The sequence below is a fragment of the Mesorhizobium sp. WSM1497 genome, assembly GCF_001672455.2.
GTDB classification, from domain to species: Bacteria; Pseudomonadota; Alphaproteobacteria; order Rhizobiales; family Rhizobiaceae; genus Mesorhizobium; species Mesorhizobium ciceri.
This window is the reverse complement of sequence record NZ_CP021070.1, coordinates 1,757,672-1,869,171: the sequence shown is the minus strand read 5'-3', so window position 1 is coordinate 1,869,171 and position 111,500 is coordinate 1,757,672. Positions and strand designations below refer to the sequence as shown.

Sequence of the window (111,500 nt, the reverse complement as noted above, 5' to 3'; positions counted from 1 at the left end):
GAGTGTGATGGGCACTATCGAGTATGTGAGGTTAATGCCCATCAATCCGAAGATGGCTGCCGGGCGCGGGCTGTATTACACATACGATGTCCGCCTTGATGGCAACAACGCGGTGACATCCATTGATGATGAAGTGGGGATGCCGCACCTTGTCGGTTCGGTCATCCCCATCGAGCGGCAACATCATAAGCGCGGCGGAGACACCTATCGGTTTCTCAATGAGTGAAGACGCGTGCTCACAAGTTCAGTTCTGTTCTGACGGTCAGTTAAGCCGCCCCAGCCTCTCCACCAGCAAGGCGAAAAACGCATCATGGTCGATGTCGCGCATCACCATGGCGTTCTTCGGCCTTTTGGTGACGCCCCACCAGTCGATCACGGTCATGCCCATGGTCAGTTCCGAGGCGGTTTCCACGCTGACGTTGCAGTTGCGGCCTTTGAACAGGTCCGGCTTCAACAGATAGGCGATGACGCAAGGATCGTGCAGCGGGCCACCGTCGGTGCCGTATTTCTCTTCATCGAAGCGCTCGAAGAACTCCAGCATCTCCGCGGTGGCGGTGCCGACCGTGGTGCCCAGCGCGCGGAAGGCCTGCGTGCGCTTGGCGGTGGTCAGCGCCTTGTGGGTGACGTCGAGCGGCATCATCACGATCGGAATGCCGGATTTGAGCACGACATCTGCGGCCTGCGGGTCGACATAGATGTTGAATTCGGCGGTCGGGGTGACATTGCCGCCTTCGAAGAAGCCGCCGCCCATCAGCACGATTTCCTTGATGCGCGGTGCAATGCGCGGCTCGCGGATCAGCGCCAGCGCAATGTTGGTGAGCGGGCCGAGCGCGCAAAGCGTGATCGTGCCGCTTTCTTCGCTCATCAGCGTCTGGACGATGAAATCGACCGCGTACTGGTCCTGCAGCTTCATCGTCGGTTCGGGCAATTGCGGACCGTTGAGGCCGGTCTTGCCATGCACTTCCTCGGCGGTGACCAGTTCGCGCGTCAGGGGCCGGATGGCACCGGCATAGATCTTGATGTCCGGGCGGCCGGCCAGCTCGCAGATCTTGCGGGCATTCTTTTCGGTAAGCTTCAGCGGCACGTTGCCGGCAACGGCTGATATGCCGACGATCTCCAGTTCGGAGCTGCCGAGCGCCAGCAATATGGCGACGGCATCATCCTGGCCGGGATCCGTGTCGATGATGATCTTGCGTGACTGGGGCATTTCAATTCCTTGTTTGGCGAGGTCGTGGACTTGCATCGATCCGATCGGAACATCCAAATGACGCCGAAGCGGCCGCGAGCTGCCAGGCCGAACCGCTCGACCGGGGAAGACAATCCCGACCCGCGCGCTTTTCCTTGCATCTGCTCGCCGTTTCAAGCGCCATGTCTGTCATTCCTGTGAGTCCACGGCCTGGTCTTTTTGGGCGGGTCTGTTGACGGCTTGAACTTGGTCGCGGGGCGGACCATATCAAGGCCATCGGGAAAAATGCCATCTGGGTTTTTCCACTTTATGTCGCTCTTGAGAGGACAGTGTAACATGAGCCGAATGACGCCCTTTTCCAGCCCGCTTCTGCTTGGTTTCGACGCCATGGAAAAGACCCTGGAACGCCTGGCGAAGTCCGGTGACAGCTACCCTCCCTACAACATCGAACGCCTCAGCGGCGCCGACGGCAAAACCGAAAGGTTGCGCATCACATTGGCGGTCGCCGGTTTCGCCGAAAGCGATCTCGATGTCACCACGGAGGAAAACCAGTTGGTCGTGCGCGGCCGTCAGACCGACGACACCGAGCGCGAATTTCTTCATCGCGGCATAGCCGCGCGCCAGTTCCAGCGCTGTTTCGTGCTGGCCGACGGCATGCGGGTGATCGCAGCGGAGTTGAAGAACGGCCTTTTGGCGATCGACCTCGATCGGCCGGAGTCCGAACGGCTGGTACGGAAAATAAACATATCGGTGAAAGACTGATCTTTACCGATGGCTCTCATGCGGGATGGCCTTGAGCGGCGTCCTCGCGCCAAGGAGGCTTTGAAATGACCAGAACTGAAACTATCACCATGACCAATGGCGAATTCGCTCATCTCGGCGAGGGCTCGGTCGCTTATCTCAGAAAGGTCTCGAGCGACGAATTGCTCGGCCGTTTCCCCAATCTCGGCGAAATCGCTCCCGGCATGGAACTGTGGGCGCTGTTTGCCGCCAATGGCCAGCCGATCCTGCTTTCCGACGCGCGTGACCGCGCACTGGCCGGTGCCATGGAAAACGACCTGACCACGGTCGCCATCCACTAAGACCCAGCGCGCCGCCCTGTTAGGCGCGACCAGCAGGCTCAAACGCATAGGGCCGCCCGTGGCGGCCCTTGAAGTTCGTCTCACCAGAAAAATCAGGCCGCGTGCGAGGCCTGGGTGTCCGATAAAAGCGCGTGGATAGCCGCGGCGTCGCGCGTACCCCTGATCTTGGCCACCGTGTCGGCGTCACGCAGCACTCGCGCGATGCGCGACAGTGCCTTGAGGTGATCGGCACCCGCCCCTTCCGGCGCCAGCAGCAGAAACACCAGATCGACGGGCTGATCGTCCAGCGATTCGAAATCGACAGGCGTCTCCAGCCGGGCGAAAACACCTGCGATGCGCTTCACGCCGGCCAGCTTGCCGTGCGGGATGGCGATGCCGTTGCCGACGCCGGTCGAACCCAGCCGCTCACGCTGCAGGATGGTGTCGAACACCTCCCGCTCCGGAATGCCGGAAATCGCCGCCGCCCGTTCGGACAGCAATTGCAGCAGCTGCTTCTTGGAGTTCGCCTTCAACGCCGGCAATATCGCCGGAACGTTGATAAGATCGCTCAGATCCATGCTTGAAAATCCCTTGTTCGCCTGCCGTCACCAGTCCTCACCCCTCGTGCGGCCGGCTCTTATCCCAGTGCGACCTCGTCGTCACCGTGCGACCCTTGTCGTCACCGTGCGACCGTTGTCGTCACGCTTGTGCGACCTTGGTCGTCGACGGGTCGATCCAACCGATATTTCCATCGGGTCGGCGATAGACGATGTTGAGATGGTCGGTTCCCGCGTTGCGGAAGACGAAGACCGGGCTGTCCTTGGTGTCGAGCTCGATGACCGCCGACGCCACCGACATGGTCTTCAGCGTCATGGTTGATTCGGCGACGATGGCCGGCGCGAAATTCTCCGGAATGTCCTCGTCGTCATCGGCAAGCGGCGCCATCACCGTGTAGGCTATGTCGGTCGGCTGGCCGTTGGCGGCGCCCGAATTGTGCGATTTCAGCCGGCGCTTGTAGCGCCTCAGGCGGGTTTCCAGACGGTCCGCCGCCGCCTCGAAGGCAAGCGTCGGATCCTGGGCATCGCCGGTGGCCTGCAGCGAAGCGCCGGAATCCAGCCGGATCATGCAATCCGCCGAATAGCGCGAACCCGATTTGATGACCGTGACATGTCCGGCAAAGCCGCGATCGAAATATTTGCCGATCGCTTCGCCGACACGATCGTTGATGCGTGTCCGAAACGCATCGCCGATGTCCATGTGTTTTCCCGATATGCGCAGATTCATCTGAAAACTGACCTTCCTTGCTCAGGCTTCAAACTGGCCCGAGTTTATACTCGTGATCCGTGCGCACAAGCTTTGCGGCGTCACTTGCGCCGATTTTAAATCCAGACTTTCCGGTTGATCACAAGCCGCCCTTTGACCGTCCCGAGGCCAACGTCGTGACGGACCATCCGCATGCGGGCATCTAGCCCGTCTCATGCGGGCGGGCTTCTAGCCAGTTCACCGCGGCTTGTCAATGAAGTGCTGGCTTGTGGAAAATCGACCCGCCTCAGCGCCCGGCGCTGGCCATCGCACGTTTCTCGCGCCGGCGCTGCACCGAGGAGGGGATATTCATGCCTTCCCGGTACTTGGCGACCGTACGCCTTGCAATGTCGACGCCACTTTCGCGCAACATGTCGACGATTGCATCGTCGGAAAGCACGTCGACGGGCTTCTCCTCGTCGATCAACTGCTTGATGCGGTCACGCACGGCTTCCGAGGAGTGCGCATCGCCGCCGCCCGATGCGGCGATCGAGGCGGTGAAGAAGTAGCGAAGCTCGAACACGCCGCGCGGCGTCAGCATGTATTTATTGGCTGTGACCCGGCTGACGGTCGATTCGTGCATGCCGATGGCGTCGGCCACCGTGCGCAGATTGAGCGGCTTCAGCTGCCGCACGCCATGGACGAGGAAGGCGTCCTGCTGGCGAACGATTTCCGAAGCGACCTTGAGGATGGTCTTTGCCCGCTGGTCGAGGCTGCGCGTCAGCCAGTTGGCGTTCTGCAGGCATTCGGCCAGAAAATCCTTTTCCGCCTGGTTCTTGGCCTGCGGAGAGACCTGGGCGAAATAGATATGGTCGACCAACACCCGCGGCAGCGTTTCGGCATTGAGTTCGACCGTCCAGCTGCCGTCATTGGCCGCGCGCACCTCGACATCGGCGACGATCGCGTCGCTGGCGCCGCCCGAAAACGCCATGCCCGGCCGGGGATCGAGCGCCCGGATTTCGGCCAGCATGTCGAGCAGATCCTCCTCGTCGACACCGCAGATCCGTTTCAATGCGTGAAAATCGCGCCGTGCCAGGAGTTCGAGATTGGCGACCAGCGCCTTCATCGCCGGATCGAGCCGGCTCCGCACGGCAAGCTGCAGCGACAGGCATTCGGCCAGGTCGCGGGCAAACAGGCCGGCCGGCTCGAAGGTCTGACACACCGCCAGCACCTTCGCCACGGCGGCCGCATCCGCACCGAGACGAGCGGCGATCTCTGCCAGATCGGCACGCAGATAGCCGGTCTCGTCAAGGCCGTCGGCGAGGTCGGCGGCGATCAGACGTGCAGCCGGATCGGCGAAGGCTAGCGCCACCTGTTCACCGACATGGTCGCGCAGCGTGATCGCAGCAGTCGCCATATCGCCGGCGTCAAACCACTCGGATGAGGAACCCGCGCCATTGCCGGAAGCCGATTTCCATTGCGCCGTCAGGTCGGGACCGAGCCGCTCGCTGGTGCCCGGGTCGTCGGGAAACAGGTTTTCCAGCGACGTGTCGAGCTTGTCCGAGATCGCCTCGGCGCTCCACTGTGTCTCGTTTTCGAACCAGTCGCCTTCGGAGGTGGCTTGCGGCTCCGCCTCGATCTTCTGCGCCTGGTCGCTGGCGGCATCGTCCTGCGGCTCGGCGCGCTCCAGCAGCGGATTGCGCTCGATTTCCTCGTCGATGAAATGCTCGAGTTCGACATGGGTGAACTGCAGCAGCCGAATCGACTGCATCAGTTGCGGCGTCATCACCAGCGACTGCGATTGTCGTAGCTGTAGTTTGGCCGCCAACGCCATGGTTCGGTTTCAAACGCCTCGTCTACGCATCCGGACTTCCGGAAAGGAATTTTGCAGCCGGCCATAGAAACTGGCCCGGCTTTTGCTTGTCAAGGCAATTGGTAGCAAAACTCGCTTACCGGAGCGTTATCTCGGAGCAAAATCGACGAAAAAGCGCCGCGCGAACCGCAAAAATCGTGTCAGGAAACAAATTTCACGCTCAGAGGGTGAAACCCTCGCCGAGGTAAAGTCGCCGCACATCCGGGTTTGCCACCACTTCGTCGGCCCTTCCATGGGTCAGCACCTGGCCGGCATGGATGATGTAGGCGCGGTCGATGAGGCCGAGCGTTTCGCGCACATTGTGATCGGTGATGAGGACGCCGATGCCGCGCGCCGTCAGGTGGCGCACCAGTTGCTGGATATCCGCGACGGCGATCGGATCGATGCCGGCGAAAGGCTCGTCGAGGAGCATGTAGGCCGGACGCGTCGCCAGCGCTCGCGCGATTTCCAAGCGTCGCCGCTCGCCGCCCGAAAGCGACATGGATGGCGCCTTGCGCAGATGGCTGATGTGGAATTCCTCGAGCAGTTCGTCGAGATTGCGCTCGCGCACCTTGCGGTCCTTTTCGACCACTTCCAGCACGGCGCGGATATTCTGCTCGACATTGAGGCCGCGGAAGATCGATGCTTCCTGCGGCAGATAGCCGATGCCGAGGCGTGCGCGACGGTACATCGGCATCGACGTGACATCGAAGCCGTCGATCTCGATCGTGCCTTCATCCACCGGCACCAGGCCGGTAACCATATAGAAACAGGTCGTTTTGCCGGCGCCGTTGGGGCCGAGCAGTCCAACGGCCTCTCCGGCGCGCACGCCGATGGTAACGCCGCTGACGACCTTGCGGCCCTTGTAGCTCTTGGTCAGCCCCTTGGCGATCAGGGTTCCCTTGAACTTTCCCGCATCGACGGTCACCGTGGCCGGCGCCGAAAGCTTGCCGGCGGCCCGTCCCGGAAGACGCGCCGTCAGCGACGACAGGCTGGCCATCAGGGGTTCGTCGCTCCCGATTTCGGCGGCGGCGTGATCGACATCTGGACGCGTTGCCCAGCGCATGGATCCACCTGAGCCAGCCCGCTTTTCATCTGCACGGTAAGCTTGCAGCCCACCAGAACGTTGTCGTTTTGCGACAGAACGACCTTTTTGCCCGAAAGCACCAGCACCTGGCTCTTCATATCGAAGCTGCCTTGATCGCCGGTCGCGATCTGCGCATCCGACTTGATATAGACCTTGTCGGAGATCTCCAGGTGATCGATGTTGGCCGAGCCCGTCATCGCAGCACCCGCGGCCTCCGTGCCCTTGGCAGCGGCGTTGGGGTCCTTGACGTAGTAGACCGTCATCTTGCCGGCCTTCATCAATGTCGGCCCCTGGACGACGCTGACATTGCCCGTGAAGATCGCGACACTGTCGGCCTGGCGGACTTCCAGCTTGTCGCTCTCGATCTGGATCGGCTTGTCGCCGGACAGTTTGAGGCCTGATTGACTGGTCGTCTGCGCCCATGACGGCACGAGTCCGAGCAGCAGCAACGCTGAAGTTGCAGCCGCGAGCCGCGTCGAACTACTGAGCCGCATTGGTTTCTCCGCTGTTTCCCTGTGCCGCCTTCAGGGCGGCGGAATCGATGTTGACGCGCACTTTGTTCTCGAAAACCAGAATCTTGCCATTGTCCTGAACCGACATCGTATCCGCCGTGATCCGCGACCCGCCACGGCTGACATCGACGGGATCTCCTGTCTTCATAGTGCCTTTGCCCATGTCGAGGAAGACCGATTTGAACTTGGCCTGCATGCCGTCGGTCGTGGTGATCGTCACGTCGCTGGTCAGGTTCATCGTATTGCCGTCGCGATCGTAGGTGCCGTGCGAGGCCTTGACCGCCGCCACATTGTCGGACGCGATCGGCACCTTGGCGTCGATGCCTTCCAGCTCGATGATACCTTGCGTGCTGACATCCTGAATGGCACGCAGCGCCGTCATCGAATAAGGCTGCTTCTGCTTGGTGAAACCGTTGAGCTTGGGATTGGCCATCACCAGCTTGCCGTTGGAAAAGGCAGTGCCTTCCGCCTGAATCTTCACCGAGACGGGTGCGGCGAGATAGGAATAGACCGGGAAAGCGACCGCTATCAGTGCTGCGGCCACCGGCACGGCAAATTTGAGAACGCGCACGCGGCGCGAATGACGCTGCGCACGGTCGAAAGCATCGCCGCGCGTCCGGACGTCCGCCGGGGGAGCCAACACCGCCTCGGCGTCGGTCGGTTCAATCGGTCGCGCTAACATTCACTGCTTTCTTCTAATCCTGCCCGCCCTCGGGCACCGCCTATAGGTGGGACGCCGGCGCTTTCAAGCAAGCACAAGCCCACGAAAACTGCAAAAATGTGACAGCCGCCTTTGTACAGACGAAAACGAAGTCCGCACAACTGCGTGTTCTCCATAGCAGAAACAGACACGCGGCGTAAAATTTATCAGCCATCGGTCTCGTCGCCCGACCTGGTGGCGATTGCACGAATATGTGAGCAGACCGAGGCCTGGAGAGGGCCTGACCCGGCCCCGTCGACTGTCGACGCGGATAGCCACCTCACGTCCAGGCGCCGACTTGTCTCGCCATGCGCAAAAGAGAACTGCTTCCAGATGGGAGGATCATGGTCTAAAAGCGTCTCCTCCCGCCGACTGAAAGGCTGACCATGGCACTGAGAGCCGACGACCTGATCGACCGCCGCCGTTTGCGGCGCAAGCTGACATTCTGGCGCGTCGTCGCCATAGGCATCATAGCCCTTGGGGTGATTGCGCTTTCAACCTGGTTCTATGGCGACGATTTCGGCGGCTCGACGGTCGACCATATTGCCAAGGTCAAGATCGAAGGCACGATCACCGAGGACGAGGAACTGATCGAGCGGCTGGAAACCATCCGTCTTTCATCGAAGGTGAAAGGCGTGATCCTGTCGATCGATTCGCCTGGCGGCACCACCGTTGGCGGTGAATCGATCTATGAAGAAGTGCGCAAGCTGGCCGCCGACAAGCCGGTGGTGGCGGAAGTCGGCACGCTCGCCGCATCGGCGGGCTATATGATCGCCAGTGCCGCCGATCACATCGTTGCCCGCAAGACCTCGATCGTCGGCTCGATCGGCGTGCTGATCCAGTATCCCGACGTCAGCGGCCTGATGGACAAACTCGGCGTCAAGCTGGAGGAGGTGAAATCCTCGCCGCTGAAAGCCGCGCCCTCTCCCTTCAAGCCGACCAATGACGACGAGCGCGCCATGGTTCGCAAGCTCATCCTCGACAGTTACAACTGGTTCGTCGACATCGTCGCCGAACGCCGCAAGATGAGCCGCGAACAAGCGCTGGTGCTTGCCGACGGCTCGATATTCACCGGTCGCCAGGGCGTTGCCAACGGGCTGATCGACGCCGTCGGCGGCGAGACCGTGGCGGTCGACTGGCTGGCGACCAAGGGCGTCGATGCCAAGCTCAAGGTCGTCGAGTGGAAGGATACCGAACGGCGCAGCGGCTTCCTGTTCTCGAAAGCGATGGCGCAAACGATCGGCAGTGCGCTCGGCCTGCCCGCCTACAGCAGCGACGTCATCCATGAACTCGGAGCCGACCGCTTGTTTCTTGACGGTCTCGTTTCCGTCTGGCACCCTTGAGAAGCCGTTTGGGGCAAGTGAAAAAAGCAAATAAAATCATCCTCATAATTTTGACCGCACTGCTTTCACGGGGACCCGTCTCATGATCAAGTCCGAACTTGTGCAGATTATTGCCACGCGCAATCCGCATCTTTTCCTGCGCGACGTCGAAAACATCGTCGGCGCGATCTTTGATGAAATCACCGACGCCCTTGCCGAAGGCAACCGGGTCGAGTTGCGTGGCTTCGGCGCTTTTTCGGTGAAAAATCGTCCCGCCCGCACCGGACGCAATCCACGCACCGGCGAATCCGTCGAGGTCGAGGAGAAATGGGTGCCGTTCTTCAAGACCGGCAAGGAACTGCGTGAAAGGCTGAACGGCGGCAAGTAGGCGCGACGTCAGCGCCTGACGGCCTTTCGGACAGGCCAGCTTCCGACGGAAAACATCATGTTCAATCGCTTCATCCTTATCGCGATCTTCGTGCCCCTGGCGATCATCCTGATCGCACTCGCTGTCGCCAACCGCGAACTGGTCGCCTTCACGCTGGACCCGTTCAATCCCGGCAATCCGAAGCTGACCCTGACTTTGCCGCTGTTCATCTTCCTGTTCCTGGCGCTCGCCATCGGCATGATCGTCGGCAGTCTGGCTACGTGGGTCAAACAGGGTCGCTATCGCAAGCTGGCGCGCCAGCGCGGCGTCGAAGCCGAGAACCTGCGCCAGGCGGTCAGCCGTGCGCCGGCGGTATCACAAAGCCAGGCACCGGGGTCCGCCCAAGAGGCAGCATTGCCGAAGCCGACCGCTTGAGCCGCCAATCGGCGGTTTTGTCCTCACGGAGTTTTTCATGCTGACCATTTCGGCCGCAGAGGTCGACCATGCGCTGACCTTTCCCCGGCTGGTCGAGACGCTGCGCATGGCGTTTCGCGACGGTGCGGTGCAGCCTGTCAGGCATCATCATACGATCGAGCGGCCCGATGGTGCCGCCTCCACACTGCTTTTGATGCCGGCCTGGACCGATCTCAACGCGGCCGGCACGTCGGCCGGCGGTCACGTCGGCGTCAAGATCGTCACCGTGTCGCCCGACAACAATGCCATCGGCAAGCCCGCGGTGATGGGGCTCTATCTTCTGCTCAACGGCGCCACCGGCGAACCCGAGGCCCTGATCGACGGCCAGCGGCTGACACAATGGCGCACCGCCTGCGCTTCGGCGCTCGCGGCCTCCTATCTCGCCCGCGACGATGCCTCGCGGCTGCTTGTGGTCGGCGCCGGCGCGCTGTCGCCCTTCCTCGCCAAGGCGCACTCGGCCGTGCGACCCATCAAGACCATCCGCATCTGGAACCGCACCCCGGCCAATGCCGAGAAAGTCGCGGCCGATCTGTGCGCCCAGGGCTTCGCGGCCAGTGCGGCAAGCGATCTCGATACGGAGCTTGGGCAGGCCGACATCGTCTCCTCGGCGACGATCACGACCACGCCGTTGATCAAGGGCGCATTGTTGCGGCCGGGAACCCATGTCGACCTGGTCGGCGGCTTTACGCCGACGATGCGCGAGAGCGATGACGATGCGATCAGGCTTGCCCGCGTCTATGTCGACACCCGCGCCGGCGCCACCAAGGAAGCCGGCGACATCGTCCAACCGCTGGCCTCCGGCGTGCTGAAGCCGGAAGCCATCGTCGCCGATCTGCACGAATTGGCGCGCGGCCGAAAGAAGGGCCGCGAGAGCGCCGGTGAGATCACGCTGTTCAAGTCGGTCGGAGCGGCGCTCGAGGATCTTGCCGCCGGCATTGCCGTCTACAAAGCGCTCACGGCCTAGTTTACCGTTGCACCCATTTCGGCGCCCATCGCCTCGGCGATGACACGAAAATCGTGATCCCCGATTTCAAAAAGGCCAAAGCGAAGCTGATAACCCCAGTTCGACTTGGCCACGGTGAAGTCCAGCCTGTCGAGCAGCGGCTTGATCGGCGCTTCCTCGGCCTTGGCCCACGCCACATCGCGGCGGAACGGCGTGAAGCCGGCGCCCATATCGCCCTGATAAGGCTCGCCTTCCCGCACGATGCCTATCGCCGTGAAAGCCTGCAGGCCGTCTTTCTCGCCCAAAACAGTGGTCGGCGAATAGTAGACGACGCCATCACCCGGCTTGACGCGACGCAGCGGTGCCGCCTTGCCGTGGTTGACCTGCATGAAGCCGGCTGTGCGACCACGCCGGACATGTTCGGCCGACGCCACCGCGATCCAATACGCGCTCATTTCTGTTCCCCATTGGCCTGTTCCCCGTCGGACAGCCAGTAGACGCGCAGGCGATGATTATCGGGATCGAGCGCGACAAAAGTGCGGCCGAAATCCATGTCGGTCGGCGTCTGCAGGATCTTCAGCCCGCGCCCGGACCAGTCGGCATGGGCGGCATCGACCGCATCGGGCGTATCCAGCGCAAACACGATTTCGGCGCCACCGCCTGACGTGGCGGCTGCCGGCTCCACCGTATGGCGCGACCACAGGCCGAGCTTGAAGCCGGCATCGAGCACGAACAGCACGAAGGTCGGCGAACTTTCGACCGGCTCACGACCGAGCAGCGCGCTGTAGAAGGCACCGCTCTGCTGCGGCTGGTCGACATAGAGGATGACGAAATTCGGGGTGGCCATATCTGCTCTCCAAGGTTCGGTGTTTCGACTTGGCGAACATAAGATAGGCTACTGTCAGAATATGGCAGCAGTCATCGCGGACCACGCGGCTTATCGAGCGTCGTTCGCCATTCCTTGAGCAGCGCCTGGCGACGACGCGGATAGCGCGTGTCCATTGCTTGGAGTTCGGCGATGCGATCGGCGCGAAAATGCCGGAAATCCTGCCGCGTCTCGCACCACGCCACCACCACCCGCACCTTGTCGAAGAAGCCCAGCGCAAATGGCCAGACGACGCGCTGGGACACGGCCCCGCCGGCATCGCGGTAGAGAAAGCCGAGCTTGCGCTCGTTGCGGATGGCCTGCCGCACCAGACCAAGATCGATGCCCTCGGTGGCCGCGGCAGGAGGCCCGACCAGCAGTGTGCTCGCGTCAAGATCCTCGCGCAGATCGTCGGGCAGCACGGCTGCGATCTTGGCCAACGCGTTGGCGGCGGCGGCCGAGAGACGCTGGTCCGGCTGCCTGGCGACCCAGCGCGAGCCGAGCACAATGGCTTCGATCTCCTCGTCGCTGAACATCAGCGGCGGCAGCATGAAGCCGGGCTTGAGCACATAACCCAACCCCGCCTCACCCTCGATCGGCGCGCCCTGGCCCTGCAGCGTGGCGATGTCGCGGTAGAGCGTGCGGATCGAAACGCCCGTCTCGTCGGCAAGCATGTGCCCGCTCACCGGCCGGCGATGCCGGCGCAAGCACTGTATGAGGTCGAGTAGGCGTTCGGAGCGGGACATCGAGCAGATTTGCCTGTTTCTTTGACATTGGTCCATCGCCGGCAGACATAAACCGGAGAGGCCGACCTGTCGGACTTGGTTGCGAAGCCGGTTGCCCTATGTCAAAAGCGGCCACGCCGTTCGGAGTTGCCCCCGCTTGAAGTCTTTTCGCGACAAACGCCGCGACAACCGTCCACATCCATCCGCCAAGAGTGCGGCGGACGTGTCACGCCCGCGTCCCGGCCAGGCTCCTGCCAGACCGGAAGCGCCACCGCGCGAGCGCCATGAGGCGAAGACGGAAAATCGTTCCGAACCGAACTCGGCGCCGCGCATCCTGGCCCGCCGCGAAGGCGCTCTGCCCACTGAACATCTTCCCGTGATCCTGGAAGTGGCGCCCAATGCCGATTATGCGCTGCTCGACAGCGGCACCGGCCAGAAGCTCGAACAATATGGCCCCTACCGGATCGTGCGGCCAGAGGGCCAGGCGATCTGGCAAAAGGCCTTGCCGGCAAAGGAATGGGAGCGCGCCGACGCCGTCTTCACCGGAGACACCGACGAGGAGGGGATCGGCCGCTGGCGTTTCCCGAAGCTGCCGCTCGGCGAGACCTGGCCGATGAAGCATGACGGCATCGACTATCTCGGCCGTTTCACCTCGTTTCGTCATGTCGGCGTCTTTCCGGAGCAGGCCTCCCACTGGGACCACATGGCCGGGCTGATCGCGGCGGCGAAGCGGCCGGTCAAGGTTCTGAACCTGTTCGGCTATACCGGTCTCGCTTCCTTGGTGGCGGCTCGCGCCGGTGCCGAGGTCACCCATGTCGATGCCTCGAAGAAGGCGATCGGCTGGGCCCGCGAAAACCAGGAGATGGCCGGCCTCGGCAGCAAGCCGATCCGCTGGATCGTCGACGACGCGGTCAAATTCGCCGAGCGCGAGGAGCGCCGCGGCAGCCGCTACGATATCATTCTGTTCGACCCGCCGGCCTATGGCCGTGGCCCCAAGGGCGAGGTCTGGCAATTGTTCGAGGACCTGCCCGATTTGACCGACCTCTGCCGGGCGATCCTGACGCCGAAGCCGCTCGCCGTGGTGCTGACCGCCTACTCGATCCGCGCCTCCTTCTTCGCCATCCACGCCCTGATGCGCGATACCTTTGCCGGCATGGGCGGCAAGGTTGAATCGGGTGAGTTGATCATCCGCGAAAAGTCCGCCGGCCGGGCGCTATCGACCTCATTGTTTTCGCGTTGGGTGGCTGAATGAACGAGCGGCATGCAGGCGCACCTGGCCAGGTGAAGGAGGTCACCAGCCTCGCCAATCCGCTGGTCAAGGACATCAAGGCGCTCGCTCAGAAGAAATTCCGCGACCAGCAGAACGCCTTCATGGCCGAGGGGTTGAAGCTGGTCATCGATGCGCTCGATCTCGGCTGGCAGATCAGGACATTGGTTTTCGCCAAGGCCGGGCGCGGCAACGCTGCCGTGGAGAAGGTGGCCGCACGCACGGTTGCGGCAGGCGGCATGGTGCTCGAAGTGTCGGAGAAGGTGCTGGTCGCCATCACCCGTCGCGACAACCCGCAAATGGTGGTCGGCGTCTTTTCGCAAAAATTCCTCGCCTTGAAGGATGTCCGCGCTGACAATGGCGACGTCTGGGTGGCGCTCGACCGGGTGCGCGACCCCGGCAATCTCGGCACTGTCATCCGCACCGTCGATGCCGTCGGCGCCAAAGGCGTCATCCTGGTCGGCGATACCACTGATCCATTCTCCGTGGAGACGGTGCGTGCCACCATGGGTTCGATCTTTGCCGTGCCCGTGGCGAAGGCGACAACCGAGGCTTTCCTCGCCTGGCGAGGCGGGTTTTCAGGCCTCGTCGCCGGAACCCACCTGAAAGGCGCCGTCGACTACCGCTCGGTCGATTTTTCCCGCGGGCCCGTGCTGCTGATGATGGGCAACGAGCAGCAGGGACTGCCCGAAAGCCTAGCTGCGAGTTGCGACAGGCTGCTCAGGATTCCGCAAGCGGGCCGTGCCGATTCGCTCAATCTGGCCGTTGCCACCGGCATCATGCTGTTCGAGATCCGGCGCGGCGCGCTGAAGCTCGAGCCAATCCTGGACCAGCAATGAAGGTTGCCTGCCCGTGAGATCATGGTCTCCCTACGCATTGCTCGTCGTCGCGGCCATCGCGCTCGACCAGTGGATAAAATACCTGGTCGAGGCCGATCTGCCTTTTCAGGAGAAGGTTGATCTGCTGCCCTTCCTGGCGCTGTTTCGCACCTACAATACCGGCATCGCCTTCTCGATGTTCTCGTCCTTCGGCGACACCGGGCTGATCGTCATTTCGCTCGCCGTCGTTGCTTTCGTGCTGTTCCTGGCGACACGGATCGCGCCGTCCCAGATCCTTGCCCGCACCGGCTTTGCGCTGATCGTCGGCGGCGCGCTCGGCAATCTGATCGACCGCGCCGTCTACGGCCACGTCATCGACTACATCCTGTTCCACACGCCGGTCTGGTCCTTCGCCGTCTTCAACCTTGCCGACGCCTTCATTTCGGTTGGCGCGGCGTTGGTCGTCTTCGACGAGCTGGTCGGCTGGCGGCGCGAACCCAAAGCCAGTCCTTCCAAGGATTGACCCCGTGCGGCCATCGCCGCACAGTTCATGTCGTCAAGATCGCGGAGAAAGACATGTCCGAAACCTTCAAAGCCATCCTCGTTTCGCGTGACGCCGAGAAAAAGCAGTCGGTCGCCGTGACCGATCTCACCGAGGCCGACCTGATGGAAGGCGATGTCACTGTCGCGGTCGAGGCAACGACGGTGAACTACAAGGATGGCTTGGCGATCACAGGCAAGGCGCCGGTGATCCGCCGCTGGCCGCTGGTGCCGGGCATCGATTTCGCCGGCACCGTCATTTCGTCCTCGCATCCCGACTGGCGCGCCGGAGACAAGGTCGTGCTGAATGGCTGGGGCGTCGGCGAAACCCATTTCGGTGCCTATGCAGGCCGTGCCCGCGTCAAGGGCGACTGGCTGGTGCCGCTGCCGCAAGGCATCAGCCCGCATGACGCGATGGCCGTCGGCACCGCAGGATATACCGCCATGCTCTGTGTCATGGCCCTGGAGCGGCATGGCATCCTGCCCGATCGCGGCCCGGTGGTGGTGACGGGGGCAGCCGGCGGCGTCGGCTCGGTCGCGGTCTCCATCCTGTCCAGCCTCGGCTACCATGTCATTGCTTCCACCGGCCGCAATGCCGAAAGCCCCTTTCTGATGGACCTTGGCGCCGCCGAGGTGATCTCGCGCGAGGAGCTTGCCCAGCCGGCCAAGCCGCTGGCCAAGGAGCGCTGGGCCGGCGGTATTGACGCTGTCGGCAGCCACACGCTGGCCAATGTGCTCTCGATGACCTCCTATGGCGGCGCGGTCGCCGCCTGCGGCCTGGCCGGCGGCATGGACCTGCCGGCCAGCGTCGCGCCCTTCATCCTGCGCGGTGTCTCATTGCTCGGCATCGATTCAGTGATGGCGCCGAAAGCAGTCCGCCTCGAGGCATGGCGCCGCATCGGCACCGACCTCGATCTGCAGAAGCTCGCCAGCCTGTCCAGCACCATCGGGTTCGACGGCATCGTCGATGCCGCGCGCGATATCGTCGAGGGCAAGATCCGCGGCCGCGTCGTCGTGGATATGTGACTCCGCCCAACTGCCGGAAGGGCGATGCAATCGCCAGATCTGGTGGCAAACCCGCCGCGCCTCGGCAAAAAACGCTCATCCGCTAAAATTGGAACGATCCGCCGCAATTTTCCATAAGCTCTGTCTGGCAAGAATTTCGCATGATCGCGCAATCCGGCAGCCAACAGGCGGACACTGGCGACGATGTCGATGCGGTGCTCCCGCCGGCGTCGACGCGGCGCTTCGTCGCCGCGCCGCCGCTGGTGCCCGAGCCGGAATTCTCCAGGCGCGAAGGCCTGTCCTTTCTGACATTCGTCGCCATCGTGGTGATGGCCGGGCTGGCGCACCTGACCGGGGCACCGATGTTCATCAGCGTTGCATTGCTCGCAACCGGCCTAGCCGGCCTTGCCATGCATCTGCGCGCCAGGCGCAGCGAACATCGCACCGCCGCCCTTCTTGACGAAACCACGGCCCGCAGCCGCGCCGAGATCGAGACGCTGGCCGACCGCATGTGGGAGATGCAGGAGAGCGATGAGCGCTTTCGTGGCCTGATCGACGCGCTTGGCGATCTCGTCATCCATCGCGACCGCGACGGCTACATCGTCTATGCCAACAAGGTCTTCGCCGATCTCGTCGAGATCGACCAGCGCGATCTTGCCGGCAAGACCCTGGCGGAACTCGGCATCGAGGTCGGCATGGTTCCCGATGCCGCCTTTTCCGACCATGAGTGCCTGAGTTCCACCGATGTCTCTATCAGCACGCCGAGCGGGCAGCGCTGGTTCTCCTGGATCGAACTGTCGGTGCGCGACAAGGACAGTGGCGCGGTTTCGCACCGCGCCATCGCCCGCGACATCACCGCCCGCAAACGCGCCGAGTCCTCGCTGATCACCGCACGCGAACGGGCCGAATATGCCAGCCAGGCCAAATCGCGTTTCCTCGCCACCGTCAGCCATGAAATCCGCACCCCGATGAACGGCATCATGGGCATGGCCAGGTTGCTCGCCGACACCAGCCTGTCGCCGGAGCAGCAGACCTATGTCGGCGCCGTCTCGACCTCAGCCAGCGCATTGCTTGCCCTGATCGAGGATCTTCTCGACTATTCCAAGATCGAAGCCGGGCGTTTCGACCCGGAGCCGCAGCCGATGTCGGTGCGCGAGATCGCCGACAACATCATCGAATTGCTGGCGGCGCGCGCCTTCGCCAAGGATATCGGGCTGGGTTGTCATGTCGAACCCGACGTGCCGCAATTGATCACCGCCGATCCAGGCAAGGTCAGGCAGGTGCTTCTCAACCTCATCGGCAACGCCATCAAGTTCACCGACAGCGGCGGCGTGCTGGTGAGCATTGCACGCGCACGCACCGAAACCAGCGACCGCATATGCTTTACCATCGCCGATACCGGTCCGGGCCTGCATGATGCCGACCTGGAGCGCATTTTCGAGGAGTTCGAGCAGGCCGACGGCACGTCGACACGCACACATGGCGGGGCCGGCCTCGGCCTTGCCATCTCCAGGCGCCTGGTGGCCGCCATGGGTGGCACGATCTCGGTATCCAGCCGGCTCGGCCAGGGATCCGAGTTCGTCTTCGAAGTCCCTGCGACAGCGGCCACCGAAGCGCCGCAGGGCCGCCAGAATGCTCTCTCGGGCAGACGCGTGGTGATCCTGTCGAAGAACGCCGTCGAGGCCGACGCCATCGCCCGCACCATCCGTGCCAACGGTGGCGCGGTCGACATCGCCACCACCGCCGCACAGGCCGCGCCTTTCGCCGCCGGCTGCGACGCGATCCTGGTCGATGCAGCGATGGAGGAAGGCGACGGAAGGCTGCTCAAGCGCCTGCGCCAGAGCGGTTTCTCCGACTGTGAGGCGATCACGCTGATCGCGCCGACAGATCGCGGCATGCTTGGCGAGTTCCGCGCCAGCGGCTACGCAACCTTCCTGGCCAGGCCGGTGCGCGGCGGAACACTTTTGCGTGTACTGTTGAGCAGCCATGCTCCGAGCCTCGGCCCGCCGCAGCCGGAAAAGCGCGGCGCGCCGACACTGCGCGCCGTCGGCAACCGCCAGCGCGGCCTGTCGGTGCTGATCGCCGAGGACAATGACATCAATGCCATGCTGGCCCGCGCCACGCTGCTGAAGGCCGGGCATCGCGTCAGGGTGGTCGGCAACGGCAAGGCGGCCGTCGAGGCTGTCACCGGCGCCGCGCACAAGGACCGCTTCGACGTGGTCTTGATGGATCTGCACATGCCGGTCATGGACGGGCTGGACGCGATTGCCGCCATCCGCCGCCATGAGGAAGAAAGTGCCGTGCGGCCGGTGCCGATCATGGTGCTGTCGGCCGACAGCCAGGAAAAGACCCGCCATGCGGTGTTGGCCCATGGAGCCAGCGGCTTTGTCACCAAGCCGCTCGACCCCGAGGCGCTGGTCAATGCCGTCGAGGGCCAGGTCGTCGCGGCCTGAGCTTTCCACCGCCCATTCCGCACCGGGCGATCACTTAAACGTAGCCGGTTGATCGTATTCGCCAGCCGACGAAGTATTGCCCACGACGTCGTATCACGGTACTGTCACAATCCTGTTGCACCTACACCGTATCCCCGTGCCAAGAGGGATGGCTCGAAGGAGAATCACTCGTGCATACAGTTATGCCGGAATGTGACACTCGGCCGAACGCCAGCAGCGCCTTGCTTGCCGGACGTAACGTCGATTCCGTCATAAAGGGCGCGGCACTAGGCCGTATAGGCAATCTTGAAGTGCGGCTCGCTCGCAACGAGGCCGAGATCGCGGCCGCGCAGGAAGTGCGCTACCGGGTGTTCTACGACGAACTTGGCGCCAGGAAGGACCTGTTCCAGGCCCATGACCGCCGTGACGCCGACCGCTTCGATCCGCTCTGCGACCATCTGCTGGTTTTGGACACCACGCTTTCCGGTCCCGAACATCGCCGCATCGTCGGCACATATCGGCTGCTGCGGCAAGAAATCGCGGCCACGGCCGGCGGTTTCTATTCCGAAGGTGAATTCGAGCTGACCAAGCTCATTGCCCGTCACCCCGGCCAGCGTTTCCTTGAACTCGGCCGCTCCTGCGTCTTGCCGGAATACCGCTCGAAGCGCACCATCGAAGCGTTGTGGCAAGGCATCTGGGCTTACATCAACCATTATGAAATCGGTGTGATGACCGGTTGCGCTTCCTTTCACGGCACCGTGCCGGCGGCGCATGCCGAGGCGCTCACCTACCTCGCCCACCACTGCCGCACAAATTCGGCCTGGGATGTACGCGCGGTCTCCGGGCGCTACTGCTCGATGGACCTGATGCCGATCGAGGCGGTCAATGCCAAGGCGGCGATCGCCGCGATGCCGCCTCTGGTCAAGGGCTATCTGCGTGTCGGCGCCCGCATCGGCGATGGCTGCGTCATCGATCGCGAATTCTCGACGGTCGATGTGTTCGTCGTGATGCCGGTCAAGGAGATCGGCGCACGCTACGTCAACTATTACGGCGGGGAAGCCCAGCGCTTCGCTGCGTGAGGCTAGCGAATAGAAGGTAGCGGGAGCTATCTCGTTCAACCCCTATTCGCTATTCGCTTCCTTTTCACAAAATATCTTCCGGCCGCCTGCCGGGCCGGCTCTTGTAGGACGGAAACGACCAGCCGAATTTGAGCGCGCCGCCACGCACAAGGAACGCCGCCGCAAAACCGGCAAAATCCGAGGCGAGCGGCGGCAGTCCGGCAAGATCGCCAAGCGTGTAAAGGCCGGCACCTGCAAGGGCCGCCGTGACATAGATTTCGGGCCTGAGCAGCACCGATGGCTCGCCGGCAAGGAGATCGCGCAGAATGCCGCCGAAAGTGGCGGTGAGCACGCCGGTGATGACGGAGACGACCGGCGAACCGGTAATCGCAAGCCCCTTGGCCGCGCCCATCACCGAAAAAGCGGCGAGCCCGATGGCGTCGAGCCAGAGCAGCCATTTCCAGCGCGATTCGAGACGATGCGCGCTGAAGAAGACCAGCACCGCAACCGCGGCGCAGACCAGCACATAGCCGGAGTTGGCGACCCAGAAAACCGGCAGGTTGAGGATGACGTCGCGAAGCGTGCCGCCACCTATCCCGGTGACGCTGGCCAGGAACAGGAAGCCGATAATGTCGAGCTGCTTGCGCGAAGCCGCAAGCGCTCCGGTCGCCGCGAAGACGGCGACACCGGCATAGTCGAGAAGCGCGATGGGGTTCATGGCAGGCCAGGGGAGTAAGGGAATAGGGCAGTAAGGCAGTATGTTTAGCACGAAGCCGCACGGAAGGTGCGATTGCCCTTTTCCCTACTGCCCTACTCCCTTAACTATGCATCTTTCTCAGCCTGCTCGTTTACCGGCCCCGGCTCGACCGCCGCTTCAGCGGCGGCAAACTTCGGACCGCCTTTGGCGACGCCGACCATAGCCGGGCGCAGCACGCGGTCGCCGATCGAATAGCCCGGCTGCACGACCTGGACCACGGTGTTGGCCGGGACGTCCGGATTGGGCACTTCGAACATCGCCTGGTGGAAATTGGGATCGAACTTCTCGCCTTCCGGCGCGAGCTTCTTGACCCCATGCCGTTCCAGCGCCGACAGCATGGCGCGCTCGGTGAGGTCGACGCCTTCGATCAGCGCCTTGAAGCCGGCGTCACCCGATGCCTTGGCCTCGGCGGGAATCGCATCCAGCGCGCGGCGCAGATTGTCCGACACCGAAAGCATGTCGCGGGCGAAATTCGCGACCGCGTAGGTGCGCGCATCGTGAACATCGCGCGCCGTGCGGCGACGCAGGTTTTCCATCTCGGCCGCCACGCGCAGCGCGCGGTCCTTCAGCTCTTCATTTTCCTTCAGCAGCCGGACAAGGGCTTCATAGTCGCCGTCGGTGCTGCCTTCCGTGCGCTCGGCTGCGGGCTCGGTCGCCTCGACTTCATCGGGCGCGCGTTCGTCTTTTGCCTGGTCGCTCATCGCCGTTTCCCGTTAATCTCGAATGATGTGGATTTTGTGCCCGATATCGATGTTTGGCAGCCAAAAATCAAGGGGTAAGCGATTATGGAAGCCACCGGCCAAGGCCGGACAATGGCAGGCAAGGCATTTCGATTTTAATTCAAATTTTACCTTAACTGCCGGCTTTGCTTGCCCCACAGGCAGGATGGGGGAACCATTCCCTTGCTGGAGGAGTTTCGAAGCCGACACAGGATTTTGAGACGATGACCCGCAACACGGGCGAAAAGGCAGAAGGGCTGGCCATCGAGGTCAGGCGCCAGTTGGGTGCCGAGGCGGTGACCCGCTTTCTACGCACCTTGCCGGCCTTCCGCACCGAGGCCGACATTCCCGACCGGCTCCGAGAACTGCTCGACCGCCTCGATGGGGCGGAGCGCGGTGACATCGGCTGGCGCCGGCGTTAACGCAACAATCGATCTTGGCAGCAAACCTCCTATCGGCAATAGCCGGGGAGAGCCGAACCATCTAAGGATAGATGTGTTGTGGTTCAAAATGGAGGACGTAGTGCGCAAGGTTTCGATCACCTCATCGCTGATGGCGCTTGTCGGCCTCGGCGCCATCACCTTGGCGGCTTTTCCGGCACAAGCAGACAATCTGCAGCTGCAATTGGGCAAACATGGCCCGCGGCTGAAGCTCATGGAAGATTGCGACCCCGCCTATGACGATTGCGAAGGCCCCCGTCGCGACGACCGGCGCGACCGCCGTCAACGAGGCTGCACGGAGGACCGGGCCCTCGACAAGGCAGACCGAATGGGCATCCGCCGCGCAAGGATAGAGTCCGTCGGCCGCCGGGAGATCACAGTCCGCGGCAGACAGGGTGGCGACCGCGTGCGCGTGACTTTTGGCACCGAGCGCGGCTGTCCCATCCTCGATCGCGAATAGCGATCGACCTCAGCGGAAAACCGACGCTCAGGATCATCAGCAGGTCGAACCGGCGGTTGGCTGGCTCGACCGCCGGGCCACGCGACAATTACGCACAGTAATTTTGCGTGATGTCGCCTTGCGGCGGCGAGGCACCCCGCCTATGCTTCCTGATGAACATGATTTCCCCTGAGACGGTCGCCAACAGCAAGCGCGCCTGGCTGAAGATTCTCGCCCGCTACAAGAAGCCTGACAGGCGGCGCAGCACCGTCGAACTCGCCATCACTCTCATTCCATTCGCCATACTCTGGGGCCTGTCCTCGGCGGCCTATGCCTATGGCCATTGGTGGGGACTTATCCTCATCCTTCCCGCGGCCGGGTTTCTGGTGCGCATCTTCATGATCCAGCACGATTGCGGCCACGGCTCCTTCTTCGCCAATCGCTACGCGGACGACTGGATCGGCCGCGCGCTCGGCATCCTGACGCTGACACCCTACGATTGCTGGCGGCGCGCCCACGCGACGCACCACGCCAGCGCCGGCAATCTTGACGAACGCGGCATGGGCGACATCCGGACGCTGACCGTTGCAGAATACCGGCAGATGTCGTGGCGAGGCCGCCTTGCCTATCGTCTCTATCGCCACCCGCTGGTGATGTTCGGGCTCGGTCCGATCTGGCTGTTCATCTTCGAGCAAAGGCTGCCCGTCGGCATGATGCGCGGCGGCCTGACCCCTTGGGTGTCGTCGATGACCACCAATCTTGGCATCGCGGTCGCAGCAGCCATCCTCATTTGGTTCGTCGGTCCCGGCGCGTTCCTGGTGGTCCACCTGCCGATCGTCATCCTCGCCGGTTCGGCCGGCATCTGGCTGTTCTATGTCCAGCACCAGTTCGAGGAAACGGAATGGGCGAAGGATGTCGACTGGGAATTCCAGCACGCTGCCTTGCACGGATCGTCCTATTACGACCTCCCGCCGGTGCTGAACTGGTTCACCGGCAACATCGGTGTCCATCACGTCCATCACCTCTCCGCCAAGGTGCCGTGCTACCGGTTGCAGGAAGTGCTGCGGGATTATCCCGAGCTGCGCGACATCGGCCGTGTCACGCTGCTGGAAAGCCTGCGCTGCGTTAAACTGGCGTTGTGGGACGAGAACCGCCGCAAGCTGGTGTCGTTCCGCGAGGCACGGGCGGCAGCTTAAGCAATTCCAGCAGAGGTGGTGAACGGTTTCCAGGGAAAGCGCGTAACGTTTTCCCTGAGGCAATTGCGTCAAACCAAGAAAAGTAAAACGACCGCCAGTCTATAGGCACCGCGGCCTGGAGCTCCTATCAGGCAGCCCTGATCATGTCGGCGGCCTTTTCGGCGATCATGATGGTTGGCGCATTGGTGTTGCCACTAATCAGTGTCGGCATCACCGAGGCGTCCACGACACGCAAGGCTTCAAGCCCGCGCACCTTGAGTTGCGGATCGACCACCGCCATCTCGTCGACCCCCATCCGACAGGAGCCGACCGGGTGATAGACCGTGTCGGCGCGGGTACGGATATGGGTCATCAGATCGGCATCGCTCGGCTCGCCGGCGATGTGCATTTCCTTGTACCGGTAGCGCGTCAGCGCCGGTGAAGCCAGCACCTGCCGGGTGATCCTCACGCCTTTCAACAGCAGCTCCGCATCGCGCTGGTCGCCGAGAAAGCGCGGATCGATGCGCGGCGCGGCAAGTGGATCGGCACTGGCCAGCCCAACCTCGCCACGCGAGTGCGGCCGCAATATGCAGACATGACAGGAGAAGCCGAAGCCGTAGTGCAGCGTGCGCGCATGGTTTTCGACCAGCCCGATGACGAATTGCAGCTGCAGGTCAGGGCGCTCAAGCGCCGGGTCGGATTTGACGAAAGCGCCGCTCTCGGCCGCCGGCGAGGCGATCAGCCCGGTCCCATCCCGCCGCCACTGCGCGATATGCCGTAGGAAACCCAACGCGCCGCGCGGGCTCATGCCAAGCATATCGGTGTCCTTCGATCTCCAGCCGACGATGAAATCGAGGTGGTCCTGCAGGTTCTTGCCGACGCCCGGCAATTCGTGGACGACGGGAACGCCATGCACGGCAAGTTCGGCCGCCGGGCCGATACCCGACAGCAACAGAAGCTGCGGCGAACCGAAGGCACCGCCACACAGGATCACCTCGCACGACGCCTGCGCCACTGCCTCGCCTTTGCGGGTCCGGTAGCGGATACCGGTGGCCCGCTTGCCGTCAAGGACGATGCCTGTGGCGTGCGCCCGCGTGATCACGGTCAGATTGGCCCGCTGCATCACCGGATGGAGATAGGCGGCGGCAGCCGAACAGCGCTCGCCATTGCGGGCGCCACCGGCGAACTGCGTCACCTGGAAATAGCCTGCGCCCTCTTGTTCCGGTCCGTTGAAATCGTCCGAGGCGCGAATCTGGTTTTCGGCACAAGCCTCTATGAAGGCCTTGGCGATTGGCCTCGGCGAGCGCTGGTTCGACACTTTCAGCGGACCGTCCCCGCCATGCAGGGCATCAGTGCCGCGCTCATTGCCTTCGGCGCGCCGGAAATAGGGCAGAACCTCATCCCACGACCAGCCCTCACAGCCCAGATCGGCCCATTCGTCATAGTCGCTGCGATGGCCCCTGACATAGAGCATCGCATTGATGGCGCTGGAGCCGCCCAGCGCCTTGCCGCGCGGCTGGTAGCCGTTGCGGCCGCCAAGACCTTGCTGCGGCACGGTTTCGAAGGCCCAGTTGTTGATCCTGGGCCGGCCGGAAAGCATACCGATAATGCCAGCCGGAGCGCGGATCAGCATATCCCTGCCCTCACCGCCAGCTTCGATCAGGCAGACCGTTTTCGAGGGATCTTCCGAAAGCCGTGCGGCAAGCGCACAGCCGGCGGACCCACCGCCGGCTATGACATAGTCGTAACGCATGAAGACCCCTCCCCGATCATTCCGGATTTTCCATCCGGAAGCTCAAGAGAAGGCTTGAACAGGGGGCGTTGTAAAGACGCGCGGAATTACCGCAACGTCAGCTGCTGCGAACGCGCCGCCAGGAGTATTTCGGGCCTTTTGGTTCCGGCACGGCGGCTGGCTGGTAGTAGAGCCCCAATCCGCCGGTGCGGCCCTCCTCCAGGCGCTTCAACAGCACGGGGTTCGATATCTCGAACTCGTCGAAGCCCAGGCGCAGCATATGCGGCAGTTGGTCGACCAGTACCTGGCCCGTGGCGCGAACGGCACCTTCGAAATGGTAGCGGCCGCGCAGCAGTTCTCCCTTGGAGAAGGAGCGGCCGTCGCTGAAGGCCGGAAAGGCCAGCGCCACCAGCGACAGCTGGTCGAGCAGGTCGGCGATCTTCTCGAGTGGATCACCCGGCTGCAGCAGGACGCCGAGCCGTTCCTTGGCCGAGCGGCGCACCTCCGGATCGAGATCGAGGAAGACTTGCAACGGCAGGATGAAGCGGCCGTTGCCGGACAGCGCATCGGCGCTTTCGGCATGCGTCCACTCATCCTCCTGAAAACCCGCAGGGGTCCAGAGCCGGGTCTCCGGTGTCGTCGGTCCAGTCATCAAAAAGTTCCTAAACAGTCAAACGAAACCAAGGATGTGTTGAGATTCAGGTCAGGCTGCGCCGAAAATGGCGGCTTCCGAGAACCGGAGCGGAGCGTACTTGAAGTACGTGAGCACCGGAAGCGCAGGAAGCCGCCGTTTGCAGGCCAGCCTCACCTGAATATCAGCATATCCTAAAGGGATGCGTCGGTCAGCGACTTCTCCAGCCCCGACAGGTGAATGCCGCACTCGGTCTTGGCATGACCGGCCCAGCGGCCGCTGCGCGCGTCCTCGCCCGGCTGCACCGGCTGCGTGCACGGGAAGCAGCCGATCGACAGATAGCCATAAGCGACCAGCGGATTTTCGCGCAGCGCATGCGCGCGCATATAGTCGGCCTGATCCGATGTCGTCCAATGCGCCAGCGGATTGATGCGGATGCGCGGCCCGACCGCCTCGAACACCGGCAGCGCTGCCCGCGTCTCGGCCTGAAAACGCTTGCGGCCAGTGAGCCAGGCACGAAATGGCGCGACACCGCGCGCCAGCGGCTCCACCTTGCGCACGTCGCAGCAGGCATCGGTATCGCTTTGGTGCAGATTGCCCGTCGGATCGATCCGTTCGAGTGCTGCTTCCTCGGGTTTGATCACCCTTATGTTGGTCAGCCCGAAATCGGCGGCAAGCGCATCGCGATAGCCGAGCGTCTCCTCGAAATGCTTGCCGGTGTCGAGGAAGATGACCGGCAGCGTCCGGTCGATCTTGGCGATCATGTGCAGCAGCACGGCCGAATCCGCGCCGAACGACGACACCGCCGCGATCTCGTCGAGGAACAGTTCGCGGGCCGAGCGTTCGATGATCTCGAGCGGCTTCAGATGACCATAGAGCGCATCGAGCCCAGCCGCTTTGGCGGCGATGCCGTCATCGACGTCTCCAATACGGTCAAGCGGCCTTGGCTTCGCCAGCATAGAGCGCCTCCTTGAACGGCGCGGGACCGACTCGGCGGTAGGCGTCGATGAATTTCTCTTGTGGGTCGAGCCGAAGGCCGAGATAGGTCTCGACGATCTGTTCGATGGCGTCGGTGATCTCTTCCGAAGAGAAGCCGCGGCCGATGATCTCGCCGACCGAGGTGTTCTCGTCGGCCGAGCCGCCCAGCGTCACCTGATAGAGTTCGGAGCCCTTCTTCTCGACGCCGAGGATGCCGATGTGGCCGACATGGTGATGACCGCAGGCGTTGATGCAGCCGGAGATCTTCAGCTTCAGTTCGCCGATCTCGCGCTGCCGCTCAAGCGAGGCGAAGCGGCGCGAGATTTCCTGCGCGATTGGGATCGAGCGCGCCGTGGCCAGCGCGCAGTAGTCGAGGCCCGGGCAAGCGATGATGTCCGATATCAGGTTGGAATTGGCCGTGGCCAGGCCGATGCCGACCAGCGCATCATAGACCGCCTTGAGGTCGGCGCGGGCCACATGCGGCAGGATCAGGTTCTGCTCATGGCTGACACGCAGCTCGTCAAAGCCATATGTCTCGGCGATGTCGGCAATTGCGTCCATCTGGCTGTCCGAGGCGTCGCCGGGCACCTCGCCGATGCCCTTCAGCGAGATCGTCACCGCCGCATAATCGGGATGGCGGTGCGTCACGACATTCTGGTCGAGCCACTCCGAGAACCCCTTGGAATCGAGCCGCGCCAGCTTGACCGCCTGGTCGCCTTCCAGCCGCTCAGCCAGTGCCGGTGGCGCGAAATAGGCCTCGATGGCGCGGATATCGGCTTCCGGCAGCTTCAGCTGGGCGTCTTTCAACTCTTGCCACTCGGCCTCGATTTGGCGGGTGATCTCCTCGACGCCGGTCTCATGGACGAGGATCTTGATGCGCGCCTTGTACTTGTTGTCGCGGCGGCCATAGAGGTTGTAAACGCGCAGGATCGCCGTGCAGTAGGACAAAAGGTCGGCTTCCGGCAGGAAGTCGCGGATTTTGCGGGCAACCATTGGCGTGCGGCCCTGGCCGCCGCCGATATAGACGGCGAAACCGAGTTCGCCGGCGGCGTTCTTCCTCAGGTGCAGGCCGATGTCGTGGGTCTGGATGGCGGCGCGGTCGCGCTCGGCCCCCGTCACCGCGATCTTGAACTTGCGCGGCAGGAACGAGAATTCCGGATGCACCGACGACCACTGGCGCAGGATTTCCGCGTAGGGACGCGGATCGGCGACCTCGTCGGCGGCAGCGCCGGCGAAGTGGTCGGCGGTGACGTTGCGAATGCAATTGCCGCTGGTCTGGATGGCGTGCATCTCGACGCTTGCGAGATCGGCCAGGATCGCCGGAATGTCCGACAGCGCCGGCCAGTTGAACTGGATGTTCTGGCGCGTGGTGAAATGGCCGTAGCCCTTGTCGTATTTGCGGGCGATGTGGCCGAGCATGCGCAGCTGCTTGCCGTTCAGCGTGCCATAGGGCACCGCGATGCGCAGCATGTAGGCATGCAGCTGCAGATAGACGCCGTTCATCAGCCTCAATGGCCGGAACTGGTCCTCGGTGATCTCGCCGGCAAGACGGCGCTGCACCTGGTCGCTGAACTCGGCGACGCGGGCCTGGACAAAATCGTGGTCGAACTCATCGTAACGGTACATGCTTGGTCTTTCAGGGCGCGTCCGCCCATGCCTGGTGTCTTGGTTATGCTGCCCGCGCAGCCTGCTTGCCGAGATCGTTGCGGATGGTCGGGCCGGCGGCGCGGATCTTCTCGCGCAGCCGCACCGGTTGGACGACGCCGTTGACGACTTCAGCGTCGATCAAATTGACGTCGACCACTTCGTTGGCGGCATAGGCCTTGGCGCCGATCGCCTCGAGCCTGTCATCGGCTGCCTTGTCATGGGCGAGGTCGGCATGATCCACCGTCTCGGCCCAGCCGCCATCGGCGTACCAGACGGCGATGCCGTCGGTGAGGCGGTTGGCGGTCAGTATCTTCATTGCTGAACTCCTTCGGCGACCGAACTGGACGCGCCTTCATGCCTGTGTGCCGCCAGCGGCTCGGACCGTTCAAAGTTGGCGCCGGCGACCGCATCGCCGATGATGGTCATGACCGGGCCGGAAAGATCGGCGCGCGCTTCCAGCGACGGCAGGTCGGCAAGCGTGCCGTGGAAGCGCCGCCGGTTGGCGAGGCTGGCATTCTCGACCACGGCCACCGCAGTGTCCGGCGACAGACCGGCCTCGATCAGCCGTCCGGCAACCTCGGCCGCCACCGAGCGGCCCATATAGACGGCGACGGTGGCGCCCGAAATCGCGAGCTTGGCCCAGTCGGGCAGCGAATTGCCCTTGAGGTCGTGGCCGGTGGTGAACACCATCGACGAGGAGACACCGCGCAAGGTCAGCGGCAGTTCGAAATCGGCGGCGGCGGCAAAGGCCGCGGTGACGCCCGGAACCACCTCATAGGCGATGCCGGCGTCGCGAAGTGCCGCCATCTCTTCGCCGGCCCGGCCGAACACCAGCGGATCGCCAGACTTCAGCCGCACGACACGCTTGCCTTCACGGCCAAGCTCGACCAGCAGCGCATTGATCTCAGCCTGGCTCTTGGTGTGGCAGCCCTTGCGCTTTCCGACCGGCAGGCGCTCGGCATCGCGGCGACCCATGGCAACGACCGCCTCGGGCACAAGGGCGTCATGGACGATGACATCGGCTTCCATCAGCAGACGATGGGCTCGCAAGGTCAATAGATCCTCGGCGCCCGGACCGGCGCCAACCAGCGCGATGTGACCGCAAGCGGGCGTGTTCGACAGCAGAAGATCGACGGCGGCGTCATGCGCCTGCGAAAGCTGGCCGGCTTCAGCCGCGCGCGCAGGAGCGCCAGCGAAGAAATCATTCCAGAAGCGGCGGCGGGCATTGCCTCTCGGCAGCAGCTTCTCGGCAGCCCCGCGAAACGAAGCCGCAAGAATTGCCAGCGGCCCGAGCGACGGCGACAGCATGCGGTCGATGCGGCCGCGCAACATCTGGGCAAGCACCGGGCCTGCACCCTCGGTGCCGATGGCGATGGCCACCGGCGCACGGTTGACCAGCGCCGGGGTGAAGAAATCGCAAAGCTCAGGCCGATCGACGGCATTGACCGGAATGCCTAGGCGGCGCGCATCCGCGGCCACCCGGCGGTCGAGTTCCTCGTCGCCGCTGGCGGCAAACACCATGACCGCGCCTTCGAGCTGCGACGCCTCGTAAGCCGCGGCAAAATGCGTCGCGCCGGCCTGGGCGACGAAGGCGAGCAGGTCGGGCTCGGCGTGTTCCGCGACGATCCGCAGGAGCGCGCTCGACTGTCCGATCAGCCGCGCCTTGGCCAGCGCCTCTTCGCCGCCCCCGACGATGGTCACAGCTTCGCCCTCAACCCGCATGAACACGGGGAAGGCGTTGAGCTTGGGAGCAGTGTGCGACATGGACGCGAGCGGAATCCTCAATGAGCTTGCAGTTCTACGCGCGAGCGCGAGAAACCAGAAGGAACGCACTCGCGCATCCCTTATCGGGATGCAATTGCTTTTCTGAAAGCATCCCGGCCAAGAGAAAAATATTTCTCATTTACAGATAGAGCGGATTCAAGCTGCTGTCGCAGGCCTTGATTTGTGGCTCTTTTAGCGCCCGGCGAGAAAAGCCGCAAAACTGTTTTTTCTAAATTCTACCAACTTAGTAGATTAAAGTCGCGACCTCGGGATAGCCAGAATGTCCAACGCCGACGTGGCTGCCGACTGGAACATTACCGGCTCGAGGCGCGTTCTCAAAAGGCCCATCATGTCGGATCGAAATCCGGCTGCGGAATGCCAACTAAAGGTCGCCACGCGGCTAAAAAGGAGCCCTGTCATCATGAACACAATCATACTCAAGCACGGTATCTGGGTGATCGTGGCCGATGGCGAGAAGGCGCTTTTCCTCAGGAACGCCGGTGACAACAAATATCCGAATCTCGAGGTGGTGCAGGAAATGCAGCAGGACAACCCGCCCACCCGCGAGCAAGGCAGTGACAGCCCCGGCCGATACAGTGATGGTCCCTCCGTACACCGCAGCGCAGTCGAGGATACGGACTGGCACCGCATCGGCAAGGAGCGTTTTGCCGATGAAATCGCCGCCCGGCTCTACAAGCTCGCGCATGACGGCGAGTTCAGCGAGATCGTGCTCGTCGCGCCGCCGGTGGTGCTTGGGACAATGCGCAAAAAGCTGCACAAGGAGGTCGGGGACAAGGTGACCGCCGAAATTCCCAAGACATTGACCAACCATGCCATACCGGAAATCGAGGCCTTGCTGCGGGCAGCCTGATCTATCGGCCCTGACGAATCGAGACGAATAGCTCCGCACAAATTCCGATCCGGCCGGCAGCTTTCTCAGCTGCCGGTCAAATTTTCGCGGCAGCGCCGTCGATTTCACGGCTTTGCGGGTTGCATCGCCGACATACCATCCACCATATTGCAAACAGGCGGCGGCCTTGGGCGGCGCTCATCCAACATCGCTGACTTGAAAGGCGCTCCATAGACAATGCCGCATGACACGCCCCTTATCGCCACCATCGTCGCCGGTCTGGGGCTGGCTTTCGTCTTCGGGGCTCTCGCCAACCGCTTCCGCATTCCGCCCCTGGTCGGTTATCTCATAGCCGGCGTGCTGGTCGGGCCGAACACGCCCGGCTTCGTCGCCGATGCCGGGCTTGCCAACGAACTGGCCGAAATCGGCGTCATCTTGCTGATGTTCGGCGTCGGGCTGCACTTCTCGCTCAAGGATCTGCTGTCGGTGCGTGCCATCGCCGTGCCGGGCGCCATCGTCCAGATCGGCTTTGCCACCGCGCTTGGCGCTGGTCTTGCCTGGATGCTCGGCTGGTCGATGGGCGCGGGGCTGGTGTTCGGCCTGGCGTTGTCGGTCGCCTCGACCGTGGTGCTGCTGCGTGCCCTGCAGGAACGGCGGATGATCGAGACCGAGCGCGGCCGCATCGCCGTCGGCTGGCTGATCGTCGAGGATCTGGCCATGGTGCTGGCGCTGGTGCTGCTGCCGGCGCTCGCTGGCGTGCTCGGCGGCCAGGAGCAGGCCGACGCCCATGCCAGCGGCCTGCTGTCGCTGCCGGCCAGCTACGGCATCTGGGGCGTCGTCGGCATCACGCTGGCCAAGGTCGCCGCCTTCGTCATCGTCATGCTGGTGGTCGGCCGCCGGGTCATTCCCTGGATCCTGCACTATGTCGCCCATACCGGCTCGCGCGAACTGTTCCGGCTGGCGGTTCTGGCCATCGCGCTCGGCGTCGCCTTCGGTGCGGCCAAACTGTTCGGTGTCTCGCTGGCGCTGGGCGCCTTCTTCGCCGGCATGATCATGAGCGAATCCGAACTCAGCCACCGCGCGGCGGAAGAATCGCTGCCGCTGCGCGATGCCTTCTCCGTGCTGTTCTTCGTCTCGGTCGGCATGCTGTTCGACCCGTTCAGCCTGATCAGCAATGGTTGGCCGATCCTGGCGACGCTCGCCATCATCATCATCGGCAAATCACTGGCCGCGTTCGCCATCGTTGTTGCCTTCGGCTATCCCATCGCCACGGCGCTGATAATCTCGGCAAGCCTCGCCCAGATCGGCGAGTTCTCCTTCATCCTGGCTGAACTCGGCGTCGGGCTGAAGCTGCTGCCGGAACAGGGCCGCGACCTCATTCTGGCCGGTGCGATCCTGTCGATCGTCCTCAACCCGCTGATGTTCCTGGCCATCGACTGGATGAAGCCATGGCTGGAACGGCGCGCCGCCAGGACGGCACCACCGGTCGAGGCAAAACCGGTTGGTCCAGCGACGGAGCCGGGCCAGGTGGCCTCTGTCGCGGCAGCGGCGAAAAAGGAGGACGGGCCGCCGCCAAAGACGGCACTCACCGGCCATGCCATCCTGATCGGCTACGGCCGTGTCGGTGGCCTGGTCGGCTCGGCCCTGAAAGGCGCGGCAATGCCCTTCCTGGTCATCGAGGACGCCGACAAGACGCTGGCGAAGCTGAAAGCGGACAGCGTCGAGACCGTCGCCGGCAATGCGGCCAATGCCGAAGTGTTCGCCGCCGCCAATCCCGAGGGCGCCAGCCGGCTGATCCTTGCGATCCCCAATGCCTTCGAAGCCGGCCAGATCGTGCTCCGCGCGCGCGCCGCCAATCCCGCTATCAACGTCATCGCCCGTGCCCATTCCGATGCCGAGGTCGAACATCTCAAGGGTTTGGGCGCCGATACGGTGATCATGGGCGAGCGCGAGATTGCGCGCGGGATTGTGGAAGAAGTTCTCGGTTCCAAACCGGAGTTGAGGCGCGAAACCGCCGAGCCGTCGGTGGCCTGAGTCCCAAAGCCCAAGCTGCACTCTCGCACGCTGGCAACGTGATCGGCTCGACCACCCTTTCAAGCGAGCATCACGCCACGAATGCAGAGCCGCCATTTTGCGCGATACCGCTGAGGTATTTGGCCGGCGGCTTCCCAAGCGCCTTCTTGAACATGGTGATGAAGGCCGTAACGGAACCATAGCCGAGATCGCCCGAGACCTGCTGGACACTCTTGCCGGAAGCCAGTTCCCGAATTGCAACGATCAAGTGCAATTGCTGGCGCCAGCGCCCGAAACTCAGCCCCGTCTCCTTTGCCACAAGGCGGGCGAGGCTGCTCTCGCTGAGCGCGATGCGGTTGGCCCATTCCGCCAGTGTGCTGCGGTCGGCAGGATCTTGCGCCAACGCCTCGGCGATCCTGTTCAAGCGTGGCTCGGACGAGATCGGCAGGTGCAATTGCTGGACAGGCATGCGTGGCAATTCGGTGAGCAGCATCTTGGTCAAGAGTTCGCCCCTCGCCCCGTCACCCTCCACCCGATCGGAAAGCTCGATGATCAATTCGCGCAGCAGGGGCGAGATTGAAAACGTGCAGCACCGCTCCGGCAGATCGGCGGCTCCCGGCTCTATGTAGACGAAAAAAATCCTAGCGTTGGCGGTTGCGACATTGCTGTGCTCCATGCCGCCGGGGATCCACACCCCGCAATGCGGCGGCACCATCCATAGACCGCTTGGAACGCGGCATGTGACGCCGCCGCCGAGTGCGAAGACGAGTTGGCCTTTGCGGTGCCGATGGGGGGGGGACTTCCGCTCTGGTGTCGGGGATGTCGACGCGCACGGCAATCGCCGGCGCGGCAGGGTCATCCACATCGAGATCGAGCCAGGGGTAGCTGAGGGGTTGTCTCATGGTTGACTGTTATTAGCGATTAAACGCCATGATAGCTAAATTCTTTAACGGCGAAAGTCGATAAGCTCCGGCTCATACTCAGCTTGCCGTGCTTTCCACAGCAAGCTGGCACCGACAAGCCAGCAACAAGGTACACCATGCTCGCCCTGGTCATCTCTCCCGAAAGCGCGACCGGGTTGAGGCTCGTCGACATCGCCGAGCCTCAACCGGCCTCGAACGAAGCGCTTGTCTCGGTCCACGCAACTTCGTTGAACCGGGGCGAACTGCGCCTGCTTGCCATACGCCCCGAGGGCTGGACACCCGGCCAGGACATCGCGGGGATTGTCGAACGAAGAGCAGCCGATGGTTCCGGGCCAGCCGTCGGCGCCCGGGTTGTTGCTTTGGTCGACGAGGCCGGTTGGGCCGAACGCATCGCAGTCCCAATCGACCGTCTCGCCGTCCTGCCGGATGACGTCAGTTTCGTTTCCGCAGCCACGCTTCCTGTCGCCGGTACGACGGCACTAAGGACTCTACGCCATGGCGGCGACCTCGCCGGCCAGCAGGTCTTGATCACCGGTGCAAGCGGAGCGGTCGGCCGTTTTCAGATCCAGATCGCCCGCGAGCAAGGCGCCTCGGTGACGGCAATCGCCGCGGCCCGGCATGCCGACGATCTCCGCGGCCTCGGAGCCCGGCAGGTTGTCGAAGCGATCGATCTGGCCGAGGGGCCGTTCTCGCTGATCACCGAGTCGGTCGGCGGCCAAAGCCTCGCACGCGCGATCGAACGTATCGCACCTGGCGGGACCATCGTCATGTTCGGTTCGAGCAGCGGCGAGCTGACGCCCGTCGGATTCCGCCAGTTCGTTCCGGATCATGAAGGGGCAAGGCTTCAGACTTTTGCGTACTACACGTCTGGTCCAGGCATCGGCGAGGACATCGCCTCACTGCTCGCTCTGGTCGCAGCCGGCCGGCTCGAAACGCGCGTGGCCTTGACGGCGCCGTGGACAGACGTCGCTCAAGCGCTGGACGCACTGCGACAGCGCAGCTTCAGCGGCAAGGCTGTTCTCACCATAACAGGATGAGCATCCTGTTTTGTCACACGTGCTGGCCGCCATTGATGTGGATTTCCGAGCCAGTCACATACGACGCCTGCTGCGAGCACAGGAAAAAGATGATGTCGGCGACTTCGGCCGTGGTGCCAAGGCGCCTGAGAGGAATGGTCTCGACGATCTTGTCCGTGCCCGGCGACAGGATCGCGGTATCGATTTCGCCCGGCGCAATCGCGTTGACGCGGATGCCGTGCGGGCCGAAATCATGTGCCATCTCGCGCGTCAGCGAGCCGAGTGCCGCCTTCGATGTCGCGTAGGCCGTGCCTGCGAAAGGATGCACGCGGGTTCCGGCGATCGAGGTTACGTTGACGATCGAGCCCTTGGCCGCCGCCAGTTCCTTGAACAGCCCGCGCGCCAGCATGATCGGCGCGAAGAAATTGACCTGGAACACGTCGCGCCAGACATGCATCGGCGTGTCGATCGAATTCATGCGGCTGTTGCCGTCCTTGAGCTTCGGCGAAATGCCGGCATTGTTGACCAGCGCATGCAACTGGCCGCCATGCGCTTCCAGCCGGTGGCGAATTTCGGAGACGGCGATGCCGACATCCTCCTGATCGGCGAGATCGACCTTGATGTGGTCTTCCGGCCCGGCCGGCCACGGGCAGTCCTCGGCGAAAGCCTGCCTGGAGCAGGTGATGACGCGCCAGCCCTCGCGCGAAAAACGCTTGACGGTGGCGTGGCCGATGCCGCGGCTGGCGCCGGTCAGCACGATGGTCTTTCGGGTGTCGAGTTCAGTCATTTCAGGTCTCCAGCCGGCAGATGTAGCCGAACGCCGCCGAGGTGGCGAGAGGCCGAAATGTCACCACTCACCTCAAAGGAGGAACCGGGAAGCTGGCTCGCCGTTGGTCCTTGAATGCGGAAAGGGCGCGGGGTTCTGAATCAATCTATCAGGACAAAGCCATGACACAGACAGCACCCCTCGACATCGCCACTGCCTTCACCAAAGCGTGGACAGGACACGACCTCGAAAAGGCAGCATCCTATGTCGCCGACGACGTCGTTTTTGATGGGCCGATGCAACAGTCGACTGGCAAGGCCCCCTGCCTCGAGGGCCTGACCAAACTTTCACAGGATGTGACCGGTGTGCGCATGATCGCGGCCTTCGGAGACGATCACCAGGCGCTGCTTATGTATGAATTGATGACAAAGTCGTCCGGCGCGCTTTCCTGCGCCAAGCACCTCACCATCAGCGACGGCAAGATTCACAGCGACAAACTGACCTTTGACAGCAAGAAGCTGGGCAGCGCCAAATCAAAGGCGAATTAGCGGGTCTACTCAGCCGCCAAGGAGGTCGAGGATCGAGGTCTGCCGCTTCTTGCGCGGGCCGCCGACGTCGCCTGGCGGCACCGGGTGCTTGATCGACGCGGTGGCGCCGTCATCCCCCGGCATGGAAAGGCCATCGGCATCGACGGTTTGGGCGGGACGAGCCGCGCGGACCGGCGCTGGCGCTTGGGCAACCGGCGCTGTTGGCCGCGCCGGTGCCTGCTGACCGACCGACGTGGACGGAACCGGCGCCGTGTTGTTCGCCGAGGGTATCTCGTCGGGGACGATTGTGTCGGCCGGCGTCGACTTCCAGGTGCCGGGCAGCGGCCGCACCGGCACACCCTCGTGGGCCGCAACCATGAACTCGTGCCAGGCCTGCGCCGGCAGTGCGCCGCCGGTGACCTTCTTCATCGGGCTGCCATCATCATTGCCGAACCACACACCGGTGGTGAGATTGGCGGTGTAGCCGACGAACCAGGCGTCGCGCGAATTCTGACTGGTGCCGGTCTTGCCGGCCGATGGCCAGGCGAAAGCCGCTTTCCGGGCAGTGCCGATCTCAACCGTGCCCGTCATCATCGAGTTCATCATGCCGACGATCTCAGGCTTGACGACGCGCGGCGCGCTGCCGCCGCCGCTGTCGTAAAGCACCTTGCCCTCGGTGGTCGTCACGCGCCGGATGAAATGGATGTCGGGCTTGTAGCCGCCATTGGCAAAGGGGACATAGGCCGACGTCAGCTCCAGCGGCGTCACTTCCGAAGTGCCGAGCGCGATCGAGGTGTTGGCTGTCAGGTCGGACTGGATGCCCATGCGGTGCGCCGCCTCGACAACCGCGTTCGGCCCGACTTCCATGGTCAGCTGCGCTGCCACCGAATTCAAAGACTTGGCCAGCGCGGTGGCCAGCGTCACCTTGCCGAAATACTTGCCGCCGTAATTGTCGGGCGTCCAGTTGCCGATCTTGATCGGCGCATCGTTGCGGATGCTGTCGGGCGTGCGGCCGGCTTCAAGAGCGGCCATATAAACGAACGGCTTGAATGCCGAGCCCGGCTGGCGACGTGCCTCCGAAGCACGGTCGAACTGGCTGGTCGAATAGTCGTAGCCGCCGACCATGGCGCGCACCGCACCGGAATCGTCGATCGACACCAGGGCGCCCTGGCTGACGTTGAGTTTCTTGCCGCTGTCGTCGATCAGCCTGCGGATCGATTGCTCGGCGAGCTTCTGCAGGTTCAGGTCGACGGTGCTGTCGATGACGATATCGCCGCGTACGTCGCCGATCAGGTCGGGCAGTTCCTCCATGATGGTATCGGCGACGTAATTCTCCGAGCCGGTCCAATAGGAAGGCGCACGCGTTGCCGGCGCGCTCATCGCCGAGGTCAGTTCCTTGGCGCTGATCTTGCCCTCGTCGCGCATGGCGGCAAGCACCAGCTGCGAGCGTTCCTCGGCGGCCTTCGGATCGCGTGCCGGGGACAGCCGCGACGGCGCCTTCAGCAGGCCGGCAAGCAATGCGGCTTCCGACAGGGTGACGTCGCGCGCGCTCTTGCCGAAATAGCGGCGCGAGGCGGCTTCGACGCCATAGGCGCCAGAGCCGAAATAGACCCGGTTCAGGTACATTTCGAGGATCTGGTCCTTGGTGTGCTTGTGCTCCAGCCATAGCGCCAGCAGCACTTCCTGCACCTTGCGCTCCAGCGTGCGGTCGGGTGTCAGGAACAGGTTCTTGGCCAATTGCTGGGTCAGCGTCGAGCCACCCTGCGAGAAATGCCCGCCAAGCACATTGGTGACCATCGCGCGGGAAAGCCCGATCGGGTCGATGCCGAAATGCGAGTAGAAGCGCCGATCTTCGATGGCGATGACGGCTTCCGGGATATAGGGCGACATTTCGTGCAGGCCGACCGCCTCGCCGCCGCTCATGCCGCGATTGGCGAGCAATTGGCCATCTGCCGAGACGATCTTGATGTTGGGGGCGCGGTCGGGAATCGACCAGGTCGTCGCCGCCGGCATCTTGGCGCCGTAGTAGATGACGATGCCGGCCACGGCGATGCCGCCCCAGATGGCGAGCACGAAGCACCAGTAGAATAGCCGGCCGAGCACGCCGAACAGGCCGCGCCGGCTTCTGCCGCGCTTGACCCGCGACGATTTCCCTTTGGCCGGCTTGCGTTTTGCGGAGGCTTTGCGATTGCTCGGCACGACGCGATCCTCCTCGTTCACCGAAAGACCCGCCGAGGACCGCGCCTGCGGCGGCCCCTCGAAACTGGGTTCGATGCGACTGTCTCTGCGGTTCGCCATGCGCTGTGCTTGATGTCCCCGATGCCTATGGCGTTCGGGTTGAAGAGTAGATGCGGCGATTTAAGGGCGGGTTAAGTCGTGTTCGAATGCCGGCCTTGGGGTTGGGCAGCCAAAAAGGCCAGCGTCTGCTCTTTGCAGGTTACTGACACCACGCTGTTCGCTGTCTCGTTCAGATGGGCTCGAACTTCACATCCGGCTGGTCGGGACCGCCGGCTTGCCGCAACAGCGCGACAATGTGTTCGCCCCTGTCAACCGGCTGTCGCCTCCAGTTCGAGGCGTTCGTGACGTGCAGCCAGCCATCGACCATCATGAAAAAATCCTCGGATTGATCATGTCCGGCGCCGAAGCGAAGCGATTTGTTTTCAGCGAATCGAACCAGCGCCGGATGGATCGACCTGTAGAGCACAGGCCAGTTGCCGCCGCCGGAATCCATATGAAACTTGTAGCTCGGGGCGAAATCCAGCCGTCGCCGCAACAGGCTTCCGTCGAAAAAACAGAAGCCGGGCCACAGGAACCAGCCGCCTGGCGTCGGCGTGTCGCGCCGCACGCTGCCGTAGAGGCTTTTGCCCTCCATCCGGGCGCGGATCGAAAACGGTTCAGTCGGAAAGATGTCATGATCGATGAAGCCGAACAGCTTCGGCCCGAACCTGGGCAAGAAATTCCGCACGATCCAGTTGAGCGCTTGACCGTGCGATCTGCTGACGACCAGCCTGTTCTTCGGCAATGCGACATAGGGGACATGCTGGCGACGGCAGAGATCGCGGATTGCTTCCCTTGCCTCGCCCTTGTTGCTGTTGTCGAAAACGATGTAGCTTTCGTGCTCGGCCAGGTATCGGCGTACCAGGTGGATCTGCCATTCGATCATTTCGGGCCGGTTGAAGGCCACGGTGGCGACGACCGCATCGCGGAATACCTGCTCTTGCCCCTGCAATTCGCTGACCGGTGCGGATGTCCTCAGAAAGCGAAACACCCGCCAACGATAGCGCAGCAGCGCCTCGCGCCTTGGCGGTCTGTTCAGCCTCTCCCATTCCGCCACGGTGATCGGGGGCTGATCGACGTCTTCCGGGGCGTCAGAAGCAACCATGTCGCGCCCCCGCATGGCTTAGTTCTGCTGGATCGAAATGCCCTTGTCGTCGATCTTGAGCTCGACGCCCTTGGGTTTGGTCTGCTCGCGATAGACATAGATACCGAGCGCGATGACCACGACGACGAGCGCGCCGATGACGAGATAGAGCGTATTCTGTTTCATTGCGCGCTCTTTGCGTTGTCGAGCCTCAGGCTCGTTTCAGAACCTTGACCAGCACCAGCAGGATGATGGCGCCGATCGTGGCATGGATGATCGCGGCGAGAGTGCCGCCGCCGATGGAAAAGCCGATCCGCGGAAACAGCCAGCCGGCGATGGCACCGATGATGATGAAGACGAGCAGGCTTTCGACACCCATAGCGATTTCCTCCGAGCAAGAGGGCGACCGCGGACCGGAAAGCCCGAATCGGCCTCGACATCAACAGCTTAGGCTATTCGAAAGCAGCCGGCCTCACCAGCGGCGCGCTTATTGATCGTCGTCGTCGCTTGCGGCAGGGCGCCAGCTGGTCGGCTCGACCTTCTTTTGCGTGTGACTGTCGATATAGACCCACCAGCCGTCGTCGCGATATTGCGCGATGGATTCGTTGATGACGCCGTCGCTGTCCTTCCAGGTCACGGAGACCTTGGAGCCGTCTGTCGGCGCGGTCGCAATCGGCTTTCTGTCCGCCATGTCATTATCCCCAATTGCACCGACAAACTGAGCCGACAGAACGCGACGGCCTGTATCCGGTTCCAAACGGTCACCGGCCCGCGGAGCGCGCCAACGGCCCTCAGCTATGGGCGAAGATATCCTCTTCGTCCCAGCCCAACAGGTCAAGCTTGGCACGCGTCGGCAGGAAGCGGAAGCAGGCACCGGCCTCCTTGGTCCGCCCATCGCGCGCCAGCCGTCCGGCCAGTACATCGCGCAACCGGTGCAGATAGAGCACGTCGGAAGCCGCATATTCGAGCTGTTCGGGCGACAGCGTCTCGGCCGCCCAGTCCGACGATTGCTGCGCCTTGGACAGCCCGACGCCGAGAAGCTCGAAGCAGATGTCCTTGAGCCCGTGGCGGTCGGTATAGGTGCGGGTCAGCCGCGAGGCGATCTTGGTGCAGAACACCGGCTCCGGCATGACGCCGAACGCATTGTAGAGAACGGCAAGATCGAAGCGGCCGTAGTGGAACAGCTTGGTTACGCCACGGTTCCTCAGCAGGCTGACGAGGTTCGGCGCCTTCTTCTGGCCGGGCGCGATCTGGATGACGTCGGCGCTGCCGTCGCCGGGCGAAATCTGCACCACGCACAGCCGGTCGCGATGCGGATTGAGCCCGAGCGTTTCGGTGTCGATGGCCACTGCCCCGACATTGTAGTGCGAGAGGTCGGGCAGGTCGTTTTTATGGAAACGGATATCGGCCATTGTCTTCTCCGGTCGAGCCCTACAGTGCCCCCTGACCCGCAGGGGATGCTGCAGCGCTTTATCTTGTGGCCCGTCCTCGCCGCGATCGGCTGAAAAATCAACAGGAAAACAGGGGTGCCGCTGCTCAGCGCGTCAAGGCATCGAGAATCCGCGCCCACGAGCGCTGGCCCTTGTGGAAGGAGCTGAGCTCGTATTTCTCGTTGGGCGAGTGGATGCGGTCGTCGTCGAGGCCGAACCCGACCAGCAGCGATTCCATGCCGAGATAGGTCTGGAAATCGCCGACAACCGGAATGGAGCCGCCGCTGCCCGTCGTAACCGCCGGCTTCGGCCATTCGTCGGACAGCGCATTCTTGGCCTTGGCCAGGAAGGGCGAGTCGTAGGAAAGCTGGATTGCCGGCGAGCCGCCATGCGGATGGAATTCGACCGAACAGTCGGCCGGAATGCGCTCCTTGACGAACTTCTGGAACGCGGCCCGGATTTTTTTCGGGTCCTGCTTGTGGACGAGGCGAAACGAGACCTTCGCCGAGGCTTCGGCCGCGATCACCGTCTTGAAGCCCTTGCCGGTATAGCCGCCGATGATGCCGTTGAACTCGGCCGTCGGCCGCGCCCAGGTCAATTCCAGCACGGAGCGGCCCTTTTCGCCCGACGGGATCGACAGGCCGACCGGTCCCAGGAACGTCTCGGCAGTCTCGCCGAGCGTCTCCCATGATTTCAGGATCTGCGACGGCGTTTCCTCGACGCCATCATAGAAGCCGGGAATGGTGATGTGGCCGTCCTTGTCGTGGATATCGGCCAGCACCCTGGCCAGGACGCGGATCGGGTTGGCGGCGGCACCACCATAGAGGCCCGAATGCAGGTCGCGGTCGGCGGCCTTCACCGTGATCTCCTCACCCACCAGCCCGCGCAATCCGACGCAGATCGACGGCGTGTCGCGATCCCACATGCCGGTATCGCAGACCAGCGCGAAATCGGCCTTGAGTTCGTCGGCATTGGCCTCGAGGAACGGCTTCAGCGAAGGCGAACCGGATTCCTCCTCGCCCTCGAACAGGATGGTGATGCGGCAAGGCAGATTGCCATGCACCTGTTTCCAGGCGCGGCAAGCCTCGACGAAGGTCATCAACTGGCCCTTGTCGTCGGCCGACCCCCGACCGACGATCACCTTGTGGTCCGGCCCGACCTCCTTGACAGCAGGCGCGAACGGATCGCTTTCCCACAATTCGATCGGGTCGACCGGCTGAACGTCATAATGGCCGTAAAACAGCACATGCGGCGAACCGGCCGGGCCGTCATGGTGCGCAACCACCATCGGGTGGCCGGGCGTGTCGCGAACGCTGGCGTCGAAGCCGATCAGCTCGAGTTCGGCCACCAGCCATTCCGCCGCCTTGCGGCAGTCGGCGGCATAGGCTGGATCGGTGGAGATGGACTTGATCCTGAGCAAGCCGAACAGGCGCTCGAGGCTCTGGTCGAGATTCTTGTCGAGACGGTCGAGGACGGGGGAAACTGCGGACATATGTGAAGCCTTTCGATTCAGAACCGGAACCGTAAAGGCATGACGGGAAAACGAAAAGCCCGCGATCATTGGACCACGGGCTGCAAACGTCTCTGCGAGGCAAAAAAAGACCGCCGTGGTGGAGGGGGAACCACGGCGGCCTTCTACTCGAAACGATGCGGCAGCCCGGAGAGGGGGGATAGGCTGCCGCAGGTGTCCGGGATAGGCGGGGGACGGGCCTTGCTCCGGACTCGGCGAAAACTGCCGATGACGTGTATTTGGGTCTCTGAACGTGGCGATTCAAGGGCACGAAAATTACAGTTTTGTAACATGGCCGTGAGCAGGGTGACGGCGATCTGTCAGGGTGTTGCCGGAACCGATAGTCGAGGCTGCCTTTGGCATGGACCAAGCCGCCGCGCCGCGCTATCCCTGCCGGCATGAAAAAAGGCGATCATCTCTTCCTTGTCGACGGCTCCGGCTACATCTTCCGTGCCTATCACGCGCTGCCGCCGCTGACCCGCAAATCCGACGGCCTGCCGGTCGGCGCCGTTTCCGGCTTCTGCAACATGCTGTGGAAGCTGATGCTCGACGCCCGCAATACCGATGTAGGCATCGTGCCGACGCATTTCGCCGTCATTTTCGACTATTCGTCAAAAACCTTCCGCAACGACCTCTACCCCGAATACAAGGCCAACCGCTCGGCACCGCCGGAAGATTTGATCCCGCAATTCGGCCTGATCCGCCAGGCGACCAGGGCGTTCAACCTGCCCTGCGTCGAGATCGAAGGCTACGAGGCTGACGATCTGATCGCCACCTATGCGAGGCTCGCCTGCGAAGCCGGCGGCGATACCACCATCATCTCCTCCGATAAGGATTTGATGCAACTGGTTGGCGATACGGTCGCCATGTACGACCCGATGAAGGACCGCCAGATCGGCATTCCGGAGGTCATCGAGAAATGGGGCGTGCCGCCGGAGAAGATGGTCGACCTGCAGGCGCTGACCGGCGATTCGGTCGACAATGTGCCTGGTGTGCCCGGCATCGGGCCGAAGACGGCGGCGCAACTGCTCGAACAGTTCGGTGACCTAGACACGCTGCTGGCCCGGGCCGGCGAGATCAAACAGGACAAGCGCCGGGAATCGATCATCGCCAACGCCGACAAGGCGCGCATTTCTCGTCAGCTGGTGACGCTGATGAACGACGTACCGGTGACCGAGGGTCTGGAGGATTTCGTCCTGCACGCGCCCGACGGCCCGAAGCTGATCGGTTTCCTCAAGACCATGGAATTCACCTCGCTGACCCGCCGTGTCGCGGAAGCGACCAGCACCGAGGCCGGCGACGTCCAGGCCGTCGCGGTCACCGTCGAACGCGCCGATCATGCCCATGGCCCAGACGTTGGCGCCGGTTTGCCGCCGGTTGCCCGAAACGCGCCTGGCACTGAACCGGACGAAGCCGGCGGGACGGCGGAGACGTCAAAACAAGGCGATACCCCCTCCCTGCTCGCGGCACTAAGGCTGGAGCGCGCGGCCACCGGCAAGATCGACATTTCGGCCTATCACTGCATCCGCGATATCTCGACCCTGAAAGCCTGGGTCGCCGAGGCACGGGAGGCTGGCATCGCCGCCTTCGACGTCAGGGCGACATCCGCCGATCCGATGCAGGCCGAACTGATCGGCATGGCTATCGCCACGGCTCCCGGACGCGCCGCCTACATTCCCTTCGCCCACATGAGCGGCAATGGCGACCTGCTCGGTGGTGGCGCGCTCGAAAACCAGATTCCGCTGCGCGAGGCGCTGGCGGTGCTGAAACCGCTGCTCGAAGACAGATCGGTTCTCAAGATCGCGCAGAACCTGAAATACGATCTTGTCATCATGAGCCGCTACGGCATCGATGTCGCACCGTTCGACGACACCATGCTGATCTCCTACGTGCTCGATGCCGGTACGCCCCATGGTCACGGCATGGATGCGCTTGCCGAAAAGTGGCTCGGTCATACCCCTCTTCAGCTCAAGGACGTGACCGGCTCGGGCAAAAGCTCGGTCGGTTTCGATCTGGTCGACATCGACAAGGCGACCGCTCATGCCGCCGAAGAGGCCGATGTCACGCTGCGGCTCTGGCTGGTGCTGAAACCGCGGCTTGCCGCCAAGGGCCTGGTGTCTGTCTATGAGCGGCTGGAGCGGCCGCTGGTGCCGGTGCTGGCGCGCATGGAACAGCGCGGCATCTCGGTCGACAGGCACATCCTGTCGCGGCTCTCCGGCGAATTGGCCCAGGGCGCCGCTCGCCTCGAAGAGGAAATCTACCAGCTCATCGGCGAACGCATCAACATCGGTTCGCCAAAGCAGCTCGGCGACATCCTGTTCGGGCGCATGGGCCTGCCCGGCGGTTCCAAGACCAAGACCGGCCAGTGGTCGACGTCGGCGCAGCTTCTCGAAGATCTCGCCGCCGAAGGTCACGAACTGCCGCGCAAGATCGTCGACTGGCGCCAGCTGACCAAGCTGAAATCGACCTACACCGATGCGCTGCCCGGCTTCATCCACCCCGACACCAAGCGCGTCCACACCTCCTACGCGTTGGCCGCGACGACGACGGGCCGGCTGTCATCCTCCGATCCGAACCTGCAGAACATCCCGGTGCGCACCGCCGAGGGCCGCAAGATCAGGACCGCCTTCATCACCGACAAGAGCCATCGGCTGGTCTCGGCCGACTACAGCCAGATCGAATTGCGGGTGCTCGCCCATGTCGCCGAAATCCCGCAACTGCGGCAGGCTTTCGCCGACGGCGCCGACATCCACGCCATCACCGCGTCGGAGATGTTCAACGTGCCGGTCGAAGGCATGCCGTCGGAGGTTCGCCGCCGCGCCAAGGCGATCAATTTCGGCATCATCTACGGCATTTCGGCCTTCGGTCTCGCCAACCAGCTGTCGATCCCGCGCGAGGAGGCCGGCAACTACATCAAGAAATATTTCGAGCGCTTCCCCGGCATCCGCGATTACATCGAGGAGACCAAGGCCTATGCCCGCGAGCACGGCTTTGTCGAAACGATCTTCGGCCGCCGCATCCATTACCCCGACATAAGATCGTCCAACCCCTCGCTCCGCGCCTTCAACGAACGCGCCTCGATCAATGCCCGCCTGCAAGGCACCGCCGCCGACATCATCCGCCGTGCCATGATCCGCATGGAGGAGGCGCTGGAAAAAGCAGGCCTTTCGGCACGCATGCTGCTGCAGGTGCATGACGAACTGATCTTCGAGACCGTCGAGGCGGAAGTCGAGGCGACGATCCCGGTCGTGCGTCATGTCATGGAAAACGCGGCGATGCCGGCGGTCTCGATGTCGGTGCCGCTGCATGTCGACGCGCGAGCCGCCAACAACTGGGACGAGGCGCATTAGCACCAACGCAAGGTGTGTTGAGATTCAGATCAGGCCGAGCCGAAAATGGTGGATTCCGAGAACCGGAGCGGAGCGTACTTTTCGTACGTGAGCACCGGAAGCGGCAGGAAGCCGCCATTTGCAGGCCGGCATCATCTGAATCTCAACTCACCTCAAGCCGCCTCAGCCAAACACTTGGCACATGTCCCGCGAAACTCGATCACCGCCTTCTTGGCGGCGAAGCCGGTGGAGCGCACCCATTCGTCCAAGCTGTGGCCGACATCGTGGTCTGACATTTCGGTGACCTGCCCGCATGTGTCGCAAATGGCGAAGGCAGTCATCGAATGGCTGTGGTCATGCGGCTCGGCGCAGGCGACGAAGGAATTGATGCTTTCAAGCCGATGCACGAAACCTGACTTCACCAGAGTGTCGAGCGCGCGATAGACCTGGAGCGGTGCGCGAAAACCGCGCTCGCGCAATTGGTCGAGCAAGGTGTAGGCACTGAGCGGTCCGCTGGCGGTCTCGAGTTTCTCGAGCACGCACAGCTGGTTTTTCGTCAGCACATCCCTTGCCGCCATGATCCTGTTTCCAACTCGCCTTGCGTCGCTTGCGCCGCGCACAAACGATCCATGTCCCATCCAGATAGCGACGAACAGGCATTTTTGCTACTGTTTCCAGCATTCTGCCCGCAAGGCCGCCGAGAACATCGATCGGAGCGGGGCAACAGGCAGGTTGCCCGCCGTTTTTTGCTTTGCCGGCTTATCGAGCGGACCTATTTCCTCGGCGGGCCTTTGCGCTCGGCAGAAGCCGCCCACAGATTGATGTCGGATTCGCGCGCGTAGGTGTCGATCTCGGCGAGTTCGGCATCGCTGAAGTCGAGCGCCTTGAGCGCGCCGACGCAGTCCTCGACCTGCTCCGGCCGGCTGGCGCCGATCAGTGCCGAGGTCACCCTCCCCTTGCGCAGCACCCAGGCCAGCGCCATCTGCGCCAGCGTCTGTCCGCGCCTGCCGGCGATGGCGTCGAGCGCCTTGATGTTGGCGATGGTCTTGTCGTTGATGAAGGCTGTCTTCAGCGACTTGCCCTGCGACGCACGGCTGCCGTCCGGAATGCCGCCGAGATACTTGTCCGTCAGCATGCCTTGCGCCAGCGGCGAGAACACGATGGAGCCAACGCCGAGCCCTTCGAGCGTGTCGAGCAAGCCGTCTTCCTCCACCCAGCGGTTCAGCATCGAATAGCTCGGCTGGTGGATGACGCAAGGCGTGCCAAGCTGCTTCAAGATATCGGCCGCCTCGCGCGTGCGCTGCGAATTGTAGGACGAGATGCCGGCATAGAGCGCCTTGCCCGAGCGCACGGCATGGTCGAGCGCACCCATCGTTTCTTCCAGCGGCGTGTCGGGATCGAAACGGTGCGAATAGAAGATATCGACATAGTCGAGCCCCATCCGCTTGAGGCTCTGGTCGAGGCTGGCCAGAATGTATTTGCGCCCACCCCATTCGCCGTAGGGCCCGGCCCACATCTGGTAGCCGGCCTTGGTCGAGATGATCAATTCGTCGCGGTAGGCAGCGAAGTCGGTGCGCAGGATCTCACCGAAGGCGGTTTCGGCAGAACCGGGCGGCGGACCGTAATTGTTGGCGAGGTCGAAATGCGTGATGCCGAGGTCGAAGGCCTTGCGCGCGATCGCCTGCTTGGTCTTATGCGGCGTGTCGTTGCCGAAATTGTGCCACAGGCCCAGCGAGATCGCCGGCAGCTTCAGGCCGGAGCGGCCACAGCGGTTGTAGACCATTTTCTCGTAACGGTTTTCGGCGGGCGTGTAGGGCATCGGAAAATCCTCGAATGGAAACGAGCCGGTCGGCTGCATTCGTCACAACGCGGCGAGTTGGCTCTGCCCCCCACCCTTACCCTCTCTCCGTCGAAACGGGGAGAGGGTTGAGGTGTGCTGCCTATTTCTTCTTCGCCAAAAGCGCCTTGGCTTCCTTGACGCCAAGTGCGGCCGGCCGTTCGCAGGTGGTCTGCATGGCGACGAACTTGCCGGTTTCGCCGGAACGCAGCAGGCCGGTCATCACGTCGACGGCGTGCAGCGCCAGCTCCATCGAACAGCGGTGCGGCCGGCCTTCCGCGATCGCCACCGCCATATCGGCAAGGCCTGACGTGCGGTAGTTGGCCATCATGCCTTGCGAATGCATCTCGTTGGGCACGCCGAACGGATGCGGCCAGTTCGGCAGCTTCTTGACCGGTTTGGCCGCGACGGTGAAGCGAACGTCACCACCGAAGAAGTTCGGGTCCGGCACAAACACCGTACCCGCCTCGCCATAAAGCTCCATCGGCGCGTGGCCGTGGGCCCAGACGTCCCAGCTGGTGTTGAGCGTGATAACGGCGCCGTTCTCGAACTCCAGCAGCCCATGGATGGTCGTCGGTGTGTTGACCGGTATCTTTTCACCCGCGCGCGGCTTTGAACTGATCGTGCGCTCCTTGGCTGGCGTCGTGGCGAAGGCCGCGACCTGCTTCACCGGCCCGATCAGCTGGATCAGATTGGTGATGTAATATGGTCCGATGTCGAGCACCGGCCCCGCGCCTGGCTGGAAAAAGAAATCCGGATTGGGGTGCCAGTGCTCCATGCCGTGACCCATGACATGGCAGGTACCGCTCGTGACCTTGCCAAGCTTGCCGGTGTCGATCAGGTTGCGTACCAGCTGGTGCGCGCCGCCGAGGAAAGTGTCTGGCGCCGAGCCGATGCGCAGACCCTTTTTCTCCGCCCGCTTCTTAAGGTCGAGCCCTTCCTTGACCGACAGCACGAACGGCTTTTCCGAATAGACGTGCTTGCCGGCGTCGAGGATCTGCTTTGACACCTCATAGTGCACCGCCGGGATGGTCAGATTGACGATGATGTCGATGTCGTCGGCCTTGAGCAGGTCTTCGACGGTTTCGGCGCGCAGCTTGAACTCCTTCGCCCGCGCCTTGGCCGCCTCCATGTTGATGTCGGCGCAGGCACGCATCTCGATGCCGCGGAACAGCGGCGCCAGCGAAAAATACGCCTTCGAGATGTTGCCGCAGCCGATGACGCCGATGCCAAGTTTCTTTGCCATGCTGATTGCTCCTAATAGGTTTTGGCGGCTGCGATGGAGCGGCGGGCGAAACGCTCGATGTCGTTGGGGTTGTCCTGTTCCATGACGTAGTATTGGGCAGCACTCCTGGCACGCAACACCTTGATCAGGCCGGCCCAGTCGATGGTGCCATGGCCGACATCCGACCAGCCATCCTCATCCAGCCCCTCGCCGGGCTTGGCCATGTCCTTGACGTGGACGGCGCTGATGCGCTTGCCGTGTTTCTCGATCCACGGCAGCGGATCATCGCCGCCGCGCACCACCCAGGCAACGTCCATCTCCCAGCTGACATCGGGCGCGGATGAGAGGATGTGGTCCTGCGGCACCGATCCGTCGGCAAGTTTCTTGAACTCGAAATCATGATTGTGCCAGGCAAAGCCGTAGCCGGCCTTTTTCGCGGCATCACCGACCTTGGCCAGGCGTTCGCCGAAACCACGCCAGCCGGCCACGTCGGATGGCCGCTGGTCGGGCATCAGGAAAGGGCAGATGAGCAGCGTGATACCGAGTGCGTCGGCGGTTTTGCGCACGCCGTCAAAATCGTTCTCGAGCGCGTCGATCGAGAAATGCCCAGTCGGCATGGCAAGCCCGTTCTTGTCGAGCTCGGCACGGAATGCCTTGGGATCATCATAGACGCCGCCGAAACCTTCGACCTGGGCGTAGCCGAGCTTGCCGAGCATGGCGAGCACACCGTCCCAGGGTTGGAAATTGCGGGCGCTGTAAAGTTGGAATGACCAATTCATCGTCTCTGTCCGTTTTGCTTGGGGATCGTCGTTGGAAGGTTGGTTCTCGGAAGCTAGATGCGTGTGCCGGTTGCGGTGTCGAAAAGCGAGGCCCGCATCGGATCGAATCCAAGCGTCACCGCCTCGTCGTTCTTGGGCGTGCGTTCCGAGGTCACTCGGACGCTGAAATTCTGCTGGGCAAGCTTCAGCCAGACCAGCGTGTCGGAGCCCATGGGTTCGACCACCTCGACATTGGCGGCCATCGAGAACGGCCAGCCGGTGCCGCTGTTCAGGCTGACATGCTCGGGCCTGATACCGAATGTGACGGGGCCGGGAGCCGGAGGCTTGGCAAAGTCGTAAGTGCCGAGCGGGATCTTGATATCCCCGGCCGCGAACCGCCAGCCGCCGTCGGCGTCTTCCAGGTGGCCATCGACGAAGTTCATTGCGGGCGAACCGAGAAAGCCGGCGACGAAGCGGTTGACCGGACGGTTGTAGATGGTCTGCGGCGCATCGAGCTGCTGGATGACGCCGCCCTTCATCACCGCGATGCGGTCGGCCAGCGTCATCGCCTCGATCTGGTCGTGGGTGACGTAGATCATGGTGTTCTGCAGCTTGCGATGCAGCAGCTTGATCTCGACGCGCAGTTCGGCGCGTAGCTTGGCATCGAGATTGGACAGCGGCTCGTCGAACAGGAACACGTCGACATCGCGCACCAGCGCCCGTCCGATGGCGACGCGCTGGCGCTGGCCGCCGGAAAGTGCGGCCGGCTTACGCTGCAGCAGCGGTTCGATCTGCAGGATTTCAGCCGCCCGCGTGATCCGCTTGGCGATCTCTTCTTTTGGCGTGCCGGCGACACGCAGCCCGAAGGACAGGTTCTTCTCCACCGTCATTTGCGGATAGAGCGCATAGGACTGGAACACCATGCCGATGCCGCGGTCCTTGGGCTCTTCCCAGGTGACGTTCTTGCCCTTGATGAAGATGCGGCCTTCGGAAACGTCGAGCAGGCCGGCAATGCAATTGAGCAAGGTCGACTTGCCGCAGCCGGACGGCCCGAGCAGCACGATGAACTCGCCATCGGCGACATCCAGATTGAGCGTCTCCAGGACGGTCACCGCGCCGAAATTCAGCGACAGGTCCTGGATCGAAACGCTGGTATCGTTGGCTGCCGTCATCGCCATCACCCCTTCACCGCGCCGGCGGCGATGCCACGTACGAAAAGCTTGCCGGAGATGAAGTAGACGATGAGCGGCACAAGCCCGGTCAGGATGGTTGCGGCCATATTGACGTTGTACTCCTTCACGCCTTGCACCGAATTGACGATGTTGTTGAGCTGCACTGTCATCGGATAGGTGTCGGGGCGGGTGTAGACGACGCCGAACAGGAAGTCGTTCCAGATGCCGGTCACCTGCAGGATGATGGCGACGACGAAGATCGGCAGCGACATCGGCAGCATGATGCGCAGGAAGATGCCCCAGAAGCCGGCACCGTCGACACGTGCCGCCCGGAACAGCTCCTCCGGCATCGAGGAGAAATAATTGCGGAACAGCAGCGTCAGGATCGGCATGCCGAAAATGGAATGGACGATCACCAGCCCGCTGAGGCTGCCATAGAGGCCGATCTCGCGCAGGATGATGACGATCGGATAGATCATCACCTGGTAGGGAATGAAGGCGCCGACGATCAGGATGATGAAGAACGTATCGGCGCCCTTGAAGCGCCAATTGGCCAGTGCATAACCGTTCACCGAGGCGATGGCGATCGACAGCAGCACTGACGGCACGGTGATGCGCACCGAATTCCAGAAGCCGCGCGAGAGCCCGTCGCAGTTAAGGCCGGTGCAGGCAGTCGACCACGCCTTGACCCACGGTTCGAAAGTGATCTCGAGCGGCGGTGAGAAGATGTTGCCGAGCCGGATCTCCGGCATGCCCTTGAGCGAGGTGACGACCATGACATAGAGCGGCAAGAGGTAGTAGACCGCCATGACGAACAATGTGCCGTATAGGAAGACGTTGCGGCGCGAAATCACGCGGCGCGGCTTCGGGCCGTAGGGATCGGTGATGCCCTGGCGCGCGCCGGCGGCGGTGCTTGCTTGAGCGGTGATGTCTGCCATGCTCATTTGCGCCGCCCGAACTCGAGATAGGCCCAGGGCACGATGACGATCACCACCGAGAGCAGCATCATGGTCGAGGCAGCAAAGCCCTGGCCGAGGTTCTGGGCGAAGAACATATAGTCGTAGACGTATTTGGCCGGCACTTCGGAGGCGATGCCCGGGCCGCCGCTGGTCTGGGCCACGACGAGGTCATAGACCTTGACGATGCCGGCAGCGATGATGACGAGCGTGGTGATGAAGACCGGCCGCATCATCGGGATGACGATGAACAGATAAGTCTTCCACATCGGGATCCCATCCACCCGCGCCGCCTTCCAGATGTCCTCGTCAATGCCGCGCAGGCCGGCCAGCATCAGGCACATGATGAGCCCTGTGCCTTGCCACAGCGCCGCGATCGATATGCCGTAGATGACGATGCTGGAATTGTAGAGCGGGTCGAAGCTGAAGCTCGTCCAGCCTAAGTCACGGACCACATGCTGGATGCCGAAATCCGGATTGAGCAGCCACTGCCAGACCAGGCCGGTGACGATGAAGGAGAGCGCGAAAGGATAGAGGAAGATGGTGCGCAACGTGTCCTCGAAGCGGATCTTCTGATCGAGCAGTGCTGCAAGCAGGAAGCCGATGACCAGCGAGAACACCAGCGAGATCGCGCCGTAGATCAGCAGGTTTTCGATCGAGATCAGCCAGCGCGGCGTCGCCCACAACCGGTAGTACTGGTCGAGCCCGACGAAATTCAGCCGCGGCAAGAGCTTCGAATTGGTGAAGGAATAGAGCACCGTCCAAACGGTGCCGCCGACGAAAACCACCATGGCGGTGAGGATCATCGGGATCGAGGCGACCTTCGCATTGAGGTTGCGGAACAGAAGGTTGGGGCGTTCGCTCTTGCTCATCTCGTCAGCCGGCTGGGTAAGGGCGGTGCATTCCCGGCCCTGCATTCGCAAGGCCGGGAGCGAGGTGGGTTGCCGCCAGCGTCAGTCCGCCGAAGCGATGAGGTCGGCGAAGCGCTTCTGTGCGTCTTCGACGGTCAATTCCGGCTTGGCGAAGAATTCGGCGAAAAGGTCTTCCTTCTGCTTCTGGGTGTCCTGTGAAAGCAGTTGGTCCGTCCATGGAATGACGGCGCCCTTGGCGAGGATGGCGAGGCCTTTCTTCATGCAGTCGTTCGCCGCGTTGAGATCGACGTCGCCGCGCACCGGCAGGGAACCCTTCTTCAGATTGAAGGCAACCTGCGTCTTGGGATCGAGCAGCGTCTCGGCCAGCACCTCCTGCGCCTTGCTCTTGTCGGCATCCTTAAGCAGCGGGAAGTAGAAGGCGTCGCCGCCCGTGGCTATGACCTCGTTCAGCCCAAGGCCCGGCAGGCAGGTATAGTCCTTGCCGGCGGTCTTGCCGGCAACCTGGAACTCGCCCTGTGCCCAGTCACCCATGATCTGGCCACCCGCCTTGCCGGTGATGACCAGGTTGGTCGCCTGGTTCCAGTCCTGCACATTGGTGTTCTTCGCCATCTTGCGGGCATCGTCCGCGGCCTTGAAGACCTTGGCGACTTCGGGCCCGGCGGCGAACTTGGCATCCTTGTCCTTGTAGACCTTGAGGAACGTGTCCGTGCCGCCCACAGCCGCAAGCAGCACGTCGAAGGCACCGGAGGATTGCCAGGCTTGCCCGCCGACGGCGAGCGGGATGATGCCGGCCTTCTCCAGTGCCGGCGCTGCCGCCACGAATTCATTCCAGTCCTTCGGCAACGGCACGCCGGCCTTCGCGAAGGCTTCGTTGGACAGCCACAGCCACTGCCAGGAATGGATGTTGACGGGCACGCAATAGATCTTGCCGTCGATGGTGCAGCCGTCGAGCAGGCTCTTCGGCCGCACGACATCAGTCCACTTGCCCTTGGTGGCGACGTCGGTGAGGTCGCGCATCAGGCCGGCCTGCACCAGCTCTTCCGCCTGCCGGCCGTGGTTGAACTGCGTGGCGCCCATCGGATCGCCACCGGTGATGCGGCTGATCATGATCGGCCGCGCCGTGCCGCCGGAGCCGGCAATGGCGCCGTCCACCCAGTGGTTGCCGGTCGCATCGAATGCCTTGGCAAGTTCCGCAACCGCCGCGGCCTCGCCGCCTGACGTCCACCAATGGGTGACTTCCAGGTCCGTCGCGGCCGCCTGGCCGGCAAATTGCAGTGCAGCCGTCGCCGCCAGGGCAGCGGTCAAAAATCTGTATCGCATTTCGGCTCCTCCCAGAATCTGAAACGTTACAGATTTTCGATACGGCAATTGCGCGGGCTGTGCAACCCATCAACGAAGCGCCCTCGATATTTTTTCGGGCCGCGAACAAATTCGTCTGAATGATCGCGCTTCTCATGCACTGCAGCAAGGTTTGCTGCAACGCAAACACCGAGATACCGCCTGATACGGGCAAAAGGCGGCGGCAGGGGCGATTTCTCCTGGAATCCCAATGCGTTTCGCAAAAAGAACCATCCACCTCATGACGAGGACATACATCTCGATACTGGCAATCTGTAACGTTTCAGTATATTGACGCTTTGCCGGGGCTGGGACGCATATCGTATCGCTATGACGGCGATTGCCGACATGGCCCGCGGCTGCTATGCGCCTGACGGGCGGGACGAATGGACAGACAGCGTACGGACAAGAACGGGGAGAACTCGGCACAGGGACGGCCGACGTTGAAGACGCTTGCCTTCATGACCGGGCTCGGCGTCACCACCGTGTCACGCGCCTTGAAGGATGCCCCGGAAATCGGCGCCGAGACCAGGCGCCGCGTCCAACTCGTCGCCAAGCAGATCGGCTACCGGCCGAACCGCGCCGGCGTGCGTCTGCGCACCGGCAGGACCAATGTCATCAGCCTCGTGCTCAACACCGACCGCGAGATCATGAGCTTCGTCTCGGACATCATCTACGGCGTTTCGGAAGTGCTCGCCGAAACGCCCTATCACCTGATCGTCACGCCCTATTCCCGCTCGCAGGATCCGATGGAGCCGATCCGCTATCTCGTCGAGACCGGCTCGGCCGATGGCGTCATCATCTCGCGCACCCAACCGAACGATCCACGCGCCCGCTACATGCTCGAGCACGGCATGCCCTTTGCCACGCATGGCCGCACCGATATGGGCCTCGTCCACCCCTACCATGACTTCGACAACCATGTATTCGCGATGGAAGCCGTGCGCCGCCTGGCGAGCATGGGCAGGCGCAAGCTGGCGCTTCTGTCGCCGCCACCCGGGCTGACCTATTATGGCCACACGCTGAACGGCTTTGCCGATGCGCTGAGCGAGGTCGGCGCCAGCGAAATTCCGTTCAACACCGTTTCCATCGATCACACGATCGAGCAGATCAGGACCAGGACCGCGCAGGTGATGCGCCGCGAGAACAGGCCGGACGGCTTCGTCAGCAGCGCTGCCGCCGCGACACTGGCTATCGTCGCCGGCATTGAAGATGCCGGCCTCAAGCTTGGCCGCGACGTCGATGTCGTGTCCAAGCAGTCGTCGGACCTGTTGCACCTGTTCCGGCCGGAATTGCTCGTCGTCAACGAGAACTTCCGCCTGGCCGGCTCCGATCTCGCCCGCTCCGTGCTCGGCTGGATCGGCGGCGCCGCACCCGGATCGTTGCAGCGCCTGGTCGCCACCAGCGAGGTTCAGGCGTTCAGCCCGCCGGTTTCCGTTTAGGCTCTTGGGCCGGCTTGTCAGCCAGCCGCACCGCTTCCCCACGGCCCATGGAACGCGCCTTTGTCGTCGATACGCTCGAAGCCGTGCGCGCCGAAGAAGTCGCGTTGCGCCTGGATCAGGTTCGAGGTGCCGCGGCCCTGGCGATAGCTGTCGAAATAGGCAAGTGCGGAAGACAGCGCCGGAACCGGCGAGCCGGCCTCCGAAGCCCTCGCCACGATGCGGCGCAGCGACGGATGCGCTCCCTGCATCAGCGAGATGAAGGCCGGCGCCATCAGAAGGTTGGTCGAGGCGCCGCCCTTGCTGAAGGCTTCCGCCATGGTGTCGAGCATCTGCGAGCGGATGATGCAGCCGGCGCGCCAGATCCTGGCGATGGTCGGCATCGGCAGGTTCCAGTTGAATTCCTTCGACGCGCCGCTCATCACCGCGAAACCTTGGGCGTAGGCGGCGATCTTGCCGGCGAACAGCGCCAGTTCCAGATCTTTCAGCAAGGCGTCCTTGTCACCGGAAATCTTCGTCACGCCGATGTTGCCATAGGCCTTTTCCGCCGCCAGCCGCTCGTCCTTGATCGACGACAGAACGCGCGCCGCCACCGCCGCCTCGATCGCGGTGGCCGGGATGCCGAGCTGCTGCGCCTCGATGACCGACCATTTGCCGGTGCCCTTCTGGCCGGCGCGGTCGAGGATGATGTCGACCACCGGTTTGCCGGTCTTCGGATCGTCGGCCGCCAGCACCTTGGCGGTGATCTCGATCAGGTAGGAGTTGAGCCGGCCCTTGTTCCAGTCGGCAAACACCGTGCCGATCTCTTTCGGACCCATGCCCAGGCCGTCGCGCAGGATGCCGTAGATCTCCGCGATCATCTGCATGTCGGCATATTCGATGCCGTTGTGGATGGTCTTGACGAAATGTCCGGCGCCGTCGGTGCCGAGCCATGCCGCGCAGGGTTCGTCCTTGAATTTGGCGGAGATCGCCGTCAGCACCTTCTCGACGCGCTTCCATGAGTCCTCCGTGCCGCCGACCATGATCGACGGCCCGTGGCGTGCCCCCTCCTCGCCGCCGGACACGCCCATGCCTATGAAGGTGAGACCCGAACCGGAAAGCTCGGAGAAGCGCCGCATCGTGTCGCGAAAATTGGCGTTGCCGGCATCGATGACGATGTCGTTGGCCGACAGCACGCCGCGCAGTGCCGCGATCTGTTCGTCGACCGGCTTGCCGGCCAGCACCATGATGATGATCGGGCGCGGCGGCCGGATCGCGGCGGCGAGCTCTTCAAGGCTGTAGCAGGGCACGACCATGTCCCTGAGCGCGCCGGCATTCTCGACAAAGGCATCGGTGCGCGCCCTGGTGCGGTTGAAGACAGCGATGCGGTGCCCGTGCTCGGCGATGTTGAGCGCCAGGTTGGAGCCCATCGTGCCAAGGCCGATCAGGCCGATTTCGGCTTTTTCCATCGTTTCTTCCCTGCTCTCGGATCGTTTGTTGAGACCGCGATTTTGCGGGCGATGATTGACGGGCCTTGACGCCTGCGTCAACCGCCTCGCCGAATTGTGTTGCCCGGATTGTCGGTCGTGCCCGTGTAGAGGTACCTGGCAGTCCCGCCTACGGCCTGATGTCGACGGGCGCCTCGATCTTCACCATCTGAAAATCCGAGACCAGTATGTCGATGCGCACCGTCCACCGGCCAGGCACCGGAATGACGAGGTTGTCGACGCGCCAGCTGCCGTCGCCGGGCTTGGTCGCCGCGCGCTTCAAGGGCTCGATGCCGGAATCGGGCTTTGACAGCACAAGCGTTACCTCCTTGGCGTCGAGCGGGCCGAAATCGCCGCTCATGATGACCATCGAGGCAACGACCGGGCCGGCATGGCCGGGAGTGATGTTGAGATCGGCCATCGCTTGCAGCGCGTGGATATGGACCGACACCGGTTGCGCTGCCGCGATCGCCAGGGCTCGTGGCGGCGGTGTGAAGCGCCAGCCCGCGGCAACGCCGAAAATCGCCAACACGATCAACATCTCGACGCCGATCGAGCGGACCAGCCTGCGTTGAACTTCCGTCGATCCCGCCTCGGCCGATGCCGTGAGTTTCCAGCGGTTGACGGCAGCGAGCGTGAACAGAAAGACCAGCAGCCCGAGCTTGATCAGCAGCAGCCTTCCATAGGCGGTGTCGACCAATGCCGCGGGCGTTTGCACCTGGATGACGGCAAGCACGGTGCCGGCAGCGGCAAGCACGGCCACCACGGGCAGGATCGCCCAAGAAAATCGCCGCAGGAATGGCGTGGCCTCCGCCGATTGCCCCTTGAGCGCCAGCCCGAGTGGGACCAATGCGCCGACCCACGACGCGATGCAGACGCCATGCAGGAACACCATCGGCCGCGTCAGCCATTGCGGTTCGGCGGCACTGGCATGGCCGCTGGCGGCAAGGGCAATCCCCACCCCGGCCAGGCCGGCCAGCGCCAATGGCTTGGCGGTGGCACGGGGACCGGCCAGCGACAGCAGGCCAAGCCCCAGCGCGATCAGCGCGACCAGCACCGTCCAGCCGAAGCTGGTGCCGAGCCCGGTCCGCCAGATGACCGATTGTGCCAGATGGGAGAGCGGCGCCCCGAGTGCATCAAGCCCCTGCAATCCGAGCGACAGGGACGACGCGACCAGCCCGCTCAGGATTGCAGCTGCAACGAAGCGTTGCCCGGCACGGGCACTTCCGGCCAACCAGGCAAGCGCGAAGGCGCCGCCAACGCCGAGGAAGAGGCCGACGTAGAGAAAGATTTTGCCCGCCCAGATAGCCGACCGCAACGGCCAGTCGACCGCTTCGGATACGGCCGGCGGTTCGCTGGGCGCTCCGATGGAAAACAGCAGCGATCCGCCGACGGGATGACCGTCTGCGGAGATGACGCGCCAGCTCAAGACATGCGTGCCCGACTTGAGCGGCTGCGGATTGTCGATCTCGACGGTCTGGTCGCTGAGACGAAAGGCGGTCAGTGGAACCGGCTTGCCGTCGGGCTTCACCAGCGTCAGCACCAGAGGCGAGACCGGCTCGCTGAAGGTCAGCGAGAACTGCGCCGGTCCCTGTGCCAGCACCGCGCCGTCGGCCGGGTCGGTCTTGATCAGCGCGGCATGGGCAAAGGCCTGATCTGACACGGCAAGGCTGGCAAGAAACACGATCACAGCCAACAGGCCGACGGCAAGCCGGCCGGTGCGTTTGCCGGTCATGCAAGCCGTTTGCAGGAGGGAGGTCGTGCTCATGTCACCGCCACGAAAAAGAGCGGCGCACTCGAAAGAGCGCGCCGCCTGGGAGATCATTTCTTCGGCAGCAGCTTGATGCCGGGTGCCGGGCTTTCCAGTGCGTCTTCATCCTGCCCTGCCGCTGGAATCTCGATCCAGCGATCGGCTGCACCGTCGCATTCCTGCACGACCGGGAAATAGAGTTTTTGGCCGACGGGGAGATCCGCCGTCAGCGTCGCGCGGAAAACGAACTCGTCATAGAATTCATCGGGCAGGTTGCCGCCGCTCCAGTCGACCTCCTTGACCCCATCGGTCACCGCCTGACCGTAGAGCTGGTAGGATTTCTCGTACTTGCCCTTCTTGGTCTGCAGCGTCCAGCCGGGCTTCGGCATCGGCTTGATCGCGATCACCCCTTCCGGAATCTGCACGCGCACGGCGGTCGTCGCCTTGCCGTCGCAGCCATGCGGCACGCGCAAAACGGCCTTGTAGGTCGAGCCGACCGCCGCCTCCTGGGTTTCGAACGTGATATGCGCGAAGGCGGCGCTGGTTCCGAGCGCGAGAAGTGCGCCGGCCGACAAAAGATATTTGTTCATGATGGTCCCTCGGATTTTCAAGATTTGTCGAGCTGGCGCGGTCAATTGGCGTGATCGTCCACGGCGCCGCCGCCCATGCCTTCGACGGCGAAATCGACGCTGACGGCGCCGGCCTTTTCGAAGGTCAGGGTGGCGGAGAACTTTTCGCCCTGTTTGGGTTGCCGCTTCAGGCCCATGAACATCAAATGATAGCCGCCAGGTGCAAGGGCTACCTTGCCGCCGGCCGGAATTTCCAGGCCGCCGGCAACCGGCCGCATGGTCATGACGCCGTCCTTGACGCCCATCTCATGCAGCTCGGCCTTTTCGGAGACATCGGAGGAAATCGACACCAGCCGATCCGGCGCACTGCCCTTGTTGGTGATGGTGAAATAACCGCCGGCCACTTTGGCGCCGGCCGGCGTGGCGCGCGACCAGGGGTGGCCGATCTCAAGATCGCCAACCTTGAACTCATGCGCGAGGACGCACTGGGCGCCTGTGAACAGCAGCGCAAGAGCCAGCACGGCAATGCCGACACGCTCTTCGATGCCGCGTAGAATGCTGCCGGCCATAGGACGCGCGGCGTCAGGGAAAAAATAGGACATGGTTGCTCCATGAAGTGAAGGTCGCGCCGTTGCCGGTCGCGAGCAGTTAGATCTTTGGATGGGTACGCCCACGAAAGGTTCCGCCGGGCAAACAGGCTCAGGCCGTCAGCGGCGGCGCGCGCGGGTTCGACGGCGAGCGCTCACGCGCAAAGTCGAGATGGATGGCCGCCGGGAAGACAAAGGCGACCGTTTCAAAGGAAAGGCTGCCCGGCGCCAGACCGGCATTGGGCGGCGGCGCAAAGGCCGCCGAAACCATGCTGCAGCCGAGCACGCAGCATGCCGGCAGATGGGACGGCGGCTGGTTGCCGCCCGGAAGCTGGGTTGCGCCTTCATGGGTACAGATGACGTTGCCGAAAGCGTCGAGTTGCGATGCATTGGGACCGGCGCCGAAGGCGAATGCACCAAGCGTCGACTGGAGCAACAGCAGATAGGCCGCGACAAGCGCGACCGGCATGCTCCATCGTCTCCTCGATACGCCCAAAGCCCTGCCTCTTCGCAGCAACCAACCATATCTAGCACGGGGCCGGCGGGTGGAAAATCGCCAAATCGCCGCGGCGGCAACGCGGCAGACCCAAGGCATGTCGCCCAGAAGTGTATAGCGGTTTTGGGACAACGACATGCATGAAACAAGGCTCCGAGCCGCGATGCGGCTCAGTGTTTTTGCAGCGACCGGCTCTCCGGGATCGAGGTCAGCAATGTCTGGCGCGCCGATTTCAAATGCTTGCGGCAAGCGGCGTCGACCTTGCCGAGATCGCGTGATTTCAGCGCTTCTATGTAGACCAGATGCTCGCCGATCGCGACTTCGTTGCGCTCGCGTTCCTGCGCCTTGTTCCACTGGTAATGGTAGTGGAAGATCATGGCGATGACATCGTAGAAATCGACGATGAAGCGATTGCGCGATGCCCGGTGGATCAGCCGGTGGAAGCGCTCGTCGAGTTCGGAGAACTCGGTGAAGCGGGCGGCAATGTCGTTTGCCAGCTGGCGATGCTCGTCTTCCAGGCGGTCGAGATCGGTCCAGACTGCGCTGTCCTGCGGTAAAGCGGCAAAGGCGGCCGCCGAGCGCAGTTCGAACATCTCGCGGATTTCGGTCAGCTCCAGCGCGAAGGCGCGCGTAAAGCCCTTCAGCACCCAATGACTGTTGCGACGTTTCTCGATCAGGCCGAAGCGGGAGAAGCGGATCAGGAACTCGCGCACGCTGGTGGTGCCGACGCCGATCTCGCGCGCCAGTTCGAGTTCGTTGATCTGCATGCCGGCTTCGGCACCGCCGGCGAGCAGCCGACGCATGAACGACCGTTCGATGATCTCGGCCAGCGTGTCTGTCTCTTCCTCGGGGAAGAAATCATCGGGAAGCGGTTCGCGCAGCACCGTCTTGGCGCGCTTGTTCCAGGCGATCAGCCCGGTCTCTTCCATGCGCGCGAGAATGGTGCGCACCGTGGTCCGGCTGACGCCAAGCAAGGTGCCCAGTTCCGGCTCCGAAGGCAGGCTGCGCGTTTCGTCGAGCAGCCGCAGGCAGCGGTTGTAGGCATCCTTGTAGACGTTGTTGCTCTTCGACATCCCTGACCCGTTGCACGCCGTCGCTTGCAGCGGACGGTTTGAAGCGCAATATGACGTTCGCATGGCTCTGAGAAGCGAAATTGCTTCCCGGAACAACCCGGAGACATGCGGAACTCCCCACGAAAAAACAATTGACGCAAAACTGTTTTTTCACGATAAAAGACAATATCTCTAAACAGGCGCGTGTCAATCCGCCCCGCGCAACCCAGGATCACCCAGGAAACCGCCCGTGAACGCCTCCAACTGCATTCTTCTGTCCCCCGCCGACAATGTCGCAGTCGCCAACGGCCGCATCGAGATCGGCACCGCGCTGCCGGGCGGTGCCGTCGCCAGTGCGCTGATCGAGCCCGGCCACAAGGTGGCGATCAAGCCGATCGCCGCCGGCGAGGCCGTGGTGAAATACGCCCAGGCGATCGGTCGCGCGACACAGGACATCGCGGCCGGCGAGCACGTGCATTCGCACAATCTGGTTTTCGAATCCGGCCGCTTGCCGGTCGTGCCGCCGAGCGAGGCCGAGCACGCGACGGAGGCCGACCGCGCCCGCACCTTCATGGGCTATCGCCGCGCCGATGGCCGCGCCGGCACGCGCAACTTCATCGGCATCGTCGCCAGCGTCAATTGCTCGGCCACCGTTTGCCATTCCATCGCCGACACCGCCAACCGCACGCTGTTGCCGAAATACCCCGGCATCGACGGCTTCGTGCCGATCGTGCACGGCCAGGGCTGCGGCATGAGCGGCACCGGCGACGGCATGATGGTGCTGCACCGCACGCTTGCCGGCTATGCCCGCCACCCGAATTTCGGCGGCGTGCTGATGGTCGGCCTCGGCTGCGAGGTCAACCAGCTCACCCTCTACGGCCAGAAGGGCGTCGCTGCCGGCAAGCGCCATTTCAACATCCAGGACGCCGGCGGGTCGCGCAAATCGGTGGAAAAAGCGATGGGCGTGCTGGCCGAGATCGCCGAGGAAGTCGGCCAGTTGAAGCGTGAGCCGATCCCGGTCAGCGAGATCGTCGTCGGCCTGCAATGCGGCGGCTCCGACGGCATGTCGGGTATCACGGCCAATCCGGCGCTGGGCGCGGCTGTCGACATCCTGGCCGGCGTTGGCGGTATCGGCATCCTCTCCGAGACCACGGAAATCTACGGCGCCGAGCATCTGCTTGCCTACCGCGCGGCAACGCCGGAGATCGCGCAGAAGCTCGACGGCTTCGTGAAGTGGTGGGAGGACCACGTCGCCAAGCATGGCGCCTCGATCGACAACAATCCCTCGCCCGGCAACAAGCGCGGCGGCCTCACCACCATCCTGGAGAAGTCCCTCGGTGCGGTCGCCAAGGGCGGCCAGACGCCGCTCAACGGCGTCTTCGGCTACGCCGAAAAAGTCACCGGCAGTGGCCTCGTGTTCATGGATACGCCTGGCTACGACCCGGTTTCGGCGACCGGCCAGGTGGCGGGCGGCGCCAACGTCATCGTCTTCACCACCGGCCGCGGCTCCTGCTTCGGCTGCCGTCCGACGCCGTCGATCAAGGTCGCCACCAACTCGACGATGTACCACCAGATGGAAGAGGACATGGACGTCAATTGCGGCGTCATCGCCTCGGGTGAAAAGACCATCGCCGGCATGGGCCGCGAGATCTTCGAACTGATCGTCGAAACGGCTTCCGGCCGCAAGACCAAGAGCGAGGACTTCGGCTACGGCGACAACGAGTTCGTGCCCTGGCATCTGGGCGCAACACTTTAGATTTTACTGATATAAAGTAGACTGCACGCCGGTCAGCGGCGGGCAACGGGGAGGTTTTGCATGGAAAAACGCCGTATCGGTCAGACAGCTCTGGAGGTCACCGAAGTCAGTTTCGGCGGCGCTGCACTTGGCGGCCTTTACCGCGCCTGTTCGCGCGAAGCGGCGATGGAGACGCTGCAGGGCGCCTGGGATGCCGGCCTGCGCTATTTCGACACCGCACCCTTCTACGGTTTCGGACTGTCGGAGCGCCGCTTCGGCGACTTCCTGCGTTACAAGCCGCGCGATTCCTATGTGCTGTCGACCAAGGTCGGCCGGCTGTTTCGCCCGGTGCCGGACGATCAGGTTCCCGATCACTCCTATGTCGATCCGCTGCCCTTCGCGCTCGACTACGACTATTCCTATGACGGCATTATGCGGTCGGTCGAGTTCAGCTATGCGCGGCTTGGCCTAAACAGGATAGACATCCTGTTTGTCCACGACATCGGCGCCTACACCCATGGTATCGAGAAGACCAAGCTGCATTTTCGCGACCTGATGGATGGCGGCCTCAAGGCACTCGAAGAGCTGAAACGGACTGGCGTCATTTCCGCCTATGGGCTTGGCGTCAACGAGGTGCAGATCTGCCTGGACGTGATGCGCCGGGCGCCGCTCGACTGCATCCTGCTTGCCAGCCGCTATTCCCTGCTCGACCGCAGTGCCGAAGCGGAGTTGCTGCCGCTATGCCGGGCACAGCAGACCTCCTTGGTCATTGGCGGCGTGTTCAACTCCGGCATCCTGGCGACCGGCCCGGTGCAAGGCGCACATTTCGACTACCGCCCCGCCAGCCATGACGTGCTCGACCGCGTCGGCGCAATGGAGAGGATCGCCGCCGAGGGTGGCTATCCGCTCGCCGCCGCAGCGTTCCAATTCCCCTTGCATGAAGCTGCCGTCGCCACCGTACTGACCGGCACCGCCAAACTGGCAAATCTGACGCGCAACCTCGAGCTGCTCGACATCGACGTAGCGGAAACGGAATACGCCAAATATCGTCCCTACACGCTGGTGCAGGAGCTGGCGTGAAACTTCATGTTCTTGCGGCACATGGAGGAATGGATATTCCATATTGACGAATTGGTGGAATTAATATTCCATACGTTCCCAGAACGGAACGGAAGCGTGACGGCGCCAATGGGAGAACAGGGCGGGGGATCTGCCTCTGCCAGACCTCGCAACGACTGATCAAACACCGCTTGCATCGATCTGTTCGATGCACTATCAAAACAGGGCAACTGTTTTTTATTGATAAAGTTCTGTTTGGGACCGCGCCTATCCGAACGGAGCTTCCGTATCGTTCACCGGGCGACTTAGGGAGGAAACCTCATGAAATTCGTGATCAGCATTCTCAACCGCCGCGCCGTCATGGCGCTGGCAGCAGCTTCAATGCTCGCCGGCGTCATGCATCCGGCGCCGGTTTCGGCGGCGGACGTCACCATTCCGATCATCGTCAAGGACACCACGTCCTTCTACTGGCAGATCGTTCTGGCCGGCGCCCGCAAGGCCGGCAAGGATCTCGGCGTCAACGTGCCGGAACTCGGCGCCCAGGCTGAAACCGACGTCAACGGCCAGGTCTCGATCCTCGAGAACGCCGTTGCCAGCAACCCGGCGGCCATCGTCATTGCGCCGACCGAGTTCAAGGCGCTCGGCAAGCCGATCGATGAAGCCGCTGCCAAGGTCAAGGTCATCGGCATCGACTCCGGTGCCGACTCCAAGGCCTTCACCTCGTTCCTGACCACCGACAACGTCCAGGGCGGCCGCGTCGCTGCCGACGGCCTCGCAGCCGCCATCGGCGCCGCCAACGGCGGCAAGATCGAGGGCGACGTTGCCCTGATCACCAACGCACCTGGCGCCGGCTCGCTCGAACAGCGCAAGCAGGGCTTCACCGAACAGCTGGCCGCCAAATATCCGGGCCTCAAGCTGGTTGCCGACAAATATGCCGACGGCCAGGCCACCACCGGCCTCAACATCGCCACCGACCTGATCACCGCCAACCCGAACCTCAAAGGCATCTTCGCTTCCAACCTGATCATGGCGCAGGGCGTCGGCCAGGCCGTCGCGGAAAACAACCTTGGCGGCAAGCTGGCGCTGGTCGGTTTCGACAGCGACGAGAAGCTGATCAAGTTCCTCAACGACGGCGTCATTTCCGCCCTCGTCGTCCAGGATCCGTACCGGATGGGCTATGACGGCATCAAGACCGCGCTCGCCGCCTCCAAGGGCGAGAAGGTCGAAGCCAATGTCGACACCGGCGCCAACCTGGTGACCAAGGACAACATGAAAGACCCCAAGATCGACGCGCTGCTCAATCCGAAGCTCTGAGCCGTCGCATCCGCAATCGTCTCCGGGGCACCTCGCCCCGGAGACACAAACTGCCGCACAAACGGCTTGGCAATCCGCACGCCTGAGCCAGGCTGTTTTCGAGGCATATCCCTGCCTCGCCGCGTGCCAATCGTGAGGCCAGCCTGGGAAGCCAATCCGGGAGGCCAATCTGGGAGGATTGTCATGATTTCGACGGCGCAGGAACTGCATCCCGCACCCGTTCTGGAACAGGGGCGGACTATCCTCGAATTGCGTGGGCTGGAGAAGCGCTATCCCGGCACCCACGCGCTGAAACCGGTCGACCTCGCCTTCAAGTCCGGTGAGATCCACGCCATCGTCGGCGAAAACGGCGCCGGCAAATCCACGCTCATCAAGCTTCTGACCGGCGTCATGCCGCGCACCTCCGGAGAGATTGTCTGGGAGGGCCAGCCGGCCGCCCTGGCGACGCCGCACGAGGCGATGGCGCTCGGCATCAATGCCGTGCACCAGGAAGTCGTGCTGTGCCGTCACCTGACGGTCGCCGCCAACATGTTCCTCGGCGAGGAGAATTCGCGCTTCGGCATCCTGCAGCAGCGCGCCATGGTCAGGCAGGCGCAGACGATCATCGACGACCTCGGCTTCGACCTGCCGGCGCATGTCACGCTCGGCGACCTGACCATCGGCCAGCAGCAGCTGATAGCCGCCGCCCGCGCCACCGTGCGCGGCACCAAATTCCTGATCTTCGACGAGCCGACCGCCTACCTCACCCGCAAGGAAGCCGACCAGCTCTTCACGCTGATCCGCCGTCTGAAGGGCGAAGGCGTGACGATCATCTACATCAGCCACCGCATGGAGGAAGTGTTCGAACTCGCCGACCGGGTATCCGTGCTGCGCGACGGCACGCTGGTCGGCACCCGCAATATCGCAGAGACCAACGATGCCGAACTGGTCAAGATGATGATCAACCGCTCGATCGAGCAGGTCTATCACAAGGAGCATTTCACGCCGGGCGCCGCCATCATCGAGGCGAAAAACCTGTCCGGCAAGGGCTTCGAAAATGTCTCGATGACGGTCCGCGCCGGCGAGATCGTCGGACTCTATGGGCTGATCGGCGCCGGACGCAGCGAGTTCGTCACCACGCTCTACGGCCGCCACCGCAAATCCGCCGGCCAGATCCTCTGGGAAGGCAAGGAGGTACAGGTCAATTCCGAACATGACGCGATCAAGCTCGGCATGGCGCTGGCGCCGGAGAGCCGCCGCGACCAGGGCCTCTGCCTCAACCTGCCGGTCGGCTTCAACCTCAACCTGCCGATCTACAAGCGCATCTCGAACAATCTGCTGATTTCGAGCACGCAGGAGAAGACGCAGGCCGATCGCCAGATCGCCGATCTGCGCATCAAGACACCGACACGTGGCGCGCTGGCATCCAGCCTGTCGGGCGGCAACCAGCAGAAGATCGTCATCGGCAAATGGCTGGCGCACGGCGCCAAGCTGTTCATCTTCGACGAACCGACCGTCGGCGTCGATGTCGGCACCAAGGCCGAGATCTACCGCCTGTTCGGCGCGCTTTTGTCAAAGGGCGCCGGCATCATCCTGATCTCGTCCTATCTGCCGGAAGTCTATGAACTCGCCGATACGCTGCATGTGTTCCGGCGCGGCAAACTGGTGGCGACGCACGGTTTTCACGCCGCCAGCCACGAGGATATTCTCACTCAGGCGCTCGCCGAGAAACAAGAAAAGCTGGGAGGACAGATATGAGCACCGAGGCGATCGCCGTCGAAAAACCGAAGCGCAACTATAATGTCCTGTTCGGGCTGACGCTATTGGCGCTGCTGGTTCTGCTCTGGATCCTCCTCTCCGTGACGACGACGAGCTTCGCCTCGGCCAACAACATAGCCAATCTCCTGCGCCAGGGCTCGATGATCGCCATCATGGCGGTCGGCCAGACCTTCGTCATCATCACCGGCGGCATCGATCTGTCGGTCGGCGCCGTGGTCGGCTTCGCCACCGTGGTCGTGGCCATGATGATCAATGCCGGCTTCCCCATCTGGCTCGCCATTCTGGTGACGCTGCTGGTCGGTGTCGCCATCGGCATGTTCCACGGCTTCGGTATCGTCAAGATGGGCCTGCCGCCCTTCATCATCACGCTGGCGACGTTGACCTCGCTGCGCGGCATCGGCCTTTTGATGACCAACGGCAATTCGATCAACATCAACAGCGACACCTTCACCGCCTTCTCGCGCAATTCCTTCATCGGCATCCCCAACCTGTTCTGGATGGTGATCCTGGTCGGCATTCCGGCCTATATCTTCCTGCACCACAGCCGCTGGGGCAGATACCTGTTTTCGGTCGGCTCCAACGCCGAGGCCTCGCGCCTGTCCGGCGTCAATGTCCAGCGCACCATCTACATGGCCTACACGCTGTCGGGCCTGTGCGCCGCCTTCGTCGGGGTGCTGCTGGCCGCCCGCATCGGCATCGGCAACCCGACGCAGGCCGAGGGCTGGGAACTGCAGGCGATCGCGTCGTCGGTCATCGGCGGCACCTCGCTGTTCGGCGCCGTCGGCTCGGTGCATGGGCCGCTGCTCGGCGCCTTCATCCTGGCCACCATCAACAACGGCGCCAACCTGCTCAACGTCAACTCGTTCTGGCAGCGCATCATCACCGGCGCGCTGATCATCATCATCGTCTACTTCGACGGCCTGCGCCGCCGCGGCAAGTAGCGACCCCGCAATCAACCGCCGGTCCGCCACACCAACGGGCCAGCGATTTCATGACTGGATTAGCGCATGAAAGCCGTCCTCTGCCGTTCGCCCGGCGATCTTGTCCTTGAAGACCGGCCCGCACCCGAGGCACCGCCTCCCGGCTGGGCGCTGGTGGCGGTCAGCCATGTCGGCATCTGCGGCACCGACTACCACATTTTCGAGGGCAAGCACCCGTTCCTCGCCTATCCCCGCATCATGGGTCATGAGGTCTCGGGTACCGTGATGGAGACCGGCGAAGGCGTCGAACTGGCCATTGGTGAGCCCGTCGTCGTCAACCCCTATCTTTCCTGCGGCAAGTGCATCGCCTGCCGGCACGGCAAGCCCAATTGCTGTGTCAGGATCGAGGTGCTTGGCGTGCATCGCGACGGCGCCATGTGCGAACGCATCCTGGTGCCGGCGCAAAATCTCTATCCGGCCAACGGCCTGTCGCTGGCCGACGCCGCCGCCGTCGAGTTCCTGGCCATCGGCGCGCATGCCGTGTGGCGCGCCCGCGCCGACCCCGGCGCCCGCACGCTGGTCATCGGCGCCGGCCCGATCGGGCTCGGCACCGCCATCTTCGCCCGCATCGCCGGGCTCGACGTGACGCTGCTCGACATGAGCAGTGAAAGGCTCGCCTTCGCTGCAAACGAGCTTGGTTTCCAGACGCTAGACGGCTCGCGCGGCGCGGTGCCCGATCTGGTCAGGGAAGCGACATCAGGCGAAGGCTTCGATGTCGTCTTCGACGCCACCGGCAACACCCAGTCGGTGCAGTCGGCCTTCGCCCATGTCGCGCATGGCGGAACGCTGGTGCTGGTCTCCGTGGTCAAGGACGATATCAGCTTTTCCGACCCGGAATTCCACAAGCGAGAGATGACGCTGATCGGCAGCCGCAACGCGCTGCGCGCCGACTTCGATCATGTCGCCGCCTCGATCCGCAACGGGGCCGTACCACTGGCCAAGCTCGTCACACACCGCACCACACTCGCCGCCACGCCGCGCGATCTGGCTCGTTGGGCGCATGAGAAATCCGGCCTGATCAAGGCTGTGATCGAGGTGGGGTTATAACATGGCAGGCGGCGAACCCGGCCCGAATTGACGACGCCCGAGCCAGGTCGACCCCCACTCCGTCTCGGCGAAGCCGAGACGGAGTGGGGGAAGGCGGTCCTCAATCGCCAAGACGCAAGTGAGCGCGACCGAGCTGGTCTGATATCAGCGTGAGTCAGATAAATCACGGTCTCGTATAAGCCCGTCACTCCCTACAGCGCCGACAGCTTCAGCTCCACCCGTTCGGCCGGGAAGCGCGACTCGGAAAACTGGATCGGTTGGCCGTCCGGCGTGACGTTGACGGCGACCGTGACCAGTACGATGGCGCCCGGCTGCAGGTCGAGGTCGGCCAGGTCCGCCGCATCGGCATGGCGCGCCGACAGCACGGTCGATTGCCTGAGATAGTCGTCGATGCCGAAGCGCGCCAGCGAGGCGGTGATCGACCCTGTTTGCGCCATCGCGGCATCGATGCCGGCAAAGCGCCGGGCTTCGAACCAGCCAGCAGCGCGCGACACCGGCCGTCCATCGGCTTCGCCGCGCGTTTCCAGGCGGATCACATCGGCTCCCTTGGCAAGACCCAGTCCCTCGGCGACGCGCTGGCTGGCCGGCTCGACCGACGAGGCGAGCAAGGCGATGTGCCGTTCCGTCGTCTGCGCTTGCAGCCCTGTCGAAAACCGTGTGCGCGCCCCGATCGGATAGGACAGCCGCTTGCGCGACAGCACGAAGGTGCCGCGCCCCTGCTCGGCCCGCAGCACGCCTTCCCTTACGAGGGCTGATATGGCGCTGCGCACCGTGTGGCGGTTGACGCCATAGCGCTCTGCCAGCGCCACCTCCGGCGGCAGCGCTGCATTCTCCGTGAAATCGCCGATGGCGATCGCATGCAGCATCTTGTCGGCAATCTGCCGCCACAGCGAAACGCCACTGCGCCGCTCGATGCTGTCCGCTGCTAGCCGCCCGACCATCATTGCCCCAACCTTCCAGCGCCCGGTCTTCTATCGCTGTCATCCACCCGTCATGGACACCCGTTAGATAATAGGTATAATTTGTATAGTTGTCTATATCAATAGACAAATTGCCAAGGAGGAATGCTTCTGATGCGAGGACAGGAAGCCCGCGACCAGGCCGAGCGCAAGGCCGCCATGGCAACCCTTGCGCAATCCAGCGGCGATGACATCGTCCGGCTCTGGAATGAGGCCGGACTGCCTTCGGACGCCGAGCTGCTGCGCGGCCCCGAAACCGGACTGGTCACCCTGCGCGGCCGCATCGGCGGCGGTGGCGCGCCCTTCAATGTCGGCGAGGCGACCGTCACCCGCGCCACGGTCAGGCTACCCACCGGACAGGTCGGCCATTGCTATGCGCTTGGCCGCGACAAGCAGAAGGCGAAGCTGGCGGCTATCGCCGACGCCCTATGGCAGGACCCTGCCCGCCGCAATGAGGTCGAGACCGGACTGATAGCGCCTCTGCGGTCGGCTCTGACCATGGCGCACGAAAAACGCCGCGCCGAGACGGCGGCAACGAAGGTCGATTTCTTCACCATGGTTCGCGGAGAAGACTGATGGACATTGCAGCGCAATCGATCGAAGGCGGTTTCGCCGATCCGGTGTTCAATGCCCAGACGGTGTTCCGCGCCGTCATGGACGCAATGGCGCGGCCGGGCAGCGTGCAGCCGCTGCCGGCCTTCGCCCGCCCGCCGGTGCCGCTCTCGGCTACCGCCGGTGCCATCGCACTGGCGCTGTGCGACAACGACACGCCGCTCTGGCTCGACCCGGCTCTGCAGGCTTCCACCGCAATCAAATCCTGGCTTGGTTTCCATACCGGCGAGCCATTGGCCAACACACCGGCCGATGCGCATTTCGCCTTGATCGCAGCACCTGCCGAGATGATGGCGCTCGATGGCTTTTCGCAGGGCACGCAGGATTATCCCGACCGCTCGACCACGCTGATCCTGCAGGTCAGCGATCTGGTCTCCGGCACGCCGCTATTGCTCGAAGGTCCCGGCATCGAAACCAGCGCCACGATCGCGCCGGCGCAGATGCCACGCCATTTCGTCGAGCAGTGGAAGCAGAATATCAAGCGCTTTCCGCGCGGCGTCGACATCATCCTCGCCACATCAGGCGGCATTGCCTGCCTGCCGCGCACGACGCGCATCAAGACGATGGAGGCGTAAGATGTATGTCGCGGTAAAAGGCGGCGAAGCGGCAATCGCCAACGCCCACAGCCTGCTGGCCGACCGCCGGCGTGGCGACCGTTCGGTGCCCGCCCTGCGCCTCGACCAGATCGTCGAGCAGCTGGCGCTCGGCGTCGACCGGGTGATGAGCGAAGGCTCGCTCTATGATCGTGAACTGGCCGCGCTCGCCATCGTCCAGGCGCGCGGCGACATGATCGAGGCGATCTTCCTGGTGCGCGCCTATCGCACCACGCTGCCGCGCTTCGGCTACTCCAGGCCGATCGACACCGCCAACATGCTGGTCGAGCGGCGCGTCTCGGCGACCTACAAGGATCTGCCCGGCGGGCAGTTGCTCGGACCTACCTTCGACTACACCCACCGGCTGCTCGATCCCGAGCTTGCCGCCGGCGCCGATGTCGCCGAGCCCTTGCTGCGCGAGACGGAAGCGCAAGCCATGCCACGCGTCTCGGCGATCCTCGCCCGCGAAGGCTTGATCGAACCGGATGGCGACATGCCGCAGGACCATGTCCCCGGCGACATCACCCGCGAGCCGCTCGAATTCCCGATGGCGCGCGACATCCGCCTGCAGGCGCTGTCACGCGGCGATGAAGGATTCCTGCTGGCGCTCGGCTATTCCACCCAGCGCGGCTATGCCCGCAACCACCCCTTCGTCGGCGAGATCCGCATCGGCGAAGTCGAGCTGGAGCTCGACGTGCCCGAACTGCCCTTCGCGGTGCCGCTCGGCACTGTCCGCGTCACCGAATGCCAGATGGTCAACCAGTTCAAAGGCTCGGCCAAGGCGCCGCCGCAATTCACCCGCGGCTACGGCCTGGTCTTCGGCCAGAGCGAACGCAAGGCGATGGCCGTGGCACTCTGCGACCGGGCGCTGCGCGCGAAAGAGCTCGGCGAGGATGTCGTCGCCGCGGCCCAGGACGAGGAGTTCGTCATCTCGCATTCCGACAATGTCCAGGCGACCGGCTTCGTCGAGCATCTGAAGCTGCCGCACTATGTCGATTTCCAGGCCGAACTCGATCTCGTGCGCCGCATGCGTGCCGAATATGACGCCCGCCAAAACCCCGTGAAGGTCGAAGAGAAGCGGGAGGCCGCGGAATGATCGAGGGCCTTTCCCACATGACCTTCATCGTCCGCGATCTCGAGCGGATGACCGAGATCCTCGAGGGCGTATTCGACGCACGCGAAGTCTATGTCAGCGACGCCAGGCAGTTCTCGCTGTCGCCCGAAAAATTCTTCCTGATCGGTGACATCTGGGTCGCCATCATGGAGGGCGAACCCTTGCCGGAGCGCAGCTACAACCACATCGCCTTCAAGATCGATGACGCCGATTTCGACCGCTATGCCGAGCGCATCGGCAGGCTCGGCCTCGACATGCGCCCGCCGCGCCCGCGCGTCGAGGGTGAAGGCCGCTCGATCTATTTCTACGACGAAGACAACCACATGTTCGAACTGCACACCGGCACGCTCAATGAGCGGCTGGCGCGCTATGCCAGGGGATCGGAGGCTGCGGAATGAATTTAGTGCCCGACGCCACCATGGCCGCCACCATCGTGGGAATGACCGCCATAGCCGTCATACCCGGAGTAATCACCATTGCCGACGCCCAGGGACTCACCTTGAGAGCCTTCTTTGGGGCCGGGCAAAATCATGCGCCGAAGGAAGAAGAGAACGACGCCGGCGAACACCACCAACAGAATTCCGAGATGCATCCATCCGGTCGAGTTCATCTGAATTCGCCCCTGTATCCGCGTCCTGGACGCCAATTCGATAGCACAATGTGGATGTGATCGCCATGACCGACATCGCCACCTACAACTTCGCCTATCTCGACGAGCAGACCAAAAGGATGATCCGCCGGGCGATCCTCAAGGGCATCGCCATTCCCGGCTACCAGGTGCCGTTCGCTTCGCGCGAAATGCCGATGCCCTACGGCTGGGGCACCGGCGGTGTCCAGGTCACCGCTTCGATCATCGGCCCGGACGATGTGCTGAAGGTCATCGACCAGGGCGCCGACGACACCACCAATGCGGTGTCGATCCGCGCCTTCTTCAAGAAAGTCGCCAATGTCGCGGTGACGACCGACACTGCCAGCGCCACCATCATCCAGACCCGTCACCGCATTCCCGAGCATCCGCTGACGGCGGCCCAGGTGCTGGTCTACCAGGTGCCGATCCCCGAGCCGCTGCGCTTCCTCGAACCGCGCGAGACCGAAACGCGCAAAATGCACGCGCTGGAGGAATATGGCCTCATGCACGTCAAGCTCTACGAGGACATCGCCAAGCACGGCCGCATCGCCACCACCTATGCCTATCCGGTCAAGGTCGAGGGCCGCTATGTGATGGACCCCTCGCCGACGCCGAAATTCGACAATCCCAAGATGCACCGCTCGCCGGCCCTGCAGCTGTTTGGCGCCGGCCGCGAAAAGCGAATCTACGCGGTGCCGCCTTTCACCGAAGTGGTCAGCCTCGACTTCGAGGATCATCCGTTCGAGGTCCAGACCTTCGACCAGCCCTGCGCGCTGTGCGCGGCCGAGAACGTCTATCTCGACGAAGTCATCCTCGACGACCATGGCGGTCACATGTTCGTCTGCTCCGACACGGACCATTGCGAGAAGCGGCGGGCGGACGGCCATCGCGGCCACCTTGCTCCAGAAAGCCATCTTGCCTCGGGAACAAGGGAGCCGGCGCAATGACCGACGAACCGCTGCTGCGTGTCGCAGCACTTTCTAAATTCTACGGTTCGCGCGTCGGCTGCGACAACGTCTCCTTCGACCTGTGGCCGGGCGAAGTCCTGGCTGTCGTCGGCGAATCCGGCTCCGGCAAGACGACGCTGCTCAACTGCCTGTCGACCCGGCTGCTACCGAGCTCCGGCACCGCCAGCTACCGCATGCGCGACGGCCAGTTCCGCGAGCTCTACCGCATGAGCGAGGCCGAGCGCCGCTTCCTGATGCGCACCGACTGGGGTTTTGTCCATCAGAACCCCGCCGACGGCCTGCGCATGACGGTGTCGGCGGGCGCCAATGTCGGTGAGCGGCTGATGGCGGTCGGCGACCGTCACTACGGCAGGATCCGCGCCACCGCCGTCGACTGGCTGTCGCGCGTCGAGATCGACGAGGACCGCATCGACGACGAGCCCCGCGCCTTTTCCGGCGGCATGCGCCAGCGCCTGCAGATTGCCCGCAACCTCGTCACCGGGCCGCGCCTGGTGTTCATGGATGAGCCAACAGGCGGCCTCGATGTCTCGGTGCAAGCCCGCCTGCTCGACCTGCTGCGTGGTCTGGTCACCGATCTCGGTCTGGCGGCCATCGTCGTCACCCACGACCTTGCCGTGGCGCGGCTCTTGTCGCAGCGCATGATGGTGATGAAGGACGGCCGCGTCGTCGAAAGCGGCCTCACCGACCGCGTGCTCGACGACCCGCGCGCGCCTTACACGCAATTGCTTGTTTCCTCGATTCTGCAGGTTTGACGATGGCGCCAAGGCACCCCCCTCTGGCCTGCCGGCCATCTCCCCCTCAAGGGGGGAGATTGGCTATCGTCCTCGGTTTCGCCACTCTCCAACGTTGCAGAACAAGCGCAACGAGAAAGCTGCCGATCTCCCCCCTTGAGGGGGAGATGCCTGGCAAGGCAGAGGGAGGCGTTGGCCCGCAAACGAACGACAATTGGAGGCCCTTCTGATGGCAACCCCCCTCGTTGTCTCCGATGTCGCCAAGAGTTTCACCATGCACCTGCGCGACGGCATCAAACTGCCTGTTGTCGCCGGTGTCTCGTTCTCGATCAGGGCTGGCGAATGCACCGTGCTCGGCGGTCCTTCCGGTGCCGGCAAGAGCTCGATCCTGAAGATGCTCTACGGCAACTACGCCGTCGACGAAGGCCAGATCATCGTCACGCATGGTGATGGGCTGATCGACCTCGCCACCGCCAGCCCGCGCACCGTGCTGGCCATACGCCGGCAAACGATCGGCTATGTCAGCCAGTTCCTGCGCACCGTGCCGCGCGTCTCGGCGCTCGACGTCGTCGCCGAACCGCTGGTCGAGCGCGGCGAGGATCGCGAGATTGCCCGCGGCAAGGCACGCGCCTTGCTGGCGCAGCTCAACCTGCCGGAGAAACTCTGGGCTTTGCCGCCTGCGACCTTCTCCGGCGGCGAGCAGCAGCGCGTCAACATCGCACGCGGCTTCATCACCGAGCACCCGATCCTGCTGCTCGACGAGCCGACAGCCTCGCTCGATGCCAGGAACCGCGATGTCGTGATCGAACTCATCGCCGCCAAGAAGGCGGCTGATGTCGCCCTGCTCGGCATCTTCCACGACCACGACGTGCGCGAGGCGGTTGCCGACCGCATCATCGACGTCACCGCTTTCGCGCCCGGAAAAATCGCCGCATGACCAGGAAATTATCCGAGACGCCGTTGATCCATCCGACGGCGGAGGTGCAGAACTCGACGCTCGGCCGTTGGACCGAGATCGCCGACCGCAGCCGGGTCTCGGAAAGCGAACTCGGCGACTATTCCTACATGATGCAGGACTGCGCCGTCTGGTGCGCGACGATCGGCAAGTTCGCCAACATCGCGGCCAGCGTGCGCATCAACGCCACCAACCACCCGACCTGGCGGCCGACGCTGCATCACTTCACCTATCGCGCCTCGGACTACTGGGACGATGCCGAGCACGAGAGCGAATTCTTCGCCCAGCGCCGCGCCAAGCGGGTCACCATCGGCCACGACACCTGGCTTGGTCACGGCTCGACCATCCTGCCCGGTGTCACCATCGGCGATGGCGCCGCGGTCGGCGCCGGCGCTGTCGTCTCGAAAGATGTAGCGCCCTATACGATCGTCGCCGGCGTGCCGGCAAAGCCGATCCGCGAGCGCTTCGATCGCCGCACGGCCGAACGCTACCAGGCGCTGGCCTGGTGGCACTGGGACCATGCAAGGCTGCGCGCTTGCCTTGAGGACTTCCGTGAGCTGTCCGCAGAGGCATTTCTGGAGAAGCATGGTTGACGCGAATGGTGCTTTCATCGAACTAATAATCACCCAACCCAGAGCCATGGAGCATATGTGACCTTTATTGTCGTAATACCTCTTTTCATTGGACTGGGGTTGGTCGCGTTGGGAATTTTGGTGATTAAGCTTGCAGAAGCGTTGGAGGCAATCCGACGTTGGCTCTTCAATAACGTTGATGATATTAGTCTGTGTTTTGTTCACGGCGGCGATAGCTCCACTCTATATGCTGTGGGTCCTTGCGCAACTTACAGGTAAGCCAGGCTGACAAGCTAAGGCCTGTGGAGCGTAACAAAACTGACATCATCGCGACACGGCAGGTTCATGTGGCTGCGTTAGGCGAGAGCCTGACGATCAATGGTCCCGGACTGGAACCTGCCCCCATGCCAGCAAATTCCGCCACGCTCGAAATCCGCGGTGTCACCCGACGATTTGGCAAGAACACTGCCGTCAGCGACATCAACATCGCGATCCCGCAGGGTCAGATGGTTGGCATTATCGGCCGTTCGGGCGCCGGCAAATCAACCCTCCTTCGCATGATCAACCGTCTCATCGATCCCAGCCAGGGGTCGATTTTTTTTGACGGCGCCGAAGTCTCGAAGCTGAGCGGTTCGCCGCTGCGGCGCTGGCAGCGTGACTGCGCCATGATCTTCCAGCAGTTCAACCTGGTGCCGCGCCTCGACGTGCTGACCAATGTGCTGCTCGGCAAGCTGAACCACCGCTCGACCATCACCAACCTGTTCGGCATGTTCTCCCGCGCCGAATGCGCCGAGGCGGTCGCGGCACTCGAGCGGCTCGACATCGTCCGCACCGCGCTGCAGCCCGCCGGCACCTTGTCGGGCGGCCAGCAGCAGCGCGTCGCCGTCGCTCGTGCCATGATGCAGCAGCCCAGAGTGATCCTCGCCGACGAGCCGATCGCCTCGCTCGACCCGCTCAACGCCAAGGTGGTGATGGATTCGCTGCAGGACATCAATTTGCGCGAAGGCATCACCGTCGTCACCAATCTGCACACGCTGGACACCGCCCGCACCTACTGCAACCGCATCATCGGCATGGCTGCCGGCAAGGTCGTCTTCGACGGCCCGCCGGAAGAGCTCAACCGCGAGGCGGTGCGCCTCGTCTACGGCGCCGACAGCAATGGCCAGGAAATCTCCGAGGCCATCACCTCGACCAGCGTTGCCTTCAGCCGAAAGATCGCCGCATCCGCCGGACCGCTCGAGCCCGCATTCCCGGGATATTGAGAGCGGTTGGGATCGCCAGCCCACGTCAAGGGCACCTGTCAAAATCGATAACGCTGCCGGCGCGGGGCCGGAACCTACAGGAGAAATATCCAATGTTCAGGAAGATGGTCTTTGGCGCCGTTTCGGTGCTCGCCATGGCGACCAGCATGGCCCATGCCGCCGACATGAAGGAATTTCGCGTCGGCATTCTCGGCGGCGAAAACGAAACCGACCGGCTGCGCAACTACCAGTGCCTCGCCGACCATCTGAAGGCCGAATTCGGCTTCGAAAAGATCTCGCTGTTCCCCGCCGCCGACTATGACGGCGTCATCCAGGGCCTGCTCGGCGGCACGCTCGACTTCGCCGAACTCGGCGCTTCCGGCTACGCCAGCGTCGCTCTCAAGGACCCGAAGGCGGTCACCCCGATCCTCACCACCCAGCAGACCGACGGCGCCACAGGCTATTATTCGATCGGCCTGGCGCTGAAATCCTCCGGCATCACCGACATCAAGTCGGCCAAGGGCAAGAAGCTCGGCTACGCCGATCCGGATTCTACCTCCGGCTACCTGATCCCGCTGACCCAGATCCCGAAGGATACCGGCGCTTCGAACGAAACCTTCTTCGCATCGACCCAGTTCAACGGCGGTCACGAGAACAACGTCCTGGCCGTGCGTGACGGCAAGGTCGACGTGGCGGTGGACGATTCTTCCGGCATCGGCGACTTCAAGGACGGCTACACCTCGGGCACCTTTCACAAGGAAGTCGCAAAGGGCGCCGTCGACCCCAACGACTTCGTCGAGGTCTGGCGCTCGGGCCTGATCCCGAACGGCCCGCTGGTCGTGCGCACCGCGCTCGGCAGTGAAATGACGGCCAAGCTCGCCGACTTCTTCACGCAGTTGCCGAAGAAGGACAAGGCTTGCTTCGAAGGCGTCGAGGGCGGCGACTTTACCGGCTACGTCCCGGTTAAGGCGGACTTCTACAACGTCATCGTCGAAGCCCGTAAGGCAGCCATCGGCGGCTAACGGCGAAATCAGGAAGGGCGGCGTCGAGAAAACGCCGCCCTTCTTGCATGTCCGATCATGACCCTTTCCGTGACAGCCCCTTCCGGCGCCACTCATCAGATGGCCGACGCCTGGCGTCGCCAGACGTCGCTGCGCCGGCTCTACACCGCCATCGGCGTCGGCCTGCTCATTGTCGCGCTCGGCAGCACCATGTGGTTCGCCGACGAGGCCAATGCCGGGCATTTCTTCGACCGGTTGCCGCATTTGCTGGATTTCCTGAGCTGGCTCGTCCCCAAGGATTGGAACGATGTCTGGCGGGCGATGTTCGACATCGCTTCCCCGCATGACACCGGTACCCAGGAATTCAATTTTCCGCTTGGCCGCTCCTATGTCTGGGGCAGCTTCTACATCCCCGAATATTTCGAGCTGATGCTGACCACGCTCAACGTGGCCCTGGTCTCGACCTTCATCGGCTTCGTCTTCGCCGTGCCGTTCTCCTTCATCGCGGCGCGCAATTTGACGCCGCATCCGGTGCTGCGGCTGATCGTCAAGCGCCTCATGGAACTGCTGCGCGCCTTTCCCGAGATCGTCATCGCCGGCCTGTTCGCCGCCATCGTCTCGATCGGCCCGATCGCCGCCATCATCGCCATCAGCCTGCACTCGATCGGCGCGCTGGGCAAGCTGTTCTACGAGATCAACGAGAACATCGACATGCGCGCCGAGGAAGGCCTGAGGGCCGTCGGCGCCAACTGGTTCGAGCGGGTTCGCTTCGCCGGCCTGCCGCAGGTGCTGCCCAACTTCATGTCCTACACGCTGCTGCGTGTTGAGATAAATGTCCGCATTTCCACCATCATGGGCGCGGTCGGCGGCGGCGGTATCGGCGAGGAGTTGAAGCTGTCGATCTCGCGCGGCTTCGGCGCCAAGACGATAGCCCTCGTGCTGCTCCTGTTCACGACGATCTTCATCGTCGACCAGTTCTCCGCCTGGCTGCGCCGCAAGCTGGTCGGCGAGCAGGCTTTCGTGATGAGCGCTTAACCATGGCCACCATGACCGCCGATCAGATCCAGTCGATCGAAGAGCGCTTCCCGCAGGTATTCCAGCGGCCGTTCCACAAGCGCTTCGGGCCGCTGATGCTGCTTGGCGGCATCTTTCTCTACCTGCTGTACGCCTTGTGGTTCTTCAACCTGCCACAGGTCATGCGAGAATCGCACTGGGAGCGCCTGCCGCTGTTCCTGACCCAATGGATCAGCTACGACGTGCAGCCGATCTTCCGCCTCGATGAACCGCAGATCACTGCCAAATATCCACGCTTCTCGGTGCTCGGCCCGAACCCGGATCCGGACTGGGTCAAGACCAATGCCGATGGTTCGGTGACGATCCTGATCGACGGCACCGCCAAGTCGATTACCTTCACCAAGACGCAAGCGACGATAATTGCCAACGGTGAGACCGTTGCGGTCGCACTCGGCACCGGCAAGCCGCTGATCTCGGGACCGGTTCCCGGCTGGATCACCGCGCATGAGGATGAGGTCGTCGCCGACATGGGCTTTGCCGGCGAGGCCCGCGTCGCCGTTGACCGCGTCAGGATACGCAAGCGGTTTCTAGGCTGGGCAAACTTCGTCTTCGACACGCGTTCGCCTTTCTTCGGCAAGTCGGCAAGCGAAGTCGCCTCGCTGATCGTCTCCGGACCGGAACTGAAACCGGGCACGTCAAATCTGGCGCTGGCCGGCGACAACATCTGGAACAACGCCCAGTGGCAGCATGGCGATGTCTGGACGAAGCTCCTGCAGACCATCGTCATGGCCTTTCTCGGCACCATGCTGGGCGGCATCGTCGCCTTCCCGCTGGCCTTCTTCGCCGCCCGCAACATCACGCCCAGCCGGCTGGTCAACCAGGTGCTCAAGCGCTTCTTCGATTTCATGCGCTCCATCGACATGCTGATCTGGGCGCTGTTCTTCACCCGCGCCTTCGGGCCGGGACCGCTGGCTGGCAGTGCGGCGATCTTCTTCACAGAGGTCGGCACGCTCGGCAAAACCTATTCCGAGGCGCTGGAGAACATCGACGACAAGCCGCGCGAGGGGATTACCTCGACCGGAGCCAACGGCCTCCTGGTGCAGCGCTACGGCGTGCTGCCGGAAGTGGTGCCGGTGTTCATCAGCCAGACGCTCTATCAGTGGGAATCCAACACCCGCGGCGCCACCATCATCGGCGCTGTCGGCGCCGGCGGCATCGGCCTGAAGCTGTGGGAAGCGATGCGCACCAACTCCAACTGGGCCAACGTCTTCTACATGGTGCTGCTGATCCTGGCCGTCGTCTTCATCTTCGACAACATCTCCAACTTCCTGCGCCGCCGGCTGAGCCGGACCATCCACGACTACAACAGGATCCAGGCTGAGCAGGGGTAGGCTTGTGATGCAGACGCGCAAGTCGTCTCGACCAGCGCCAAAGGATCGACCCCCACTCCGTCGAGCTTCGCTCGACACCTCTCCCCCGATCGACGGGGTAGAGGAAAGCGCCAGGCTGTCCGAGCCGACGCCTGTCCTCTTAGGCCGAGTGTCTTCCCAGGCCGAGGCTTCCTTCCTCTCCCTCCGGAGGGGGGGAGAGGTGGCTCGGCGAAGCCGAGACGGAGTGGGGGAACCACCTGGCAACCGCCGCGAACGCAAATAGAAAATGGGCCAGGGCGCTAAGCCGCCTTCTTCCACCCGCTCTTGATATGCCTATACCCCTCCCGATAGACCGCTTCCGGCGTCTCTGAGAAATCCCGCCACACCTTGGTCGCCGCCGCCAAATCCTTGAGTGAGCGGCCGAACGCCTCGATCGTCAGCCAATCGTCATAGCCGCTCTTGCGGATGGCGGAAAACGTTTCGGTCCACGGAATGTTGCCGCGCCCCGGCACGCCGCGATCATTCTCCGAAATATGGATATGCACGACATTCCTGCGGTGTTTCGTGTAGGCGCCGATCGGGTCGGCCTCCTCGATATTGGCGTGGAAGGTGTCGTACATCGCCTTGATGTGCGGCCGGTCGATGGCGTCGATATGCTCCGACAGGTCCGCCATCGTGTTGACGAGATAGCATTCGAAGCGGTTCAGCGCCTCGAGCCCGATGGTGACATTCCTCTTGCCGGCATGGTCGCCGATGGCGCGCTGCGAGCCGACGGAGCGCTTCTTCTCCGCGGCCGTCGGCCCAGAGCCGGAAAAGGACCCGAGCGTCGAATGCAGAGGGCCGCTCAGCGTGTTGGCCCCAAGCGCCTGCGCGCAGTCGATCGCCCATTTCATGTAGTCGACACCGGCCTTGCGCGTTGCCGCGTCGGCCGAGATCAAATTCATCGCCGGATCGCCCATGGCCGAAACCGCAGTCCGCTCCAGCCCGATGCGGTCGAGCAGATCGCCGAGCTTTCTATAATCGTCCGGCGTGCCGGCGAAGATCGGTATCTCGACGCCATCGAAACCGGTCGCCTTGATGTCGCGCAGCAGCGGCTCGTGTTTCTTCGACACCGCCGTCGTCCACAAGAACATGCACATGCCGATTTTCATCGAAGCCCCCTCCCTTTGACGGCGCACTGGCTGTTCCGCCGCTTCGCGCCATGCCCCCTCATCCGGCCGCTTCGCGGCCACCTTCTCCCCGCTGGGGAGAAGAGACTTGGCGTCGCGCCATCTCCTCCTCCTCTCCCCTCGGAGAGAGGTCGGATTGCCCCGAATTGCCCTTCGCAATTCGGCTGGCAATCCGGGTGAGGGGGTCTTCGTTACCCGCCGCGCCACTAAAGCTTCGTCCACGCCCCGTTTTTCTTCGACGACTTCACGCAAGCCTCGATGAAGGCCATGCCCTCGACGCCGTCCTGTATGGTCGGGAAGACGACATCCTTTGCCGGCTTGCCGCCCTTGCGGCGTGCCGCCCGGATGGCGCGTGCGGCCTCCTGGTAGATGTTGGCGAAACCTTCGAGATAGCCTTCCGGATGGCCCGACGGGACGCGGCTGACACGGCCCGCCACCGGCAGCGCGCCGGCGCCATTGCGGGTAATCAATTGCTTTGGCTGGCCGAATGGCGTGTACCAGAGATAGTTCGGGTCGGCCTGCACCCATTCCAGCCCACCCTTCGAGCCATAGATGCGCAGCTTCAGCCCGTTCTCATGGCCGGGCGCCACCTGGCTTGCCCAGATCATGCCCTTGGCCGGGTGCGTCTTGCCGGTAGGCTTGAAGCGCAGCATGACGTTGACGTTGTCATCCAGTAGCCGTCCCGGCACGAAGGCGTCGAGATCGGCCGACAGGGAGTCCAGTTCCAGCCCCGAGACGAAGCGGGCGAGGTTGTAGGCATGCGTGCCGATATCGCCCAGCGCACCGCCGGCGCCTGCCTGCTTGGGGTCGGAGCGCCACGCCGCCTGCTTCTGGCCTGTCGCCGCCAAATCCTCGGTCAGCCAGTCCTGCGGATATTCGGACTGCACGATGCGGATGTCGCCGAGCACGCCCTTGGCGACCATTTCGCGTGCTTGCCGCACCATCGGATAGGCGGTGTAGTTGTGCGTCAGCACGAACACCTTGCCGGTCTTCTCGACTATCGCCGCAAGCTTTTTCGCCTCGGCCAGCGTCGTCGCCAGCGGCTTGTCGCAGATGACGTGGATGCCGGCCTCGAGGAAAGCTTTTGCCGCTGGCACATGCACATTGTTGGGCGTGACGATGGCCACCGCCTCGATGCCGTCGGGGCGCTTCGCCTCGGCCTTGGCCATCTCGGCATAGGATGCGTAGCTGCGTGAGGGGTCGAGCCCCAGTTCGGCCGCCGAGGCCTTGGCACGGGCCGGGTCGGCTGACAAAGCGCCGGCAACCAGCACGAACTCGTTGTCCAGCCGCGCCGCGATCCGATGCACCGCGCCGATGAAGGCGCCTTGCCCGCCGCCGACCATGCCGTAGCGGATCGGGCCGCCTCCCGTTTCCGACTTCGATGCGCCGACCATATCTTGCTCCTCGCTGTTGCTTACCCCCTTGAGGGGAGGTCGATCCGCGCAGCGGATCGGGTGGGGTCGTTGAGGCAGAGCGCGGTGTGAACCGACCCACCCGGCCTTTGGGCCACCCTCCCCGCGAAGGGGAGGGAAAATCGGGCTAGATTCCCATCATGGCGCGCAGCAACTTCTTGTCGGTGGTGCCAGCGGCGAAGTCGTCGAATGCCTTTTCCGTCACCCGGATGATGTGGTGCTCGATGAAAGGCGCGCCTTCGGCCGCACCATCCTCCGGATGCTTCAGGCAGCACTCCCACTCCAGCACCGCCCAGGAATCATAATTGTACTGCGTCAGCTTGGAGAAGATGCCGCCGAAATCCACCTGTCCATCGCCCAGCGAACGGAAGCGCCCGGCGCGGTTGGTCCAGCTCTGATAGCCGGAATAGACGCCTTGCCGGCCGGTCGGGTTGAACTCGGCGTCCTTGACGTGGAACGCCTTGATGCGCTCGTGATAGATGTCGATGAATTCGAGATAGTCGAGCTGCTGCAGCAGGAAATGCGACGGATCGTAATTGATGTTGCAGCGCTTGTGGCCGCCGACCGCGTCGAGGAACATCTCGAAAGTGGCGCCGTCGAAAACGTCTTCAGACGGGTGAATTTCATAGCCGACATCGACGCCGTTGTCCTCGTACACGTCGAGAATCGGCTTCCAGCGTTTGCCGAGTTCGCCAAACGCTTCCTCAATGAGTCCAGCCGGCCGCTGCGGGAACGGATAGAGGTAAGGGAAAGCCAGCGAGCCGGTAAACGACACTGAAGCATTCAGGCCTAGATTACGCGATGCTTTAGCGCCGAACTTCATCTGCTCGACAGCCCACTTCTGCCGGGCTGCGGGATTGTTGTGCACCGATGGCGGCGCAAAGCCATCCATCTGCGCGTCATAGGCAGGATGCACCGCCACCAATTGCCCCTGCAGATGCGTCGACAATTCCGTGATCTCGACGCCGGCGTCGGCGCAAATGCCTTTCACCTCGTCGCAATAGGCCTTGGAAGAGGCCGCCTTCTTGAGATCGAACAGCCGCGCGTCCCAGGTCGGGATCTGCACGCCCTTGTAGCCGAGACCGGCCGCCCATTTGGTGATCGACGCCAGTGAGTTGAACGGCGCGGCGTCGCCCGCGAACTGCGCCAGAAACAGCCCCGGGCCCTTCATTGTCGTCGGCATCGGCATCCTCCCTCATTTCTCTCGCGACCGAGCATAGCGCCGATTGGAAACAGGGCCAGCCACTTTGGTCTTTTCTCAACGGGCGCTTGCACGCACCACCATTCTGGTATTACCAAATGTGGAATTTTGGTCAAGCCTTGCAATGCGCCATCATGACCCCAAAACCACCCGGCGCAGGCATGTATATCTCAATATAATCAAGGAAATACTCCACAGCGAAAGTTGCATCCCGGCGCTTCTTGCCGATCCGGATAATTTGCTGTAGACCTCGCTTCAGGCCCAATTGGTCGAACCAGTTTGCGAGAAAAGGCTGGGAACGCCTTGGGGAGGAACCTTTGTGTCGCCTTTTTGGCGATGCATGTCGCAGGCGAACCATAGAGACGAGTTGGGAAGGACAGACCATGCATCTTTCGACGCACAACTGGATGCGCGCGGAACCCTTGGAAACGACGCTCAAGCGCATCAAGAAATTCGGCTATGAGTCGATCGAGATTTCCGGCGAACCCGAGCAGTACAAGACCAGGGAGACCCGGGCGCTGCTGAAGGAGCATGGCATTCGTTGCTGGGGCGCGGTGACCCTGATGCTGGGCGAGCGCAACCTCGCAGCCAGGAACCAGGGCCAGCGCGAGCGTTCCGTTCAGTATGTCAAGGACGTGCTGACCATGGTCAGCGAACTCGATGGCGAGATCATCACGCTGGTTCCCGCGACCGTCGGCAAGGTCGTGCCTGACGGCACCGAGGAAGAGGAATGGAAGTGGGTCGTCGACGCCACCCGCGAATGCTTCACCCACGCCAAGAAGGTCGGCGTCAAGATCGCTGTTGAACCGCTCAACCGCTTCGAGACCTATCTGTTCAATCGCGGCGCCCAGGCGCTGGCTTTGGCCGACGCGGTCAGCCCCGAATGCGGTGTCTGCCTCGACGCCTACCACCTCCATATGGAAGAATTTAACGTCTATGACGCGATCCGGCAGGCCGGAAAGCGCCTGTTCGACTTCCATGTCGCCGACAACAACCGCTTCGCCGCCGGTCTCGGCCAGATCGACTGGCCGAAGATCGTCGCAACCTTGCGCGAGATCGGCTACGACGGCGCGCTGACCAACGAGTTCGTCGCGCCCGTCGACCGGACGCCGGCGGCCCCCTATCCCGACATGGTCGAGCGCAATCCGGTCGATATCTCGCCCGAACAGCTGAAGTTCATCCAGGACCACGGCTCCAGCGTGCTCACCGAGAAATTCTACACCGACCAGATGCGCATCAACGCCGAAACGTTGCTGCCGCTGATCAAGTAGTCGACTGCCTCAGGGAAATTCGCCCTTCCGCCCTGACCGGCGCAGGGCTGGGGAAGAATATGCGTATCAAGTCCGTCCAAGCCTGGTGGATCCGCGTTCCGATCGAAGCCGCTCGGCAGCACCGCAGCGACTTCGGTCAGGTGACGACCTTCGACGCCGCCATCCTGCGCATCGAGACCGATGACGGTCTGGTCGGCTGGGGCGAAGGCAAGAACGCCGCCGGCAGTGCCGGCAGCTACGGTGCACTCGTCCACATGCTGAACCATGAGGTCGGGCCGCAGCTGGTCGGCCGCGATCCGGCCGACATCGGCATCATCTGGGAGATGCTCTACAATGGCGTGCGCCACGACAGCGCCGCACGCGGCGGCCACGCCATGCCGCAGCTGGCGCGGCGCGGCATGAGCATCGCCGCGATCAGCGCCGTCGACATCGCGCTGTGGGACATTCTTGGCAAATCGCTTGGCGTTCCGGTCTGGCGGCTGCTCGGCGGCCGCAAGCTCGATCGCATGCCGGCTTACGCGTCCGGCGGCTGGGCGGCCGCCGACGCCATCGGCGAGCAGTTGAAATCCTATATCGCCAAGGGCGGTTTCAAGGCACTGAAGATGCGGGTTGGCGCCATGGACGGCGCGGCGCACATTTCCGCCACCCGCGTGCGCGCCGCACGGCAGGCGCTCGGCCCCGATGTCGAACTGATGGTCGACGCGCACGGCACCTACACGGTGGCTGAAGCCAAGCGCTTCATCCATCTCGTCAACGACCTTGACCTGGCGTGGTTCGAGGAACCTATCATCGCCGACGATAAGCCGGGCATGGCCGAAGTGCGGGCAAGTGGCGCCGTTCCGATTGCCACCGGCGAAAGCGAGGCGACCCGCTACGCCTTCCGCGACCTTGCCGTGCTCAAAGCCGCCGACATCTTCCAGCCCGATCCCGCCTTCTGCGGCGGCATCAGCGAGGCGATGAAGATCGGCACCATCGCCAGCGCCTTCAATCTGCGCTTTGCACCGCATTTGTGGGCCGGCGCGCCCTGTTTTTTCGCAGGCTTGCATGTCTGCGCCGCCTCGCCGTCGAGTTTCACCGTCGAATATTCGCTCGGCGCCAACCCGATGATCCATGATCTGGTCGAAGAGACTGTCGAAGCCAGGGACGGTATGATAGCGATCCCGGAAAAACCGGGTCTGGGATTCACCATTTCGGAGCGGTTCCTGGAGGCGCACGCGCAACGCGGTTGACGATGAAAGAAAAGAACCTTCTCGCGGAACTCGCTGCCTACCTGTTCTCCCATTCGGACAAGGAGAGCGGCCGAACGCCATCGGAGCGCGAACTGGCGGAGCATTTCGCCGTCAGCCGCGGTCAGATCCGCGAGGCGCTGGCCATCCTGGAGGCCATGCGCATCGTTGAGCGCCGGGCCAAGTCCGGCATCTACATCGACACCAAGCAGGCCAGTGTGGAGGCCATGGCGCTCTTTGCCCGCGCGGGCCTGCCGCTCGACCCGATCCAGATCTACGAGACGGTCGAACTGCGCAAGATCCATGAGATCAAGGCGGCCGAACTTGCCTGTTCGCGTGCCACCGAGGAGAATTTCGAGCGGCTGCGCGAAATCCTGAAGGCTTCGGAAGAGCGCATCGCCGCCGGCGAAGGGCTTGCCAGGGAAGACCGCGAATTCCACCTCGAAATTGTGCGCGCCACCAAGAACAGCGTCTTCCACAATGTCTGCAGCGTCTACTACATGATGGGCGAGCAGCGCCTGCCGATCTATTTCAACGACCCCGAGCGCAACGTGCGCTCGCATGCCGAGCATATCCAGATCTATGAGGCGCTGCTGCGCCGCGACGGCAATCTCGCCCAGGCGCTGATGAGCGCCCATCTGCAGGGCGCTGAGAGCTACTGGAAGGGGCTGATCGAGGGCCATGGCGAGGAGCCGCAAAGCCCGGCGCTCGAAAAAGCCTGACCGACATGGCTCATATCCTCACGACGCACCCTCTGCATCCGCGCGCCTCGGCTATGCTCTCCGGCGCCGGAGAGCTCGTCGTCGCCTCCGCCATCGATCCAGTCACGCTGATCGCCGAGGCCAGGAATGCCGACATCGTCATCGTGCGCGCGCCGCTGCCCCCACAGCTTTTCGACGGCGCAAAGCTGCTGCGGGCGGCAATCCGTCATGGCGCCGGGCTCGACATGATCCCGATGGAAGCAGCGACGGCCGCCGGCGTGCTGGTGGCGAATGTGCCGGCGGTCAATGCCCGATCGGTGGCCGAACACGTCATGTTCGTGGCCCTCGCCTTGCTGCGCAACTTCCGCGTCGTCGACCGCGACCTGCGCGCCAAAGGCTGGCTTGCCGGCCGCGAGCACGCCAACGCCAACAGCGAGCTTGCCGGCAAGACGATCGGCATTGTCGGCCTCGGCGCCGTCGGCCAGGCGGTCGGCCATATCGCCGCGCACGGCTTCGACCTGAAGGTGTTGGCAACGACGCGCAGCATGCAGCCAGCGCCGGACAAGGTCGGCTTCCTGTCGATCGACGCTCTCGTCGAGCAGAGCGACATCATCGTTCTGTGCTGCCCGCTGACGCCGGAAACGCGCGGCCTGATCAACCGTGAGCGGATCGCCCGCATGAAGCCGCAGGCGTTGCTAATCAACGTGTCGCGCGGACCGGTCGTCGACGACGACGCGCTGATCGAGGCCTTGCAGAAACGGCGCATCGGCGGCGCCGCGCTCGACGTGTTTGCGACGCAGCCGCTGCCGTCGAACCATCCCTATTTCGGCTTCGACAATGTTATCGTCACGCCGCACATGGCGGGGATCACCGAGGAATCGATGATGCGCATGGGCGTCGGCGCGGCGGGCGAAGCCTTGCTCGTGCTGGCGGGCAAACTGCCGGTCAATCTGCGCAATCCGGAAGTGGTCGATCACTACCGGCAGCGGTTCCCGGCGAGCGTGTAGCACATCGCGGTTTCGCCCCAATTCTTCGTGACGTTGAGACCCATGTTCAGTCCTCGCCTCACATCCCTCATTGTCGCCGCCTGTTCGCTCTGCGCCATTCCGTCATTCGCGGCCGAAAGCAGCTATGTCTATTGCGACAACGGGCTGCGCTGCTTCAAGGCGCCGTGCCCGTCGAACAGCGTGCTCGATCTTGCCACCGGAACGATCATCAAGGGCATGTCGATCGACACCAGCGGCTTGCCGCGGGCCGACAAGGCGATAACGGATCTTTCCGACGCGCTCTATGCCGGAAAGATCGTCGTCAGAGGCTCGATCGAGCACCGCACCCAGACGATCACCGGCAAGGAGTACGATCTGCCCTGGCTGGTCGCGACCAGCATCGTACGCACCGCCAAGGACAGCGAACGCAAGCACTGTTCGTCGCGCTGATCCGCAATTTCCGGTTCAGTGCTGATCAACCGCCAGCAGCCGCTCCACTTCAGCGGCAATCCGCAGCAGGCGCCGGTCATGCCCGTTGCGCGCCACCAGCATCAATCCGGCAGGCAGCACCGTGCCCGGCATCGGCAGCGAGATCGCGCAGAGATCGAACTGGTTGGCGACCTGCGTGTTGCGCAGCAGCAGGCCTTCGGTGCGGTCGCGCAGCTCGGCATCCCGGGTCATCGAAACGATGGTCGGCGCGGTCACCGGTGTGGTCGGCAGAACCAGCACGTCGACCGATGCCAGCCGTTCGTCCATGGCGGCCGCAAGTGCCGCACGACGGCGCATCGCCCTGATGTAGACCGGAGTCGGCAGCATTGCCGCCCGCGACAGGGGGCCGCTGACGTGCGGGTCGACCGGCGCGGATGCCCCTGTCGCCAGCCAGTCGGCATGCACTTCGGCCCCCTCCATCGCAGCGATCGAGCCCCGCTTGGTCGCCGAACGAAAGTCTGCGAGCAAGTCGTCGATCGATATGTCCGCCAGGTGCGCTCCTGTCTGCTCGATCTCGCGAAGGCTGCGTTCGAACGCCGCGGCGACCTCACTTTCAGTGTCTTCGAAAAGAAGCCCGCGCGGAATGCCGACGCGAAGCCCGGTAAGCGGCAGCGGCACGTGCAATGCCGGCGGTTCTTCGCCGGCCATCGCGGCATCGGCGACCGCGCATGCGGTGACGCTCAGCGCCAGCGGTCCAATCGAATCCAGCGTTGCCGACAATGGGTAGGCGCCGGTCAATGGCACGCGCCGCGCCGTCGGCTTGAAGCCGACGACGCCGTTCAGCGATGCCGGTATGCGCACCGAACCGCCCGTATCCGAGCCAATGGCGATGTCGCAGGTGCCTTCGCCGACCGAAACGCCGGCGCCCGAAGACGAACCTCCCGGGATACGGCTGGCATCCATCGCATTGCCGGGCGTGCCATAGTGCTGGTTGTCACCGATCGCGGTGAAGGCGAATTCGGTCATGTTGGTCTTGCCGACGATGACCGCGCCGGCCTGCCGCAGCCGGCTGACGATCACGGCATCGCGCAGCGGAGGTGCTGCGGTCTTGAGCATCAGCGAGCCGGCCGTGGTTGGCTCGCCGGCGACATCGAACAAATCCTTGATCGAGACGATGGTGCCGTCGAGCGGCCCGAGCGTCACGCCGGCTTGGCTGCGCGCATCGCTGGCATCGGCCGCGGCCCTCGCGGCTTCGGCATAGAGCTTCGTGAACACACGCTCTTCGCCGGCACGGGCGGCGAGGCGCGCAAGGATGATTTCCAGATGATCACGGACGGATTGCATTTTCGGTGTCGGACTCCGGACGCCTTGAACGTCTTAAGGGATAGCGGCCAGTGCCTGGCTTGCCGAGACTTAACCCGGCGCAGACGGTTTTGCACCCCTGTCGAATGCGAGGAAAATCCGATGCTCTACAAAGGCAGTTGCCACTGCGGCAAGGTCGCCTTCGAATTCAAGGCCGAACTGACCGGCGCCATCAGGTGCAATTGCTCGATCTGCTCGCGCAAGAGCGCCCTGTTGTGTGCCATCCCGCACGAGACCTTGCGGGTCCTGGCCTGGGGCGACGATTTGGGCACCTACACATTCGGCAATCATGCCATCGCGCACCGGTTCTGCCGGGCCTGCGGTATCCATCCCTTTGCGGAGGATGTCCGCGAGGGCCGTGAACGCAGCGCCTACATCAACATCAACTGCGTGGCCGATCTCGACCCCTCGATCCTGTCGGTCTTCGATTTCGATGGGCGGTCGGCCTGAGTTCGTTCGTCGCTGCCGTCACAACGGCGTCGGCCCGAAAACCGTGATGGTTCTCGGGCCGACGCGCAGGTGTCAGGGAAGCCTGATTGCGGCGAGGCTACTCGGCCTGCTTCGGGCCGCAGGAACACCACGCTGGCCGCCAGCAATGTCGCCGCGCCGCAATAGGCGAAGGCACTGGCGACGCCGGTGTGGTCGACCAGCAGGCCGCCGAAGACGGCGCCGAGCGCGATCGCCACCTGGAACGTCGCCACCATCAGTCCGCCGGCGCTTTCTGCCTGGTCGGGTGCTGCCCGCACCAGCCAGCTCTGCAGCCCGACCGGAACCGCGCCGAAAGCAAAGCCCCAGACCGCAACGGCGGCAGCGGCGATCGTCGGCGAAGCTCCGAAAACCAGCATCGAGGTGGCGGCCGGCGCGATCAGCAAGGGCGCCAGCCCAACGGCTGCCTTGAGGCTGCGCTCGGCCAGGATGCCGCCGGCGACATTGCCGAAGAAGCCGCCAATGCCATAGGCCAGCAGCACCAGCGAGATCGTCTCGATGTCGAGCACGGGGACCTTCTCGAGGAAGGGACGGACATAGGTGAAGCCGGCAAAGTGTCCCGAAGCGACCAGCAGCACGACCAGCAGCGCCACCCGGATCGACGGACGCTTCAGCACGTCGAGCAAGGTGCGGAAGCTTGCCACACCCACGGGGCAATTTCGAAATGGTGGCCAGCTGCACCAGCAGCGCCAGGGCGGCGACCACGGTCGCAATCATGAAGGCCGTGCGCCAGCCCCAGATGTCACCGACATAGGCGCCGACCGGCGCCGCACAGACGGTCGCCAGCGAAACGCCGGTCAGGATGATCGACATGGCGCGCGGCATCAATCGCATCGGCACCAGCCGCAGCGTGGCCGTGGATCGCCGAGTCTGGATGAATTACCAAGCCTTCCGGACGCAATGCCATTGCCGGGCCACCCGCATGCAACAGCTTGCCAGAACCAGGCAGCGAGAGGCCGGCGTCCAGTCGGCCCGAAGAGGAGAACCAATGCCAAATCATCCGAAGCTCATCGCACTCGCCGTCATGCTTGCGGTTCCCGGGCGCGGCTTTGCCCTCGAGGACAGCTACCTGCCGGCCGACAAGATCCCCTATGTCGCGGAAGTACCCGACCAGCCGCATCGCCTTGGCCCATTGCGGGGCGAGCGGGCCAAGGGTCCGGCAGGCACGTTGCTGAAGGTTCCCGGCAACTGGCGCGCACCGGTCCATGCGCACACCGCGGATTATCGTGCGGTGGTCATAAAGGGGATGTGGGCGCACTGGCAGATGGATGGCGGCGAGGCGACCAAGGTCGAACTGCCTCCTGGATCCTACTGGACCCAGAAAGCCAATGAGATGCATGACGACGCCTGCGTCTCCGACACGGAATGCGTGATCCTGCTGATCAACGACACGCCCTACGAAACCTACTTCCAGAAATAGGCTCGGATGCGGCTACGAGGCGTGTCGCAAGCTGACGCCGCTGCCCTTGTCGAACAGCACCACCTTGTCGGGGTTCCAGGCAAAGCGCACCGCCTGCTCGATGGCGACGTCGGTCCTGGCCGGCACGGTTGCACGCAGTGTCGCGTCTCCGACGCGCAGCGTCAGGATCTTTTCCACGCCGTGGTTCTCGACGTCGTGGACACGCGCCTCGACCGGCGCGCCGCTCTCGAGATAGACGTCCTCGGGACGAATGCCGAAGACGAGCGGGCGACCGTCGGTCGCCCCGCCCGCCTTGGCTCCCCCTGAAAAAGGCAGTTCGAAATTCAGCGGCGCCATCACCGCGCGGCCGTTCACGAGCTTGCCGTCGATGAGGTTCATCGGCGGCGAGCCGACGAAGCTCGCCACATAGGTGTCGCGTGGATTGTTGTAGATCTCATGCGGTGTGCCGGTCTGGACGATTCGGCCATGGTTGAGCACGCCGACCTTGTCACCCATCGACATCGCCTCGATCTGATCGTGGGTGACGAACAGGAAGGTGGCGCCGAGCTGTATCTGCAGGTTCTTCAGTTCAGTCCGCAGCGCCTCGCGCAGCTTGGCGTCGAGCGCAGACAGCGGCTCGTCCATCAGGAACACACGCGGCTTGCGCACGATGGCGCGGCCGATCGAGACGCGCTGCATCTCGCCGCCGGACAGCCGATCCGTCTTGCGGTCGAGCAGATGCTCGATCCGCAGCGTACGGGCGGCACGGTCGACACGGTCCTTGATCTCGGCGTCGGGCAGCCGGCGAATTTTCGGCTTCAGCGGGAATTCGAGATTTTCGCGCACCGTGTAGCGCGGATAGAGCGAATATTGCTGCAGCACCAGCGCCACGTCACGCTCGGCCGCACCCCAGTCGGCAACGTCGACGCCGTCGATGAAGACCTGGCCTTCGCTGGGCTTCTCCAGGCCGGCGATAAGCCGCAGCGTCGTCGTCTTGCCGGCGCCCGTCTCGCCCAGCAGCACGAAGAACTCGCCATCGGCAATATCGAGATCGAGCCCGGTGAGCGCCGTGTGGTTGCCGAAGGTCTTCGAGATGTTCTTGAGCTGGATATGGGCCATCAGAGTCTCACCTCGAGCGACTTGCCGCTTGCCTTGTCGAAGAAATGCGCCTGGGTCGGGTCGATCCTGGCGAAGACCCTTTCACCGGGTCCGGCAACGAAGCCGCTCTTGGTGCGGGCCCGCAGCAACTCGGTTCCGACCTTGAGATCGACGATGTCGAAGGAGCCGAGCGGCTCGACGATATGCGTGTCGACAGGCACGAAGCCCTCGGTCGCCTCGCGCCGGATGAGCACGCCTTCCGGCCGTATGCCAAGCGCCAACTGGCCGCCGGCATGGCCGTTGAGCTTCGACAGCAGCGCTCGCGGGAACTCGAAGCCGGCGGCGGCTCCACCGACCGTCACCGAAACCGAGGACACCGTCTCGGCCACCGCCGCATCGGTGACATTCATAACCGGGCTGCCGACGAATTGCGCCACGAACAGATTTGCCGGCTGCGAATAGACCTCGTCGGGCGTGCCGACCTGCTGCAAGACGCCTGCGTGCATGATGACGATGCGGTCGGCCAGGCTCATGGCCTCGATCTGGTCGTGCGTGACATAGATGGTGGTCGAGCCCTGCTTGATGTGCAGCCGCTTGATTTCCGCGCGCATCTCCTCGCGCAGCTTGGCGTCGAGCGCGCCGATCGGCTCATCCATCAGCATGGCTTTCGGCCGCCGCACCAGAGCGCGGCCAATGGCGACGCGTTGCATGTCGCCACCCGAGAGCGCCGACGGCTTCTTGTCCAGCAGATCGGTGATCTGCAGCGTCTTGGCGACCGAACGCACCTCGCTGTCGATCTCCGTCTTGCTCTTGCGCGTGGCGCGCAAGGGGAAGGCGATGTTCTCGTAGACGCTCATATGCGGATAGAGCGAGAACGACTGGAACACCATGGCGATGTCGCGGTCGGCGGCCTTCAAATGCTGCACCGGCTTGCCGTCGATGAAGATGTCGCCCTCGTCGATGGTTTCCAGCCCGGCGATGGCGCGCAGCGTCGTCGTCTTGCCGCAGCCCGATTGGCCGAGCAGCACGATGAACTCGTTGTCGGCGATCTTGAGGTTCAGGTCCTTGATGACCTGGACGGCGCCGAAGAATTTCTGGACGCCGCGAAGCTCGATCTGGGTCAATGCTGTGCTCCCGGATTGCGCACCTGGCCGGTGCCGGCCTTCTCCTCGGGCGCGATCTTGGAGGTTACGTTGAAGCCGACGAGCCCGATCAGGATGATGGTCAGGCCATAGCTGTGCAGCAGCATGTTCCAGGGCTGGCAGAGCGCGACGATGCCGAGCACCATCAATATCTGCGACCCAGGCTCAAGGTATTTCTGGTTGATGGCGCGAAAACTCATTTGCGGATCGCTCCGAAGGACATGCCGCGCAGCAGATGATTGCGAAGCAGGAAGGTGAAGATGGCGACCGGCAGCAGGAACAGGAAGGTTCCGGAGGCGATCACCGTCCAGTCCGGCAGGCCCGAACCGACCTGGCTCGGGATGAAGGGAGGCGCGGTCTGGGCGCGGCGGTTGGTCATGATCAGCGCAAAGGCGTATTCGTTCCATGCGGTGATGAAACAGAACACGGCGGTGGCGGCGATGCCCGTGGCGGCCTCCGGCAGCACGATCTTGAAGAACGCCTCCATGCGCGTGTAGCCGTCGACAAGCGCGGCCTCCTCATACTCCTTCGGGATTTCGTCCATGAAACCCTTCATCAGCCACACGGAGAAGGACAGGTTGAAGGCGGTGTAGAGAATGATCAGGCCCAGATGCGTGTCGTTGAGCCCGACTGCCCGGTACATCAGGAACATCGGAATGGCGACCACCACCGCCGGCAACATGCGCGTCGACAGGATGAAGAAGAGCAGATCCGCCTCCCCTTTCACCTTGAAGCGCGAGAAGCCATAGGCGGTGAATGTCCCCATGCCGACCGCCAACACCGTCGAGGTGATGGCGATGATGAGCGAATTCAGGAAGCGGCTCGGATATCCCGACCATTGCACCTGGCCCTTGCCGTCGCGCACGATCTTCTCGCCGCCGTCGAACACGACGCGCTCCCACCACGGGGCGGCGGCATATTCTTCGGCCGACGGCGGGCTGCGCAACTGTGAGCGCTTTGTGAAAAGTTTGACGAAAGGCGAGATGGTCGGCTCGAACATCACCGTCGGCGGGATCGTCGTGGCCAGGTTGCGTGGCTTGAACGAGGTCGCCACGATCCAGTAGATCGGCGCCAGGAAGATGATCGTCACCAAGAGGACGGCGACAATAGCGACCTTGTTGAGCGCCCGTTCACCCGAAGTCTGGACGGCCGCCATCTCAGCGCTCCTTAACTTTGTTGAGGTATTTCACATAGATGTTGGTGATCGCCAGCACCATGATCAGCACGATATAGGCAAGCGCGCAGGAGCGCCCCGTCTGCCATTCCTGGAAAGCCATCTTGTAGAGACGGATGGAAATCACCTCCGTGCTCGGCTGCGTCGACAGCACATAGGCAAGATCGAAAGTCTTGAAGGCTTCCATGGTGCGGAAGATGACCGCGATCATCAGGATCGGCGCGACCAGCGGCAGCGTGATGCGGAAGAAGGTATAGAACGGCCCGGCGCGGTCGATCGCGGCAGCTTCGTAAAGATGCTTCGGCACCGCCGAAAGCCCGGCGAGCGATAACAGCATGACGAAGGGTGACCACATCCAGATGTCCGTGAACGCGACCGCGTAGAGCGCCATCTTCGGGTCGCCGAGCCATTGGAATTTGCCGAGGTCGAGCACGTAGTTGATGACACCCCAGGACGGATCGTAGAGCAGCTTCCAGAACAGGCCGACCACCGCCATCGAGAGCATCATCGGCAAGAGCAGCAATGTCGTGATCAGGCCCTTGAGCGGAATGGTGCGATTGAGCAGCATTGCCGTTCCAAAGCCGACGACAACCTGACCGACGACCGAGACGATGACGTATTTCGCGGTCACCGCGAAATTGTTCCAGATATAAGGGTCGCTGAGGAGCTCGCGATAGTTCTTCAGTCCGACGAAATTGGCCGGCGCATTGGTCGATGCGCGGAAGTCAGTGAAGGAATAGCCGAGCGAATAGATCAGCGGAAAGATGTTGAAGACGATCAGGAACACGATCGTCGGAATGATGAAGAGGTTGCGTATCGAAATGTCGCTGAGGCCGCGAGAGGCGGCTCTGGAGGAGGTATTCAGCGGTGTGATCATTGTGGTCGCCAAGACCTGCTCCCATTCCTGAAAAAGAAAACGGAGGAGGCACGGGCCTCCTCCGCACTACATGTCGGTTATTGGCCGCGGCCGTATTTCTTGAACGTGGCGTCCCAATCCTTCGCCAGCGCATCCAGCATTTCCTTGGCCGTACCATCGCCGTTTACGATGTACGGATAGACACGCTGGTTGAGCTGCTGCAGCAGTTCCGCGTACTCCGGCACCGCCCAGAAGTCCTTGACCTTGAACATCGTGTCGTAGAAGGCCTTGTTGTAGGGCGTGGCGTTCTGGAACTCGGCCGATTCCAGCACGGCCTTGTTGCAGGTGTAGCCGCCGAGGGCCGCCCACTTCTTCTGCGTATCGTCCTGGATGAACCACTTCAGGAATTTCATCGCCTCTTCCTTGTTGTTGGAATAGGAGACGACGGAAATGCCCTGGCCGCCGAGCGCGGCGAACTGCTCGCCACCTGGACCTGCCGGGTTGGCGAAGAAGCCGGTGTTCTTGGCGTTCGGGTTCGACGCCTCGTTGATCAACGAGGGGAAGAAGGCGAAGTAGTTCATGCTCATCGCCGCCAGGCCTTCGGTGATGGCTTGGTTGTTCTCGACGAAAAAGGCGTTGGTCCAGCCCGGAGGCGTGAAGCCGAACAGCTTGCGGTAGTTTTCCGCCGCGGCTACCGCCTTGTCCGAGTTGATGATGCCGTCGACCTTGTAGGTGCCGAAGTCGCCGAGCTCACCGCCATACGAGAACAGCGCGTTCTCGAAGCCCATCGCCAGGCCGTCATACTGGTTCTGTGTGTAGATGGCGATGCCGTAGCGGTTCTGGTCGGGCCTGTTGAAGAACTCCGCGATGTCGGTCATTTCCTTGAAGGTCTTCGGAACGGCAAGGTCGTAGCCATACTTGGCCTTGAACGCTTCCATTTCCTTCGGATCCTCGAACCAGTCCTTGCGGTAGGCCCAGCCCACGGCGTCGCCCTCGGCCGGGATCGACCAGTATTTGCCGCTGTTGCCGGGATATTCGGAGTAGAACTTGACCGTCGCCGGAGCCATCTTGTCGAGAACCTTGTTCTCTTTGACGAAGTCGGTGAGGTCGACATAGTGACCGCCCTCGGAGGCGGCACCAAGCCATTGCGAGTCGCCGACGACCAGGTCATAGGCGCTGCCCTTGGCGTTGAACTCGGTAAAGGCCTTGGTCTGGAAATCGGCCCAAGGGGTGGTTTCCACCGTGATCTTGACGCCGGTTTGCTTCTCGTACTCGTTGCCGAGCTCCTGCAGATAATTTGCGGGATCCCATTCAGCCCAGAAGATGGTGAGTGACTTTTCCTGCGCGTAAACGGACGTTCCGCAGGCAAGCGTTAAGCCGATACCAGCAAGTACGCTGGTCACTAACTTGCGCATAATGATTTCCTCCCTTGTGCGCGTTCTACCTTATCGTGCGAGCCGGCAACGTGGCCGGCCCTGGTAGTTCCTCCCGTGATCGCACCTTTCCGGTTTCGAGCCTCCTCGCCCCGCCGGAAAATGGATCGCAGCCCTCACTTTCGATCCGCTTTTCTGATCCAATCTGGTATTACCAATTTTGCATGCGCGTCAAGCCCTTTCTTGGCAGCTTGACGTGGCCATTTCCATCGGATTACCGCTTTATCTGCCTGTTTTACCAAGATTTTCCTACTCAGTGATATGATCGGGTATTGTCCAATACCCCACCCAACCGCTAAGATCAGTAGTGTGCATGCCAATCTGGTCGAACCAGTTAGGCTCTATTTCACGACTGCCTTCGGATCGAGGCTGCCTCCTTCATCGACCGATTCCGCCACTGCCGCACGCACCAGCGCCCCGGCCGCCCACTGTGCGACCGACATCGTCCGGCGGCTGTCCAGCCCCCAGATATCCTTGAGCACGATCAGCACCTCGACGCCGAAGATAAGCGACAGCGCCTGTGCCAGCCGCTTGAAGTCGCGCGGCGGCAAACGGCCCTTGAGCGGCGCGATCGCATCCTTCAGCAGGTCGATGCGGTGGCCACGCGTAAAGGCGGGCTCACCGCCCAGCGTGCCGGCCTGACGCCGCGCCCATTGATCGAGCGACAGCTTCAGTGCTGCCTTGAACGTAGCCTCGAAGGCCTCGATGCGCGGCATGGCCGTGTCGAACAGCTCGGCGACCCGGCGCTCGGCATCGGCGGAGGTCGATTGCCAGGTGAGGATTGGCCCCAGCCCCTCGTCGACGACGGCCTGCACCAGTGCCGACTGGCTCGGGAAGTAACGATAGGCGGTGGCGCGGGAAACCTCGGCCGCCTCGGCGACCTCGCTGACTGAGGGCGTGACGCCCGCCTGCATCAGCCTTGTTGCCGTCTCCAGCATCAGCCGTTTGGTCCGCGCGCGCGGCCCACGTTCGGGCACTGGGCCGGTTGCCCGTTCAGCCTCGTCGCTCGCAGCGGATTGTTGACGTGAGACATTCATACCAATACGATACGCGCGTCTCAAAAATTTGCAATGGTCCGCATCGTCGAGTGGCCCGGGCAATGAGCGATGGGGGCGGCATCGCGCCTGCCAGGATTGGGAGAGTGCAATGAAGCGTATTTATGTGGTGGGGACCGCGGACACCAAGGGCGAGGAACTCGCCTTCCTGGCCGATGCGATCACGGCTGCGGGCGCCCTCGTTTGTCGTGTCGATGTCGGAACGCGCGACGCAACCATCCCCGTCGATATCAGCGCGAGGGAAATCGCCGACCATCATCCCGGCGGCCGTGAAACCGTGCTCGGCGGCAATGATCGCGGCGCCGCGGTCGCCGCAATGGGCATCGCCTTCGCCCGCTTTGCCCAATCGCGCAACGACATCGCGGCCATGATCGGCATTGGCGGCGGTGGCGGCACATCGATCGTCACGTCGGGCATGCGCGCCCTGCCGCTCGGCCTGCCCAAGATCATGGTCTCGACGCTCGCCTCCGGCGACACCGCTCCCTACGTCGATGTCTCCGACATCATCATGATGCCTTCTGTGACCGACATGGCCGGACTGAACCGGCTCTCCCGTGTCGTGTTGCACAACGCGGCTCAAGCCATATCAGGCATGGCGGCCAGCCCGGCGCCACCACCCGACGGCAAACCATCGATCGGCCTCACCATGTTCGGCGTCACCACGCCTTGCGTGACCGCCATCGCCGACCAGCTCCGTTCCGGATATGACTGCATGGTCTTCCACGCCACCGGCACCGGCGGCCGCAGCATGGAAAAGCTGGCCGACAGCGGCTTGCTGTCCGGCGTCGTCGACATCACCACGACCGAAGTCTGCGATCTTCTGTTCGGCGGCGTGCTGCCGGCGACGGAGGATCGTTTCGGCGCCGTCGCACGCACGGGGCTGCCCTATGTCGGCTCCGTCGGCGCGCTCGATATGGTGAACTTCTGGGCGCCTTCGACCATCCCGGAACACTATCGCGACCGGCTGTTCTACGAACACAATCCCAATGTCACGCTGATGCGCACCACGGCGGACGAATGCCGTGCGATCGGCGAGTGGATCGGCACCAGGCTCGCCCGCTGCAAGGGACCGGTGCATTTTCTCATCCCGGAAAAAGGCGTCTCGGCGCTCGACATCGAAGGCGGCGCCTTCTTCGACCCGGAAGCCGACGCCGTTCTGTTCGATGCCATCGAGCGCACCATCAAGCCCAACGGCAAGCGCCGCGTGACGCGCCTGCCGCTGCATATCAACGACCCGGAATTCGCAAAGGCAGCAACAGCGGCCTTCCTCGACATCGCCAGACAGTGAGAGACCTCAAAAAATGCCCGCCATACCGCGCAAGGACATCTTGAAGAAATTCAGGGGAATGATCGACAAGGGCGTGCCGATCGTCGGCGGCGGCGCCGGCACCGGCCTGTCGGCGAAGGCCGAGGAGGCCGGTGGCATCGACCTCATCATCATCTACAATTCCGGCCGCTACCGCATGGCCGGGCGCGGCTCGGCCGCCGGCCTGCTCGCCTATGGCAATGCCAACGAGATCGTCAAGGAAATGGCCTATGAGGTGCTGCCGGTGGTCAGACACACGCCGGTGCTGGCCGGCGTCAACGGCACCGACCCGTTCGTCATCATGCCGCTGCTGCTGGCAGAGCTGAAGACGATGGGCTTTTCCGGCGTGCAGAATTTTCCCACCATCGGCCTGTTCGACGGCAGCATGCGGCAGAGCTTCGAGGAGACCGGCATGGGCTTCGGCCTCGAGGTCGACATGATCGCCGAGGCGCACAAGCTCGATCTCTTGACCACGCCCTATGTCTTCAACCCGGATGAGGCCCGCGCCATGACAAAAGCCGGTGCCGACATCGTCGTCGCCCATATGGGTGTGACGACAGGCGGCTCGATCGGCGCCACGTCAGCCAAGTCGCTCGACGACTGCATTCAGGAGATCGACGCCATCGCCAATGCCGCGCGCTCGGTGCGCAAGGATGTCATCCTGCTTTGCCATGGCGGCCCGATTTCGATGCCCGACGACGCCCGTTACATTCTCTCCCAGGCCAAGGGCCTGCACGGCTTCTATGGCGCCAGCTCGATGGAACGGCTGCCGGCGGAAGCCGCGATCGCCAAGCAGACGGCCGATTTCAAGGCCGTCGCGCTCGGCGGCCAGAAGACCACATTCAAGAAAAAGAAGGGATGAGTGAGATGACCGACAAGAGCAAAGTGTTCGTGTACCCGAAGGACGTCAGCGCCTTCGGCTTCGACTGGGGAAAATTGGCGCTGACGGTGGCGCCCGAAGTGAATGGCGCAACCCGCTTTTCCGGCGGCGTCGTCGACCTGCCTTCCGGCAAGGGCCACACGCGCCACAACCATCCGGGCGCGGAAGAAATCATCTTCGTCATCTCAGGCCATGGCGAACAGATGGTCGAGGACGAGAAGAGCAATCCGATGGTCGAGAAGGTCGGCCCCGGCTGCACCATCTACGTGCCGGAAAGCCGCTTTCATTCGACGCTCAACACCGGCGACGGGCCGATGCAGCTGTTCGTCGTCTATTCGCCGGCAGGACCTGAACTGGTTTTGCGTGAGCTGCCGGATTTCAGGCTGATTCCGCCGGGGCAGTGATCTTTCCTCGGTTCCGGCTCCGACCTCTGCCCTCGGGGAGAGGTCGGATTGCCCCGAATTGCTTTTCCCGGATGGCAATCCGGGTGAGGGGCAGCAGCCTCAATACCAGCTAGGCGGTCGCACCCCTGTTCCACCCCCTGCCCCGATCACCGAACATCACGTATCCGCTCTCCGTCACCGCCAGCGTGTCTTCCAGCTTGATGAAGCCCCGTGTCGGGTGAAGCATGGTCGTCTCCACCGACAGCACCATGTTCTTCTCCAGCGGTTTGGCCGCATAGGTGCCTTCATAGGTCACCGGATGGTTGGTCATCAGGAACGGCGCCTCGTGCGTGATCAGGCCCATGCCATGGGCGAAGAAATCCGTGTAGGGCGCGACCTTCGAAGCCTTCAGCACGCCCTCGGCATGCGAAATCATGTCGCCGCCCAGCGTGCCCGCTTTGACTTTTGAGAAGGCCGCCTGCTGCACCGTCTCGACCTCGGCCAGAAGATCTTCGAGCTCGGCATCCGGTTCGCCGAGAATGCCCATCCGGCAGAGGTCGCCTATATAGCCGTGATAATTGCCGCCGGAATCGATTGACAGCACCTCGCCTTTTTTCCACGCCTGCGGTGAAGCGGCGCGGTTGTGGCTGGCACCCAGCGTCAGCAGGCAATATTCGAAATGGATGCCGCGGTTGGTTTCCTCGCGCCGCAGCTGCTCGATGATCTCGCTTTTAGTCGTGCCTTCACGCGCCCAGGCAATGGTCGCCAGCATGGAATCGGTGATCAGTTCGGAGGCCGTGCGCAGCTTCTCCAGCTCCGCATCGGTCTTGATGGCGCGCATGCGCTCCAGCATGTCGGTCGCATCGATCAATCTGGCATCCGGCAACGCCTTGCGGATCAGCGTATAGGCGTCCGACGGCAGGAAGCCAGGCTCGATGCCGATGCGCGCGCCGGCCTTGCCGATCTTCTGCAGGTGCTCGACCGCGAGATTGGCGGCGTCGAGCGTGCCCCAGCAGGCGGCGTGCAGCGTCGGCGTCCAGAACGGATTGTTCTGGTGCTCGCCGCCCTCCATGCGGTTACCGATATAGGCGGCATGGTCCGGCCCGCCCTTTTCGTACACGACGATCGGCAGGTATCGGCTGTGGCCGATCGCATCCATGGCGGCGAAGAAGATGAACTTATAACCGCCCAGCAGGTATTGCGTGTTGTGCTTGGAGGTGGCGAGCAGCACATCGATGCCGGCCTCCTCCATCAGCCGGTCGACCCTTGCCTGGTCGAACGGGATATTGCCGACGGCATTCTTGCCCGGAGCAATGTTCATCTCTCTCTCCCTGAATTGCCTGGGACCGCCGGCCGTTCCGCTCGCGATCCCCTGGCCATGACTCAAATCTGCACCATCTTGCCCGCTCTGGTCCAGCCAGAAATAGGGAAAACAGCACCGTTCGATGTCATCATACCTTTGTCCGTCGCATATCACGTCAATTTGGTCCTACCAGATTGACGTGATAGAAGCGCATGCTCCAAACTGGTCCAGCGGACGAAAATTTCAAAGCCAAGCGAGGATGCACCAATTCCGTCTCTGGCGAAACCCTCGGCAAGGCTCATAATCGCCGCCGCAAGGATGCTGGCGGGCTTGCCGGCGTCCGAGGGGTATTGGCGCGCCCAACCGGGTCGCGGAGAGGACGGAGTTCGATCATGTCAGGTTTCACGATTTCCAGACGCACGATGCTTTCCGGCTCGGCAATGCTGCTGGCCTCCACCGCCATCCCGACACCGGGCTGGGCGCAGACGCCGAAGAAGGGCGGGCGGCTTGTGCTTGCCGCCGATTCCGAACCGCGCAACCTCAACCCGGCGATCGTCGCTTCCAACGGCGTCTTCTTCATCTCCAGCAAGATCGTCGAAACGCTGGCCGAAGCCTCCTACGACGGCAAGGACGGACTCGCGCCAAGGCTGGCGCTGAGCTGGGAGGGTGCCGCCGACGGGCTCTCGGTGACGTTCAAACTGCGCGACGGCGTCAAATGGCATGACGGCAAGCCGTTCACCTCGGCCGACGTCGCCTTCTCGGCGCTGCAAATCTGGAAGCCGCTGCAGAACCTCGGCCGCACCGTGTTCAAGGACCTGGCCAGCGTCGACACCCCCGACGATCTCACCGCCGTGTTCAAATTCGCCAAGCCGACGCCGTTCCAGCTGATCCGCAACGCGCTGCCGGCGCTGAGCAGCGTGGTGCCGAAGCACATCTACGAGGTCGGCAAGATCGAGGACAACCCGGCCAACAACGCGCCCATCGGCACAGGGCCGTTCAAATTCGGCGAGTACAAGGCCGGCCAATATTACCGGCTGACCAAAAACACCGACTACTGGGGCAAGGACGAGCCCTATCTCGACGAGATCATCTATCAGGTGCTGCCGGATCGCACGTCCGCGGCGAGCGCGCTGGAGGCCGGAGAGATCCAGCTGGCGGCCTTTTCCGCCGTGCCGCTGGCCGACCTCGACCGCATCTCGAAAGTGCCGGGCCTGAAAGTGATCACCAAGGGTTACGAAGGGCTGACCTATCAACTCGTCGTCGAGATCAACCATCGCCGCAAGGAACTGGCCGACGTCAAAGTGCGCCAGGCGATCGCGCATGCCATCGACAAGGATTTCGTCGTCAAGACGGTGTTCCTCGGCTATGCCGCGACAGCCACCGGCCCGGTGCCGAAGAACGATCCACAATTCTACACCGCCGATGTGCCGACCTATGCCTTCGACGTCGCCAAGGCCAACGCGCTGCTCGACGAAGCCGGCTACAAGAAAGGCCCGGACGGCAAGCGCTTCACGCTGAAACTGCTGCCTGCGCCCTATTTCAACGAGACAAAACAGTTCGGCGACTATCTGCGCCAGGCGCTCGCCGCCATCGGCATCGACGCTGAGCTGGTCAACAACGACTCGGCCGCGCACATCAAGGCGGTCTACACCGACCACGCCTTCGATCTCGCGGTCGGTCCGCCGGTGTTCCGCGGCGATCCGGCGATCTCGACCACCATCCTGGTGCAGAGCGGCATTCCCAACGGCGTGCCGTTCTCCAACCAGGGCGGCTACAAGAACGATGCGCTCGATGCGCTCATCGCCAAGGCATCGGAGACGCTCGACGCATCAGCCCGCACCGACCTCTACAAGGAATTCCAGAAGGCGGTGGCTGCCGACCTGCCGCTGATCAACGTCGCCGAATGGAGTTTCATCAGCGTCGCGCGAGACACCGTCGGCAACATCGCCAACAACCCGCGCTGGGCGGTGTCGAACTGGGCGGACACGTATCTGGAATCGTGACAGAATTGCGCGGATGAAAATTCGCGAAATCATCGTAGGCTTTGAGTTCTACGAGGCCCCCCTCTGTCCTACCGGACATCTCCCCCTCAAGGGGGGAGATTGGCCGCTTGTCTGTCCCGCGAATTCTTCAACGTTGGAGATTGGCGAAGCCAAAAGAGACAGCCGATCTCCCCCCTTGAGGGGGAGATGTCCGGCAGGACAGAGGAGGGTGCCTAGGCGCGGTCCTAATCAACGTATCGCCAACCCATCGACGCCCCCATGAACCGCGCCCTCACCCTTCTCCGCCGCCGCCTCGTCGGCAGCGTCTTCGTGCTGCTGATCGTCGTCATCGGCACGTTCCTTTTGCTCGAGGCCGCCCCCGGCGACGCCGTCGACGCCTACATCGTCTCGACCGGCGGCGACGCCGGCATGATCGAGCTGTTGCGCCATCGCTGGGGCCTCGACCAGTCGGAACTGACGCGGCTGGCAAACTATCTCTGGGCGCTGTTGCATCTCGACCTCGGGCAGTCGGTGACCTTCTCCAGGCCGATCCGCGACGTGATCCTCGAACGCCTGCCCAACACGCTGCTGTTGATGGTCAGCGCCACCGCGCTCTCCTTCGGGCTCGGCTCGGCACTCGGCATCTATGCCGGCGCGCGGCCCGGGAGTTTGCGCGACCGCCTCCTGTCGATCGGCTCGCTGGCGCTCTATGCCGTGCCGGGTTTCTGGCTCGGACTGGTGCTGATCGTCGTCTTTGCCGTCGACCTGCGCTGGCTGCCGATCGGCGGCATCGAGACCCTGGCTTCCGACAAGACCGGCCTTGACCGCGCAGCCGACATCGCCGTCCATCTTATCCTGCCTGTTTCGGCCCTCGGCTTCATCTACCTGGCGCTCTATCTGCGCATGATGCGCGCCGGCATGGCCGAGGTCTGGCGGCAGGATTTCGTCTTGGCCGCGCGCGCCAAGGGATTATCACGCCGCCGCATCGTGCTCGCCCACGTCGCCCGCAATGCACTGCTGCCGCTGGTCACCATGCTCGGCCTGCAGTCGGCGCAGATGCTCGGCGGCAGTGTCGTCATCGAGAGCGTCTTTTCCGTGCCCGGCCTCGGCCGGCTGGCGCAGGAGGCAGTCGCCTCCCGCGATACGCCGCTTCTGCTCGGCATTATTCTCACCAGCGCCGTCCTGGTCATTGTCATCAACCTTGCCGTCGACATCGCCTATGCCTTCCTCGACCCGCGCGTCGGCGCCAGCGAGGCCGGCGCATGAGTGCCCTCCGCCGCTTTCTGCGCACGCCCGAGGCGGTCGCCGGCGCCATCCTCCTGGCGGCGCTGATCGCCATGGCGCTGTCGGCGTCGCTGCTGTTCCCCGGCGATCCGCAAGCGATTGCCGGGCCGGCGCTGCTGCCGCCGTTCCAGGACTGGTCGCTCCCGCTTGGCACCGATCGGCTTGGTCGCGACGTGCTGGCCGAGCTTTTTCATGGCGCCCGCACATCGCTGGCTGTCGGGATCGCCGCCGCGGCCGCCGCACTTGTCGTCGGGGCAGTGGTCGGCACATTGGCCGGCTTTGCCGGCGGCCTCGTCGACGAGGTGCTGATGCGCATCACCGACGCCTTCCAGACCGTGCCGAGTTTCCTGCTGGCACTGGCCTTCGTCAGCGTCGTCGGACCGTCGCTCGGCATCGTCGTGATCGCCATCGCGCTCGGCACCTGGACCGGACCAGCCCGTGTCGCCCGCGCGGAAGTCCTCTCCATTCGCGAACGCGATTATGTCGCCGGCGCCAGGGTCATCGGCATGCACCCGCTGGCGATCGCCTTTCGCGAGGTGCTGCCCAATGCCTTGCCGCCGGTGCTGGCGATGTCGTCGGTGATCGTCGCCGCGGCGATCCTCACCGAGGCGGCCTTGTCGTTCCTCGGCCTGGGCGATCCCAACCGGGTCACCTGGGGCGGCATGATTGCCGAGGGCCGCGCTGTCCTGCGCACCGCGCCCTTCTTGTCGATCGTCCCGGGCATAGCACTGGTGCTGACCGTGCTCGGCGTCTATCTCGCCGGTGAAGGCCTCGTCGAGACGACGGCGGTCAGGAGAGGCATGTCGTGACCACCCTGGCTTCGATCCGCGACCTGACGGTGACCTACCGCCGCAACGGCAACGAGGTGGCGGCGCTGAAGGATGTCGGCCTCGACATAGAGGCTGGCGAGCGCTTGGCCATCATCGGCGAAAGCGGTTCGGGCAAGAGCACGCTGGCGCTGGCGATTGCAGGGCTGCTGCCGGCAAGCACCAAGACTGAAGGAAAGATCGATTGGTTCCTACCGTCGGCGTTGGGCGCCAAGGCACCCCCCTCTGTCCTGCCGGACATGTCCGGCAGGACAGAGGGGGGCCTCGTAGAGCATAGACCGCAAAAGCTCTTCACCAGATCAAGTCACCCTCCCCGCGGCGGCCGCGATATCGGCTTCGTCTTCCAGGACCCATCCGCCAGCCTCGACCCCGTAATGCCAATCGGCAAACAAGTCGCCGAAGTCGCCCGCACCCATCTCGGCCTCACCTGGCCGCAGGCATACACGCAAGCAAAAACCCTGCTCGAACGCGTCCGGCTGCCCGATCCTCACTCGGCCTTGCGCGCCTTCCCGCACCAGCTTTCCGGCGGCCAGAAGCAGCGTGTGGCGATCGCCGCCGCCATTGCGGCCGGTCCGAAATTGCTGATCGCCGACGAAGCGACCAGCGCGCTCGATACCATCGTGCAGGCCGAGATCGTCGCCTTGATCCGACGCCTGGTGACCGAGGACGGCATGACGCTGCTGTTCATCAGCCATGACATCGCGCTGGCGGCCGAGCTTGCCGGGCGCATCGCCGTTTTCCGCCATGGGCAGTTGGTCGAGCTTGGCATGACGGCGCAGATTGTCGGCGCCCCGGCCCAGCCCTATACGCGCGCATTGCTCGATGCCGATATCGGCCTCGACACCAAGCCGCTGCTGAACCGAGCCGGGCTCCACGCATGAGCCTGCTGGCGGTGTCCAACCTCACCAAGCACTACCGTCGCGGCGGCGACACCATCGCTGCAGTCGACGATGTCTCCTTTCACATCGAGCCGGGTGAAACGCTGGCGTTGGCCGGACCCTCCGGCAGCGGCAAATCGACGATCGCGCGGGTGGTGCTGCGATTGATCGAGCCGGACGACGGACGCATCGAGTTCGAAGGCGACGATTTCCTGGCCCTGCGCAGCGCAGCACTGCGTGCCCGCCGCGCGCGCCTGCAAATGGTGTTCCAGGACCCGCTTGCCGCCTTCAACCCGCGCGCCACGGTGGCGCGTGTGCTCGACGATCCCTTGCGCATCCATGGCATCGCTTCCCGCAGCGAGCGCCCGCGCCGCATCGCCGCCTTGCTGGAGCGCGTCGGGCTGACGGCGGACCTCGCCCCGCGTGCCATCCACGAAATTTCAGGCGGTCAGCGGCAGCGCGTCGCCATTGCCCGCGCCATCGCCACGAAGCCGTCGCTGATCGTGCTCGATGAAGCGGTGTCGGCGCTCGACGTTTCCGTGCGCGGGGAGATCCTCGAGCTTTTGCTCGACCTGCAGCGCCAGGAAAAGATCGCCTATCTCTTCATTTCACATGATCTCGGCGTCATCCGGTCGGTCGCCCACCGCGTCATCCTTCTCGACGCCGGCCGGGTTGCCGAGAACGGCGATGCCCGAACCGTCATCGACGCACCGCAATCGGCCATCGGCAAGGCGCTGGTGGCGGCAGCACCGAGATTGAACCGGACCCTGATGCGGCTGGCGTCGGCCGGCCTCGATTGAGACCCGGCCGCCACCACCCGTTCGCTCAATAGCCGACGGTGAAGCGCTGCCTGATATGGGCCGGCTTCTCGATCTCGTCGACCATGACGATCGCGTAGTCCTCGAAGGAAATGCTGCTGCCCTTGTCGGAGGCGAGAAGCGTGTCCTTGCCGAGGCGGAATTTGCCGGTGCGCTCGCCAGGCACGAACATCGCGGATGGCGACAGGAACGTCCAATCGAGGTCGTCGACCGTCTTCAATCTGTCTAGGAAGTCGGCGCCCTTCTGCGCTTCTGCCTTGTAGATCGCCGGGAAGTCGGGGCTATCGACCAGCCGCTTGCCGGGCGCGACTTCGAGACTGCCGGCGCCGCCGACGACGAGATAGCGCTTCACGCCGGAGGCGCGCACCGCCTCGATCAGCGCATCGGTATCGCTGTCCAGGAAATGCACAGAGCTGATCACAGCGTCATGGCCGCGGATCAGGTCCGCGAGACCTTCTGTGTCGAAGACATCGCCCTTCCTGGCCGTCACGCCCGGAAGCGCGACAATCTTTTCCGGGTTGCGCGCGATGCCCGTGACGGTATGGCCGCCATCGGAGAGTTCCCTGAGAAGGCGCGAACCGACAGCGCCCGATGCACCAATGAGAGCGACTTTTGCCATGTCTGTTTCCTTATGCTTGGGGGTCTGGAGGATGGGGTCACGCCGCCGCGATGTGGGCGACGAGATTGTCGAAGCTGCCGAACAGCGCGTTCGAACCGATGAGCCGGGGCGCGTCGTTGCGGATGACCGCGAGCGAAGGCACGCCATCGGCATGCAGGCGCTGGAACAGCGCACGGCCACGGCCAACCTGATCGCGGTGAGCCGCCAGCAATGTTTCGGTCGGCGCCTTGAGCATTTCGGCGGCGTCCGCCATGCCGTCGGCGGCGAGCACCTCGGCCACACCGCCGATCGTCACGACATCGCGTCCTTCTACATAGCGCGCATGCTGGATCGTCTTCAGCGCCGCAAACCGGCGGCTAGGGTCCTCCAGGCCAGCGGCAGTGATGCCGAGTGTGGCGGCATGTGAGTCGAGCAGGGTGCCACGGACATTGAGGACATTGTGCCGGTAGGCCGGCGTGAACGATTGTCCGGTCAGGCGCTCGATGCGCTGGTCGTTCGCCCAGGCGTGCGCCGCAAAACCTTCATCCATCGGACGCGCGCCGGCGCCGGAAAACAGGCCGGTCGGCAGCAGCTCGACGCGCACGCCGGCGGCCGACAACCGGCCGAGCATCCGGGTGGCACCATAGCACCAGCCGCAGAGCGGATCGAAAAGATAGGTCACTTCTGAATTGTTCATAATCGCTGCTACCCATGATCCGGCTGCCGGCTTGATCGAATGCCGTTGGCTGATATGTGGCAGGTGGGGGTCTTGCGATAAATGGCACCCAATAATACAAACTGTATGATCTGATCATACAAATGGCAGCAGCTTGGCCGAACTTCTGAACCTCAATCGGCTCGCCTACTTCACCACGGTGATGGAAACCGGCTCGTTCACGGCCGCAGCCAACCGGCTTGGCGTCGCCAAGGCCGTGGTCAGCCATCAGATCGGCAAGCTCGAAGAGGAACTGGGCGCAACGCTGCTGCAGCGCACGACCCGGCGTGTCACGCCGACCGAAGAGGGGCGCCTCTTCTATGACCGCGCGATGATCATCCTGCGGGAAGCGGAGGCCGCCTATGGCGAAATCTCGCGCGGGGCCGTCGAACCGAGCGGAACGCTGAGGCTGACGGCGCCGCTCGACTACGGCACCAAGATGGTGGCTCCGGTCATGGCGGCCTATCTCAGAACCTATCCGCAGATGCGCGTCGAGGCGATCTTCGACGACGCCGTCAGCAATCTGGTGGACGAGCAGATCGATCTCGGCATCCGCGTCGGCTGGCTCACCGATTCCTCGAACCAGGCGCGGCGGCTGGGGACGATCCGGCAAATCGTGGTGGCGAGCCCTGGCTTCGCGGCGAGCCTGCCGCCGGACCTGACGCCGCGCCAGGCAAGATCGCTGGCCTGGGTCGGCAACACCCAGTTGCGCGGCATCGGCCAATGGCTGTTTTCCAGGGATGGCGAAACGGTGCTGACCGAGCTCAATCCGGTCCTCATGTGCGACAAGAGCCCCGCCGCCCTTGCTTGCGTGCTCGTCGGCATCGGGCTGGGCGTCTTTCCGGACTACAGCGTCAGCGACGATATCGCCGAGGGGCGGCTGGTGCCGGTATTTGCCGACTGGAGCCTGCCGTCAGGCGGCATCCACGCAGTCTTTCCGCCGGCCCGGTTCCGGCCCGCCAAGGTTCGCACCTTCGTCGATCTGCTCGCGGCGGCCGAGAAGCGGCGATCGCGCGGCGTCGCCACGGCTTGAAGCCGATAGCGGTCAGCGGGCCTCTTGCAGGATCATCTCGGCTGCCTTCTCCGCGATCATGACGACCGGCGAGTTGGTGTTGCCCGAGACGATTGTCGGCATGATCGAGGCATCGACCACGCGCAGCCCGGCAAGCCCGTGAACACGCAGGCCGTCGTCGACCACCGCCATCGTATCCGAACCCATCTTGCAGGTGCCGACGGGGTGGAAGATCGTCGTGCCGATATCGCCGGCCTTGCGGATGAGCTCTTCATCGCCGTCATACTGCGTGCCGGGCAGCATCTCTTCCGGCGCAAAGCGCGCCACCGCCCGAGCCTTCATCAAACTGCGGACATGGCGCAACGACGCGACGGCCACGCTGCGGTCTCCCTCGGTGGAAAGATAGTTCGGCCGGATCTTCGCCGTCTCCCGCGCGTCGGACGAACCCATGTGCACGCTGCCCCGGCTTTCCGGACGCAGATT

Annotated in this window: 113 protein-coding genes and 2 pseudogenes (2 of these 115 running past the window's edge); 56 read left to right on the top strand and 59 right to left on the bottom strand. The window is 63.4% G+C overall.

Annotation, left to right across the window (positions count from 1 at the left end; all coding sequences use genetic code 11):
• Positions 1–226, top strand: partial view of a hypothetical protein gene (locus A9K65_RS09160; RefSeq protein ID WP_064995569.1) — the 3' portion only. The gene continues 152 nt to the left of window position 1, outside the view; the window shows 226 of its 378 coding nt (coding positions 153–378); the start codon falls outside the window, past its left edge; it ends in the stop codon at positions 224–226.
• Between the two features lie 36 nt (positions 227–262).
• Here A9K65_RS09160 and A9K65_RS09155 read toward each other — a convergent pair whose 3' ends face one another.
• Positions 263–1,207, bottom strand: a complete 945-nt coding sequence (locus tag A9K65_RS09155; protein ID WP_064995662.1) for a nucleoside hydrolase — start codon at positions 1,205–1,207, stop codon at positions 263–265.
• Positions 1,208–1,522: 315 nt separating this feature from the next.
• On the opposite strand from A9K65_RS09155, the gene A9K65_RS09150 reads away from it, so the two are divergent.
• Positions 1,523–1,948 (top strand): Hsp20 family protein, encoded by a 426-nt coding sequence (locus tag A9K65_RS09150; protein WP_013529591.1) that lies wholly within the window; start codon positions 1,523–1,525, stop codon positions 1,946–1,948.
• Between the two features lie 65 nt (positions 1,949–2,013).
• Positions 2,014–2,268: a DUF1150 family protein gene (locus tag A9K65_RS09145; protein ID WP_013529590.1), complete on the top strand. Its 255-nt coding sequence runs from the start codon at positions 2,014–2,016 to the stop codon at positions 2,266–2,268.
• A 92-nt stretch (positions 2,269–2,360) separates the two neighbouring features.
• Here A9K65_RS09145 and ptsN read toward each other — a convergent pair whose 3' ends face one another.
• The 6 genes from ptsN to lptC form a co-directional block, all read right to left on the bottom strand.
• The gene (gene ptsN / locus A9K65_RS09140) at positions 2,361–2,825 is read right to left on the bottom strand and encodes a PTS IIA-like nitrogen regulatory protein PtsN (protein WP_013529589.1); all 465 of its coding nucleotides are present in this window, start codon (positions 2,823–2,825) and stop codon (positions 2,361–2,363) included.
• A 121-nt stretch (positions 2,826–2,946) separates the two neighbouring features.
• Positions 2,947–3,531: a ribosome-associated translation inhibitor RaiA gene (gene raiA / locus A9K65_RS09135; protein WP_013529588.1), complete on the bottom strand. Its 585-nt coding sequence runs from the start codon at positions 3,529–3,531 to the stop codon at positions 2,947–2,949.
• A 265-nt stretch (positions 3,532–3,796) separates the two neighbouring features.
• Positions 3,797–5,323 carry an RNA polymerase factor sigma-54 gene (gene rpoN, locus A9K65_RS09130; RefSeq protein WP_064995568.1) on the bottom strand — a complete coding sequence of 509 codons (1,527 nt, stop codon included), beginning with the start codon at positions 5,321–5,323 and terminating at the stop codon, positions 3,797–3,799.
• Positions 5,324–5,522: 199 nt separating this feature from the next.
• Positions 5,523–6,341, bottom strand: a complete 819-nt coding sequence (gene lptB, locus A9K65_RS09125) for an LPS export ABC transporter ATP-binding protein (RefSeq protein ID WP_013529586.1) — start codon at positions 6,339–6,341, stop codon at positions 5,523–5,525.
• Entirely contained in the window at positions 6,341–6,922 is a 582-nt protein-coding gene (locus tag A9K65_RS09120) for an LptA/OstA family protein (protein ID WP_013529585.1), read from the bottom strand. Before A9K65_RS09120 ends, lptB begins: the two co-directional genes overlap by 1 nt.
• Entirely contained in the window at positions 6,909–7,622 is a 714-nt protein-coding gene (gene lptC / locus A9K65_RS09115; protein ID WP_064995567.1) for an LPS export ABC transporter periplasmic protein LptC, read from the bottom strand. The genes A9K65_RS09120 and lptC overlap by 14 nt, the downstream gene beginning before the upstream one ends.
• A 404-nt stretch (positions 7,623–8,026) precedes the next feature.
• On the opposite strand from lptC, the gene sppA reads away from it, so the two are divergent.
• The 4 genes from sppA to A9K65_RS09095 all read left to right on the top strand — a co-directional run bounded on the left by sppA (position 8,027) and on the right by A9K65_RS09095 (position 10,767).
• Positions 8,027–8,983, top strand: coding sequence for a signal peptide peptidase SppA (gene sppA / locus A9K65_RS09110; protein WP_064995566.1), 957 nt, complete (start codon positions 8,027–8,029; stop codon positions 8,981–8,983).
• Positions 8,984–9,065: 82 nt separating this feature from the next.
• Positions 9,066–9,350 (top strand): integration host factor subunit beta, encoded by a 285-nt coding sequence (locus A9K65_RS09105; protein WP_006200394.1) that lies wholly within the window; start codon positions 9,066–9,068, stop codon positions 9,348–9,350.
• A 57-nt stretch (positions 9,351–9,407) separates the two neighbouring features.
• A complete protein-coding gene (locus A9K65_RS09100) occupies positions 9,408–9,764 on the top strand; it encodes a DUF1049 domain-containing protein (RefSeq protein WP_064995565.1) in 357 nt (118 codons plus the stop codon).
• Positions 9,765–9,801: 37 nt separating this feature from the next.
• Positions 9,802–10,767 carry an ornithine cyclodeaminase family protein gene (locus A9K65_RS09095; RefSeq protein WP_064995564.1) on the top strand — a complete coding sequence of 322 codons (966 nt, stop codon included), beginning with the start codon at positions 9,802–9,804 and terminating at the stop codon, positions 10,765–10,767.
• On the opposite strand, the gene A9K65_RS09090 is transcribed toward A9K65_RS09095, so the two are convergent.
• From A9K65_RS09090 to A9K65_RS09080, 3 genes are all read right to left on the bottom strand, one after another.
• A complete protein-coding gene (locus tag A9K65_RS09090; RefSeq protein ID WP_013529580.1) occupies positions 10,764–11,201 on the bottom strand; it encodes an EVE domain-containing protein in 438 nt (145 codons plus the stop codon). The genes A9K65_RS09095 and A9K65_RS09090 overlap by 4 nt on opposite strands.
• Positions 11,198–11,593 (bottom strand): VOC family protein, encoded by a 396-nt coding sequence (locus tag A9K65_RS09085; protein ID WP_013529579.1) that lies wholly within the window; start codon positions 11,591–11,593, stop codon positions 11,198–11,200. The genes A9K65_RS09090 and A9K65_RS09085 overlap by 4 nt, the downstream gene beginning before the upstream one ends.
• A 71-nt stretch (positions 11,594–11,664) precedes the next feature.
• Positions 11,665–12,357 (bottom strand): YafY family protein, encoded by a 693-nt coding sequence (locus A9K65_RS09080; protein WP_064995563.1) that lies wholly within the window; start codon positions 12,355–12,357, stop codon positions 11,665–11,667.
• Between the two features lie 136 nt (positions 12,358–12,493).
• Between A9K65_RS09080 and A9K65_RS09075 the strand changes: the two genes are divergently transcribed.
• From A9K65_RS09075 to A9K65_RS09050, 6 genes are all read left to right on the top strand, one after another.
• Positions 12,494–13,588, top strand: coding sequence for a class I SAM-dependent rRNA methyltransferase (locus tag A9K65_RS09075; protein ID WP_013529577.1), 1,095 nt, complete (start codon positions 12,494–12,496; stop codon positions 13,586–13,588).
• The gene (locus A9K65_RS09070; RefSeq protein ID WP_013529576.1) at positions 13,585–14,442 is read left to right on the top strand and encodes an RNA methyltransferase; all 858 of its coding nucleotides are present in this window, start codon (positions 13,585–13,587) and stop codon (positions 14,440–14,442) included. The genes A9K65_RS09075 and A9K65_RS09070 overlap by 4 nt, the downstream gene beginning before the upstream one ends.
• Positions 14,443–14,455: 13 nt before the next feature.
• Positions 14,456–14,944 (top strand): signal peptidase II, encoded by a 489-nt coding sequence (lspA, locus tag A9K65_RS09065; protein ID WP_013529575.1) that lies wholly within the window; start codon positions 14,456–14,458, stop codon positions 14,942–14,944.
• A 53-nt stretch (positions 14,945–14,997) separates the two neighbouring features.
• On the top strand, positions 14,998–15,987 hold the full coding sequence (locus A9K65_RS09060; protein WP_024502831.1) for an MDR family oxidoreductase: 990 nt from the start codon (positions 14,998–15,000) through the stop codon (positions 15,985–15,987).
• Between the two features lie 140 nt (positions 15,988–16,127).
• Complete coding sequence (locus A9K65_RS09055) at positions 16,128–18,419, top strand: PAS domain-containing hybrid sensor histidine kinase/response regulator (protein WP_027161326.1); 2,292 nt, start codon at positions 16,128–16,130, stop codon at positions 18,417–18,419.
• A gap of 182 nt (positions 18,420–18,601) precedes the next feature.
• A complete protein-coding gene (locus tag A9K65_RS09050; RefSeq protein ID WP_023812526.1) occupies positions 18,602–19,477 on the top strand; it encodes a GNAT family N-acetyltransferase in 876 nt (291 codons plus the stop codon).
• Between the two features lie 64 nt (positions 19,478–19,541).
• On the opposite strand, the gene A9K65_RS09045 is transcribed toward A9K65_RS09050, so the two are convergent.
• Complete coding sequence (locus A9K65_RS09045) at positions 19,542–20,174, bottom strand: trimeric intracellular cation channel family protein (protein WP_064995562.1); 633 nt, start codon at positions 20,172–20,174, stop codon at positions 19,542–19,544.
• A gap of 104 nt (positions 20,175–20,278) precedes the next feature.
• Positions 20,279–20,914 carry a nucleotide exchange factor GrpE gene (gene grpE, locus A9K65_RS09040; protein WP_064995561.1) on the bottom strand — a complete coding sequence of 212 codons (636 nt, stop codon included), beginning with the start codon at positions 20,912–20,914 and terminating at the stop codon, positions 20,279–20,281.
• 242 nt (positions 20,915–21,156) lie between these two features.
• Between grpE and A9K65_RS09035 the strand changes: the two genes are divergently transcribed.
• From A9K65_RS09035 to A9K65_RS09025, 3 genes are all read left to right on the top strand, one after another.
• Positions 21,157–21,354 carry a hypothetical protein gene (locus tag A9K65_RS09035; protein WP_024502834.1) on the top strand — a complete coding sequence of 66 codons (198 nt, stop codon included), beginning with the start codon at positions 21,157–21,159 and terminating at the stop codon, positions 21,352–21,354.
• Between the two features lie 100 nt (positions 21,355–21,454).
• On the top strand, positions 21,455–21,832 hold the full coding sequence (locus A9K65_RS09030) for a hypothetical protein (RefSeq protein ID WP_024502835.1): 378 nt from the start codon (positions 21,455–21,457) through the stop codon (positions 21,830–21,832).
• Between the two features lie 152 nt (positions 21,833–21,984).
• Positions 21,985–23,007, top strand: coding sequence for a fatty acid desaturase (locus A9K65_RS09025; RefSeq protein ID WP_013529567.1), 1,023 nt, complete (start codon positions 21,985–21,987; stop codon positions 23,005–23,007).
• A gap of 127 nt (positions 23,008–23,134) precedes the next feature.
• Here A9K65_RS09025 and A9K65_RS09020 read toward each other — a convergent pair whose 3' ends face one another.
• From A9K65_RS09020 to cysG, 6 genes are all read right to left on the bottom strand, one after another.
• A complete protein-coding gene (locus A9K65_RS09020; RefSeq protein WP_064995560.1) occupies positions 23,135–24,739 on the bottom strand; it encodes a GMC family oxidoreductase N-terminal domain-containing protein in 1,605 nt (534 codons plus the stop codon).
• A 97-nt stretch (positions 24,740–24,836) separates the two neighbouring features.
• Entirely contained in the window at positions 24,837–25,370 is a 534-nt protein-coding gene (locus A9K65_RS09015; protein WP_064995559.1) for a DUF934 domain-containing protein, read from the bottom strand.
• Between the two features lie 173 nt (positions 25,371–25,543).
• Complete coding sequence (locus A9K65_RS09010) at positions 25,544–26,308, bottom strand: phosphoadenylyl-sulfate reductase (protein WP_013529564.1); 765 nt, start codon at positions 26,306–26,308, stop codon at positions 25,544–25,546.
• Entirely contained in the window at positions 26,283–27,953 is a 1,671-nt protein-coding gene (locus A9K65_RS09005; protein WP_024502839.1) for a nitrite/sulfite reductase, read from the bottom strand. The genes A9K65_RS09010 and A9K65_RS09005 overlap by 26 nt, the downstream gene beginning before the upstream one ends.
• A 43-nt stretch (positions 27,954–27,996) precedes the next feature.
• Entirely contained in the window at positions 27,997–28,290 is a 294-nt protein-coding gene (locus tag A9K65_RS09000) for a DUF2849 domain-containing protein (RefSeq protein WP_013529562.1), read from the bottom strand.
• Positions 28,287–29,738: a siroheme synthase CysG gene (gene cysG, locus A9K65_RS08995; protein WP_064995558.1), complete on the bottom strand. Its 1,452-nt coding sequence runs from the start codon at positions 29,736–29,738 to the stop codon at positions 28,287–28,289. The genes A9K65_RS09000 and cysG overlap by 4 nt, the downstream gene beginning before the upstream one ends.
• Before the next feature lie 421 nt (positions 29,739–30,159).
• Here cysG and A9K65_RS08990 point away from each other — a divergent pair, with 421 nt between their 5' ends.
• Entirely contained in the window at positions 30,160–30,609 is a 450-nt protein-coding gene (locus A9K65_RS08990) for a host attachment family protein (protein ID WP_013529560.1), read from the top strand.
• 216 nt (positions 30,610–30,825) lie between these two features.
• On the top strand, positions 30,826–32,622 hold the full coding sequence (gene ybaL, locus A9K65_RS08985; protein WP_064995557.1) for a YbaL family putative K(+) efflux transporter: 1,797 nt from the start codon (positions 30,826–30,828) through the stop codon (positions 32,620–32,622).
• Between the two features lie 70 nt (positions 32,623–32,692).
• Here the strand turns inward: ybaL and A9K65_RS08980 are convergent.
• Positions 32,693–33,503 (bottom strand): annotated as a pseudogene (locus A9K65_RS08980) (helix-turn-helix transcriptional regulator).
• Between the two features lie 137 nt (positions 33,504–33,640).
• On the opposite strand from A9K65_RS08980, the gene A9K65_RS08975 reads away from it, so the two are divergent.
• Positions 33,641–34,561 carry a zinc-binding dehydrogenase gene (locus A9K65_RS08975; RefSeq protein WP_064995556.1) on the top strand — a complete coding sequence of 307 codons (921 nt, stop codon included), beginning with the start codon at positions 33,641–33,643 and terminating at the stop codon, positions 34,559–34,561.
• A gap of 13 nt (positions 34,562–34,574) precedes the next feature.
• On the opposite strand, the gene A9K65_RS08970 is transcribed toward A9K65_RS08975, so the two are convergent.
• Positions 34,575–35,327: an SDR family oxidoreductase gene (locus tag A9K65_RS08970; RefSeq protein WP_013529556.1), complete on the bottom strand. Its 753-nt coding sequence runs from the start codon at positions 35,325–35,327 to the stop codon at positions 34,575–34,577.
• 161 nt (positions 35,328–35,488) lie between these two features.
• Here A9K65_RS08970 and A9K65_RS08965 point away from each other — a divergent pair, with 161 nt between their 5' ends.
• Positions 35,489–35,854, top strand: coding sequence for a nuclear transport factor 2 family protein (locus tag A9K65_RS08965; protein WP_013529555.1), 366 nt, complete (start codon positions 35,489–35,491; stop codon positions 35,852–35,854).
• Positions 35,855–35,863: 9 nt separating this feature from the next.
• Here the strand turns inward: A9K65_RS08965 and A9K65_RS08960 are convergent, their stop codons facing one another.
• From A9K65_RS08960 to A9K65_RS08930, 7 genes are all read right to left on the bottom strand, one after another.
• Positions 35,864–38,131 carry a transglycosylase domain-containing protein gene (locus A9K65_RS08960; RefSeq protein WP_013529554.1) on the bottom strand — a complete coding sequence of 756 codons (2,268 nt, stop codon included), beginning with the start codon at positions 38,129–38,131 and terminating at the stop codon, positions 35,864–35,866.
• A 169-nt stretch (positions 38,132–38,300) separates the two neighbouring features.
• Positions 38,301–39,215: a hypothetical protein gene (locus A9K65_RS08955; RefSeq protein ID WP_064995661.1), complete on the bottom strand. Its 915-nt coding sequence runs from the start codon at positions 39,213–39,215 to the stop codon at positions 38,301–38,303.
• 18 nt (positions 39,216–39,233) lie between these two features.
• On the bottom strand, positions 39,234–39,380 hold the full coding sequence (locus A9K65_RS08950) for a hypothetical protein (protein WP_013529552.1): 147 nt from the start codon (positions 39,378–39,380) through the stop codon (positions 39,234–39,236).
• 25 nt (positions 39,381–39,405) lie between these two features.
• Entirely contained in the window at positions 39,406–39,573 is a 168-nt protein-coding gene (locus A9K65_RS08945) for a GlsB/YeaQ/YmgE family stress response membrane protein (RefSeq protein WP_084016281.1), read from the bottom strand.
• A gap of 108 nt (positions 39,574–39,681) precedes the next feature.
• Positions 39,682–39,885, bottom strand: coding sequence for a hypothetical protein (locus A9K65_RS08940; protein WP_013529550.1), 204 nt, complete (start codon positions 39,883–39,885; stop codon positions 39,682–39,684).
• Between the two features lie 100 nt (positions 39,886–39,985).
• Positions 39,986–40,606, bottom strand: a complete 621-nt coding sequence (locus A9K65_RS08935) for a ribonuclease D (protein ID WP_064995555.1) — start codon at positions 40,604–40,606, stop codon at positions 39,986–39,988.
• A 124-nt stretch (positions 40,607–40,730) separates the two neighbouring features.
• Positions 40,731–42,116: a M20/M25/M40 family metallo-hydrolase gene (locus A9K65_RS08930; protein WP_064995554.1), complete on the bottom strand. Its 1,386-nt coding sequence runs from the start codon at positions 42,114–42,116 to the stop codon at positions 40,731–40,733.
• 416 nt (positions 42,117–42,532) lie between these two features.
• Here A9K65_RS08930 and polA point away from each other — a divergent pair, with 416 nt between their 5' ends.
• Positions 42,533–45,484, top strand: coding sequence for a DNA polymerase I (gene polA / locus A9K65_RS08925; RefSeq protein WP_064995553.1), 2,952 nt, complete (start codon positions 42,533–42,535; stop codon positions 45,482–45,484).
• Between the two features lie 152 nt (positions 45,485–45,636).
• Here polA and A9K65_RS08920 read toward each other — a convergent pair whose 3' ends face one another.
• The 8 genes from A9K65_RS08920 to A9K65_RS08885 form a co-directional block, all read right to left on the bottom strand.
• Positions 45,637–46,041 carry a Fur family transcriptional regulator gene (locus tag A9K65_RS08920; protein WP_013529546.1) on the bottom strand — a complete coding sequence of 135 codons (405 nt, stop codon included), beginning with the start codon at positions 46,039–46,041 and terminating at the stop codon, positions 45,637–45,639.
• A gap of 194 nt (positions 46,042–46,235) precedes the next feature.
• On the bottom strand, positions 46,236–47,282 hold the full coding sequence (mgrA, locus tag A9K65_RS08915; RefSeq protein ID WP_013529545.1) for an L-glyceraldehyde 3-phosphate reductase: 1,047 nt from the start codon (positions 47,280–47,282) through the stop codon (positions 46,236–46,238).
• A 121-nt stretch (positions 47,283–47,403) separates the two neighbouring features.
• A complete protein-coding gene (locus A9K65_RS08910; RefSeq protein ID WP_013529544.1) occupies positions 47,404–48,546 on the bottom strand; it encodes a Gfo/Idh/MocA family oxidoreductase in 1,143 nt (380 codons plus the stop codon).
• 11 nt (positions 48,547–48,557) lie between these two features.
• Positions 48,558–49,304, bottom strand: a complete 747-nt coding sequence (locus A9K65_RS08905) for a sugar phosphate isomerase/epimerase (protein WP_064995552.1) — start codon at positions 49,302–49,304, stop codon at positions 48,558–48,560.
• Positions 49,305–49,357: 53 nt separating this feature from the next.
• Positions 49,358–50,455: a sn-glycerol-3-phosphate ABC transporter ATP-binding protein UgpC gene (gene ugpC / locus A9K65_RS08900; protein ID WP_027161308.1), complete on the bottom strand. Its 1,098-nt coding sequence runs from the start codon at positions 50,453–50,455 to the stop codon at positions 49,358–49,360.
• Positions 50,456–50,460: 5 nt separating this feature from the next.
• On the bottom strand, positions 50,461–51,393 hold the full coding sequence (locus tag A9K65_RS08895; RefSeq protein WP_024504414.1) for a carbohydrate ABC transporter permease: 933 nt from the start codon (positions 51,391–51,393) through the stop codon (positions 50,461–50,463).
• Positions 51,394–51,395: 2 nt separating this feature from the next.
• Positions 51,396–52,283 (bottom strand): sugar ABC transporter permease, encoded by an 888-nt coding sequence (locus A9K65_RS08890; RefSeq protein WP_024504415.1) that lies wholly within the window; start codon positions 52,281–52,283, stop codon positions 51,396–51,398.
• An 81-nt stretch (positions 52,284–52,364) separates the two neighbouring features.
• Positions 52,365–53,603 (bottom strand): ABC transporter substrate-binding protein, encoded by a 1,239-nt coding sequence (locus tag A9K65_RS08885; RefSeq protein WP_013529539.1) that lies wholly within the window; start codon positions 53,601–53,603, stop codon positions 52,365–52,367.
• 404 nt (positions 53,604–54,007) lie between these two features.
• Here A9K65_RS08885 and A9K65_RS08880 point away from each other — a divergent pair, with 404 nt between their 5' ends.
• The gene (locus A9K65_RS08880; RefSeq protein WP_013529538.1) at positions 54,008–55,063 is read left to right on the top strand and encodes a LacI family DNA-binding transcriptional regulator; all 1,056 of its coding nucleotides are present in this window, start codon (positions 54,008–54,010) and stop codon (positions 55,061–55,063) included.
• Between the two features lie 17 nt (positions 55,064–55,080).
• On the opposite strand, the gene gndA is transcribed toward A9K65_RS08880, so the two are convergent.
• From gndA to A9K65_RS08850, 6 genes are all read right to left on the bottom strand, one after another.
• Positions 55,081–56,508: an NADP-dependent phosphogluconate dehydrogenase gene (gene gndA, locus A9K65_RS08875; RefSeq protein ID WP_064995551.1), complete on the bottom strand. Its 1,428-nt coding sequence runs from the start codon at positions 56,506–56,508 to the stop codon at positions 55,081–55,083.
• Between the two features lie 148 nt (positions 56,509–56,656).
• A complete protein-coding gene (locus A9K65_RS08870) occupies positions 56,657–58,294 on the bottom strand; it encodes a copper resistance CopC/CopD family protein (RefSeq protein ID WP_064995660.1) in 1,638 nt (545 codons plus the stop codon).
• A gap of 53 nt (positions 58,295–58,347) precedes the next feature.
• Entirely contained in the window at positions 58,348–58,866 is a 519-nt protein-coding gene (locus tag A9K65_RS08865) for a YcnI family protein (RefSeq protein WP_013529535.1), read from the bottom strand.
• 41 nt (positions 58,867–58,907) lie between these two features.
• Positions 58,908–59,447: a copper chaperone PCu(A)C gene (locus A9K65_RS08860; RefSeq protein ID WP_064995550.1), complete on the bottom strand. Its 540-nt coding sequence runs from the start codon at positions 59,445–59,447 to the stop codon at positions 58,908–58,910.
• A gap of 97 nt (positions 59,448–59,544) precedes the next feature.
• A complete protein-coding gene (locus A9K65_RS08855) occupies positions 59,545–59,901 on the bottom strand; it encodes a DUF2946 family protein (RefSeq protein WP_063169028.1) in 357 nt (118 codons plus the stop codon).
• A 197-nt stretch (positions 59,902–60,098) separates the two neighbouring features.
• Positions 60,099–61,001, bottom strand: a complete 903-nt coding sequence (locus tag A9K65_RS08850) for a GntR family transcriptional regulator (protein WP_013529532.1) — start codon at positions 60,999–61,001, stop codon at positions 60,099–60,101.
• 229 nt (positions 61,002–61,230) lie between these two features.
• Between A9K65_RS08850 and A9K65_RS08845 the strand changes: the two genes are divergently transcribed.
• The 6 genes from A9K65_RS08845 to A9K65_RS08820 all read left to right on the top strand — a co-directional run bounded on the left by A9K65_RS08845 (position 61,231) and on the right by A9K65_RS08820 (position 68,873).
• On the top strand, positions 61,231–62,736 hold the full coding sequence (locus tag A9K65_RS08845; protein WP_013529531.1) for an altronate dehydratase family protein: 1,506 nt from the start codon (positions 61,231–61,233) through the stop codon (positions 62,734–62,736).
• Positions 62,737–62,796: 60 nt separating this feature from the next.
• The gene (locus A9K65_RS08840) at positions 62,797–63,795 is read left to right on the top strand and encodes an aldo/keto reductase (RefSeq protein ID WP_064995549.1); all 999 of its coding nucleotides are present in this window, start codon (positions 62,797–62,799) and stop codon (positions 63,793–63,795) included.
• Between the two features lie 300 nt (positions 63,796–64,095).
• The gene (locus tag A9K65_RS08835) at positions 64,096–65,088 is read left to right on the top strand and encodes an ABC transporter substrate-binding protein (RefSeq protein WP_064995548.1); all 993 of its coding nucleotides are present in this window, start codon (positions 64,096–64,098) and stop codon (positions 65,086–65,088) included.
• 183 nt (positions 65,089–65,271) lie between these two features.
• Positions 65,272–66,825: a sugar ABC transporter ATP-binding protein gene (locus A9K65_RS08830; protein ID WP_064995547.1), complete on the top strand. Its 1,554-nt coding sequence runs from the start codon at positions 65,272–65,274 to the stop codon at positions 66,823–66,825.
• Positions 66,822–67,787, top strand: coding sequence for an ABC transporter permease (locus tag A9K65_RS08825; protein WP_013529527.1), 966 nt, complete (start codon positions 66,822–66,824; stop codon positions 67,785–67,787). Before A9K65_RS08830 ends, A9K65_RS08825 begins: the two co-directional genes overlap by 4 nt.
• Before the next feature lie 66 nt (positions 67,788–67,853).
• Complete coding sequence (locus tag A9K65_RS08820) at positions 67,854–68,873, top strand: zinc-binding alcohol dehydrogenase family protein (protein ID WP_063173105.1); 1,020 nt, start codon at positions 67,854–67,856, stop codon at positions 68,871–68,873.
• Positions 68,874–69,064: 191 nt separating this feature from the next.
• Here A9K65_RS08820 and phnF read toward each other — a convergent pair whose 3' ends face one another.
• Positions 69,065–69,814, bottom strand: a complete 750-nt coding sequence (gene phnF, locus A9K65_RS08815) for a phosphonate metabolism transcriptional regulator PhnF (protein ID WP_063173106.1) — start codon at positions 69,812–69,814, stop codon at positions 69,065–69,067.
• Positions 69,815–69,946: 132 nt separating this feature from the next.
• On the opposite strand from phnF, the gene phnG reads away from it, so the two are divergent.
• The 4 genes from phnG to fosX are packed head-to-tail and all read left to right on the top strand — an operon-like array spanning position 69,947 to position 72,549.
• Positions 69,947–70,408, top strand: a complete 462-nt coding sequence (gene phnG, locus A9K65_RS08810) for a phosphonate C-P lyase system protein PhnG (RefSeq protein ID WP_064995659.1) — start codon at positions 69,947–69,949, stop codon at positions 70,406–70,408.
• On the top strand, positions 70,408–71,019 hold the full coding sequence (gene phnH, locus A9K65_RS08805; protein ID WP_064995546.1) for a phosphonate C-P lyase system protein PhnH: 612 nt from the start codon (positions 70,408–70,410) through the stop codon (positions 71,017–71,019). Before phnG ends, phnH begins: the two co-directional genes overlap by 1 nt.
• Before the next feature lies 1 nt (position 71,020).
• On the top strand, positions 71,021–72,133 hold the full coding sequence (locus A9K65_RS08800; RefSeq protein ID WP_064995545.1) for a carbon-phosphorus lyase complex subunit PhnI: 1,113 nt from the start codon (positions 71,021–71,023) through the stop codon (positions 72,131–72,133).
• Positions 72,130–72,549, top strand: a complete 420-nt coding sequence (gene fosX / locus A9K65_RS08795; protein WP_063169035.1) for a FosX/FosE/FosI family fosfomycin resistance hydrolase — start codon at positions 72,130–72,132, stop codon at positions 72,547–72,549. The genes A9K65_RS08800 and fosX overlap by 4 nt, the downstream gene beginning before the upstream one ends.
• A 2-nt stretch (positions 72,550–72,551) precedes the next feature.
• Here the strand turns inward: fosX and A9K65_RS35615 are convergent, their stop codons facing one another.
• Positions 72,552–72,761 (bottom strand): hypothetical protein, encoded by a 210-nt coding sequence (locus tag A9K65_RS35615; protein WP_064995544.1) that lies wholly within the window; start codon positions 72,759–72,761, stop codon positions 72,552–72,554.
• A 65-nt stretch (positions 72,762–72,826) separates the two neighbouring features.
• Between A9K65_RS35615 and A9K65_RS08785 the strand changes: the two genes are divergently transcribed.
• The 8 genes from A9K65_RS08785 (at position 72,827) to phnE (A9K65_RS08745) (ending at position 80,652) form a co-directional block, all read left to right on the top strand.
• Positions 72,827–73,726: an alpha-D-ribose 1-methylphosphonate 5-phosphate C-P-lyase PhnJ gene (locus A9K65_RS08785; protein WP_013529519.1), complete on the top strand. Its 900-nt coding sequence runs from the start codon at positions 72,827–72,829 to the stop codon at positions 73,724–73,726.
• Positions 73,723–74,499: a phosphonate C-P lyase system protein PhnK gene (gene phnK, locus A9K65_RS08780; RefSeq protein WP_013529518.1), complete on the top strand. Its 777-nt coding sequence runs from the start codon at positions 73,723–73,725 to the stop codon at positions 74,497–74,499. The genes A9K65_RS08785 and phnK overlap by 4 nt, the downstream gene beginning before the upstream one ends.
• 208 nt (positions 74,500–74,707) lie before the next feature.
• Positions 74,708–75,415 carry a phosphonate C-P lyase system protein PhnL gene (gene phnL / locus A9K65_RS08770; RefSeq protein WP_064995543.1) on the top strand — a complete coding sequence of 236 codons (708 nt, stop codon included), beginning with the start codon at positions 74,708–74,710 and terminating at the stop codon, positions 75,413–75,415.
• The gene (locus A9K65_RS08765; RefSeq protein ID WP_064995542.1) at positions 75,412–76,026 is read left to right on the top strand and encodes a DapH/DapD/GlmU-related protein; all 615 of its coding nucleotides are present in this window, start codon (positions 75,412–75,414) and stop codon (positions 76,024–76,026) included. Before phnL ends, A9K65_RS08765 begins: the two co-directional genes overlap by 4 nt.
• A 383-nt stretch (positions 76,027–76,409) precedes the next feature.
• Positions 76,410–77,267 (top strand): phosphonate ABC transporter ATP-binding protein, encoded by an 858-nt coding sequence (phnC, locus tag A9K65_RS08760; protein ID WP_064995541.1) that lies wholly within the window; start codon positions 76,410–76,412, stop codon positions 77,265–77,267.
• Between the two features lie 92 nt (positions 77,268–77,359).
• Positions 77,360–78,268 (top strand): phosphonate ABC transporter substrate-binding protein, encoded by a 909-nt coding sequence (phnD, locus tag A9K65_RS08755; protein ID WP_064995540.1) that lies wholly within the window; start codon positions 77,360–77,362, stop codon positions 78,266–78,268.
• A 57-nt stretch (positions 78,269–78,325) separates the two neighbouring features.
• Positions 78,326–79,282, top strand: coding sequence for a phosphonate ABC transporter, permease protein PhnE (gene phnE, locus A9K65_RS08750; protein ID WP_064995539.1), 957 nt, complete (start codon positions 78,326–78,328; stop codon positions 79,280–79,282).
• Positions 79,283–79,284: 2 nt separating this feature from the next.
• The gene (phnE, locus tag A9K65_RS08745; protein WP_027161290.1) at positions 79,285–80,652 is read left to right on the top strand and encodes a phosphonate ABC transporter, permease protein PhnE; all 1,368 of its coding nucleotides are present in this window, start codon (positions 79,285–79,287) and stop codon (positions 80,650–80,652) included.
• Between the two features lie 278 nt (positions 80,653–80,930).
• On the opposite strand, the gene A9K65_RS08740 is transcribed toward phnE (A9K65_RS08745), so the two are convergent.
• The 3 genes from A9K65_RS08740 to A9K65_RS08730 form a co-directional block, all read right to left on the bottom strand.
• A complete protein-coding gene (locus A9K65_RS08740) occupies positions 80,931–81,782 on the bottom strand; it encodes a sugar phosphate isomerase/epimerase (protein WP_064995538.1) in 852 nt (283 codons plus the stop codon).
• 224 nt (positions 81,783–82,006) lie between these two features.
• Positions 82,007–83,194: a Gfo/Idh/MocA family oxidoreductase gene (locus A9K65_RS08735; RefSeq protein WP_013529510.1), complete on the bottom strand. Its 1,188-nt coding sequence runs from the start codon at positions 83,192–83,194 to the stop codon at positions 82,007–82,009.
• A gap of 145 nt (positions 83,195–83,339) precedes the next feature.
• Positions 83,340–84,395 carry a sugar phosphate isomerase/epimerase gene (locus A9K65_RS08730; protein ID WP_013529509.1) on the bottom strand — a complete coding sequence of 352 codons (1,056 nt, stop codon included), beginning with the start codon at positions 84,393–84,395 and terminating at the stop codon, positions 83,340–83,342.
• 401 nt (positions 84,396–84,796) lie between these two features.
• Here A9K65_RS08730 and A9K65_RS08725 point away from each other — a divergent pair, with 401 nt between their 5' ends.
• Genes A9K65_RS08725 through A9K65_RS08705 form a run of 5 tightly spaced genes read left to right on the top strand, consistent with a single transcriptional unit; the run spans position 84,797 to position 89,047 of the window.
• Positions 84,797–85,684: a sugar phosphate isomerase/epimerase gene (locus A9K65_RS08725; RefSeq protein WP_013529508.1), complete on the top strand. Its 888-nt coding sequence runs from the start codon at positions 84,797–84,799 to the stop codon at positions 85,682–85,684.
• 59 nt (positions 85,685–85,743) lie between these two features.
• Positions 85,744–86,913, top strand: a complete 1,170-nt coding sequence (locus tag A9K65_RS08720; RefSeq protein ID WP_013529507.1) for a mandelate racemase/muconate lactonizing enzyme family protein — start codon at positions 85,744–85,746, stop codon at positions 86,911–86,913.
• A 2-nt stretch (positions 86,914–86,915) separates the two neighbouring features.
• Entirely contained in the window at positions 86,916–87,632 is a 717-nt protein-coding gene (locus A9K65_RS08715; RefSeq protein ID WP_013529506.1) for a FadR/GntR family transcriptional regulator, read from the top strand.
• A gap of 5 nt (positions 87,633–87,637) precedes the next feature.
• Positions 87,638–88,618 carry a hydroxyacid dehydrogenase gene (locus A9K65_RS08710; RefSeq protein ID WP_064995537.1) on the top strand — a complete coding sequence of 327 codons (981 nt, stop codon included), beginning with the start codon at positions 87,638–87,640 and terminating at the stop codon, positions 88,616–88,618.
• A gap of 42 nt (positions 88,619–88,660) precedes the next feature.
• Positions 88,661–89,047: a hypothetical protein gene (locus A9K65_RS08705; protein ID WP_064995536.1), complete on the top strand. Its 387-nt coding sequence runs from the start codon at positions 88,661–88,663 to the stop codon at positions 89,045–89,047.
• Between the two features lie 15 nt (positions 89,048–89,062).
• Here A9K65_RS08705 and A9K65_RS08700 read toward each other — a convergent pair whose 3' ends face one another.
• Positions 89,063–90,370: an amidase gene (locus A9K65_RS08700; protein WP_064995535.1), complete on the bottom strand. Its 1,308-nt coding sequence runs from the start codon at positions 90,368–90,370 to the stop codon at positions 89,063–89,065.
• 120 nt (positions 90,371–90,490) lie between these two features.
• Between A9K65_RS08700 and A9K65_RS08695 the strand changes: the two genes are divergently transcribed.
• Entirely contained in the window at positions 90,491–90,838 is a 348-nt protein-coding gene (locus tag A9K65_RS08695; RefSeq protein ID WP_064995534.1) for a GFA family protein, read from the top strand.
• A gap of 97 nt (positions 90,839–90,935) precedes the next feature.
• On the opposite strand, the pseudogene A9K65_RS08690 reads toward A9K65_RS08695, so the two are convergent.
• Positions 90,936–91,723: pseudogene (locus tag A9K65_RS08690) on the bottom strand (MFS transporter); the annotation flags it as partial.
• Positions 91,724–91,862: 139 nt separating this feature from the next.
• Here A9K65_RS08690 and A9K65_RS08685 point away from each other — a divergent pair.
• A complete protein-coding gene (locus A9K65_RS08685; RefSeq protein ID WP_064995533.1) occupies positions 91,863–92,294 on the top strand; it encodes a DUF4437 domain-containing protein in 432 nt (143 codons plus the stop codon).
• A gap of 12 nt (positions 92,295–92,306) precedes the next feature.
• Here A9K65_RS08685 and A9K65_RS08680 read toward each other — a convergent pair whose 3' ends face one another.
• The 7 genes from A9K65_RS08680 to A9K65_RS08650 all read right to left on the bottom strand — a co-directional run bounded on the left by A9K65_RS08680 (position 92,307) and on the right by A9K65_RS08650 (position 99,013).
• On the bottom strand, positions 92,307–93,392 hold the full coding sequence (locus tag A9K65_RS08680) for an ABC transporter ATP-binding protein (RefSeq protein WP_013529499.1): 1,086 nt from the start codon (positions 93,390–93,392) through the stop codon (positions 92,307–92,309).
• Positions 93,392–94,495 carry an ABC transporter ATP-binding protein gene (locus A9K65_RS08675; RefSeq protein WP_064995532.1) on the bottom strand — a complete coding sequence of 368 codons (1,104 nt, stop codon included), beginning with the start codon at positions 94,493–94,495 and terminating at the stop codon, positions 93,392–93,394. Before A9K65_RS08675 ends, A9K65_RS08680 begins: the two co-directional genes overlap by 1 nt.
• On the bottom strand, positions 94,492–94,713 hold the full coding sequence (locus tag A9K65_RS08670) for a hypothetical protein (protein ID WP_064995531.1): 222 nt from the start codon (positions 94,711–94,713) through the stop codon (positions 94,492–94,494). Before A9K65_RS08670 ends, A9K65_RS08675 begins: the two co-directional genes overlap by 4 nt.
• A complete protein-coding gene (locus A9K65_RS08665; RefSeq protein WP_013529496.1) occupies positions 94,710–95,669 on the bottom strand; it encodes a carbohydrate ABC transporter permease in 960 nt (319 codons plus the stop codon). The genes A9K65_RS08670 and A9K65_RS08665 overlap by 4 nt, the downstream gene beginning before the upstream one ends.
• Before the next feature lies 1 nt (position 95,670).
• On the bottom strand, positions 95,671–96,576 hold the full coding sequence (locus A9K65_RS08660; RefSeq protein ID WP_013529495.1) for a sugar ABC transporter permease: 906 nt from the start codon (positions 96,574–96,576) through the stop codon (positions 95,671–95,673).
• 65 nt (positions 96,577–96,641) lie between these two features.
• Complete coding sequence (locus A9K65_RS08655; RefSeq protein ID WP_013529494.1) at positions 96,642–97,958, bottom strand: extracellular solute-binding protein; 1,317 nt, start codon at positions 97,956–97,958, stop codon at positions 96,642–96,644.
• A gap of 359 nt (positions 97,959–98,317) precedes the next feature.
• Positions 98,318–99,013, bottom strand: coding sequence for a TetR/AcrR family transcriptional regulator (locus A9K65_RS08650; protein WP_013529493.1), 696 nt, complete (start codon positions 99,011–99,013; stop codon positions 98,318–98,320).
• Between the two features lie 109 nt (positions 99,014–99,122).
• Between A9K65_RS08650 and A9K65_RS08645 the strand changes: the two genes are divergently transcribed.
• From A9K65_RS08645 to A9K65_RS08635, 3 genes are read left to right on the top strand one after another with little or no spacing between them, the layout of a single operon-like run.
• Positions 99,123–100,319 (top strand): Tm-1-like ATP-binding domain-containing protein, encoded by a 1,197-nt coding sequence (locus A9K65_RS08645; RefSeq protein ID WP_064995530.1) that lies wholly within the window; start codon positions 99,123–99,125, stop codon positions 100,317–100,319.
• A gap of 13 nt (positions 100,320–100,332) precedes the next feature.
• Positions 100,333–101,199 carry a phosphoenolpyruvate hydrolase family protein gene (locus A9K65_RS08640; protein ID WP_024504438.1) on the top strand — a complete coding sequence of 289 codons (867 nt, stop codon included), beginning with the start codon at positions 100,333–100,335 and terminating at the stop codon, positions 101,197–101,199.
• A 5-nt stretch (positions 101,200–101,204) separates the two neighbouring features.
• Positions 101,205–101,621: a cupin domain-containing protein gene (locus A9K65_RS08635; protein WP_064995658.1), complete on the top strand. Its 417-nt coding sequence runs from the start codon at positions 101,205–101,207 to the stop codon at positions 101,619–101,621.
• 109 nt (positions 101,622–101,730) lie between these two features.
• Here the strand turns inward: A9K65_RS08635 and A9K65_RS08630 are convergent, their stop codons facing one another.
• Positions 101,731–102,921 carry a Xaa-Pro peptidase family protein gene (locus A9K65_RS08630; RefSeq protein ID WP_064995529.1) on the bottom strand — a complete coding sequence of 397 codons (1,191 nt, stop codon included), beginning with the start codon at positions 102,919–102,921 and terminating at the stop codon, positions 101,731–101,733.
• 374 nt (positions 102,922–103,295) lie between these two features.
• On the opposite strand from A9K65_RS08630, the gene A9K65_RS08625 reads away from it, so the two are divergent.
• The 5 genes from A9K65_RS08625 to A9K65_RS08600 all read left to right on the top strand — a co-directional run bounded on the left by A9K65_RS08625 (position 103,296) and on the right by A9K65_RS08600 (position 108,674).
• Positions 103,296–104,906, top strand: a complete 1,611-nt coding sequence (locus A9K65_RS08625) for an ABC transporter substrate-binding protein (protein WP_064995528.1) — start codon at positions 103,296–103,298, stop codon at positions 104,904–104,906.
• Positions 104,907–105,164: 258 nt separating this feature from the next.
• On the top strand, positions 105,165–106,151 hold the full coding sequence (locus A9K65_RS08615; protein ID WP_063173125.1) for an ABC transporter permease: 987 nt from the start codon (positions 105,165–105,167) through the stop codon (positions 106,149–106,151).
• Entirely contained in the window at positions 106,148–106,978 is an 831-nt protein-coding gene (locus tag A9K65_RS08610) for an ABC transporter permease (protein ID WP_064995527.1), read from the top strand. The genes A9K65_RS08615 and A9K65_RS08610 overlap by 4 nt, the downstream gene beginning before the upstream one ends.
• Positions 106,975–107,877, top strand: coding sequence for an ABC transporter ATP-binding protein (locus A9K65_RS08605; RefSeq protein ID WP_064995526.1), 903 nt, complete (start codon positions 106,975–106,977; stop codon positions 107,875–107,877). Before A9K65_RS08610 ends, A9K65_RS08605 begins: the two co-directional genes overlap by 4 nt.
• Positions 107,874–108,674, top strand: coding sequence for a dipeptide/oligopeptide/nickel ABC transporter ATP-binding protein (locus A9K65_RS08600; protein ID WP_064995525.1), 801 nt, complete (start codon positions 107,874–107,876; stop codon positions 108,672–108,674). The genes A9K65_RS08605 and A9K65_RS08600 overlap by 4 nt, the downstream gene beginning before the upstream one ends.
• Positions 108,675–108,699: 25 nt before the next feature.
• Here the strand turns inward: A9K65_RS08600 and A9K65_RS08595 are convergent, their stop codons facing one another.
• On the bottom strand, positions 108,700–109,311 hold the full coding sequence (locus tag A9K65_RS08595; RefSeq protein ID WP_027161273.1) for an NAD(P)-dependent oxidoreductase: 612 nt from the start codon (positions 109,309–109,311) through the stop codon (positions 108,700–108,702).
• Between the two features lie 37 nt (positions 109,312–109,348).
• On the bottom strand, positions 109,349–109,987 hold the full coding sequence (locus tag A9K65_RS08590; protein ID WP_024504444.1) for a DsbA family protein: 639 nt from the start codon (positions 109,985–109,987) through the stop codon (positions 109,349–109,351).
• Positions 109,988–110,120: 133 nt separating this feature from the next.
• Here A9K65_RS08590 and A9K65_RS08585 point away from each other — a divergent pair, with 133 nt between their 5' ends.
• The gene (locus A9K65_RS08585) at positions 110,121–111,038 is read left to right on the top strand and encodes a LysR family transcriptional regulator (RefSeq protein WP_064995524.1); all 918 of its coding nucleotides are present in this window, start codon (positions 110,121–110,123) and stop codon (positions 111,036–111,038) included.
• Between the two features lie 12 nt (positions 111,039–111,050).
• Here A9K65_RS08585 and A9K65_RS08580 read toward each other — a convergent pair whose 3' ends face one another.
• Positions 111,051–111,500: the end of a GMC family oxidoreductase gene (locus A9K65_RS08580; RefSeq protein ID WP_064995523.1), read on the bottom strand. The gene runs 1,167 nt beyond the window's last position; only the last 450 of its 1,617 coding nucleotides appear in the window; its start codon lies off the right edge, out of view; the stop codon is at positions 111,051–111,053.

Excerpts from the sequence above, each read along its gene's own strand:
- ybaL (WP_064995557.1), top strand. The coding sequence starts at position 30,826 with ATGCCGCATGACACGCCCCTTATCGCCACCATCGTCGCCGGTCTGGGG.
- phnE (WP_064995539.1), top strand. The coding sequence starts at position 78,326 with ATGACCCTTTCCGTGACAGCCCCTTCCGGCGCCACTCATCAGATGGCC.
- A9K65_RS08630 (WP_064995529.1), bottom strand. The coding sequence starts at position 102,921 with ATGAACATTGCTCCGGGCAAGAATGCCGTCGGCAATATCCCGTTCGAC.
- A9K65_RS08965 (WP_013529555.1), top strand. The coding sequence starts at position 35,489 with ATGACACAGACAGCACCCCTCGACATCGCCACTGCCTTCACCAAAGCG.
- A9K65_RS09055 (WP_027161326.1), top strand. The coding sequence starts at position 16,128 with ATGATCGCGCAATCCGGCAGCCAACAGGCGGACACTGGCGACGATGTC.
- A9K65_RS08655 (WP_013529494.1), bottom strand. The coding sequence starts at position 97,958 with ATGCGCAAGTTAGTGACCAGCGTACTTGCTGGTATCGGCTTAACGCTT.
- A9K65_RS09000 (WP_013529562.1), bottom strand. The coding sequence starts at position 28,290 with ATGAAGATACTGACCGCCAACCGCCTCACCGACGGCATCGCCGTCTGG.
- A9K65_RS08960 (WP_013529554.1), bottom strand. The coding sequence starts at position 38,131 with ATGGCGAACCGCAGAGACAGTCGCATCGAACCCAGTTTCGAGGGGCCG.
- A9K65_RS09120 (WP_013529585.1), bottom strand. The coding sequence starts at position 6,922 with ATGCGGCTCAGTAGTTCGACGCGGCTCGCGGCTGCAACTTCAGCGTTG.
- A9K65_RS08975 (WP_064995556.1), top strand. The coding sequence starts at position 33,641 with ATGCTCGCCCTGGTCATCTCTCCCGAAAGCGCGACCGGGTTGAGGCTC.
- A9K65_RS08650 (WP_013529493.1), bottom strand. The coding sequence starts at position 99,013 with ATGAATGTCTCACGTCAACAATCCGCTGCGAGCGACGAGGCTGAACGG.
- A9K65_RS08610 (WP_064995527.1), top strand. The coding sequence starts at position 106,148 with ATGAGTGCCCTCCGCCGCTTTCTGCGCACGCCCGAGGCGGTCGCCGGC.
- A9K65_RS08820 (WP_063173105.1), top strand. The coding sequence starts at position 67,854 with ATGAAAGCCGTCCTCTGCCGTTCGCCCGGCGATCTTGTCCTTGAAGAC.
- A9K65_RS08615 (WP_063173125.1), top strand. The coding sequence starts at position 105,165 with ATGAACCGCGCCCTCACCCTTCTCCGCCGCCGCCTCGTCGGCAGCGTC.
- A9K65_RS09060 (WP_024502831.1), top strand. The coding sequence starts at position 14,998 with ATGTCCGAAACCTTCAAAGCCATCCTCGTTTCGCGTGACGCCGAGAAA.
- phnD (WP_064995540.1), top strand. The coding sequence starts at position 77,360 with ATGTTCAGGAAGATGGTCTTTGGCGCCGTTTCGGTGCTCGCCATGGCG.
- cysG (WP_064995558.1), bottom strand. The coding sequence starts at position 29,738 with ATGTCGCACACTGCTCCCAAGCTCAACGCCTTCCCCGTGTTCATGCGG.
- A9K65_RS08935 (WP_064995555.1), bottom strand. The coding sequence starts at position 40,606 with ATGGCCGATATCCGTTTCCATAAAAACGACCTGCCCGACCTCTCGCAC.
- A9K65_RS09095 (WP_064995564.1), top strand. The coding sequence starts at position 9,802 with ATGCTGACCATTTCGGCCGCAGAGGTCGACCATGCGCTGACCTTTCCC.
- A9K65_RS08885 (WP_013529539.1), bottom strand. The coding sequence starts at position 53,603 with ATGCGATACAGATTTTTGACCGCTGCCCTGGCGGCGACGGCTGCACTG.
- mgrA (WP_013529545.1), bottom strand. The coding sequence starts at position 47,282 with ATGCCCTACACGCCCGCCGAAAACCGTTACGAGAAAATGGTCTACAAC.
- A9K65_RS08590 (WP_024504444.1), bottom strand. The coding sequence starts at position 109,987 with ATGAACAATTCAGAAGTGACCTATCTTTTCGATCCGCTCTGCGGCTGG.
- A9K65_RS08940 (WP_013529550.1), bottom strand. The coding sequence starts at position 39,885 with ATGGCGGACAGAAAGCCGATTGCGACCGCGCCGACAGACGGCTCCAAG.
- A9K65_RS08740 (WP_064995538.1), bottom strand. The coding sequence starts at position 81,782 with ATGAAAATCGGCATGTGCATGTTCTTGTGGACGACGGCGGTGTCGAAG.
- A9K65_RS08725 (WP_013529508.1), top strand. The coding sequence starts at position 84,797 with ATGCATCTTTCGACGCACAACTGGATGCGCGCGGAACCCTTGGAAACG.
- A9K65_RS09005 (WP_024502839.1), bottom strand. The coding sequence starts at position 27,953 with ATGTACCGTTACGATGAGTTCGACCACGATTTTGTCCAGGCCCGCGTC.
- A9K65_RS08635 (WP_064995658.1), top strand. The coding sequence starts at position 101,205 with ATGACCGACAAGAGCAAAGTGTTCGTGTACCCGAAGGACGTCAGCGCC.
- A9K65_RS08665 (WP_013529496.1), bottom strand. The coding sequence starts at position 95,669 with ATGGCGGCCGTCCAGACTTCGGGTGAACGGGCGCTCAACAAGGTCGCT.
- A9K65_RS08860 (WP_064995550.1), bottom strand. The coding sequence starts at position 59,447 with ATGTCCTATTTTTTCCCTGACGCCGCGCGTCCTATGGCCGGCAGCATT.
- A9K65_RS08600 (WP_064995525.1), top strand. The coding sequence starts at position 107,874 with ATGAGCCTGCTGGCGGTGTCCAACCTCACCAAGCACTACCGTCGCGGC.
- A9K65_RS08835 (WP_064995548.1), top strand. The coding sequence starts at position 64,096 with ATGAAATTCGTGATCAGCATTCTCAACCGCCGCGCCGTCATGGCGCTG.
- A9K65_RS08910 (WP_013529544.1), bottom strand. The coding sequence starts at position 48,546 with ATGGCAAAGAAACTTGGCATCGGCGTCATCGGCTGCGGCAACATCTCG.
- A9K65_RS08710 (WP_064995537.1), top strand. The coding sequence starts at position 87,638 with ATGGCTCATATCCTCACGACGCACCCTCTGCATCCGCGCGCCTCGGCT.
- A9K65_RS08670 (WP_064995531.1), bottom strand. The coding sequence starts at position 94,713 with ATGAGTTTTCGCGCCATCAACCAGAAATACCTTGAGCCTGGGTCGCAG.
- A9K65_RS08595 (WP_027161273.1), bottom strand. The coding sequence starts at position 109,311 with ATGGCAAAAGTCGCTCTCATTGGTGCATCGGGCGCTGTCGGTTCGCGC.
- A9K65_RS09010 (WP_013529564.1), bottom strand. The coding sequence starts at position 26,308 with ATGCTGGCGAAGCCAAGGCCGCTTGACCGTATTGGAGACGTCGATGAC.
- A9K65_RS09080 (WP_064995563.1), bottom strand. The coding sequence starts at position 12,357 with ATGTCCCGCTCCGAACGCCTACTCGACCTCATACAGTGCTTGCGCCGG.
- phnE (WP_027161290.1), top strand. The coding sequence starts at position 79,285 with ATGGCCACCATGACCGCCGATCAGATCCAGTCGATCGAAGAGCGCTTC.
- A9K65_RS35615 (WP_064995544.1), bottom strand. The coding sequence starts at position 72,761 with ATGAACTCGACCGGATGGATGCATCTCGGAATTCTGTTGGTGGTGTTC.
- A9K65_RS09045 (WP_064995562.1), bottom strand. The coding sequence starts at position 20,174 with ATGAACCCCATCGCGCTTCTCGACTATGCCGGTGTCGCCGTCTTCGCG.
- A9K65_RS09050 (WP_023812526.1), top strand. The coding sequence starts at position 18,602 with ATGCCGGAATGTGACACTCGGCCGAACGCCAGCAGCGCCTTGCTTGCC.
- A9K65_RS08955 (WP_064995661.1), bottom strand. The coding sequence starts at position 39,215 with ATGGTTGCTTCTGACGCCCCGGAAGACGTCGATCAGCCCCCGATCACC.
- A9K65_RS08895 (WP_024504414.1), bottom strand. The coding sequence starts at position 51,393 with ATGGCAGACATCACCGCTCAAGCAAGCACCGCCGCCGGCGCGCGCCAG.
- A9K65_RS08865 (WP_013529535.1), bottom strand. The coding sequence starts at position 58,866 with ATGAACAAATATCTTTTGTCGGCCGGCGCACTTCTCGCGCTCGGAACC.
- A9K65_RS08625 (WP_064995528.1), top strand. The coding sequence starts at position 103,296 with ATGTCAGGTTTCACGATTTCCAGACGCACGATGCTTTCCGGCTCGGCA.
- A9K65_RS09035 (WP_024502834.1), top strand. The coding sequence starts at position 21,157 with ATGACCCGCAACACGGGCGAAAAGGCAGAAGGGCTGGCCATCGAGGTC.
- phnH (WP_064995546.1), top strand. The coding sequence starts at position 70,408 with ATGGACATTGCAGCGCAATCGATCGAAGGCGGTTTCGCCGATCCGGTG.
- ugpC (WP_027161308.1), bottom strand. The coding sequence starts at position 50,455 with ATGACGGCAGCCAACGATACCAGCGTTTCGATCCAGGACCTGTCGCTG.
- A9K65_RS08905 (WP_064995552.1), bottom strand. The coding sequence starts at position 49,304 with ATGAATTGGTCATTCCAACTTTACAGCGCCCGCAATTTCCAACCCTGG.
- A9K65_RS08800 (WP_064995545.1), top strand. The coding sequence starts at position 71,021 with ATGTATGTCGCGGTAAAAGGCGGCGAAGCGGCAATCGCCAACGCCCAC.
- A9K65_RS09025 (WP_013529567.1), top strand. The coding sequence starts at position 21,985 with ATGAACATGATTTCCCCTGAGACGGTCGCCAACAGCAAGCGCGCCTGG.
- sppA (WP_064995566.1), top strand. The coding sequence starts at position 8,027 with ATGGCACTGAGAGCCGACGACCTGATCGACCGCCGCCGTTTGCGGCGC.
- grpE (WP_064995561.1), bottom strand. The coding sequence starts at position 20,914 with ATGAGCGACCAGGCAAAAGACGAACGCGCGCCCGATGAAGTCGAGGCG.
- phnK (WP_013529518.1), top strand. The coding sequence starts at position 73,723 with ATGACCGACGAACCGCTGCTGCGTGTCGCAGCACTTTCTAAATTCTAC.
- A9K65_RS09090 (WP_013529580.1), bottom strand. The coding sequence starts at position 11,201 with ATGAGCGCGTATTGGATCGCGGTGGCGTCGGCCGAACATGTCCGGCGT.
- A9K65_RS08735 (WP_013529510.1), bottom strand. The coding sequence starts at position 83,194 with ATGGTCGGCGCATCGAAGTCGGAAACGGGAGGCGGCCCGATCCGCTAC.
- phnC (WP_064995541.1), top strand. The coding sequence starts at position 76,410 with ATGCCAGCAAATTCCGCCACGCTCGAAATCCGCGGTGTCACCCGACGA.
- A9K65_RS09105 (WP_006200394.1), top strand. The coding sequence starts at position 9,066 with ATGATCAAGTCCGAACTTGTGCAGATTATTGCCACGCGCAATCCGCAT.
- A9K65_RS08840 (WP_064995549.1), top strand. The coding sequence starts at position 62,797 with ATGGAAAAACGCCGTATCGGTCAGACAGCTCTGGAGGTCACCGAAGTC.
- polA (WP_064995553.1), top strand. The coding sequence starts at position 42,533 with ATGAAAAAAGGCGATCATCTCTTCCTTGTCGACGGCTCCGGCTACATC.
- A9K65_RS08970 (WP_013529556.1), bottom strand. The coding sequence starts at position 35,327 with ATGACTGAACTCGACACCCGAAAGACCATCGTGCTGACCGGCGCCAGC.
- rpoN (WP_064995568.1), bottom strand. The coding sequence starts at position 5,323 with ATGGCGTTGGCGGCCAAACTACAGCTACGACAATCGCAGTCGCTGGTG.
- A9K65_RS09070 (WP_013529576.1), top strand. The coding sequence starts at position 13,585 with ATGAACGAGCGGCATGCAGGCGCACCTGGCCAGGTGAAGGAGGTCACC.
- A9K65_RS08685 (WP_064995533.1), top strand. The coding sequence starts at position 91,863 with ATGCCAAATCATCCGAAGCTCATCGCACTCGCCGTCATGCTTGCGGTT.
- A9K65_RS08765 (WP_064995542.1), top strand. The coding sequence starts at position 75,412 with ATGACCAGGAAATTATCCGAGACGCCGTTGATCCATCCGACGGCGGAG.
- phnF (WP_063173106.1), bottom strand. The coding sequence starts at position 69,814 with ATGGTCGGGCGGCTAGCAGCGGACAGCATCGAGCGGCGCAGTGGCGTT.
- A9K65_RS08945 (WP_084016281.1), bottom strand. The coding sequence starts at position 39,573 with ATGGGTGTCGAAAGCCTGCTCGTCTTCATCATCATCGGTGCCATCGCC.
- A9K65_RS08890 (WP_024504415.1), bottom strand. The coding sequence starts at position 52,283 with ATGAGCAAGAGCGAACGCCCCAACCTTCTGTTCCGCAACCTCAATGCG.
- A9K65_RS08830 (WP_064995547.1), top strand. The coding sequence starts at position 65,272 with ATGATTTCGACGGCGCAGGAACTGCATCCCGCACCCGTTCTGGAACAG.
- A9K65_RS08715 (WP_013529506.1), top strand. The coding sequence starts at position 86,916 with ATGAAAGAAAAGAACCTTCTCGCGGAACTCGCTGCCTACCTGTTCTCC.
- A9K65_RS08700 (WP_064995535.1), bottom strand. The coding sequence starts at position 90,370 with ATGCAATCCGTCCGTGATCATCTGGAAATCATCCTTGCGCGCCTCGCC.
- A9K65_RS09145 (WP_013529590.1), top strand. The coding sequence starts at position 2,014 with ATGACCAGAACTGAAACTATCACCATGACCAATGGCGAATTCGCTCAT.
- A9K65_RS09085 (WP_013529579.1), bottom strand. The coding sequence starts at position 11,593 with ATGGCCACCCCGAATTTCGTCATCCTCTATGTCGACCAGCCGCAGCAG.
- A9K65_RS08720 (WP_013529507.1), top strand. The coding sequence starts at position 85,744 with ATGCGTATCAAGTCCGTCCAAGCCTGGTGGATCCGCGTTCCGATCGAA.
- A9K65_RS08855 (WP_063169028.1), bottom strand. The coding sequence starts at position 59,901 with ATGCCGGTCGCGCTTGTCGCGGCCTATCTGCTGTTGCTCCAGTCGACG.
- raiA (WP_013529588.1), bottom strand. The coding sequence starts at position 3,531 with ATGAATCTGCGCATATCGGGAAAACACATGGACATCGGCGATGCGTTT.
- A9K65_RS09015 (WP_064995559.1), bottom strand. The coding sequence starts at position 25,370 with ATGACTGGACCGACGACACCGGAGACCCGGCTCTGGACCCCTGCGGGT.
- A9K65_RS08730 (WP_013529509.1), bottom strand. The coding sequence starts at position 84,395 with ATGCCGACGACAATGAAGGGCCCGGGGCTGTTTCTGGCGCAGTTCGCG.
- A9K65_RS08950 (WP_013529552.1), bottom strand. The coding sequence starts at position 39,380 with ATGAAACAGAATACGCTCTATCTCGTCATCGGCGCGCTCGTCGTCGTG.
- A9K65_RS08930 (WP_064995554.1), bottom strand. The coding sequence starts at position 42,116 with ATGTCCGCAGTTTCCCCCGTCCTCGACCGTCTCGACAAGAATCTCGAC.
- A9K65_RS08990 (WP_013529560.1), top strand. The coding sequence starts at position 30,160 with ATGAACACAATCATACTCAAGCACGGTATCTGGGTGATCGTGGCCGAT.
- fosX (WP_063169035.1), top strand. The coding sequence starts at position 72,130 with ATGATCGAGGGCCTTTCCCACATGACCTTCATCGTCCGCGATCTCGAG.
- A9K65_RS08880 (WP_013529538.1), top strand. The coding sequence starts at position 54,008 with ATGGACAGACAGCGTACGGACAAGAACGGGGAGAACTCGGCACAGGGA.
- A9K65_RS09155 (WP_064995662.1), bottom strand. The coding sequence starts at position 1,207 with ATGCCCCAGTCACGCAAGATCATCATCGACACGGATCCCGGCCAGGAT.
- gndA (WP_064995551.1), bottom strand. The coding sequence starts at position 56,508 with ATGGAAAAAGCCGAAATCGGCCTGATCGGCCTTGGCACGATGGGCTCC.
- A9K65_RS08640 (WP_024504438.1), top strand. The coding sequence starts at position 100,333 with ATGCCCGCCATACCGCGCAAGGACATCTTGAAGAAATTCAGGGGAATG.
- A9K65_RS08850 (WP_013529532.1), bottom strand. The coding sequence starts at position 61,001 with ATGTCGAAGAGCAACAACGTCTACAAGGATGCCTACAACCGCTGCCTG.
- A9K65_RS08785 (WP_013529519.1), top strand. The coding sequence starts at position 72,827 with ATGACCGACATCGCCACCTACAACTTCGCCTATCTCGACGAGCAGACC.
- A9K65_RS09020 (WP_064995560.1), bottom strand. The coding sequence starts at position 24,739 with ATGCGTTACGACTATGTCATAGCCGGCGGTGGGTCCGCCGGCTGTGCG.
- phnG (WP_064995659.1), top strand. The coding sequence starts at position 69,947 with ATGCGAGGACAGGAAGCCCGCGACCAGGCCGAGCGCAAGGCCGCCATG.
- A9K65_RS08645 (WP_064995530.1), top strand. The coding sequence starts at position 99,123 with ATGAAGCGTATTTATGTGGTGGGGACCGCGGACACCAAGGGCGAGGAA.
- ptsN (WP_013529589.1), bottom strand. The coding sequence starts at position 2,825 with ATGGATCTGAGCGATCTTATCAACGTTCCGGCGATATTGCCGGCGTTG.
- A9K65_RS08870 (WP_064995660.1), bottom strand. The coding sequence starts at position 58,294 with ATGAGCACGACCTCCCTCCTGCAAACGGCTTGCATGACCGGCAAACGC.
- A9K65_RS08680 (WP_013529499.1), bottom strand. The coding sequence starts at position 93,392 with ATGGCCCATATCCAGCTCAAGAACATCTCGAAGACCTTCGGCAACCAC.
- A9K65_RS09150 (WP_013529591.1), top strand. The coding sequence starts at position 1,523 with ATGAGCCGAATGACGCCCTTTTCCAGCCCGCTTCTGCTTGGTTTCGAC.
- lptB (WP_013529586.1), bottom strand. The coding sequence starts at position 6,341 with ATGGCCAGCCTGTCGTCGCTGACGGCGCGTCTTCCGGGACGGGCCGCC.
- A9K65_RS09100 (WP_064995565.1), top strand. The coding sequence starts at position 9,408 with ATGTTCAATCGCTTCATCCTTATCGCGATCTTCGTGCCCCTGGCGATC.
- lptC (WP_064995567.1), bottom strand. The coding sequence starts at position 7,622 with ATGTTAGCGCGACCGATTGAACCGACCGACGCCGAGGCGGTGTTGGCT.
- A9K65_RS08695 (WP_064995534.1), top strand. The coding sequence starts at position 90,491 with ATGCTCTACAAAGGCAGTTGCCACTGCGGCAAGGTCGCCTTCGAATTC.
- A9K65_RS08825 (WP_013529527.1), top strand. The coding sequence starts at position 66,822 with ATGAGCACCGAGGCGATCGCCGTCGAAAAACCGAAGCGCAACTATAAT.
- A9K65_RS08705 (WP_064995536.1), top strand. The coding sequence starts at position 88,661 with ATGTTCAGTCCTCGCCTCACATCCCTCATTGTCGCCGCCTGTTCGCTC.
- A9K65_RS08920 (WP_013529546.1), bottom strand. The coding sequence starts at position 46,041 with ATGGCGGCAAGGGATGTGCTGACGAAAAACCAGCTGTGCGTGCTCGAG.
- phnL (WP_064995543.1), top strand. The coding sequence starts at position 74,708 with ATGGCAACCCCCCTCGTTGTCTCCGATGTCGCCAAGAGTTTCACCATG.